Genomic DNA, 115343 nt, shown 5'->3' on the forward strand with positions numbered 1-115343 from the left:
CTAACGTTTATACACCTAAATTAGACTGTTCAGTCTAACTCTAGCGCGCAGCAAAGAGCACGTAAAACGCGTTGTATAACATTGGCATTTTAGCAAACAAAAGTCGAAAGCAACCGCACTAAAAAATAGCAGAGAAAAATCTTAATAAAAACGAATAATTACCTTGAAAAATATTTAAATCCATATTAAAAAATTTCATAAAACTTGCAAAAAACATAAGAAAAATCAAGGAAAAACTAGGGAAAAACTAAGACACGCTATAACTAACTACAGTGTCTTAATACGTAGATAATATGACTACGTTTTGGGCGATGTTAGTCATAAAACAATTCATACCCACATCATGTCCACAACCAAAATTAAACCACGTATTAGCAAGTTGCAGGCAAAATGACAGAGATAAACAACGCAGCTAACACTACAAGCAAACGCAACGCTGCAATAGATGGCATGCGTGCTATTGCTGTTATTGCGATTGTAGCGTTCCACCTACGTCCAATAGTACTTCCAGGAGGATTCTTGGGAGTAACAATGTTTCTTGTTATGGCTGGATACTTCAGCACTGTATCTCTGCTAAAAATGTTTGAAACATCAAATGCGCAAAAGTCGCCAGCAACCAGCGAACAAACCAAAACACCGGTAAAGTCTAAAATATTCGCCTACTTAAAATACTTGTTTAAACGCGTAAAACGAATTTGGCCGTCTACTATAGGGATTATTGCTCTGAGCGCCCCACTAATGTGGCTATTTTCACCAAGTCTTTTAACAAAACTACAATCTGACGCACTAACAGGCGCTAGCTTTACAAGCAATATGGCGTATATTTTGCGAAAAGTATCTTACTTTGAACAATCAGGACTACCATCCCCAATAAAACACCTTTGGTATTTGGGACTTATTATGCAAATCTTTGTATTTTGGCCGATTATACTATGGGTGATTCTTAAAATTGTGCACTCTAAATTTGTAAGAATGTGCGTTACGGCGATTCTTATGCTTGCATGTTCGTTGGCAAACCTAGCAATTACGATTTTTTATGGAGATGGCCAAACCATTGCGCGCGTGTATTACTCTATTGACACTCGAGCTGGAGAATTCTTAATTGGTGCGTTACTCGCAATGTATTTCACATGGTTTAGTGAACGTTCCATTCTCAAAATTATTGCAGATGCTTGTAAATATATTGTTGGAAACAAAAGCAAAAAAACACAAATCGAAAAAATAGAGGATTCATCAGAGATAGAAGCGCAAAATACACAAAATACGCAAAATAAAAGCCAATCCTCAGAAGCCTCGATACCAGACGATTTACTAGCAGGATTGCAAGTAAACATGATGGAATCTGATAAAGATGGCGAATATGACGAATCCGATGAATCTAATAATGAAATTGCTGGGGAAAAGTGGCAACAAACCAACGAATCAGAAAACACTGATAAAGTAAAAACTGATCTAAAAAATAAATCAGAATCTGGTAAATTCGCAAAAATAGCAAAAACTCTTCAAAAACCTCTAAGCACACTACAAAAATCGATTATAGGATTGGCTGCGTTAATTTTTATTCTATGGTGCTTAGTGAAAGAAGACGGTTCAAAAACCTGGATTGTTTACGGCGGATACACGATATTCGCAATAGTTTGCGCGATTTTAATGTGGTCCTGCCTACAGAAAAATAGTATTTGCACTAAAATACTTGAAATTGCTCCACTGAAATATATAGGTCTAAGATCTTTTGCGATTTACATAGTCCACTTCCCTATTCTAGAAATACTAAACCCTGCTACAAGAACCACACAGATAACTCTTTGGGAACAGGCAGGGCAATGCGTAATAGTTATTATTGCAGCAGAGGTTTTTTACAGAATGTTCGAGATGCCTCTTGCAAATAAGCATATAACCTTTAGTATTATCCAGAAAGACGATATTATCTCGGATGATATAGACGCGAAAAACCCTGATTTATCTTCAGATACTTTAAACGTTAAAAGTAAGAATATAAGATTGCCGTTTGTTTTAAGAAGAACGGTAATAGTGATTTGTGCAATAGTTGGGCTAGCAATAATTGCAGCGCCAGTTAACTGGAATAGTATTGCGCAAGCGCGAGCTATACAATTAAGACCAGAATTAAACGCGCAAGACGCGAATACTCAAAACAAAACTGCACAAGAAAAAACTGCACAAGAAAAAAATTCCGCTAATACGAAGAAAAAAACAGGCGGAAAGCGCGAGAATATAGAAAAACAAACGCTTCCAACAAAACCATCTGACCATAGGATTCTCAACCCGATTGCAGAAAAAGTGCCAGAAAACATAAATACAAAACCATGGAAAATAGACTCAAAACGCAATGTTTGCACTGCAGACATAACAATGGTTGGAGATTCCGTAACAGAAGGCGCAAAACCATACCTTATGCAAGCATTACCAAACGCTTGGATTGACGGAAAAGTGAGCAGACAAATATTCCACGGAGCGGAAGATTATCAGCAAGATTTAGTTGGGAAACACCCTGGAAGCGTTGTAATCTATGAGCTTGGAACAAACGGACCTCCTAGAGACGAATCTGTTTTGCAAAATATGGTAAATGTTACAGGCGGCAAACCAGTGTATTTTGTAACAACCCGTGTTCCACAGCCTTGGCAAGACGAAACAAACGCAAGACTGCGCGCTTTTGCAGCGAAACGCAAAAACGTTGGAATAATAGACTGGTATGGTTTAAGCGCAGGACACTCCGAATTCTTAACAGACGATGGAATACATTTGACTCCTATTGGAGGTCCACAATACGCGCAAATGATAAGACTAGCCGTGTGCGGAGGATAATTTACTGGTAAATCCTAGTAAGAATCATGGTAAGTCCTGCGCAAATTTTGGTAAGTCCTGCGCAGCAAATCAAGTCGAAACATTACGATGGTATACATGACTGAATTAAGAACCACAATATGCTCGACTGCGCATAGCGAAGAAACAACAGCTTGGAAAAATCCGCTACGCGATCCACGAGACTTGCGTTTGGCTCGTATTGCAGGACCATGTAGTTTAGTAATATTCGGAATTACTGGCGATTTAGCGCGCAAAAAACTTATGCCAGCCGTATACGATTTGGCGAATCGAGGGCTTTTGCCACCTGGATTTGGTTTAACGGGCTTCGCAAGACGCGACTGGACAGATGAACATTTTGTAAACTTTGTGCGTGAAAATATTCAACAACACTGCCGCACACCATTTCGTGAATCAACATGGATTAACCTTGCTAAAGGCATACGTTTTGTTCGCGGAACATTCGACGACGCAAGCGCATTTGAGCGCTTAAGCAAAACCGTAAGCGAATTAGACAGAGATCTCGGAACTCGCGGAAATCACGCGTTTTACATGTCGGTTCCGCCTTCTAGCTTCCCTGTTGTGGCACAGCAGTTAGCAGCATCAGGGCTTTCACATTCCTCCGAAAACGCATGGAGACGAGTGATAATAGAAAAACCTTTTGGTCACGATTTAACAAGCGCACAAGAGTTGGATCGCGTAGTTTCCGAAGTTTTTGACCCTAATTCTGTATTCCGCATAGACCACTATTTAGGCAAAGAAACTGTGCAAAATTTGCTGGCTTTTCGTTTTGCAAATGCAATGTATGAGCCAATTTGGAACGCTAATTATGTTGATCACGTGCAGATTACTATGGCAGAAGATATTGGCATAGGCGGCAGAGCTGGATATTATGATGGGATTGGAGCAGCCAGAGATGTTATTCAAAATCATCTGCTGCAACTAATGGCTCTTACTGCTATGGAAGAGCCAGTAAGTTTTAGTGCTAGTGACTTGACGGCTGAAAAAACTAAGGTCTTGTCTGCTATACGCTTGCCTAAAGATTTAGCAACAAATACTGCGAGAGGTCAATACGCAGAAGGTTGGCAAGGATCGTATAAAGCCGTTGGATATTTGCAAGAGCAAGGAATTAGCCCGGATAGCACTACGGAAACATACGCTGCCGTGCGTTTAGACGTAGACACTCGTCGCTGGGCTGGAGTTCCGTTCTATTTGCGAACCGGAAAGCGCTTAGGAAAGCGCGTTACAGAGATTGCCGTGATTTTTAAGCGCGCTCCACACTTGCCTTTTGAGTCCACTGCTGTGCGCGAACTTGGTAGTAATGCGATTGTGATTCGCGTTCAGCCAGATGAAGGCGTAACAATGCGATTTGGCGCAAAAGTGCCAGGCGGAACATCTATGGAAGTTCGCGATGTTTCTATGGACTTTAGTTATGGAAGATCTTTTACAGAAAACTCTCCAGAAGCCTACGAGCGCCTTATTCTAGACGTTTTACTTGGCGAGCCACCGCTTTTCCCAACTACACAAGAAGTTGATTTAAGTTGGAAAATCTTAGATCCTATTGAAGATTTTTGGAGTTCGCTTGGTACACAGCCTCAGCCATACCGTGCTGGAACGTGGGGTCCAGCGGAAGCTGACGCTATGCTTGCTCGCGATAATCGCCATTGGAGGCTGCCATGATTATTAATCTTCCTAACACAAACACGTCTAAAATCTCTGCAAAAATCGACGAGCTTCACGAAGAGCGTGGAGAATCTGCAACTGGACGCGTGCTAACTCTTCTTATTGACACCACTCTTAAAGATCTTGAAAACGCACTGGGAGCAGCAAATGCAGCTAGTCGCGAACACCCTTGTAGAGTTATTGCCATTGTTCGCGAATCACAAGTCAATATAGCAGATTCACAAAGCGAAGAAACGCCAAACTTAGACGCGCAAGTACGCTTTGGCGCAGATGCTGGAGCTGGGGAAATCATTATTCTCTACCCTCATAATGGCTTAGTTCGACATCCAGATACGCTTGTTATTCCTCTGCTTGTTCCAGACGCGCCGATTGTTGCGTGGTGGCCTACAAATGCACCAGAAAATCCTGCTAAGGACTTGCTTGGAACTATGGCAAGTAGCAGAATCACTGATGCTCAAAATGCGGACAATACCCTTGAAACTGTGAAAAATTTGCGCAAAAACTGGTCTTCTAAAGATGTTGATCTTTCTTGGACTCGTCTTACTCCTTGGCGTGCAATGCTAGCTTCTATGCTTGATCAGCCTCCGCATTTACCTGTTATTAGCGCTAAGGTTAGCGGTCCAAAGCATTATGTTCCGATGCATTTGCTCGCACAATGGCTAAAAATATCGCTTAATGTTCCTGTTGAAATTGTTGAGGATTCGAGTGCGCATGCAATTACGGAGGTAAGTCTTAAAAGACAAGATGGCGTGCTTTCTTTGACTCGTCCTTCTGGAGAAGAACAAGCAATGATAAGTCTTCCAGGACAAGCAACACAGCCAATTGCAATGCCAATTAGATCTTTAGAAGATTGCTTGAGTGAGGAGTTGCGTAGAATCGATCCAGATGAGATCTATGCTCAACTTGTTCACGCAGATTGTTGCACAATGCAAGATAACGAACTTTAATACAACGGGTAAAAAATAATAAAAGGATTCATTATGGCTGAAGATTTTAGATTTGCGCATAACGCAACAGTGTACGGCTACGATAATCAAGATATTCTAGCTGCTGTTGCTGCGCAAAAACTTGTGACTTTGATTATGCAATGGCAAAACAATGTTGAAAATCTTAATAAGCCATTCCATCTTTTGCTAACAGGTGGAACAGATTCTATTCGCATGTTTCAAATGTTAGCTAGCAACCCATTGCTTCCAGCAATCAACTGGTCCAATGTTCATATTTGGTGGGCAGATGAACGTTTTGTAGCTTATAACAGCGACGATCGCAATGCGCTCAAGGCTCGCGAGCTACTTCTTAATATGCTTAGCGATCACAAAGTTTTGCAGGAGTCTCATATTCACGAAATGCCTGCAGATGATCGCAATGCGCAAGAAGTGGCAAATGCTAGCGATGCTGAAAACAATGCGATTTTAGACGCAGCAGCACGCGATTACGAAGAAGAAATTATAGGCTTACTAGGCAAAGAGCCTGTGTTTGATTTGGCAATTCTTGGCATGGGACCAGACGCACATATGGCTTCACTTTTCCCAGGATTGCCGCAAATTCATAATCGCGATCGCATAGTTTTAGGCGTGAATCACTCCCCTAAGCAACCGCCAATGAGATTAACTCTTAGCGCACCCGTGCTGGCTCATAGCCGCCGCACTTGGTTCTTAACGGCTGGAGAGCAAAAAGGAAAAGCTTTAATGAACGCGCTTTCTTCGGATAATAACCCAGATTATCCTGCGTCTTTTGCCAATGGCACGGAAGAAATCGCATGGCTAACCACCGCAGAAACTTTGCACGCTGCAATTCAGTAATCTGCATAATATTCAGCAAGTCAAAAATTAAATGCGCTACATAAATTGGCGCAAATGCGAAAATAGCATGTTTAAAACATGGCGCATTTGGGAAAATCTTCATAAAACCATTGAAATATCAAGGAAATCAATCAATTTAAGAATATTAGTAAAATTCAGCAATAAAATATGCTAAAAAAGATCAGAATAGAGTACATGCCTCTGCATAATAATGCAAAGGCATGTTAGTTATAAATATTATTTGATTTAATCTTGCTTTACTTCTGGGCGATTAGGCTCTGCCCACAAAGTGTGGAATACTCCTGGCTCGTCAATGCGACCGTAAGTGTGAGCGCCGAAGAAATCGCGCTGAGCCTGAATAAGCGAAGCTGGCAAACGCTTGGAACGCAAGCCATCGTAGTATGCAAGCAAGCTAGAGAATGCTGGCACAGGAACCCCGTGCTCAACTGCGCGCGCAATAACACGACGCCAAGCAGCTTGAGACTTTTCAATAGCATCCTTAAAGTAAGGAGCAAAAATCAAGGAAACACTCGCCTGCCCAGATTCAAAAGCCTCGGAAACGCGGTTTAAGAATTGTGCACGAATAATGCATCCGCCTCGCCAAATGCGAGCAACAGCAGCCTGGTCAATCTTCCAATCATGCTCAATTGCAGCAGCTGCAATCTCGTCGAATCCCTGAGCGTAAGAAACAATCTTAGAAGCATACAAAGCTTGGCGAATATCCTCAATAAACGCCTTACGCTCAGCATCGTTCAAATCAAAATGCATATCTGGACCAGTCAAGCCTTGACTTTCAGCAGCTTCTCGCAAAGCAACTTGGCTTGAAAGTCCGCGAGCAAACACAGCTTCAGCAATACCCGTTACAGGTATTCCGAGAGAAAGCGCAGACTGCACAGTCCAAGTACCCGTGCCCTTCATACCAGCGTGATCCACCATCATCTCAACCAAAGGCTTACCAGTCTTAGCATCCTTCTGTCGAAGCACATCTGCCGTAATCTCAATCAAATAAGAATCAAGCTCGCCCTTGTTCCACTCGCTAAACACGTCCGCAATTTCGTCAGACTTCATGCCCAAACCACGAAGCATTAAATCGTAGCTTTCTGCAATAAGTTGCATATCCGAGTACTCAATACCGTTGTGAACCATCTTCACAAAGTGGCCAGCGCCATCAGTGCCAATATGGGTTACGCAAGGCTCACCTTCTGCAACAGCTGCAATCGACTTTAAAATAGGGCCAAGAGTCTTCCAAGACTCCTCCGTGCCACCTGGCATCATCGAAGGACCGCGCAAAGCGCCTTCTTCACCACCAGAAACACCGCAACCAACGTAGTGAAGACCGCGCGCGCGAATGTTACGCTCTCGGCGAATCGTATCTTCAAAGTAGGAGTTTCCGCCGTCAACAATAATATCTCCTGGCTCCATAGCGTTTGCAAGCTCTTCAATAACAGCGTCTGTAGGAGCACCAGCTTTTACCATAATGATTGCAGTGCGTGGGCGCTTAAGCGAAGCAACAAATTCTTCAACAGTTTTAGCAGGAACGAAAGCACCTTCACTGCCGTGCTCATTCATCAAGGTTTCTGTGCGCGAATAATGACGATTATAAACAGCAACTGTATTACCGTGATGTGCAAGATTTCTCGCTAAATTCGACCCCATAGCCGCTAAACCAACAACGCCAATATTTGCTCTAGCTTGATTTTCCGCCATTTTGCACCTCTATCTTTTAATATTTATAACCGTAATATTTATAACCGTTTTATTATTTTATGATTGCTTTATTTTTAACACTTAACCAATCAAAACACACTTTTTTAAGTTTATCTACCTATATGCACAAGCGTCATTCATACGATCACAAAGCCTACGACATAGCCCACGCGTTAATGGCAATTTTGTGATAAAGATTACATTTTTACTTTTATTAGTCGCTATTAAAAAAACATAAATACCGCTTAAATCTTACAGACACGCGTGATAGCCAAAATTTGGACACACTAAATATAGGGATTAGACATACAACACGCCACTATAAATAGTGTTAAGTGGTAGTAGACTGTTAAATCGTGCCAAAAAGCACAAACTTAAATAATCATAAAGAAAAAAGACTTAGAATACACTCAACGAAGGGAGAAGAACCGTGACTATTACAGTTTTCACCAAGCCACATTGCCCACAGTGCGATGCCACAAAGCGTCAATTCACTAAGCTAGGCGTGAATTTTGAAACAGTAGACTTAACTCAAAGCCCTTCTACTTTAGACCAGTTGCGCGCAGCAGGATATCGCCAAGCGCCAGTGGTGATTACTCCAAACTCGTCGTGGAGCGGATACCGCCCAGATTTGATTGCCCAAATCGCAAGTCAACTAGAAGACGAAAATAAAAACGATTAAAGCAATCAAGAATCAAGAATAAACAATCAACAATCAAAATAATCAAAGCAATCAAGAAGCATAAAAATGTGTGATCAAGAAAATATGTCACAACCAAGCGAGCCAGAAGCGCGCGCACAAGGCGAATCAATCGGAGCTGTAGTCTATTTTTCTTCCGTCTCCGAAAACACACTACGATTCGTGAAAAATTGCGATTTTCCAAGCAACAATGTGAACGTATATCGCATACCGCTTCGACCAAAAGAGCCAGAATTGCACGTGCGCGAGCCATACGTTTTGATTGTACCGACTTACGGCGGCGGAAATATTTCTAAAGCAATACCAATGCAAGTGCGAAAATTCCTAAACAATCGCGAAAATCGTTCGTTTATTCGCGGCGTAATATCTTCTGGAAATACGAATTTTGGAGACGCATATTGCGCTGCAGGCGGTCAAATCGCAGGAAAATGCGCAATCCCAAATATGTATTCGTTTGAACTTACAGGAACTGCAGAAGATATAGAAAAAGTAGCGCAGGGAATACCAAAATTTTTAAGGCAATTAAAAGAAACAGAAAAATAGAAGAAACAGAAGAAACGAAATAAACAAATAAACAAAATCAACAAAAAACAGCGTTTGAAAAGCAAAACTAACGCACGAGGAAAGGAATAAACACCATGAATAGCACGGATCCGATGAGCGAATCTACTTCGCTTAATCTTGATCACACTGACGACACCAACACTGCTAGCAGCACAGCAGAGCGCATTCGCAACAGCCGCGACTACCACGTTCTTAACGCTATGCTCGGTCTTTTCGACCCAGAAAAAGGTATTCAGTTTGATAAAGATCAGGAAGCAGAAAAGCTTTACGTTTCGGGTTACGTGCAAGAACACAGCATGAAGTTTGCTTCAACTCATGAGCGCTTGAACTATTTGATTAGCAACTACTACTACAACGGAAACGTGTTCAGCAAGTATAGCAGCGAGTTTCTAGATAAGTTCTACGAGCACGCAGAAGCTGCTCACCACACTTTTGGCACTTTCTTGGGTGCTTTTAAGTTCTACACTTCTTACGCTTTAAAGACTTTCGACGGCAAGCAATATTTGGAAAACTTCGCTCAGCGCGCAGCAGCCGTAGCTTTGGAACTTGCAGATGGCGATGAAAAAGCAGCGCTCAACTATTTGGACGAGATGCTTGCAGGCCGCTTCCAGCCAGCCACTCCAACGTTCTTGAATCTTGGTAAAGCTCAGCGCGGAGAGGCTGTGAGCTGCTTCCTCGTGCGTTTGGAAGATAATATGGAGTCTATTGCACGCGGAATTAACTCTGCTTTGCAGCTTTCTAAGCGCGGCGGCGGCGTGGCTCTGCTTCTTACGAATTTGCGCGAGCTTGGTGCTCCTATTAAGCGCATCGAAAATCAGTCGAGTGGCGTTGTGCCTGTTATGAAGCTTTTGGAAGATTCATTCTCTTATGCTAATCAGCTTGGCGCTCGTCAGGGCGCTGGTGCCGTGTATATTAGCGCTCACCACCCAGATATTATGCGTTTCCTTGACACTAAGCGCGAGAACGCGGACGAGAAGATTCGTATTAAGTCGCTTTCTTTGGGTGTTGTGATTCCAGATATTACTTTTGAGCTTGCTAAGCGTAAGGAAAAGATGGCTTTGTTTAGCCCTTACGACGTTGAGCGCGAGTACGGAAAGCCTTTTGCAGACATCTCCGTTACCGAGCATTACGATGAGATGGTTGCAAATCCTCGCATTCACAAGAAGTACATCGACGCTCGCGAATTCTTTATGACTCTTGCAGAGATTCAGTTTGAGTCTGGATACCCTTACATTTTGTTTGAAGATACTGTAAATCGCACGAATCCTATTGAGGGCCGCATTACTATGAGCAACTTGTGCTCCGAGATTTTGCAAACTCAGGAAGCAAGCACTTATAACGCCGACTTGTCTTATAGTCACGTTGGCCGCGATATTTCTTGCAATCTTGGCTCGCTTAATATTGCTAAGGCGATGGACGGTGACTTGGGTACAAGCGTTGATTTGGCTGTGCGCGCGCTCACGTCTGTTTCGGAGCATACTTCGATTGATTCCGTGCCTTCGATTCGTCGCGGAAACGCAGAGGGCCATGCTATTGGCTTGGGTCAAATGAATTTGCACGGTTTCCTTGCTCGCGAGCACATGCAGTACGGAAGCGAGGAAGCTCTTGACTTTACAGACATGTACTTTATGACGGTTGCTTACCACGCTTATAAGGCTTCTCACGCTTTGGCTGTAGAGCGCGGGACTGCTTTTGCAAGCTTTAAGACTAGCGCTTACGCTAAGCCTGCAGGAAAAGGCAACTACTTCGATAAGTACACTGATGGCAGCCGCTCGCTTGAGCCTAAAACTCAAAAGGTTCGCGATTTGTTTGCTCGTTTTAACGTTGCAATTCCAACCGTTTCGGATTGGGAGCAATTGCGCGACGAGATTTTGCGCGATGGCATTTACAACGAGTATTTGCAGGCTGTTCCTCCAACTGGTTCCATATCGTACATAAACCATTCCACGAGTTCAATACACCCGATTGCTTCTCGCATTGAGATTCGCAAAGAGGGCAAAGTTGGCCGCGTCTACTACCCTGCTGCATACATGACGAATGACAATATGCAGTACTTTAAGGATGCTTACGAGATTGGTTGGAAGGCAATTATTGACACTTACGCGGAGGCAACTCAGCATGTAGATCAGGGATTGTCTCTTACTTTGTTCTTCCCAGACACTACGACTACTCGCGATTTGAACAAAGCTCAGATTTACGCGTGGCGTAAGGGTATTAAGACTCTTTACTACATTCGTATTCGCCAGAAGGCTTTGGAAGGTACAGAAATCGAGGGTTGCGTAAGCTGCACGCTGTAAACCTTATGGTTGTAAATCTTTCGCAAATTAAATCAAAAACTTAAAAATTTTATAAAACGTAAACACAGAATCAGGAGTAATTATGACAGAACTCAGCCCAACTGCGCTCGATCCAACAGAACTTCGCAGTAGCTTAGATAAGCCTTTCGGCACGAACCGCGTAATCGCAGACGACGCTATGATGGCAGATTCCATCACCCCAGCTCAATACCGCTATCATCACGGATCTCGCGTGCGCCCAGTTAATTGGAATAATATTGTTGACGACAAGGATTTGGACGTTTGGAATCGTCTTATTGCTAACTTCTGGCTTCCTGAAAAGGTTCCGCTGAGCAACGATATTCCTTCTTGGCGTTCCCTCACCGATCTTGAACGCAAGACAACTACTCGCGTTTTTACAGGCTTAACTTTGCTTGATACCAGCCAGGCAACTATTGGCGAACTTTGCCAGATTGAGCACGCACGCACGGAGCACGAGCAGGCTATTTACACGAATATTGCTTTTATGCAGTCGATTCACGCGCGCTCCTACTCCTCTATTTTCTCCACTCTTTGCTCTAGCGAGGAGATTGACGAGGCTTACCGTTGGGCTGTTGGAAACGACGTTTTGCAGCAGCGAGTTACAACCGTGCTTTGCGAGTATGAGAGCGAAGATCCACTTAAGCGTAAGATTGCTGCAACTATGCTTTCTTCGTTGCTTCTTTACGCAGGTTTCTACCTTCCGCTTTACTTTGCTTCCCGCGGCAAGATGATGAATACTGCCGATATGATTCGCTTGATTTTGCGAGATAAGGCGATTCACGGCTACTATTCTGGCTACAAGTTCCAGCGCGGTTTGGAGCTTAGAAGCGAGAACGACAAGAAGAATCTTGAAAAGTTCACTATGAACTTGCTTGATACTTTGTATGATTTGGAAGTTGAGTATTCTGGTCAGATTTACGAAGGATTTGACTTCCACGATGACGTTTTTGACTTCGTTCGTTACAACGCTAACAAGGCTTTGATGAACCTTGGCTACCCTGCTAAGTACAGCGAAGAAGAAACTCACGTAAGCCCAGAGATTCTTGCGGCTCTATCTCCTGCAGCCGACGAAAATCACGACTTCTTCTCTGGCTCTGGTTCCAGCTACATTATGGGCAAGTCTGTTGAAACCGACGACGACGATTGGGATTTCTAGTCGCTAGTCGCTTTACTAATTAATTAGGTTGCTTATGCACTTTCATAAGCAACCTTTTTTATTTAATTATTTAAGAATATTTCCGTTTTGGAACTATTTTTAAATATCCGCGTACTTACTGAGTTATCGTGGCAGATTTTATAAGATTTGCATTTTCTGCCATGATAACTGTGTGCGTCACGCATTTGCTGGTTCTATTGCAATACGTCCACCCAACGCTTGAACAACCTTCGCAATAGTTTGAAAACTAGGATTTCCGTCTCGTCTTAAGCTTTTGTAAAGGCTTTCCCTTCCAACCTCGGCTTTTTGAGCAATTTCTTTCATTCCTCTAGCTTTTGCAATATCGCCTATAGCGGCTTGCAACAAGCGAGGATCGTTAAGTTCTGCTGCAGCATTGAGATACGCAATAACATCATCATCGTTCTCAAGATACTCACTCGCATCCCATTTACTTATATTTACCATTTTCTCATCCAATTGCGATACTCATCTGTTTTAAGTATCTCCATAAAAATATTTTATCCTGCAGGATACAATTTTGCAATTTTTGCCATGATAACTTGTTATTTTGTAATAATTGTGTACACAATGGCGCTACTTTGGTATTACGTTGGGTGCTACATGTCTGCTACAATAAAGCAAAGCACGAATAACAAATTTATGATTCTAAGCTTAAAGGAAACGACATGACTTCTACAAAAACGGTTAAAACAGGCAGATTAAGTGTAAGAGTTAATCCAGAAATACGAGATAGTGCATCGCAAGTTCTTGAACATTATGGTCTTGATATGAGTTCAGCAGTCAACCTATTTTTGTATCAGATTGTAAATACGCAACGTTTCCCATTTTCACTTGAAAGTTCTCCATATGAGCACTCTATTGATGAAACTATGAAAGAAAAACCAATAGCTGCAGGTACTGTTGACGATTTTGCTGAGCTGATGCGCAATGCCTAAACCGCCATTTTATAGTCCAATCTATCTGCGAGATGTTCTACTGTTGTATCAAGTTAAAGAAGATTGCATTATATTCCTACGCTTAGGATCTCATGACGACTTATTCTAGTTAGCAAAAACTGTCACGATAACGCATGATTGCGTTGAGCATATTGAAAAATAATATAATTTAGATTATTATAATTATGATTATAATAATCGCGATTATATTAACTAGAGTGCAGATTCAGCAGCAATAAGATGCGCTGAAAAGTATTGCAATTATTGGCGTAACGGCAGGTGGAATATGGTTTTTGTTGGCAGACAAGACGAGTTACAAGTACTTGAAAAATTATATGAGAACAGCAAACACTCGTTCCAGATGGCAATAGTTTATGGTCGAAGACGAATAGGAAAAACTTCGCTTATTTCACAATTCTGTAAAAATAAGCACGCAATACTTTTTACTGCTCGCGAGCAAACTAATATCGAGAATTTGCGTGATTTCTCGCGCACTGTGTACGACTTCTTCAATCTACCGTCAACTACAGGATCGTTTAATAATTGGAACGACGCTCTCGATTTTGTTGCGCAACAATCTAACGCCGTAGACCAGAATGCTCCTAAATCTCCACTTATTCTAGTTTTCGACGAATTTCCGTACGCAGCTCAAGCAGATAAATCCTTAGCGTCAACATTCCAAGTCGCAATAGATCATAAATTTAAAAACGCGAACATGACTCTTATTTTGTGCGGCAGTAACGAAGGATTCATGGAAAGTGAAGTGCTTGGCAAAAAGAGTCCGCTTTATGGAAGACGTACCGCACAGATTCGCTTGCAACCATTTAATCTTTTTGAAGCATCTGAGCTTATGCCAAATAATGCTACTTGGGAAGATAAAATCAACTATTTTGCATCCCTTGGAGGAACACCATACTATATAGAGCAGTTAGATAATAAGTCTTCGTTTGCGGAAAATCTTGAGCAATTATGCTTTAACATTTCGGGAATTTTGTACGCTGAACCAGACATGCTCATGCGCCAGGAATTGCGCGATCCTTCAACATACAATAGTGTGCTAAATGCTCTTGCTACGGGATGCAATACTCCGACTTTAATATCGGATCGCATTGGATTGCCAGCTACATCAGTGAACGTGTATTTGAAAACATTAGAAGGCCTTGGATTAATTGAAAGAAATATTCCATTTGGCATGAATCCACTTCATTGCAAAAAAGGATTATGGCAGATTTGTGACCCATTCTTTGCGTATTGGTATAGGTTTGTAGCGCCTAATAAAGGATTGATCGAACGCGGACTTTCACACGCTGCCGCAAGTAGTGTTCTTGGCGGTGAGCATGAAGCGTTTAGTACTTTTGTAGGTCAACAGTTTGAGAAAATGTGCGAACAGTGGATTGTGCACCAATGCAAAGTTGACGGAATGGACTTTTTGCCAACTAAGTTAGGTAAATGGTGGGGTGCGGATCCTATTGCTCGTGAGCAAACCGATATTGATATTGTTGCAGAAGACGATATTAACAAGCAGCTTCTTATTGCAGAATGTAAGTGGCGTAATAATCTTAACGAAGCTGAAGCAGTGAGCAAGTTGTTGCAGCGCGCAACTTTAGTTGAGAATGCAAAAAATAGCGATTATAAGAAAATATTTATGTTGTTTACAAAACATCCAACTTCTTACAATCCTCGTCATGCTAAAACAATCATCAACTTCGTTGACGCACAAACAATGTTTTTTAACTGATTGCGCGACAATAGTTACGTACTATATCGCGCAGCCGAAATCACGCGTTATCGCGTCAGTTTTTATAAGATTTGCAATTTTTGTCACGATAACTCGATATAAAATAGCAACGAAACAGCATTCTGCATCACATATTAACCGCTTACTTGCATCTGCTGCACAAAGGCGCGTCCAAATACTCGATTGAAAAGCGTCCAAATACTCGATTAAATCGCAAGAAAGCACAATAATTAATTATTCTTGCATAATGGCTATTTCTCTACATGAAGCGGAACGTGTACATTAATAATCCACGAATCGTCATCTTCAATAACTTTAAAAGTTCCACCAGCCCGTTCCGCAAGCATCTTATGAAGACGCAGTCCATATCCTAATTGCAAGTTAGCAAGAATACCGCGTTGCGCACTATTTATACACGTAATATGACATTCATTGTCATTAAGCATTACATTCATGGCGTATTCTTTAGGCTTTGCAGCATGCTTTTTTACGTTTGCAAGTAGTTCTCGGCAAATATATTCAATTTGAGCACATTCTTCAAAAGGCAAATGCGCTGATCTCGAATCTTCAGCAACTAAATCACTGTTCAAATCAATGGAACCAATATAGCCAAGCTTCTCAAATGACTTTTGCTCACCATCAAATAAAACGCGTAAGCCTGTGCAAAAATCTTTATAACATGTAGTCGATTGCATAGCATCGCCAGTGCTTGCAGTTGTAGCATTGTCAAGAAGAGAAATGATATTACGTGCTCTATGAACAGCTGTAGTAGCACGTTGAAGAATCTCTCGCGAATTTTCATGCTCTTGGTCATGAGTCGTTTGAGGTTCAATAGATTGTTGAGCCATCATCATAATGCTGGAAAGCTCATTAGTTACTTCATCGTGCATGCGAATTGCGGCAATAGTGGCATATTTTTGAAAAACGTTGTAACGCTGTGCAAATAACTGTTCCTGCTGTTGGTGAATAGTAGAAATATAGTATTTTACGATTGCGCTAGAAATAAGAGTGATAAGAAGCCACCACCCCAACACATAAGCGTTTTGAAAATCGCATATAATAAAGAGCCATGAAGATACTCCGCAAGAAGCAAGCACGGTGTACCAAGGTTGAGTAATTACAGCAATTGCCAAACAAATCAATATGGTAAGCATCATAGATGAATAGTTGATATTGGGTGCAACAATTACCAACGGCATCCAAATGAGCACAATAAAAGATGCTTTACGTGGCCATATTGCAATGCATAAGCAGATTACAATCCATACTATTTCAACTGTAATTGCATGCCAATTAGAGTAGTAATGAAGATTATTATAGGAACAAATTTCAAGAATCAAAGTACAACTTATGATTGCACCAATTCCAATTTTCTGCCAAGCATCATGCGGCAAAAAATTGATCATACGCGTTAATAATTTCATAACTACCTACTTTTACACGTTAATTTCTTACACGTTATATATCATGCGAATACTTTGCGAGCGCAGCAAGCGCCTGCATGCGACTTTTAACTTGAAGTTTTCCATAAATACGCCGTAAATGCGTGTTGACTGTTGAAACTTTCACATTAAGCTGATCTGCAATCTCTTTCGTAGAAGATCCCTGTTTGCACAAGCGCATAATTTCCGATTCTTGAGGAGACAAAACTGAAGTCTTCGGAAGTTGAGAAATCATATTAAATGATTCTTGCGGAGTGTGAAAATAGTCAATATATTGTGGCAATTCTGGGCAACCGTAGCTTGTTGCGCGCGATTGGATGGCTGCAACTACGTCTGCTAAATTGTCTTTATGTACTAGCGCTTGACCACCCGACTTAGCAACTTGCAATACGTATTCATCTAGCATGTAGGAAGTAATGCCAATTAAAACAATATTGCTATTGCGCTCGCGAATTGCCTTAATTACATCAACACCACTCATTTCTCTCATTGACATATCTACTAAAAGTACGTCAGGAGTATTCTCTGCAACGCAACGATGAATAGCTTGTTTTGCAGAAGAACACATCCATGCACAAACAAAGTTTTCAGGCAAACGACTTTTAAGAAGAAGTTGCATATATCGCAATACAAGCGTGTCATTATCAACAATTGCGTAAGTAGTGTTCATACAATATATGATATCTTGTTTTGGAATCCGCTTATCAAGAGATGTGCGATTGTATTGTTTTTCTCAAATTATCAAGATTGTACACATTAAAGTGCCATACGCTAGCACTTTCCGTTGGCACACTCCATTCTTCGGTTTTGCCATTCGCAGTAAAACGAATTATTTGAGTTGTTGGTTTACTTATAACTTCAAAATTAGTGAGTTGATTCCACGCAATACGACGAAGATACTTATCGTCTAATTTAGCTAGATTACCCGAGCCTAAAATGACATTCGGATTAACAATAATAAACTCATTATTAGTGGCAGCAATAATACGCGCAACAACGCCTTGCGCTACATAGAATAATTTAGGTAACAAAAATAGTTTGATTAAATCTTTCCACCAAGGGTCGTATTTCATTGTAAATACATACGTCTTATCAACTGAAAGATTGTGATCTTTAAAATACTTGACGATATCTTCTTCTCGTATACCGCGCAAAGGATTAGTCATAATAAGCACCTCCTCGTGATTCTCGTTTTGTAAATTACCAACATACTAGCGTGCAGATTTTATCTACACAAATAAGCGTACCTATTTTTAACGATAGTGCTTTTAGAAAACTTTTAAAAAACTTTTACTATTAGCAGTTTGTATGTTCTCAACAATCAACATTTAAGAATATTTCCGTTTTGGAATTATTTTTAAATAGAGGCGTACTTATGGAGTTATCGTGGCAGATTCTGTTAGATTTGCGATTTTTGCCACGATAACGCAAGAGTCTGATTGATACTAGTTTAGCGGAATAACAACATTGACCAGCCAAGTGTCGTCATCTTTTTGCGCGTTTAAAGATCCACCTAAACGTTCCACAGATTTTTTGTGGAATAGTAGACCTTTGCCAAAAACAAGTCTTTCGCCAAACTTATTCAACGTCGAAATCGAATTCATGCACATTATTCTGCATTCGCGCTTATCAACCGTAACGTTCATAGAAAAATCAACGCTAGTATTGCAATGCTTACGAATATTAGTAAGCAGCTCGCTGCACATGCGAATAGCACATTGAGCTTTTTCAGTACTAATAGTTGCAGATGCAGTAAAATCACCACTCCCCGAACTTTTATCATTCACTGTTAGAGAGCCATAGTACCCAAGCTGCTCGCAAATCTTACGTTCAGCCTGTAAGCGTGCGCGAATATTGCATAAGAAATCAGTCAAACTTATGCGATTATTGCTATTAGAACTATAAATAAACTGCGTGCTGGCAATATTTGAATCTAAAGAATCATCATACTTATGCTCAGCTTGTTCAAGTAGATTAATAACAAGTCGCGTTTTAGAAAGCGCATTACGAGAATGCTCAACAATCTGCTCTAGCGACTCTTTTGTATGATCACTTTTCTCGGTATACAAAGCATCAGTCGCAAGCAATGTAATATCCGTAATCTCATTGTTCACATCGTCGTGCAATTGCAATGCAACAGAAGCAATATAAGACTGGAACTCACTGCGCACAATATCCATTTTTGCGCGATTATTTTCCTCCAACATGTTCAAATACTTGCGCAAAGCGTAACCGCAAATCATGGAAATAAGAATAAAACAAGGGAAAGTAAGCGGAATATACGCCATTTTTGCAAAGTACATAATATTCAGCGAAACTATGTACGCACAAAGCAAATACTTCCACGAATCGTAAAAGCCTGCAACAAACATGCTAGCGATCAATGAAAAAAGAAAGCAAGTTGCATTTACGCCTGGTACTGCTAACGTTACGCAATATAAAATCGGAGTTACGAGGGATATTTGACGAGGAAAAGCAATCAAAAGAAATATTGCGAACATCCAAACGTATTGGCACACAGATTGTAATGGATTATGCCACAAACCAGCTGTATTGCAAGATTGCACATCCATTGACACTACAAGAATCGCCAATATTATGAATAAAGTTCGCTGAATTTTCCAGCTTTTAACCAACTCAATAACGCGCGAAAATGTTTTCATTAACATGCGTTATCCGTTTCTTGCAAAAGATTCGGATGATTCTGCGGCGAATCATTAAAATATTGCATATTGCTATTTTGCTCACGATTTTGCATTGCAGCAAACGCGGATATTGCTTGCACTCGGTTAGAAACATGTAATTTTTTGTAAATTCTATGAATATGCGTGTTAATAGTGTTTGGCATAAGACCAAGTTGAGACGCAATCTGATTCGTTGTGTACCCTTTAGCAAGCAGATCCATAATTTTTAGTTCTTGAGGCGGCAAAACGCTGCGCGATCTTGATTTAGAAAGCCTAATAAAAGATTCTTGCGGAGTAGCAAAATCGTAAACAACGTCTTTAACGCAACGGCAGCCATACACATTCTGCTTATCGCAATATTGCAAAGCTTCTGCTAGCCCTTTGAAATTGTCTTTAGCAACCATCGCTTGCCCGCCAACTTGCGAAACCATAGAAGCGTAGGATCTACAATCGTAAGAAGTCATGCCAATTAAAATAATGCTGTTGTTTTTCTCACGAATTGCGCGTATTACGTCTACTCCAGACATGTCTTTCATTGACATATCTATCAGAATATAATCTGGAGTAGTTTTTGCTACTTGGCAATATTTCAAAGCTTGCACGCCTGATTTTACGCACCATTTGCACTCGTACTCGCTTGGCAAAAGCTTGCTGAGCACGTTTTGCATAACCGCTAAAACTAATGTGTCGTTATCTACTATTGCATACGTTTTTTGCATAATGGCTTTCTTGCAATCTTATGCTACTTTTCCTACATTCTACTTTATAAGCATGCGCAAAATAGAGCAAATCGTGTAGTAATAAATGATTACAAGTAATGCATGTAAATCAAATGTGATTATAATGAGTGACAATATGTGACTTTTGGTTGCGTTGAAAATTTATTTTTAATAATGATTGCAGCAGGATTATATGAAAAAACGACTAGTAGTATTGCACTCCGCAGAAGTAGCTGCGATGGCGTTTGCCTCAGCAGCTGCTTTTATGCGTAGCTTTGACTTTTTCGCTTTGTGGCTTGTTCTAGGACTTCTTTCTGTTGCAATGTATTCTTGTGCATATTTTTTCTTGCTCAAAAGCGTTATTAAAGCAAAAAATGCGTATATAGAAAATAATATATCTAAGCTTAGCGGCGCGGGCGCTAACAGCATAAGTAGTGATGTTGAGAATATAGAAAACAACAAAGATTACATAATGACTCTTGAGCGAGAGCGCAAAAAAGTCGAATCACAAAATAATCAAATACTCAACAATTACTCAAATAATTTAATAAATATTATTACATGCTTTATTTGTGGGCTTATTCACGTTCCTTGGATTTATTACTACGGAATTGCAAATGGCGTTTTAACATTAGTGATTCTGTGGCGAGTAATAAAGCGTCCACAAGGTCACCCTATTGATGAAAGCGATTTTTAAAGATTTAAGACTTTAAGGATTTAAGCTTATTGCTGATCTTCCATTGAAAGATTTAATCCTTTTGCAGCATTGCGAAAATATTCTATGTGATCGCCATAACCGTCTGCAATAATAGCATCCTCTTTTACAACAAAAGAGCCATTTTCTAGCACAATATATTTTGTAAAGACTTCTTCTAATTGCTTAGCTAATTCATCAATTTCATCTTGTGAAAGCTCTTCGCTACTATTTTCCGCAAAGTTATCTTCCTGCTTTTGAATTTGATTAATGCTATTTTCACTAACATTTCCTATTTTGTTTACGCTATCTTCTGGCTGCCAAGAGTTTATACCAAAATCACTCATGCTTACACTACCCATATCTGCGCTACTCATGTTTGTATCTCCTTGTATCTGTAACGTATTTGCGCAACATATTTGTGCGTTGCTTTAACTCTAATTACAAACATTTTCCGTGCAATCTTGAGTACTAAGTTCTGAGTACATAATATTGCTCGAAGACTTGCGGCATTTATACTAGAAATACAAAATACATACGAACGATAGGCAGCGTACACAAATTAGCTACAATGCTCACGAACAAAACAGCAAATTGGAAGGGAAACAACTCATGAGCAAGGACTCTATAAAACTTATTAAAAAAACGCTTATTTGGATTCTTAAGTGGGCAATATTTACAGCAATCGAATTCCTTCTTTTGTACGTTGCGATTATTTCTTGGAATCATGATTTTGCACGGTTCATGCACGAATACAGTAATGCTATTATTCCATTTATGGCAACAACCGGAGCCATGACAGCAACGATGAGTCGAAACGAAGGCACTATTTTTGAAGTCAAAGATTAAGGTGGTTCAAGATTATTTTGCGGATTGAATTGAAGCCTCTTGGCGAGCAACGTCAAGCGCTTTGTTGAAGGCATCACTAGTCCAACTTGCTCCAGCAACAACCGAAATATGCAAATCTTTTAACGGTTTTCCAACGATTTTTCCTGGAATAGCCTCACTGAAAGCGCTCATGTGTTTTTTGGAGATTGGCGTAAACGGATGAGACGTTATTTGCACACTGCTAATATTTCCATTTGCAACGCTTAAATTCACGTCAATGCTATCTTCTGCAACTGGCCCATACTTAGCTTTGATTTTGTAATCGCCATCTTTGTAATTGCCAGTGTCTGTTTTAGGCGAATTTTGCTGATTTTGCGAATCCTCACTTTGCGCGGAAGCGTGCGATTGTTGAGCACCAGAATCGTAAGATTTCGAAGCATTGCCACTATCGTTTTCGCTTTGACCAGAGTTTCCTGCAAACTCATCATTCATTGGAACGGCACTCGGCTCGCCGCAAGATGCAAGAAACGCACTTGAGCTAGCCAAAACCGCAATCGCAGCAACCGTTTTTGCAATTTTTTTAGACTTCAAATCATCACGCAAATTAGTGCAGCGTGAAACATTGTGAAACATATTGTCTAAAATCATAAATCATCGCCTTTAAATCTTAAATTAAAACTATGCGCAACTAATCATTTAAAAACTAATCATCTAAATTCGCTAATTTAGGTGACTTAGTAGGCTCATGATTTTGCAAAGCTTCCGCAACGCTTTCATCAACATGTGCACTCGTAAACGCAGGCTTGCCACCAATCGCCTCGTACGCTTTGCGCGCAACCTCATTATTCCAACGTTCACCAACAAGCACACCGTGGTTGAGCATAATTTCACGATCCGCGCATTGAGCAACCAAAGAATCGTGCGTTACAACAATAATCGTAGTGCCCTGGGAATGAAGCTGCTTAAATAAGTCTAGTACAATCTGCTCATTCTTTTCGTCCAAATTACCAGTCGGTTCATCCGCAAGAAGCAACTTCGGGCAGTTAATAAGCGCACGAGCAACACAAACACGCTGCTGTTCGCCGCCAGAAAGCTGGCTCGGCAAATGATGCGCGCGATCCTTCAAGCCAACGCGTTCCAAGGCTTCCATTGCTTGCGATTCATCTACAACTGAATGATAATATTGCGCAACCATCACATTTTCTACAGCTGTTAAATGTGGCACAAGATAAAACTTTTGAAACACAAGACCGATTACGTTTTTGCGAACGTCTGCAAGCTGGCCCGCGTTCAAATCCTCGAGTTTGCGGCCTTGCAAAGCAACGGAGCCTTTAGACGGCGAATCCATGCACCCAATAATGTTCATTAGCGTAGTTTTGCCAGAGCCGCTCGAGCCAACAATCGAAAGCCACTCGCCTTGCGGCACAGTAAGCGACAAATCGTCAACAGCGCGAAGAGAGCCGTAAATCTTGGAAACATGGTCCAAAGTCAACAGCATTTCTGGCTCAGCTTTTGTGCTCTCCAGCTTAGTTTCTTTATTCTCTGTCATATTAAATCCTTAACTAAAATCCTTAACTAAACACTCTAAAATCACTCTAAAAATCACTATAAAAGCTATTCTTCTCGAAGCACAATCGCAGGGTCTATTTTTGAAGCGCGCAAAACAGGCGGCAACGCAGCAACGCAAGACGCTGCAACGCTAAACACAATAGAAAACACAACCAGCCACCAATTTACGCTCAAATCTCGCGCAAACACCATTGACGCAAGCAATCGCGCAAATCCATACCCCACTGCTGTACCAGCGATTCCGCCAATAAAACCATAAAGCCCAGATTCTGCAGTGAACTCAATGCCAATGCTTTTAGCGCTCGCACCCAAAGCTTTGCGCAAGCCAATCTCATTTCGGCGCTGCTGCACAATCGAAGAAATCGTAGTGCTTACGCCAACCATCATCAACGCAAGAACAACCAGCGAAACAATCCAAAATAGGCTGCGAAGCATAGCAATAATGCCAGTATCTGCCGCCGTAACTTTAGTAACTTGTTGCGCACGAACACGCATAGAAGTCATATCGTTAATGCTGCGCACAACAGCATCTACGTTCGGCGCAGAAGACGAGTAAGCAATCACGTCCGCACCGCGCTTAACGCCTGTAAGCGCACGCAAATCCGCGTTAGTTGCGTAAAGCATGGAATCTTCGGCATCTCCCGTATCTAAAATGCCGCAAACGCGGAAAGTTGTGCCGTGAGTATCCATAATATCTGTGGAAACTCTGCCTTCAACAAGCTTATTTTGAGAAGATTTATCTGTTTGATTATCTGTTTGATTGCCTGCTTGATTACCTTGCGATTTTTGCGCAAGGCTATCCGAATCCGAGGAATTATCGCCAGCGCGATACGCGATTGCAATGCGCGAACCAATCTTCAATCCCATAGCCGAAGCAACATCTCGCCCAACCATAACGTTGCCACTGCTAGGCCAAGCGCCGTCCACGTTCCAATGCTTATTAAGCGACTTAACAGCGGAGACATCCACTCCAGCAAGCACGTACGGAGCCGCATTAATGCGCACATTTTCGTAACGGTAGGTAGCAAATCGCATAGCACCTTTTGCAAGAACCATGTCGTTAGTGTGCAAAACCATTGCGCGATCAATGCCATTTTTCCACTCGCCTGCAAGCGGCGTCACAATAATATTCGCTCCGTATGCGCGCATTTCGTCACTCATTTGTTGAGGAACAACAATGCAGATTGCAGCCAAGCAAAATAGCGTAGCGGCACCAACAAGAGTGGCAACTACTGCCATAAGCGCACGCGACTTTCGGCGAAAAACCGCGCCAAAAAGCATAGTCGCAAACATTGCGCCATTAGAAGTCATACCCGAACCAGATTTAACGCCCATGAAGCACCTCCGCAGGACGCACATGCAAAATAGAGCGAATAGAAGAGCCAGCAGCAGCAAGAACAGTAATCGCAAGAAGCACAAACACCAGCACAAACACCATTGGTCGAAGCGAAATCGCAGAACCAAACACGCTAAATCCAATCACTTGCGCAACGCCAAAGCCTGCAATCATGCCAATAAGCGCACCAGCGCATGCAATAACCGCTGTTTCCATAAGCATTAGCCGCGCAACAGCGCCATCGCGCGCACCCAGCGCCTTGAGCAGCGCAAGCTCCCCCGAGCGCTCCGAAATCGCAGCCGCCATAAGATTCGCAACCGCAACAGCCGCCGCAACCAAGCTAAGCGCCGTCATAAGCACCATCACAGCGCGCGTCTTGTTAAGCACGCTGCCTTGCATAGCAGAAACTTGCCGCACTTGCTTTGCAACAGCTCCTGGAATCACTTCTTCAATTTGGTAAGTAATCGAGCTTGGGTAGGCTGTGCAATACCACGTCTCCCACTCTTCTTGGCTAAGAGCCGCTGGATTCTTCGCCGCTTTACGCGCTAAATCGTTTTCTGGCGTAGTCAATGCTTTAACTTCAATCGCCTCAACCATATTTGGCTTATTTGAAAGGCGTTGTGCCTGGCTGGAATCCGCGTAAATCGCGTTATTGTCGCTATCTCCAGAATCGTAGATGCCAACAATTTTAAGTGAGATTTGTCTGCCAGAACGAGTTAGTTTTATTCGCTGACCAACTTTTAGATTATGACTTTTAGCAAGATTTGTGCCAACAGCGGCCTCGTGCTTAAAATCGCGCGGGAATCTGCCTTCAAGCATCTTCCACCAAGACCGCATTCCTCGCACACCAACAACTGTTGTTTCTCCAGAAGCGAGCGCAAGCTTGCGATTAAACCACGTGCCAACAATCGGGACTACTGAATTAGCAGATTTAGCAGATTCGGCAGAAGAATTTGCTTTAAGATTTGCATAAATCGTTAGTTTTGGCGCAAAATTCGTTATGTTAAACGCCCAAAAAATCATTTTGATTTTTGCAGCATCCGATTCCTTCAAAAAAGCGGTAGATTCTTGACTTTCAGCATCCGCCAAAGTTTGAGAAGTTCGAGAAGTTTGCGAATTACTATAGTTCGACTTTGTGCGAGACGCATACAAGTCGTTCACAACAGCATTCGACTTAGGCTGAACAATAATATTGGACCCGTAAGAGCTAAGCTCCGCGTTAATTTTGTCTCCAACGTCGTAAACAACGCTAAGCATTGCAACGCTTACACACGCACTCAAGCACACAACAATCGCTATAAGAACTCGCTTTTTAATCTGCCTTGCAAGAGATCGCGCAACCATTCGAATCATAAACATTTGCAAGCACTCCTACTTAAAGTGCGAGCTAAGCACGTCTAAATCGGCTGTATGAATGGTAATTTTGCCGCCACCAGCCTTGTATGGGAATGGAATCGGGTTGCATCCGCCCTTAAAACCAATAGTCGCCAAATTTATTGCAACATCGCATTTTCGGCATATTATCTTGCCGTCTTTTTCGTAGTAGCCTGCGTCTCCGCAATTTTCGCAAGCATCCAAGCCCACTCCATACGCTCCACCATTTTTCTTGATGATTATAAAGCGCATAACAGTGCCATCTTTAGCTTTGTATTGGAATCTATGCAAGTGACCATCGCTAATTTGCACAAAGTTGATTGTTGCTACGCCATCATGCAACTCGTACGGTTCTGGCGGCGTAAGCGTTGGCTTAATATTCATAAGAGACACGCCAGCAGTAAGCGTAAGTATTACTACGATTGCAGCCATTAGCGCCGCAAGCGCAGACCTTCTAGACTTACGCTTAAACGCTCGCTTTGCGCGGATTTGTGCAGAATTTTCTCCAACTACAGGCGTCTTAAAACCAATTACAAGAGAGGCGAATGCAGGAATCAAAAACACGCAAATTTGCGCCATAATCATAAGCGGAGCGTTGTTTATAAGCCAAACAAGAATGCTAAACGAAAAATCGTCTATATACAGCAAAATACTTCCTTGCATAATTTGCAGCAGGGATGTTAAATGCTGAATTAGTAAGATTATTATGCTTAGAATAATTGCGATTCTAAAGGCGCCAATACTCGCGGTTGCGCGCAAAGATCGCACCATAAGACTTATGCAAATCGCAGCAGCCGCGCCAAGAATAAATCCTAGCGCGCGAAGAAGCATATCGGAAGTAAACGGAGGCGTGCTGGAGTCAACGAAAATCGTAAGCTGCAAAATAACGTCTGGGAGCGCGTAAAACACTGTAAACGCTAGGCAAAGCGCGCCAATTGCATTACTTATGTGCAAGGGCAGCGGATTTTTGCGCCATTTTGCAACCGTTTTGCCAGATGCGCCAACACAAGCGATTGTGGCAACGTCTAGCGGAACTGCAATGCAGAGCGCTGGAAGATTCACAAAATTGCGCTGATTAATCACCACGCTTGCGCGCAAAAATGCAAAAACAAGCGCCGCAACTGTTCCAAAAATCAAGCCGAAAAGTCGCCAGCGAGAGCTGATTGGCTTATCTCGCCCCTCGCCGACGCTTAGAGTTGCGCTTAATCCCATTGTAATCAGCGCAAGAGGGAGCAGCCCTGGAAGTACTGTAACGAACAGCCTGAGCATGTCTCCCTCCTTTGCTGTTTATGTGATTATTTGTTATTTATTTATGCGTTATGCATTATTCATTTGTTGTTTTTATTTGTAAAACTACCACTGGCAAAACTACCACTGACGTGGAGTGTACTTCCAATCGTCGAATGTAGCGGTAATTGGCTCAGTCCAGAATCTGCCAGTCACGCCCGTAGCAGGATCTACGTGAAGCATCCAGCCCTTCTTTTCTGGCGATTCGACAGAAAGCACTAACTTGTAGTTTCCAGCCTTATCGAGCTTAACATTTGCGCCGTAGTGTGGGCCGTCGGAAGCGTTCATTTGCATAAACGTTCCCTTTACAACGGCTTCGCCGCTAGCTTTATCAATAATTTGATAATTCACAGTCAAATCTGGAATGAACTCGCCCTTGCCGTAGCCAAGCTTTGTGCCTTCCTTGTTTGCGTGAATATCTGCCTCAAGGTGGAAGCTTGCCTCGCTTGCCTTTAAGCCCATGCCTGCTGGAACCATATCGACTGGCTGGAAGTACACGGCGCCAATCGTAAGTGGGCCAATGTTCTGGTCTTGGTTAGGTCCAACTGGAACCTCTTCAAAGCCTTTGTCTCCGCCCTTATCGTCGGCCTTCTGCTCAGATGCTTGTGGCTTTGCAGCAGATTTTGCCGCGTTTCCGTTTGCACCGCAACCAGTGAGTGTTAGCATTCCTGCCAGCGCTAAGGCTGCAATTGCCATCATCTTTTTGTTCTTCATATCTAACCTTTTCTGTTAGTTAATTATCTGTTTATTATTGCTTGATTTTTAGTTTTGATTTTTAGTTTTGACTTATCCGCGAACGGTTGCTTGCGACTTGTGTGTGCGCAAAATAGACACGCATAGCAGTGCAATAACCACGATTGCAGCTACGACTTGCGCCGAAATCGTTTCAACGTACGGATAGAATCCAAGCCAATCGTTAGTTGGCAAGCCTTGAATATAAACTCCAGCGAGCGCATCACCCTCTATAAGCGCGTGCACACCTCCACCAGCAAAAATCACCACTAAAATGCACATAAGCGCGCTGGTTCCTGTAAAGAATGGACGAATTGGTATGCGAACGGATGCAAAGCGAATCAGCAGGAAGATTACAACCAAAACAGCGGCTGCGGATACAAACCCGCCCCAGATCATGGAGTCTGCTCCACTTGATACAGCAAAAATCGCCTGGTAGAAGATTACAGTTTCTGCACCTTCGCGAAACACTGCTAAGAAGCTTAGCAGCGCTAGAGAAATCAGGCTTCCTTTAGAAACTGCTGCCGTCGTTTGGTTGCGAATATACTCGTTCCAAGCTTGCACAGAAGATCTTGAAATCATCCAATTGCTTGTGTACAGCAGCATAAGCATTGCAAACAGAGCTACAACACCTTCAGTGATTTCTTGCTGCGGACCAGAACCGTTAAACAACAATCCAAATAGCGCAGCAACAATAAGCGAAGCTATGATTCCTGCAACAAGCCCCATGTAAATATACTTAACCATGCTCTTGTGCCCAGATTTAATAAGATACGCGATTATTGCAGCCACAACCAGCAGCGCTTCCAACCCTTCGCGCAACAAGATTATAAAAGCCTGCCCAAAGGAGCTTGTTATAAATTGCATAAACGGGTTGGAGTTAGATGCCGCTCCGCCGTCTAGTTTTGCTGCATCTTCAATAAGCATTGACTTAAGATCGGTCACGAACTTTTTTGTTTGCTCAAACGTTTTGCCATTGTTCATAGCCTGCCTGCACTCTTTGAACTGGTATTCAACAGTGCTTACCCGGCTTCCGCTTATTGCGTTCATCACGTTCTTCTCAAAACCGAGCTTTTCGTAATATTGGTAGTAGGCTTCGTTTACTAAATCAACAGCTTTGGCAACTTCTTGCTTGTTTCCTTTTGCTGCTTTGTACGTTGATGCAGATTTGTCGAGTATAACGTTCATTTCTCGCGCAACTTGGCTCCAAGTTCTGCCATTTCGCCCAAGATTCTTCTTTTTTGCTGCATCGAGCTTTTTACGCTCTTTTGCGATTTGCGCGCGCAATTTGGATGCATAAACATTCGGCTTATCTAGCTGCGTGTTTGCATCGAGTTGAGAAGCGGTTTGCGCAATATCTCTTTCCAGAGTAGATGCCACTTCACTAATCTGTGCGCTTTGTTTTTGTTGATATACCAAAGTTTGCAGTTGCTGGAACTGGTCACTTTGCGACTGCACCTTATCTTGCCCAATTGTGTCTCTAACAACGGTTATGAAGTTTGATGCTACGTATACCGAATTGTATGCAGCTTGGAATCTGGTTGCAGCTCCTGCCATATTTGCACTATTGTATTCGTTTTTACCTTGTTCTATTTGGCTTGTAACTGCTGAAGAAACTTCTGACCAACTGTTATAGGTTTTGTCAGAGTCAGTTGCGTAGGCTATTGTTGGCTCTCCAACTAATCCTACTAATCCGACTACTCCCATTGCACAACTTATTAAAATGCATATTGACAACAAAAATGCCGATGCGCTCGCAACTTTTTGGCGCGCTTTTGCACACGCGTGCATAATGTCTCCATATCTCCTTTGGCTCTATCCCCCCATCGAGCGCACACAATTTTTTCTATTTTCGTTTAGTTTTAATCGTTCAAATTTTTTGGCGGCTTTTGCACGGTTTGTATTTCCGTTTTTATTCTGTTTAAAGTCGCTTCGCAAGTAACCCCATGAACATAATATCGATATATCAAGTAGATTGATATAGTTAGACGCAAAAAACACGCAAATATTACAAAAATGATATTGATAATGATAATTATCAATCTTTTTGCGAATCGTATTGAGAAAAGCCAATAAGCCCAACAAACTCATTAAACATGTTTCTCATACTTTCTACAATGCGACTTTTCTTCTCAGCGCGCGCAATCGCCGCAGCGCCATTGCTATAATCCGCAAGCTCTCGAAGCTCTTTTTCGTTAAGCTGCGCAATAAACCCTTCAATAAGCTTCTTTTTACTACGCAACTGCGGACTAGCGTCAATCTCCACCCTAATAGAAGAAAGAATATTTTTATCTCTGATTTGTGTTGGCGTTTGTTGTGCGTGGGGGGGGGGTGAGTGTTGAATGTGTTGCTTTCGGTTTTGTTTGCTACTAGGGGCATTCAAAACCGAAAGCTTTTTGTTTTTGTTCTATTTGTTTCCATACTGCGTTTTGAACGTTTTACGCGTTTCGTGTATAGCTAAAAACTTATACGCGATTTTGCAAGTCACATCTGCATTTGTTATTTCACTGCATTGTTATTTAGTACCCCTTATTATCTCATCTCTTTTTTGCCAAATTGTGTTATTGCAATCAAAAATACAAACACAGATATTGCAATTGCACATGGCAAAAATGGTATAAGATTAAATCCGTTTCCTAATCCTGTTGATGTAACTGCATGTAGAGAGCGGGAAACCATATATCCGCTGTAACAATAAGGATAAACTACCCAAAGTGGAGTATTTGCTATTAATACGCCAGGAATCACAAGAAGTATATTTAATCCAACGGATAACATTGACTTTTCAAAAAGAACAGTAATCGCCCACATGACTATTACGCTTGGAATCATAGTCAAAAACAGATCTAAACACCATTTTAGTAGATACATAATTGGGAGCGTTTCTGTAACTCCTGTGCTACTGGTTGCAAACAATCCTGCTATAACGAATACGGCAAAAAATACGACCATTTCCATAAGCAAATAAAATAGCAGTACGCAAAATTTTGCAGCAGAAATCGCGTATCTGCTAACAGGCAGTGCCAGCATTTTTAGTATTCCGTTATTGCTTGTTTCTCGTCCGGCAATCATCACACAAATAACAATCATACTAAGAGGAAGCAAATAGTATGAATAGACTAATGCGCTTTGAATAAACATAGCAGCCCATGCGTGTGTATATTCTGGAGTGAAGTATCTATGAAGGCTTGCTACACCAGATCCAACCACAATTAGTGGCGCAATAAAAATCAAAGGAATAATTTTACTACGCTTTACTTTCTTAAATTCGATTCTAAGAAGTTCAAAAAATCTCATTTTCATAATCTCCTTATTCGTAGTGCAGGTTCTTAGCTGTCCACAATCCAGAACATAAAAACAGAAGTGTTTCAACTATTGATACGATTACGACCGTAGTATTAGGTTGCGCGCTCATGGCAACTGCTGGTTTTAGCATAACGATAAAAGGCGATGCCATAAAAAGCACGATGTCTGACGAAGCCAATGCCATGCCGCTTAAAAATCCTGCTACACCAATTCCAAGCGTCACCCACATGTTTTCAAATAGTGATGATACAAAAATCATAAAGGACAATACAGGCATTGACGTAATAAATGAATATGCAGCAAAAGATATAAGAGTACTTACATTAAACGTGCCTTGTGGCAAATCTGTTACACCGATTTTTGCAAGTGCTAAATTTTGTATGCAAATAGCGATTAGTAATAGAACAGTCAGCAGAATAAATTTGCATAGGTACATAGCAGGAACACTCATAGGAAGCATATGCATCTTTTTTACTGCATTTCCCTTAAATTCCATGTTGTAGATAATGCATGCGGCGACTATTATGCCGAACATGTTTAACACCATAATCATGCCGTAAAGCTGTGTAAGAAGAATATCCATAGGAGCTAAAGGCAGGTTTAATAATGTACTTTTTCGTACAATGAAATTCACAAAAGCGTACGCTGCTCCCATAATGCCAATAGCAATCATAAGAGCTATAAAACCAGTTCTCTTGCATTTTTTTAGTTCGATTACAAGCGTTTTCATAGTCTTGCACTCTGCTTCCTGATCTTATTGTCTTCATCAATCATGGATAGGAACATATCTTCCAAATTGTCGGAAGCAAAACCAGATTGTAAAGCATGCTGTCGTAGTTCATCTAAACTACCTTCAAATAACAAGTGTCCGTGATTAAGTATTCCAATATCATCTGCAATAAGCTCAATTTCGGATAGCATATGAGAAGAAATAAGAATCGTGCAATCGTAAAGATCTGGCAACGACTTAATCAGATTTCGGATTTCATGTATGCCAGATGGATCTAGTCCATTTGTTGGCTCATCTAAAATCAAAATAGGTGGTCTACCAAGCAATGCTCCAGCAAGACCAAGCCTTTGCTTCATGCCAAGCGAATATTTTTTTGCAAGACGGTCTCCAAACTCAGAAAGACCCACTAATTCTAATGCGTCATCAACTGCACTCTTAGGCAATGCTAAAATGCGACGTATAATGTCAAGATTTTCTCTACCTGTTAGATTTGCATAGAAAGATGGCGATTCAATAAACGAGCCTATTTCTTTCAAAATAGGTATGCGGTCGGCAGGAAACTGCTTTCCGTCGATTGTAAATACGCCTTTTGTTGGAGCCGTAAGCCCTAAGAGCATTTTCATTGTTGTAGATTTTCCAGCTCCATTTGGCCCAAGAAAGCCATAAATGCTACCTTTTCGAATATGAAGTGAAACATCATTAACAGCAGTAAATGATTTATATTTTTTTGTTAAATGTTCTGTTGTAACAATATTGTTCATGGCAATATCTCCTTTCAGGATTTATGATATTGCGTCAACCTTTCTACAACATTCTCTTCACCTTACATCTACCTTACATTTTTATGCGAGGTCAAAAAATGAATATTCACATGGCATAATATATGTTAGGGGGCGCTCCATGAATCAGGATGATTATTTGTTGAACAAGCATATTCTGCTTGTTGATGACGAGCAGGAACTTTTAGATATGGTTGTATCCATATTAAACGAATACGGTTTTCATAATATAACTACTGCAAAAAGCATGAAAGATGCTGTAGAAGCAACACAAACATTACGTCCAGAATTAGCAATACTTGATGTTATGCTCCCTGACGGTAATGGATTTGAGTTAATGGAGAAGATAAAACAATATAGTGATTGTCCTGTTTTGTTTCTTACTGCTTGCGGTGAGGATGAAGATAAGTTTAAGGGATTTGACTTAGGAGCAGATGATTATATTGTAAAGCCGTTTCTTCCAAAAGAGCTAACGTTTCGCATTATGGCAATTTTAAGACGAAGCTACAAGAGCGAAAATCCCATTGTTAAACTGAAAAATAGTCAGATTGATTTTTCTTCTGCAGAAGTAATAAAAAATAACGAACATATTCCACTTACAGCCAAAGAACACGATTTGCTTTCTGCTTTATATAGAAATGCGGGACGTATCGTAACAATTGACGCGTTATGTGAAGCTGCATGGGGTGATAATCCTTTTGGATATGAAAATTCTTTAATGGCGCATATACGTCGTATCAGAGAAAAAATAGAACTCAATCCATCGCAGCCTGTTTCATTGGTAACAGTAAAAGGTTTAGGATACAAGCTGATTGTGGAGTAAAGCAGAATGAAAAGCATACCAAAACTAATACAACGCTTTATAAGTATTTTTCTACTAAGCACTGTGCTCATAGTATTAATGAATATTATTGCGTTTGTTGTACTTATAGGGAGTTACGCACCCGATAAAGAGATGTCTCCCTATAACATAGCAAAAGAGACGGGAGAAGCATTACAATTATCCGCAAGTGGGGATTATGTATTATCAAAAAATATGTCTTCCAAATTGACAAATTCTGGCGCATGGGCAATTTTGATTGATAATAATACGTTAAGAGTCGTATGGAAAACAAAAGACGTTCCTGCAACTATTCCAAACGATTATACTTTGTCTGATGTAGCTAATTTGAGCGTTGGCTACATTGATGGTTATCCAACTTACACTGGTGATAATAAGAATGGAGTTGTCGTAGTCGGATTTCCGCACAAAAGCTTTTGGAAACATACGCAACCAAGTTGGAACTACAGTTTAATCTCAAATTTTCCACAGATTGTTTTAAGCGTATTCTTCATCAACATTTTGCTTATTCTTGGAATTTATTTAATAGCTAATATAAAACTACTAAAATCAATTAATCCAATTACAAAAGGGATACAACGTTTATCTAGTGGAGAAAGCGTGCATATTCCAGAAACAGGAGCACTTTCAGAAATTTCATCTAACATAAATTCTGCTTCCGATATTTTGCAAATACAAAAAGAACAATTGAGAAAAAAGGAGACTGCAAGAGCGAATTGGATAGCTGGAGTTTCGCATGATATTCGTACTCCGTTATCTATGGTTATGGGATATGCGGGACAGTTAGAAAATTCTCTCCATATTTCGCAAGAAGATCGTAAAAAAGCGACGATGATTATTAAGCAAAGTGCAAGAATGAAGAATTTGATTAATGACCTTAATTTGGCTTCAAAACTTGAATATAATATGCAACCCATTATGAAAAAAGAAGAAAATATTGTTGCTGTTGTTAGGCAAGTTGTTGTGGATTTTATGAATATGGGTGTGCAAGATGAGTTTTCGATTAAGTGGGAAACAGATGCTAAATTGACTGTTTGCAATATTAATGTAGACAAAGATTTATTAAAACGAGCAATATCTAATCTTATTCAGAACAGCATATCTCATAATGAAAATGGGTGTACGATTTATGTATCCGTTGCTGCAAATAATAACAATTGTATTATTTGCGTTGAGGATAATGGTATAGGTGCTTCAGATGAAAAAATCGAAAAGCTTAATCATGCACCGCACTATATGATTTGCGATACAAGTACTGTAGAGCAACGGCATGGTTTGGGTCTGCTAATTGTTCAACAGATTATTAGCTCTCATAACGGAACGGTTGATATAAGCAGAAGCAAACATGGTGGACTTAAGGTTGAGTTAACAGTGCCAAGTAAAAAATTTGGGTTATAGGTCTTTTGGCCTATAACCCAAATATCCAGTACTTATTAGTTGTCTTTTTTGTACACTACCAAAAATAATTAAGCCACTATCTCTAAGATGTCGCATTAAAGAATCAACTGTTTTATAAGACATTACACACAATCTCCTTCTCTGCAATTTTTTACTTTACAGTAAAATTTATTTTACAATTTTACTATGCACATTTGAAAGTGGAAGCTGATTGCAACGCTACCGTATTGTTTGCGTCTAGCTTCGATTCTTGCAAGCAAGCTAGCTCGCATAGTCATTATTGGGCATTAGTTGGAATTATTCAGCATTACTCAGCATCACTCCGCAAAAAAGTGCGCTGGGAATGCACGCGTTTTGCGAAGCGTTTTATTAGGCAGCATTACAGCAAACTCAGCACTGGTGGTTTGCACGATTTTTTGCAAATCGTTTTCTTGCGATACAAACAACGCAGTTGCGAGCGCATCGGCGTAAGCAGTTGGAAAATCGCACGTTTTGCTAGACGCATACGCCCAGCTTGCGCATAAATCGCAAGCAGGAATACCATCAAGCGCATTAATCAAATGAGTCGCAATTAAATTAGACTCAAAGCCACTTGCATCTTTGCCTAAGTAACTTGCATCTTTTACTTTCCAACACTTTCTCGCATTAGACGACGCACACAACGCTCCGCTTGCGATTGATGCTACTGCAACTGCTTGAGTTGTGTCAAAAGGATTTTCCAGAGCAACTTTTATTTGATTATTCTCTTCGCTAAAACAAGCGCGCATATCTCCGCCAGCGTTAACCAAAAAATCAAAATTGGCACGCGAATCTCCACTAAGCTCCTCTTTGATAATCTGTGTTACAAGATCTACAAAATAACCTTTACCCGCTGCACCAAAATCAAGCTGCACTGGCTGATTCGTGTGAAGCGTTGTGCCGCCGTCATCTCGCGAAATATCTGCCCACGTAACTGGCAAAGCGCGGCGATAATTAGCCCAACTGTCACTGCTACTATTCTCATTCTTACCTGCACTAACTGCCGATTGCGGAACGAATTGCACGGAATTATCGTAGCCAAGCGCAAGCAAATCTGCACCAATACACGCGTCGAAAGCACCGTGCGTAGCAGCGTAAAACTCACTATAAAGCGTAAAAAGCGACTGCGCCCACGTTGGAAACTCAAAATCGCCGCCATCATCCGCACAAGCCATGCGCGAAACAAGCGAATCCGCGCGAAAGCGCGAAAGCACCGATTCGTACTCGTCAACAAAAGCGCGAATCCGCTTCTGCACGCGCTGCGAAATCGGCTTGCTGCTAGAGATAATAATCCCCGTTCCAAGAGCACGCTCAATCGCCATTACGTTCCTAAACATCGCTTGCTTCACTCCCAATATCAAACACTCTATCAATCATCAAAAACCATAACAATATCCCCACAAAATCCACAAAATAGCAAAATGTCGTCATAGTTTACAGAAAATCGCATTCTATACCGACATTTTTAAAAAATAGCAGCATAGCGAGTAAAAAACATTCATCTATACCGACATCGTGGGAAAAATACTGTATCAACAACTATATTAAGATTGATGGTAAAGTCAGCATAAATCACAAATCCTCACTTATATACATGCCAGATCGCAATTATCTTTAATATTTTCACATCAGCATATTGCCAACGAAAAATATTTACAAAATATATAAATATAATATTTATGTACTTTACCTTGGTAGAATTTGTCTAAAAATTAATCAACTTATTGAATTCTGTCGAATAAGAAAAATTAAAAACAATATTGACATTCGATATAGTAATTGCAAATCATTAAGACTCTTCAGGGAAAAAATCAAATATATTATCATCGCATAAACAAGACTTACTACAACAACCAACATGCTTGCAACATGCCGGTAAAGCTTTTGTATTATTGCAAAAAGATTAATATTCCGACAATGACTTTATTAGCTAAAAATACATTACAACGGTATTCATAATATAAAAATAAACTTACTTTTTGTATTTAGCACTTAATTTATTATTAAATTGTACATATAATTATCCCATATTATTCAGTCGTATATGAAAATCGAAAATTAGTCTACTAACTTATGCAGCTAAAGATGATTATCATGCGTGAATGGGAAAATGATGAAAACAGATCAATTAGGCATGACCCACAAAGATCATCAAGCTTTAGACGTTGCAAAGCTTTATTACAATGGATTATCTCAAGCTGAAGTGAGCGAAGTTTTACATGTTTCAAGGCCGAACGTGTCAAAATTATTATCTCATGCTAAAAAACGTGGATTCGTAAAAATTACAGTAGAAGATCCAAGAGAGAAAGACATACATCTTATAGAAACATTAAAAAAATATTTTCAACTTGATGAAGTTAGACTTGTCTCTCCTATAAGAGGACGCGATATAAATCTCCATAAATCATTAGGAAAAGCTGGTTCACAACTCATAGCTAGCCTTCTGAGAGATGGAGATACAATTGGAATATCTTGGTCAAGGACGATCGATTATGTTGCTTCACAAATGCCAGAGATGCATTTTAATAACATACATGTTGTTCAATTGCGCGGAGACATGTCTTTGCCTTCTATGGATCTTTCTATGATGAACGCATTAAAAGCATTCCATCTCGCTTTAAATGCCACTGTACATACAATTGCTTATCCAATTATTTTTGAATCTGTTGAAGCTAAACAGGCTGTAGAACGTCAAACTGGCATAAGGAATGTGATTTCTCATGCAGAAAAAGCAAGAATTGTCGTCTATAGTGTTGGTTCAAATGAATCTACATCGCCTCTTATGTCTTCTCCACTCATAACAAACAATGAGAAAAAAGAATTAACTGAAAATTCTGTCGGCGATATTTGTTCACATTTCGTAGATAGAAATGGTAGGGTTTGCTTACCAGATTTAAATGCTCGGACTCTTACGATTTCTTTGCCAGAACTACGGCACAAAGAGCAACGCATTTTAATAGCAGGCGGAAATGAAAAATTAGACTCCATTTATGTTGCATTGACTTATAAATATGCAAATCGATTGGTTATAGATGTACCAACTGCGCACAAACTAGCGTCGATATGTAAAAAGAGTAACAATTCTTAAAAATTGCACATATGTTCTGAAATTTTGTTCAAATACGTCTCCTGAACTACTACACTCTATGCCTAGAGAAACTGAGGTAGTTTCTCTAAAGTCAAAGGAGACAAAATGGAAGAAAAAGCTAAATACATAGATCACACATTGTTAGCTCCCGATGCAACAACAGAACAGGTCATAAAAATCTGCAACGAAGCTAAAAAGTATGGATTCTGCTCAGTATGCATAAGCCCATGCAGAGTTAAACTAGCTTCAGAGCTCCTTAAAGATAGTGACGTGAAAGTTTGCACTGTAATTGGATTCCCTTCTGGAACGCATTGTACAGAAGTCAAAAAGTTTGAAACAGAACTTGCAATCAAAGAAGGTGCAAATGAAATCGACATGGTTATTAATATAGGAGCCGCGAAAGAAGGCGACTGGGGATATGTAACCAAGGACATTGAGGCAGTTGTAGAAGGTGCAAATCGCCAAGCTATTGTTAAAGTCATCCTTGAAGTGTGTCTATTAACAGATGAAGAAATAGTAAAGGCCAGCAAATGCGCACAAGAAGCTGGCGCTGATTTTGTTAAAACTTCAACAGGCTTCTCTACTGGAGGAGCGACAGTACACGCTGTTAAACTTATGCGAAAAACTGTTGGACCAGATATGGGCGTTAAAGCTGCTGGGGGAATTCATACATCAGAAGAGATGAACGAAATGATTGAAGCTGGCGCCAACAGGATCGGAGCCTCTGCTGGAGTGAAACTTCTCTCAGGAGAAGAATCATGATTACACAGCAGTCAGATTTAGCAAATGAAGAAACATTTGCTACTAATAACACTTGGGGAATTATAAAAGATAAAACCATACAACTAAAAGATGGATATCTAAATAAAACTCCTATTTTTCAATACATGCTATTATCGATATGCTTCCCAATGTGGGGAATCGCAGCAAGTCTTAATGATGTATTAATCACTCAATTTAAGTCGGTGTTTTCACTGTCCGATTTTGCATCAGCATTTGTACAATCAGCATTCTACGGGGGGTATTTCTTAATCGCTATACCTGCGTCTAGAGTAATTCGGCATTCTAGCTACAAGGTTGGCATACTGATAGGTCTTACCGTATACATAATTGGATGCTCATTGTTCTTCCCAGCATCCACTATGGCAACATATTCTGTGTTCTTAGTGTCTTTATTTGCAATAGCAGTAGGTTTGTCATTCTTAGAGACATCATGCAACACATATTCATCGATGATTGGAGAAAAACGACTTTCCACTTTGAGATTAAACATTTCTCAAACTTTCTACCCTCTAGGGTCTATCGCTGGTATTCTGCTAGGAAAGTATTTAATCTTCACAGAAGGTGAATCTTTACATAATCAAATGGCAAAAATGAGTGTGGCAGAGAGCCAAAAGTTTGCCAGGGAAATGTTACAAAGGACTCTACATCCATATAGGGTTATCATTTTAATCCTGTTAGTAATGCTAATTATTATTGCTATAACACAATTCCCATCTTGCAAACCTACACACACTGATGAGGATGCAAAAGATAATGCATCAATAGTGGAAACACTACGCTATCTAATAAAAAATTCTAGGTTTAGAATCGGCATTCTAACACAATTCTTGTATGTAGGAATGCAGACGGCTGTTTGGTCGTTCACTATTAGACTTGCTCTCAATATAAATCATGGTTTAAATGAACGCACCGCAGCAAACTTCATGATCTTTTCATTCATTGGATTCTTCGCAGGAAAGTTTATTGCAAACTTACTTATGACGAAGATAAATCAAGATCTTGTGCTTATTGGATACTCAGCATGCGGATTTATTGCATTAGTGTATGTAATACTTGTTCCAAATATGACTGCCGTATATGCAGCAGTGTTAGTATCAGCACTATTTGGACCATGTTGGGCAACTATTTACTCGCGTACTCTGGATTCCATAGAAGACAAACGTTTCACAGAGACTGGCGGCGCGGTAATTGTTATGTCAATAATCGGTGGAGCAATTGTTCCCGCAATACAAGGACTTGTATCTGATCACACTGGCTCTATGCAAATCTCATTCATAGTTGATTTAGTCTGCTTTGCAGCGGTATTCATCTATTTCTACTTAACCTACAAAAAATCTAAAAAAGAAAGCTGAATGTCATGTCAGAATTTAATATTAATCTTTTCGAATCACAATTCACTGAATCAGTAAAAGAAATATTACACAATAATGAATGGTCTGTTACCACGAAACAATATCCTCAAGGTATTGCATCCTTGACAATACATAATTCTAGAGGATATGTTGAAGTGCTCCCATTCATGGGACAGATTATTTGGGATGCAAATTTTGATGGTAAAAGTTTGAGAATGGATAACATGTTCTCAAAACCTAAACCAGCAAACCAAATTGTTAACACATACGGGTGCTTTGCATTCCATTCTGGACTTTTAGCTGCAGGGTGCCCTTCTCCGGAAGATACGCATCCTTTACACGGTGAATTCCCATGCTCGCATATGGATAATGCAAAATTAATTGTTACCGAGACATCTATAACAATTGAATCTTCCTACGAATACTTACAGGGCTTTGGTGATCACTATGTTGCAAAACCTTCAGTAACTTTACACGAAGGTTCTTCAATGTTTGATATTCATTTAGAAGTAACCAATAAGTCGCTATATGCGTCAATGCCACTACAGTACATGTGCCACATGAACTATGCATTTGTAAAGGACGCTAAAATAACACAAAACTTTGGCAATGACACATTCAAGTTACGAACATCTATTCCTGCTCACGTAAAGCCAACTCCAAGATGGACACAACTTAATGAAGACATACTAAGTGGTAAAAAAGATGCTAATTCATTAGTAGGAGCAGAAGAATTTGATCCAGAAATTGTCTACTTTGCGGATGGAGTAAACAAAATTACGGACAATGCAATTATTGATATGGTTGCTCCAGACGGTACTACATTCGAAACACAATTCTCCACGCAAGAATTCCCTGTTGTGACCAGATGGATTCTTTACAATGCAGATCAAAAAGTTGCAGCTTTTGCTCTGCCTGGAACATCTAGGCCAGAAGGGCGCGAAGCTGCTAGGAAAGCTGGCACATTGATTCAATTAAATCCTGGCGAAACAAAGAAATTCACTGTTCATACTGGAATTAAGGAGAAGTAACAATGGAAATTGCAGTAGTTGGATCAAATATGGTTGATTTGATTTCTTACATAAACCGTATGCCAACAGATGGAGAAACAGTAGAAGCCCCAGACTTTCACATGGGTTGTGGAGGAAAAGGTGCTAATCAAGCCGTAGCAGCATCTAGAATGGGCTCAAAAGTATTGATGGTAACAAGGGTTGGTAACGATGTTTTCGCGGAAAACACAATTAACAATTTTGAGAAAAATGGTATTGACTCTAAATTCGTAATGAGAACAGACGCTACATCTGGAGTAGCCCCAATCTTTGTAGATCCACAATCGCGAAACTCAATAATTATTGTCAAAGGAGCAAACGCAAAACTTAAGCCAAATGATGTGGAAAAAGCTCGCAGTGAAATCTCAAAATGCAAACTGATAGTTCTACAGTTAGAGATTCCTCTAGAAACTGTATATGCAACAATAAGAATGGGGGCGGAATTGGGTGTACCAGTCCTACTGAATCCAGCTCCAGCAGATCCAGCTTTATCACTAGAGAATATTCGCAATTGCGAATTTATTGTGCCTAACGAAAGCGAGCTTTCTCTCCTTACTGGAATGCCTGTTGACACTAGTGAAGATATCACTAATGCAGCTAGAATGCTATTACAATCTGGCATTCCTAATGTAATTGTTACATTAGGAAGCAAAGGAGCCCTATTGGTAAATAGCGAAGGCGAAAAGATGTTTAAAGCTGATGCACAATCCGCGCAAAATGCAGTTGACACAACTGGCGCTGGCGACGCGTTCATTGGATGTTTCAGCCATACATGGGTAAAGACCCATGACATAGAAGCATCTATAAAGGCAGCCAACATATATGCTGGAGATGCTGTAACCAAACGAGGTACACAGTTATCTTATGCTACGGCAGAAGAAGTTGGATTGGAATAGTTTATTATAAACTCAATATACACTAAAATTAAGCGTATAGCATAAAAGTTGGGTTGATTATACTCTATATAGTTATCAACCCAACTTTTTGTGTTATACAATGGAAAATTGCTATTGTATCTTCCCAGACCAAAATTAGGGTTAATTGATTAATTTGCCTTCTCATACATCTAATAATCAAACAAAAAAGAATGTAAACAACAAAAATGTAGTCAAAAATAATATCAGTTTATTAATGCGTGCTCACGCAAACGCGCAATCAGTGTAGCAATGGCATACAAGCTATATAAAGCTTTTAGAACAATCCCAGACTTTTGGCTCAACCTTCAACGCGACTACGATATTCTGCGATTTGACGAATCCAGCATGGGTAACATCACGCCAATCGTTTCAGCGTAACATGATTTACGCGCTTTAATGCCAAGCAAATCTAATTTCGCAAAACAGAGCAAATCTAATTTCGCAAATTTGAAAATTTTTTAATTTTGCGAAATGAAACAAACATCGCTTGCCTCACGCAAACATTTCATTCGCTTTTTTAGAAAGCTCATACCGAAGAGGGCGTTCGCCAATAGAATCAACCATTTCAAGCTCAATCAAACCGTTAAGCGCGCTCACAATCTTTCTCTCACCAATCTTCTCATCAATTGCATTACCAACGTATTCGCTTAGTTGCTTGCGAGTCATTGGAGTTGGATTATACGAAAAAAGCTTATTTTGCAACAAAATAGACAGAGCTTCACGCTGCACTTTAGAAATTTCTTCCTCTGGGAAAAGCTCACGCAGCTTACCCATACAGTAAATAATGTGCTTTAATTGCACACTAATATTCTCAAACACTTCGCTCTGTGCTTTTTTAATATATTCCAATATTGTGCAACAAAACATAGTTAAATCATTGCAATTAAACAGTTCTTGTGATTTAGAAAAAGCAGCATAGTATCCAGATTTTTCTGCGTAAATTATGGAGCTTAAGCTCAAAACCGTTGGCATTGAAAGCTGCTCATGCAATTGCAAAGCAAGCAAAAACCGCCCAGTTCTGCCGTTTCCATCATAAAATGGATGCACGCTCTCAAAAGCATAGTGGCACATGCACGCCTTGATAAGCGTTGGAACTTCGGCACTATTCATCAAATGCAATAACTCAGTTATATGCTTTTGAATTTCCGCTTCCGTTGCATCGCCATCGTGCACTACATTATTTGCACCATCACGAATACTTACTTTTCCACTCCTAAAAATCTCACCATCTGGAATATTATTTGCTTCTAATTCGCCCTGCATAATACTGTCGTAGATTTTTCGTATATCTTGCAAGGTTTGTGGAATCGAAGTGTCACATTCACTTGAATCCGCAAGCTCGAGAAAAAGCTTAGTAAATTCACTAAAACGAGTATGCTTATTCTGCTCGTTTGCGGCATCAAGTGCTTTGGAAAGCTCTTTTCTAGTGCTGTGAACACCTTCAATAATGTTGGTATTTTGCACTTCTTTTGCTATAAGTTGCATTAAATATTCGCGTTGAGCAAACCATGGCAAATCGTTCCACGCTTTTTCAATGATTTTTTCAGCGCGCATAATATCATCTATGTACGTTACAAGATCCGTTACACACATTGCAAAAATCTCATGGCCATCAAATACGATTCCAGAACGATACGTCACAGGATTATCAATGCGCAATCGATATTCTTCTTCCGCAATATCACAAGGTTTTGCATTACTTTTAGACATCGCAACTATTTTGCGTATTGTTTTGTAATCCATAATGCGACTCCATTTACGTTATTACGTTTACATTATTGCGTTTACGCTATTGAAGATTTTGTAGTAATGTCTTGCAATGTTTTGCTTGCGATATTTTTGTTTACAAGCAAATAATGCATTTATTACAAAATGATTGCATAGCTAACGTAAGAATCTATTCTATACCTACATTTTGCCAAAATGAAGGCATAGCTAGTAAAAAACATTCATTTATACCGACATTTTGGCAAAAACGCACTATAGAAACATCGGCAGCGTCGGTAACATCAACATAACGCCACTCGTTTCGGCGCAGACAACACCAATGCTACGCACGCAAAAGTAAAGATTCGGGATTTTACGCAAACATACGCCCCCACTTTCAAAACTTAAAAAATATTAAAGTTTTGAAAGTAAAAATACGTGTTTGCTTTCAAAAGTAAAAATACTACGAGCTTGAAGATAACATTAGCGACGACGCAACGTTAGAGCGCGAACTTTCGCCACTAAAAGCAATAAAAGACTCATACACTAAAATCCTACTTGCAAACACTCGCCACGATTCTTACGACGTTGAAGGAATCCACGTAATAGACATAGAACAATGGCTAATTGACGCAAAGTGAGTAAAACATAAAAAGGGTTTGTTAGAAGTAATCTAACAAACCCTTAAAACCAGAAGGAAGAATCCCGTCCCTAGCAGGAAACAACCAACCAGCAACAAGCATCAAGCACAATCAAACAGCAACCCAAACTCCACATGGTAAGAAAAGGAAATTTTCGGCAAACCACACGAAACCCAAGCCACTATTTGAAAGCTCGTGATACGCGCGAAGCAAAACAACACGCGTATCACACGCTCAACGCAAGCCTTTTTAACTTAGTGACGCATCTTGCGAACAGCAGCACCCATACCAGCAAGCATAGAAGCAGCCAAAGCAGTCAAAGCAACACCAACACCAGCATTACCAAGCTTCTCGCCAGCCTTACCATGACCCTTAGCACCCTTAGCAGCAAGCTCACCCTTAGCAGCAGCCTTATCAGCAGTCTTCACATGAACACCAGGAACAACAGGCTTTGTTTCAGGCTTGGATGGAGTATTCTTATCATCCTTCTTAGGAGTTACTTTCTTGCTCTCAAGCTTAGCTAAAGCAGCTTCATCATCAGCAAGCTTCTTCTTAGCAGCATCAACAGCAGCCTCAGCCTTATTAGCAGCAGCCATAAGAGCATCAACTTGAGCCTGGGTAACTGCGTTTGCCTCAACTACTACGCTCAACTTACCATCATTGCCAAGAACAAGAACATGAGTTGCTTGGCTTGAATCTGCAGGAACAACACCATCAACAGTAACTGTTGCTGTATTAGTGTTAGCATTAGCGTAAGCAGAGCTCACCTTATCATTCCAGTCCTCAGCAGCTTTGATTTCCTGCTTATCCTGCTCGATAGTAGCCTTAAGAACAGAAGCATCAGTACCATCAGAAACCTCAGCAAAACCATTATTCTGGTTATACATTGGTATTAGAGACTCAGCCATTGCTGGGGTTGCCATTGCGAAGCCGGCAAGCAAAGTAGCGCCAGCAGCGAAAGCGGCGATAGCCTTCTTATTCATCATTTTAATTTCCTTTCTTCTTCTCCTCTGCGTTAGGGGCGCAGAGAAAAATTTGCTCCACAATCCACAACACGTGAATAGTGGTTTAAACACCAGCCAAAACTAGGAGCAGCCAGCGTTTGCTTATTAACATACCCCCCCCCCGTTTAAAAAAGTCAAGAGGCACCCACATAAAACAAACAGAAAAAAATAATGTTACACACAAACTAATCCACAATAAAAACTATTTTCACCATAATATTTGTGGATTAACACTAATAAAACCGTAAAAACACATTGTTTCAAGGTTTTTAAAGAATTTTCCCAGACTTTTCTCAGGAAACTACTCAAGCAAGAACACTAACACTATAAAACCATTGAAAAATCAACATTCCACACACATCACACACGCAACACGCCGACACCACGCAGCGCCACACCAACGTCAAACCAACACCACACGAAATGCCACGCTACAATACAATCGCTCACAACTAGATTCCCGCATTTGTTCCCTTTTTAGCAAAATAGAAACAAACGCGGGCAAAAAGAAACAAAAAGCAGGAGCCGCGATAAATAATCGCAAACTCCTGCTTATCTAGCGTACCTTATTACAAAAGTCAGCCTTAGATTAACTTAGATCACATTAAATCACCTTAGCGTTAGGCAACACATTGCCGTCCTTATCAACGTTACAACTGTGCTCAACAGCAATAGTAATATTGTCTGAGTCAACAGAAAAGAATCCGTCAGTCACCTTAAAAACATGACGAACGCCATTCAAATCGTCAACCTTTACAAATCCGTGATCAATCAACGCAAGCACAGCCTCATGCCCAGGAAGAACACCCATTGCGCCATTCACAGAAGGAATAACCACAAACTTGGCATCGCCTTCCCAAACAGGATGCCTGGCTGCAACCACACTAACGTGCAGCGTTTTCACTTGCTTTTCTGCCATAATCACGCACCAAACTCTTGCTTCATATCGTGCCAACGACGCTCAAGATCATCGATGCCACCAATGCCAGAGAACGCCTGCTCAGGAATCTCATCGTAAGTACCATTGCAAATTCGCGTAAACGCCTCAATGGTCTCATCAGCTGGAACATAAGAACCTGGACGACCAGTGAACTTTTCAGCCACATAGAAGTTCTGACCAAGGAACTGCTCAATCTTACGAGCACGGCTCACAGTGGTCTTATCTTCCTCACCAAGCTCATCAATACCAATCAAAGCGATGATGTCCTGAAGCTCCTTATTACGCTGCAAAATAGCCTTCACACGATTAGCGCAATCGTAATGAGCCTGACCAACATAACGCGGATCAAGAATTCGCGAAGTAGAAGTCAAAGGATCCACAGCTGGGTAAATACCCTTAGCCGCAATATCACGCGAAAGCTCAGTAGTAGCGTCCAAGTGCGTAAAGGTTGTTGCAGGTGCAGGATCGGTGTAATCATCTGCAGGCACGTAAATAGCCTGAAGCGACGTAATAGAATGACCGCGCGTAGAAGTAATGCGCTCCTGCAACGCACCCATTTCATCCGCCAAGTTTGGCTGATAACCAACTGCAGAAGGCATACGACCAAGCAACGTGGAAACCTCAGAACCTGCCTGAGTAAAGCGGAAGATGTTGTCGATAAACAGCAACACATCCTGATTCTGAACATCACGGAAATACTCAGCCATAGTCAAAGCAGTAAGAGGCACACGAAGACGAGTCCCAGGAGGCTCATCCATCTGACCAAAGACAAGCGCTGTTTTCTCCAAAACGCCAGCCTCAGCCATTTCGCCAATCAAATCGTTACCCTCACGAGTACGTTCGCCAACACCGGCAAACACAGACACACCACCGTGATTCTGTGCAACGCGCTGAATCATCTCCTGAATCAACACAGTTTTACCAACGCCTGCACCACCGAACAGACCAATCTTTCCGCCCTGAACGTAAGGCGTAAGCAAATCGATAACCTTAATGCCTGTTTCAAACATTTGAGTCTTAGACTCAAGCTGATCGAAAGCAGGTGGGTTGCGGTGGATTGGCCAGCGCTCGGTCACCTCAATGTCTTCGCCTGGTTTAGCGTTTAAAATGTTACCAGTTACGTCAAAAACGTGACCTTTTGTAACATCTCCAACAGGCACAGAAATTGGGCCACCAGTATCTCGCACTAAAGCACCACGAACCAAACCGTCCGTAGGCTTAAGCGCCACTGCTCGCACAGTTGAATCACCAAGGTGCTGCTCAACTTCCAATGTAATCTCGTGGACGGTATCTCCCTCCGTGTTTCCAACGGTGTTGATATCAACCTTGAGAGCATTATAAATATCTGGAAGATAGCCAACTGGGAACTCAACGTCAATCACGGAACCCTGAACACGGGTTACGCGGCCGGCCGTTGGGTCGCTTTCCTTTGCATCTTCTGGAGGTGCTGTGGTCTGATCTTCAGCCATATGCTCCTATTCCTCCTCATTATTCAGCGCGTCAGCGCTGCCGATAATCTCGGTAAGTTCTTGTGTGATGGAAGCCTGGCGAGAAGCATTAAGCTTTCTTGTCAAATCCTCCACCAAATTGCGGGCGTTATCTGTAGCCGTATGCATAGCATTCTGTCGACTAGCTGTTTCGGAAGCAGCAGAAGTAAGCAAGCATTCGTGTATACGCGATTGAATATACTTTGGCAAAACCGAATCCAACACTTCGCTTGGACTTGGCTCAAAGCAATATTCCACAGCGTCCGGATTACTGCGGCTAACCGCTTCTTCTCGAGCCGAAACTGCACCCGTAGACGAAAGCGAAGCCGAAGGACCAGAAGCTGCCTCGTAATCTGGACGATGCATGGCAAATTCTTCGCCGTCCTTTAAAGGAACCAGCTCAACTGGAAGCATGCGCAGCGTACGAACCTTCTGCCTCACCATGTTTATAAACTCGGTGAATACAATGTAAAGCTCCGAAACTCCTCCATCTTCTTCTGGAGTCATATACGCATCCATTAAAGTATCGGAAATTCGCTCCGCAATAGTCACATCAGGATGATCAGTAGACCCTTCCCAAGTGCCTGCAACATCGCGATTACGATACTTGTAATAGGTTGCGCCACGGCGACCATACACGTACAGCTCAGCGTGCTTTCCTTCCGCATCCAACTTTGCGAGCAACGCCTCGGTTTCTCGAATAATCGATGATGTAAACGCGCCAGCCATGCCACGGTCGGAAGTCAACGCCAACACGGCTACGCGATTACCCGAACGCTCTTTACCAAAAATAGGATGCTTAATATTCGCTTCATGATGAGCTACCAACGCCTGCACGGCATCGAAAATTGCGTCGCTATAAGGCTTAGCATTTAGAGCGATATCACGCGCTTTTGCTATATGAGAAGACGCAATCATTTCCTGAGCCTTAAAGATTTTACCTAAAGACTGTGTGGAAATAATTCTCGATTTCAATGCAAGTTGGGAGGACATACGCTACTTCCCCTCAGATTCACGATTATCCGACTTCGGCTTTGCAACAAGCTGCTCTTTTTCAACTGGAGCAGGGTTTTCAGCTGGAGGCAGAGAATCCTTAACAATCAAAGGCTTACCTGCAGAAGTCTTAAACATCCTACGGAAGTCGTCAATTGCAGCATCAAGCTCCGATTCTGTTTCTTTGGTGAAATCTTCAGTATCGCGAATCACTTGCAAAATGTCGGTTCCCTTATCGAGATAATCCAATAATTCGCTTTCAAAACGCAAAACATCTTTTACAGGAATGTCATCTAACTTTCCGTGTGTACCAGCCCACACAGAAACAACCTCTTGCTCCATGGAACGAGGCGAGAACTGCTTCTGCTTAAGCAACTCGGTTAAACGAGCGCCACGAGTGAGCTGTGCTTGGGAAGCTGCATCCAAATCGGAAGCGAACATTGCAAAGGATTCCAAAGACTTGTAACGAGCCAGCGAAATCTTAAGCATGCCAGAGACCTTCTTCAAAGCCTTGGCCTGAGCTGCGCCACCAACACGAGACACGGAAATACCAACATCGACTGCTGGACGCTGACCTGCGTTGAACAAATCGGACTGCAAGAAGATCTGACCATCGGTAATAGAAATCACGTTGGTTGGAATGTATGCAGAAACGTCGTTTGCTTTAGTTTCAATAATTGGCAAGCCAGTCATTGAGCCGCCGCCCATATCGTCGGAAAGCTTTGCGCATCTTTCTAGAAGACGAGAGTGAAGATAGAACACATCACCTGGATATGCTTCACGCCCAGGTGGGCGACGAAGAAGCAAAGAAATCGAACGATATGCTTCTGCTTGCTTAGACAAGTCGTCGAAAACAATCAAAACGTGCTTGCCGTTGTACATCCAATGCTGACCGATTGCAGAACCAGTATAAGGTGCAATGTACTTAAAACCTGCAGAATCCGAAGCTGGGCTTGCAACGATTGTTGTGTACTTCATAGCGCCTGCTTCTTCGAGGCTTTGACGTACAGCAGCGATTGTTGAACCCTTTTGTCCGATTGCTACGTAAATGCAACGGACTTGCTTCTTTGGATCTCCACTTTCCCAGTTTGTGCGCTGGTTAATAATCGTATCGATTGCGATTGCTGTTTTACCAGTTTGACGATCGCCAATAATCAACTGACGCTGACCGCGGCCAATTGGCGTCATTGCGTCAATTGCCTTTAAACCAGTAGACAAAGGCTCGTCCACAGGGTGACGATGGATCACGTCTGGAGCCTGGGCTTCAAGAATACGACGCTCCTTGCATTCAATCGCACCAAGACCATCAATTGGATTACCCAATGGGTCTACTGTACGACCAAGATAGGCGTCTCCCACTGGCACCGATAACACTTCGCCAGTGCGGTAAACTTCCTGCCCTTCTTCAATGCCCGTAAAATCGCCTAGAATAACCACGCCGATTTCGTGAGCATCAAGGTTAAACGCTAAGCCAAGGGTGTCGTTTTCGAAGGTGAGCAGCTCGTTTGCCATGCAGCCAGATAATCCAGCTACGTGCGCAATGCCGTCACCAGCCGTAACAACATAACCAACTTCTTGTGTTGGCATGTCTGTCGGCTTATACGAGTCAACGAACCCGTCAAGTGCCTTGCGTATAAGGGCGGGATCAATAGATAGTTCCGCCATAATTCTCCTTATTTAACTTATTTCACTGCCTGTGTCCAAGCACCATTTCGCGCAGAACGCTGCAACTGCTTAAGCTGCATCAACATTGTGCGGTCTGTTACTTGATCGCCTATACGTATTCGCATACCACCAAGCACGTTTGGATCCACAATTGGGTTTATGTAGGCACGATGACCCAACTTGTTGCTGTAAATCTCAATCAAACGCTTGATTTGCTTATCCGTAAGAGGCTGAGCGGTTGTAACCGTAACCAAAGTTTCGCCTGCTTCGCGCTCAAAACCAGACCATGCGCCTCCAAAGCTGCCCGTCTTGCCACTTTCTGCACCGCCATGCCAAGTACCTACAAGATAGTGCATAATGCGCAATACAACAGGATGCGCTTTACCTCCAATAAGCTCGTCAATCAGTCGTGACTTATCTTCCGAAGACCTATTTGGATCGGTAATAGCGTCAGAAAGCTCTGGGTACTTTTCTAGCGTATCCATCATTGTTGAAAGCTCATCAGATATGCGCTGAGCTTCGTCATGAGCATCTGAAATGGCTTGCGCAAGCGAAGAACGCGATAAGTTTTCGCTTACTCGCGATGCCTTTTCTGGCATTCTTACCTCCTAATTCATGCAAAACTTAAGTAGCAATTAAGTAATACTAAAAAATCGTTTTAGCTACTCTTTTAACTACCTGTTTTGACCCGAACTCTTAACGTCTCCCACTTCATCAATAACATGATCAATGATTTTAGAGCCTACAGTATCGTCATCTAGCTTAGACGCAAGAATCTTTCCAGCTAATGCTGCAGCGAGTACCGATACTTCTCCTTGGAGGCTGGACATGGCATGCTTATGCTGAGCCTCAATGGAATACTGAGCTTCACTAATAATCTTCGCAGCATCTTTTTCCGCACGCTGTCTTGCTTCATCAACAATTTTGGAAGCTTGTGCACGAGCCTGTTCGCGAGTCTTTGCAGCATCTGCTTGAGCTTGGGCAAGTTCTTCTTCCATCTGGCTTTTTAACTCATCAGCTTCACGCTGCACGTTTGCTGCTTTAGACATTCCGCCTTCGATTTTCTCTGCACGCTCATCAAGAATTGCCTGGAATTTAGGCATAACGAACTTGTAGAAAAACGCTGCAAGAACAACTAAAATAACCAGCGACCATATAACGTCGTAAGGCTCCGGCAAGAACAACGCCAGTTTATTAGTTTCGGCTGCATATGCCATGGCTTGTCCTTTCTATTCTTTCAACACTTGTATGCGTTGGAACGAGTTGTTTCGTTCGGTTCAGCTTCCCATAATGTATGCAACGAATCCGAGCAAGCCCAGAACCTCGATGAATGCCAAGCCAATAAACATGAACAACTGAATACGGTTGCCGACTTCTGGCTGGCGTGCAGTGGATTCCATAGCCTTGGATACAACCATTGCCATTCCGATAGCAGGAGAAAGAGTAGCAACGGCAAAGCCGAGAATGCTAAGGTTGCCCGTCAATCCTGCGAGAGCGATGATACTATTCATTGGTTTCCTTTCTTTAGGAACAGTAACCAGTTATAAACCCTAAGATTATCAAACCTGACTTATTTGTTTGCTTTAATTAGTTTTACCTATTTACGCAATAGCAACAGCAGATTTTTCTTCTTTCTCAGGGTAACTTTCCGAAATATATACAGATGCAAGAACGGTAAAAATAAACGCCTGCAAGCCTGCGACTATTATTTCGAACACTGTAAACAGAATGCCACCAAGCAGCCATAATGCACCGCCTAAGGCAAGGAGTTTATTGCTGGAATCCACCACAAAGAAGTTGGTGAATACTAGGCAAGTGGCCACCAGCAAATGGCCAGCAATCATATTCGCAAACAAACGTATTGTAAGCGAAAGTGGTCGCACAATCAACAATTCCAGCAGCTGCAACGGCGTAAGAATAAAGTAAATCGGCCATGGCACGCCTGCTGGGAACAAGGATTCGCGGAAGAACGTTAAGAATCCTTTTTCTCTAATTCCAGTGATTAAGTATTGGCATACAACCCAAAGAGCAAACACTAATGGCCCTGTAATAGTTGCTGTTGCAGCCATATTTAAGCCTGGAATAACTGAGCAAAGATTAAAGAAGAATATTGTTATAAAAAGAGTTGTTATCATTGGCACATAACGCTTGCCGCGCTCTTCGCCAATCATTTCGTACACAATATTGAATCGCACAAAGTCCATTAGAATTTCTAGTACGCTTTGGAATCTTCCTGGAACCACTTTTGCGCGGGCTGCGCCAATGCCAAAAATAATCATAACGATTACGGCCATAATAAGACGCACCATAACAATTCGATTCATTGCAAAAGGTGTGCCTTGGAATAAAATCTCTGGCGGCAAAAAGTCATTAATGCTTGGCATCTCTGGCTTTGCTGAAGCTAGCAGCGCCGCAACATTTATATGCGCAGCTTTCGCTAAAACTTCGATAGCTCCACTCATTCGTGCCTCCTTGTAGGACTCTTTTACAATACAGCTGCGTTAAATATAAAGTTATTCACAAGCTAGTTTGTAAAACCGTAAATCCTGTAAATTCATTCGTTGATATATGCGCGAAACGAAAATATATCTCTAAAAAGCTGATTCTACTCTTAGTTTGTACATTTGAGTTATATTTGAGTTATATTGCTGATTATTAACGAGTGTTGCGATTATAGCAAACATGCAAATTCTTAATAACTCGCTTTAGTCACTTGTTTATTATACTCCACATTTGTTTAGAATTAAACTATTTACGCGAGAAATTTACGAGAGAAACACGCCGAGAACTTGACAAATCACAATTTGCACCTATCGTAGATAGAGCTGCTAAAAGTAGCCGACGCGGGGTGGAGCAGCTCGGTAGCTCGCTGGGCTCATAACCCAGAGGTCCATGGTTCAAATCCATGCCCCGCTACTAGAAAGCCAAGAGTCGCATATTTCTCACGAATGCGAATCTTGGCTTTTCTTTTAATCTTTTTAGTTGGCGCAGTCTTTTGCGTGGTATATCAGTACAGGAGAACTGCTAAGCGACGACGCGCACGATTCAAACGCTCATCTCCAGCTGGGAGCATCGCAAAATACTCAAGCATACGTTCTTTGATCACATCTGCACTATCACGATGACCAGCAAGAAAATCAAGAAGTCTACTAAAAGCATCTTCAATATGACCATCAATCATATCTACATCTGCTACAGCAAGCTGAGCTGAAGCATCACTAGGATTATCGCCAGCAGCCTTACGAACTGCATCAACATTTGTATTAGTATTCCTGCCAAGAAGCAATGCTTTAGCGCATTCGCGAGATGCCAAAGAATCATTCGGGTTAGCCTGCAATACTTTTTCATACTCACTTGCAGCTAAAGCATAATCGCCATTCATAGCCGCCTCATGAGCAATTTTATGTTCTGGCGGAACGTCAGAAGAGTCGCCAGCAACCGCAGAATCATCACCTACACCAACAACTGGCGTATCCTTAGAATCACCTGCAGAATCACCTGAATCAACATAAGGAGCCATCCCAGCTACACCAGATTTTTCCGCAACTTTAACCAACTGAGGCAGAATATCATTACAAATCTGCTGCAACTCATCTGCACTAGGCAATCCCTGACAAATAGGCATTGGCCTGCCTCCAACCAATCCATATACAGCTGGAAGCTGCTGTGCACGTAAAGCTTGAGCAATTGATGGGCTTTCATCCGCATTAATACGAGCAAGCTGCATTCTGCCATCTAACGCAGTAATAGAATCCGCAAGTTTTTGTGCTAAATCGTAAGAAGTTTCATCGCTTTTTTGCCATACAAGCAAAATAATTGGAAAACTTACAGAGGTCTGAACCATCGCCTGAAAAGTTTGTTCATTAACATCAATCACATACCCACCAGCAGACGGCATCTTAGACTGAGGTTTTCCTGACTTTTCAGCCGCTTCTCGTTTTGCAAGAGCTTCTGCTTTGCGCTTTACACCTTCCAAGTCCACTGCTCCAGCCAGAGAGAATCCGCCTGGGTTCATACCCATCGATTGTGAATCAACCATAATTTCCTCTTTTGCTTATACTGCTTACATTTCTTATATTGCTTATACAACTGCTTACAGGGCTTCTACCTTTATAGGCTGACGCTCCGCTCCCACAGGAACAATCTGCGCATTAGATCCAGCTGGTGGAACAACCATTGCTACAACATTTACGTAAGTTACACGCATTGTAGAAGTAGCTTTAGCATTTCCAAACAGAGCTTTCTCCTCGTCAGACGCTGGTCTTGATTCTCGACCTTCTCCAGCTCTCCTAGTCCACACGGAGTCAATACGCGCAACCACTAAATCACTACCATCGCTTGCGCGCATAACGCTAATCTGATTTGGAACTGAAGCAAAAACCTGTTCCTGAGAACCTTTGTTTCGCTCCATTCCTGCTTGAACAGTCTTAGATAATTCTGCTAATTTTGCGCGCAAATAATCACTAGCAAAACTCTTTGCAAATTTACTAGATTCTCCTTGCTGCAGAACATCAGCATAAGCCGCTGCTGCCGCATGAGGAGTCATAACAAGACCAGAATCATTTGCTTTACCCATTGAAGCGCCGATTGAATAAACAGGGAATTTTGGCAGACGCACACCAGGGAACAGTCTTGCAACTGCCCACAATTTATAGTTTGAGCGTGCCCTATCCTGACGGATCACCAACAATCGCTTAGACTGCTGGTCTTTTGTTGTAGTAGTAATCGTCATCAAATCACGAGGCCAGTTTGCATTCGTAGGCACAATAGTCTGAGCAACTTCACGAGGAATTGTTGTTTTTGGATCCAATTTTCCTGTTTTAGCCGCAATCGCAAGCTCACTAGTTCGCACAAGCATTGCAGGACCACTCATATAGCAATCAAGATTACTAGAATTCTTCTCTTCATTCGCGCGCTCTAGAGACCTCAAAACTCTTAAACGTATATCTTTTTCTCTAATAGACGTTACGTTTGGAAGTTCCTTTGTGCTATGCCCCTCAGCGGCTTTAGGAACTTGACCATCGCAAGCGCTAAGAGCAAAACACATAATTAGCGTCATTATTGTAGCGAATGTAAATCTTACATAATATTTGATTTTATGCGCATAAAACATAGTCATACTTACTTTCCACACTCACTTTTGCTCATTTCCACGCGCATTATTTTTACGCTTACGATTCTGGTTATAGTTTGAATTCGTGTTGCCACCAGCGTTTCTGTTATTTGCATTATTTTCGCCGCTATTTCTATTACGATTATCTAATTCGTTAGATCGACGATTTTTGCCATATTTTTGCCCGCGCTGACTATGCTGATTATTCTGACTATTCTTACGCTGGTCGCGATGATTACTCAAATCACGATTATTCCCTTGATTTCGCGACTTGCTGCGATTATTTGACTTTTCATTGCTTGAGTCGCAAGCCTCCGCTGATTTACTACGATTATCCCTATATTTGCGATTTTCTACATCTCTACTACTAGAACGACCATCTTGATTGTCATGCGAATCACGATTTCTTCTACCATATCTACTATTGCGGTTGCCGCGATTGCTATGACTCGACTTTCTAGAATTATTATTGCTACTATTCCCTGAATATTCCTTTGAAGATTGCTTTTTATTAGAATCATCATTCAAAGAATCTTTGGAATCACGTATAGCATCTTCATCTTTAAAAGAATCATAGGAAGATTTATCAGAAGAAACATCAGAAACTTCTAAAACAGTAGACGAATCGCTATTATTCTTGGAAACATCCGAGAATGATTCACTAGCAAAACGAGCAAAATAAGACTGCAAATCTTCTTTAGAAATCACAGCAGTTTCATCCAAAGATGGAGTTGGAGAAGAATTTAAACCAGACTTTACGTTTACAGACAAATCCACGGTTGCTTGCGACTTTGCAACACGAGTTTTTGAATGAGAACCATGACGAGCATGAGAAGCTGAAGAACCTTTATGCCTTGACTTCTTATCTTTAGCAAAACTGCCAAAAATACTAGCCATTGTGCCAGCAAAAGCATCTGAGAATTTAACTTCTTCGTCTCTGGATACACTTTCTACAGTAATAAGACCACTTCTACTAGCCACCAAACGCTTATTACGCCTGCGATGTGGAGCCATAGCGAACACAGAAGCAGAAAGGACACAAAGCAGAGCAAACAGTGCTCCAACAAAATACAAAGGAGTTGCAAAATCTGGAAGATTGTGTCTACGCCAACGAAACTCTACGAATGCTTCAGGAGAATTTTTACCTAAGTCAATAATCAGCACGCGTCGAGAAATCTTTGCACGCAATGCGGATGAAACTTTTTGATGATTCGACTGGCTATTTTCTTGATTTGCTTGATTTGCTTGATTTACAGCATTGCCACTGCTCAAATCTCCAGGAACAATGTTCTCAGATTGTTCAAAATCTTCCGCATTAACAAACAATTTAGCCAAACCCATTTGGCAAGTAGCATTAGTCCACAAATCTGAATCTTTAAAATCTACATCTTTAGAAGCCTTAGAATCAGAGTTATTCGCGGAATCTACAGAATTTTTGTTATTCACATCTGACTTTGCAGAATCATCCGCCTTCATAGGGACAGTAGAAAGATTCTCCCAATCTTGCAAACCAGTTATTCTCTGTACAGAGTAGCCACGAGTCCACCCACGAACATCTTTAGCCAAACCAACTGCTACACAAATCGGCTTACGAGTATTAAGAGCCGCAACACTAATTTTTACGCGGTAATCCACAAGATTTAAAACACCTGGATCCGTAACAATGTATCTTGAACCATACACGTTTGTATGAGCCGAAACAATAGAGTTTGGCTTCCAAACTGTGGCATTAAGAACACCAAGAACAATACTAAGCACAGCAAGCAACCCAAAAATAGGTGCCACGATTCCTCGCATAAACTTAGCTCGTTTTGTAGGTCGTTGCATCAAACCTCTTTCTGCATCCTAATCAGCAATAAATCATGCATTATGCTTGTAATCAGAGCATGAATTCTTTTTGATATTCGCCTTAATAATCGTCATATCGTATTTGCTCCTATCTATTCTACAATCTTTCATAATCTTTTATAATTAATCGATTGTTATATTTATTAATCTTTTACAATTCTTCGTAATATTTAAATATATTTGCTACTGAATAATTAAAATCAGACTCAAGCGATAGTCTTAAACCTATGAGAAAAACCAGATTATACACAATCAAATCTTTTGCAATACGCGCAATTAGCACAATTAGCGCTGCAGCCTTGTGTTTTACAATGGCATCTTGCAGCGGGAATAGCACGAATGATAACGGAATGGCAGACCCAGCCGCGAATGCTGCTGGAATGCAAGTTTTAGGCGGCGTTAAGGCTAGTGGAACTTTAGGCAAACAACCAAAGGTCGATATAACTACTCCTATAGACGTAAAGCCAAATTCTTACGCCATTTTGCAAAACGGAAACGGTGCTAAAATCCAAGAAAATAGTCGCGTATGCGCTAATGGCATTGTGTACAATGCTAAAAACGGCAAAGAGCTTATGAACACATGGAAACAAGGCAAACCAGATTGCTCAATCGTTGTTAAAAAAGGCGTTACGAGTAAACCTTATTATGCACTGTTTAAGGGAAGAAAAATTAATTCCACGATTGCATTTGGTGTGCCTGCAAATCCGCAAACTAAGCAAGATGCGTACGTAATGGTGTTAACTCTTGTTTCTTCAATGAAATCTCTTGAACGCGCAACAGGCAATAAAGTTAAGGATATCCCTGAAAATCTGCCGAAAGTAACTCTGAGTAAATCTGGAGAACCATCGTTAGATAAGAATAACTACGTGCCAGATGGAAAGTTGGTTTCTCAAACTTTGATTGAAGGAACTGGTAAAGAGGTGACCAAAGAAAGCACTGTAACCGCTCATTACACTGGCTGGACTATCGATAAAGACGGCAAATTGCATCAATTTGATTCGTCATGGAAGCGCGGCACGCCTGCAGACTTCTCTCTTGCAGGTCAAGTGATTCCAGGATGGACTAAAGGCTTAGCTGGGAAGAAAGTCGGATCTCAAGTTCTTTTGGTAATTCCTCCAGAAGATGGCTATGGCAAAGAAGATAAGAAGGATGCACAAGGAAATGTAACAATTCCTGCAAATTCAACGCTTTACTTTGTTGTAGATATTCTCTATGCTTCCTGATCTATTAATCTCTTAATGATTAATTCTCTTAGTGATTAATTACCAATCGAATCATGCCGCGCTTGAATAAATCTTGCGCGGCATTTTTATACGTAAATTTACGTAAATTTCGTAATAAATTACAGATAAAGCAAAAAATCGCTAAGCTAAAACAGGCGAAGATCGTTAGACTCAACACCGCGCATTTCATCGTAATCGAGGATTAAGCAAGTAAAGCCACGATCCTCAGCCAAAACTCGCGCTTGCGGGCTAATAGTCTGCGCAGCAAAAATACCTCGAACTGGTTTAAGCAACGGGTCTCGATTCAACAACTCACAGTAACGAGTAAGCTGCTCAACACCATCAATACCACCGTGTCGCTTAATCTCAATAGCAACATGAACACCGTTTGAATCCTGCGCCATAATATCCACGGGGCCAATAGCAGTAGGATATTCTCGGCGAACCAATGTAGCACCATCGCCAATACGCTCAATTTGCTCAGCTAAGTAGCGCTGCAAATGGTCTTCTACACCATCTTTAACAAGACCTGGGTCTGTGCCTAAATCATACGAAGAATCGCTATAAACGTGTTGCAGAACAATGCGAAGCAGGTCATTGCCCTTTTTTGCAGCAATTTTTAAAACAGTTCCATCGCCAAAAACGCGCGAAAAGTCGAAAGCCTCCGTGCTACAAGCGCCGACAGCACCATCTGAAGAAACAGAACTCGAATCGTCGTCTTCACAAGAACAATCGTTATCTTTAGAAACATTTCCATCAATAACGCGCATAGTACAAGGAGCAACCATCCAATTAAGTGGCTTATAGGACCCTAACTCTGAAAAAATCAGTACACTACCATCAGCCTTAATAAGCAACACGCGCTTAGCCACTGGAAGACTTGCATTAAGCCTACCCGTATATTCTGCACTACAATCCGCAACAATAATTCGCACACAAAAAGCGTAGCATAAATCGCGTAACTACTTGCACAAAAACTATCTGCCCAAAGCCGCCGCTAAATCGCGATTCTGCCAGCGCTGATGCAACGCGCAATAGCCTCCAAAAAGCAAGAGCCAAATAATGCCGCCAATTGCCGATCCGCGAGTGTCTTCGCTAATAAACAGCGTTATGTACACAAACACAAAGAATGCAATAGTAAGAGAATTAAGCAGCTTATAATGCGGCATAACAAAACCATCTGGCATAAAATCAGCAGAAGCGCGGTACTTTCTGTGCGTAACCATAATCAAAATGTAAATCATGATTATTACTGCCGAAGACGCAGAAGCAAACACAATAAACGCGCCATGCACTCCAGGAATTGAGTTAATAATCGGAGAGAACAGGATTAGCGCAGCAGAAAAAATGATTGCTCGTGCAGGAACTTTAGTGCGCGAAACTTTGCGCAAATGTGAAAGAACAGGAGAATTAGATTCTAGCGCAATTTGATACATATGCCTTCCTGCAGAATAAAGCAGCGAATTAAGCGCAGAAGATGCGGCTGTTATTACCACAAAGAACACAAGCGCCGAAGCCCAATGAAGCCCCGCATATTGGAAAACCATTATAAACGGAGACATATAAACGCCTTTAGAATCGGTAGCTTTAAATTGTTGCCAAGGAACAATTAGCATGATTGAAGCAAGCGCTCCAACGTAGAAAATCAAGATTCGCATAATAATCTCGTTGATTGCCTTTGGCAAAACTTGGCGAGGATTCTTAGTTTCCGAAACCGTAACGCCTACAAACTCAATAAGCTGGTATGCGTAGAACACCATTTGGAAACTCATCAAAAATGCCAACCATCCATTTGGCATAAGCGAGAAGTTGTTGAAAATATTGTCAAAGCCTGCGTGGCCTGCAGGATTTGCAACGCCGCTAATCTGTGTTGCAGGGTAATGGTAGCCAATAATAACCATAACTGCAGCAGTTGCAATAAGAGCCACAATCAACGTGATTTTAATCATTGAGAACCAAAACTCTGTTTCGCCAAATAGCTTAACAGCAACCAGATTTATGCACACTAAAGCAGCCAAAAACGCTATTTCTATAAGCCATTTCCAGCTGCTAACGTCTATGCCAAAAGTTTGGAAAAATGTAACACAATACGTACTTACAGCCGTAATCTCACTCATGCCAATAAGCACAAGCACTATCCAATACGACCATCCTGCAAAATCGCCCCAGCCTTTGCCCAAGTATTTAGTAATAAAACTAATAAAAGTGTGCTGATTTGGGTCTTTATACATAAGTTCGCCAATGCCGCGCATAAGCAAAAACATGATTAAACCAACAATTATGTACACAAGCATAATGCTTGGACCCGTAAGACTAATGGATTTGCCAGAACCTAAGAATAGTCCCGTGCCGATTGTTCCGCCTATAGCAATGAATTGCACGTGTCTTTTTGTAAGGCTGCGCTCCATCTTGTTAGTGTGACCATTGTTAGTTTGGTCAATATCACTCATTGCTATAACTCCATTCTTTTAGGCGTGAGCTTTCAATTTTATAAGAACCCGTAAATATTTGAATTTCATTATTCAACTTTATTCAACACTTTTAAGCGAACTAACAGGGTCAATGCGGTCTAACGCGGGATTAGTTGACCATTGAACAATTAAAGCAAAGATCAGCGTTGCAAAGCCAGCAATAACATAGCTTAATGGAGACACTTCAACCTCAAAATACAGAGAAGGCATGCGCAAAGCATTTGTTAACAAGCCTGCAACCAATCTTCCAAGAGGCAAACCAACAAGAATACCAATTACAGTAAGAGTAAGCATCTCCTTATGCACGTAAGCATGAACTTCTCTACGATAAAAGCCAAGAACCTTTAAAGTTGCCATCTCTCGCGCACGTTCCGAAATATTAGTGCTTGCCAATGTAAACAGCACAGCTAACGCCAAACCTGCTGCAAGAGTTACTATAAGCGCAACCACAGCATTCATTAAATCAAAGCTAAACGAATGTTTCATGCGCGTAATGTTCATAACAGCTAACACGCCATCCCTATCTGCCACATGGTCTGCGTAACGCATTCTTGCATCATCGTCTCCACGAAGACGCATAATTAGCGCATTATTCTTAACATTTTTCCCATTTTTAAAACCGAATATTCTTTCATAGCAGCGAGAAGTCATATAAATATTTGAACCAATAAGATTACGCACGACTGCACGCAACTTCACTTTTGCGCGCTTAAAACTGGAGTTTGTTATTGTAATATAGTTTCCGCTCGCAATTCCCAACGACGATGCTGCACTCTGTGAAAGAAGCGGACCATCATCATTAAGTGAAATATTTTGCAAATTATTGTTAACATCTTGTAGACGAACCATATTAGACAAAGCTGCGGCATCTTTAACAACTACGATTTGTACGCTTTCAGAATCTCCAACGATTTTATTATGCGAATTGTTATTGGAATTGCTATTAGATTTACCATTATCTGCATCGCTTTTTGCGATTTCTCCAGAGCTAATGTAGGCAGGCAAAATGGTATCAACAAGATTGCTGGATTTATCTTTTTGCACACTTTTCTTCATATTTTGAAATGCATCTGGAGTGGAAATAGAAATCATATCGTAGCGGTAAATGCCGTCATATTGGCGGATTCCAAGAGTGGCTACAGTATCGTTTAATGCTAAAGCACACACGATTAATGCCGTGCAACCAGCTACACCGCCAATCGTCATAAATAGTCTGCCTTTAAAACGAGCCAGATTCCTTATAGATACTTTGTTGAGGAAACTTAGACGATTCCAGATAAAAGGTAAATGTTCAAGAAGCACGCGAGCGCCAGCTTTTGGAGATTTTGGACGCAATAATGCCGATGGTACTTGCCTTGTCTCCCTCCAGCTTACGATTATTGTGCATATTGCAACTGGTATTACAAACGCGAGTACACAAATCGAACCATAAAGCCAATCGTATCGTAAAACAACTCCTGGAACTGTGTACAATCCGCGCAAAATCTTAAGTAGTAAAGATGGAATTGCTAAGAATCCTAGAATATCGCCGATTCCGCCGCCTACTAGACAGGCAAAAATCGCAAAGAAAGCGTGCCTTGTTATTGCTGCGCAACGTCCATAACCTAAGCTTAAGTATGTTCCAATTAGTCCTCGTTCTTCTTCTACCATTCTTGCCATGGCTGTTAGGCTCATCATCATTGCCACCACAAGAAAAAGCACTGGGAAAGCGTATCCAAGAGATTGAATCGAGGCAACATCAGAACGCAAGCGAGTATAGCTCCCGTTTGATATGCGAGCAAAAATATGCCATCTTGCTTGAGGAACATGCTTTTGCACTTCTGGCTTAATTTTTGCGTAAATTTGCGCGCGAGCCTTAGCTAAAACCGAGTCGGGAGCGTTTTTAAGCATTGGCATATTGGCTATAGTTTGATCTACTTGTTGATTAGTCTGGTCTTTTACAACCTGATTTGTGCGCGCCTCTTGGCAATCGCTTTGCACACTGTCTTTAATCTGGTTTGAAGCATTTGCCACAATTGCGCGATACTTTTGCGAAAAATCGTTAACGCGTCGAGCCTCATTTAGGCGCACATATATAGCTGTGTATGGAAGATTATTTGTGCTTTCAGTAATCGCAGAGGTAAAAATAGGGTAGCGTGATATTACGGAATTGCGGAAAGCTTTTGATTGATACCCGTTTGGATTATCCAAATCGTTTACGTCTAACACACTTCCTGTAATTAGAAGCTTATATTTTTGATTTTGAATCGGTTGATTAGACGAATTAGGCTGATTAGTGACTTGTTGCATACTCAAAAACAGTGTGCTACCAATTCGCAATCCGCTATCGTGCAAAAATCGTTCAGTTACCACAGCTTGACGATTGTTTGTTGGCATATCGCCACGCATCAAATGCAGACGATTCAGTTTTTTAACATTGTGATTATATTGCACAACGTTCATTGCATAAGACAAATTGGCATTATTCGAAGGATGAGCAGTAGCTTTAAACGACTTTCCCGCCTCTGCTTCACTAACAAATGGCAATTTTTTGATTGCTTTAACATCTTTGTCAGTCAAACCAAGCGTAGAAATAATTTGTAGGTCGTAAGCTTTGAGCTTAGAGTAAGTATCATTTGCTCCAAGAAGCATATCGTTGCATCCTGCATAAATGCCAGTCATAACTGCAACGCCAAGCATTGCTATAACTGCTAGTATGCAAAAACGACGCCATTCGTGAACCCACATTCTAATGGCGCTAATAAAAACCATTGGCAAAATAGAGCGTGAGCGCTTATTACGAATCGCATATTTGCGCTTGATTTTCTTAGATTTTACAGTTCCGCTACTCACTACAAATCACCACTCTACAAATCACCATTCAATATCTGCAATTGACGTAGGATTTTCTTGTACTGTTTCGCTTACGACTTTTCCAGAATGGAATCTCACAACTTTATGAGCCATAGGAGCAATAGCAGCATTATGAGTAATAATAAGAACCGTCATTCCTTCTTTTTGGCAAATATCTTGCAATAATTGCAAAACAGCTTTTCCAGTTTCATAATCTAGCGCACCCGTAGGCTCATCGCATAAAAGCAACTTAGGCTTTTTAGCAAGTGCGCGCGCAATAGAAACTCGCTGCTGTTCGCCTCCAGAAAGTTGTGCTGGGAAATTATTAAGTCTTTTTTCCAAACCTACGTCAATAAGCGTTTGTGCTGGATCAAAATGATCTGAGCAAATTTGTGAAGCAAGCTCCACGTTTTCTAACGCCGTCAAGTTTGGAACAAGATTATAGAATTGAAAAACAAAACCAATATCTTCTCTTCGATACTTTACAAGCCCACGACCATTTAGCTTTGTAATATTTAAATCACCAACAGTTACACTACCGCTTGTTGCCGTATCCATACCGCCTAAAATATTCAAGGCTGTAGTTTTACCTGCACCCGAAGCCCCTAGTATTACGGTGAGTTTGCCGCGCTCGGCTGTAAAACTAGCATTATCTAGAGCGCGCACAACACTTGATCCAGATGGATACTCTTTTACAACATGATCAAAAGTTATGTATGCCACAATACACCTTGCTTACTGACTACCTGATGATGCTTTTGCTATCAACTTCTTAATTTATTAGATTAATATTTAATACTCTTCATTGGAATAGAGATACGCCACGACGCGCAGTACAATACGCGTTGCCAAGCCAAGTATGCCTTGAATTTGGCCATACAGCTCCAAGACGAGGAGCACCTTGACTCATCCAAATACTCGGCACTCTTCCATCGGAACTTTTAGACCCAAGAAGATTAAAACCATTTTTTATTTCAAGCCAATCTGGATGCTGAGTAACAATCGCCAATCCTTCTTCTAAAGTCAAAGGAAGACGCTCGTCTGAATCTATAAGTTTTCTGGCAACATCTGGCTCACGATTCAAATACGATGTACCTGTATGAGGGTCTAATGCCAAGTAAAACGGACCTTCTGGAGGCTCAAAACCATCTTGTGGCAGGAAACTAGCTATATCTCTAGGCGGCATTGTTGTAAAACCAGCCATACGATCAATACTCGTCCTAGAAATTAAGGATTCTGGCGAAACTAGCTCACGAGTAGGCACAAGAAGAATATTAGTACCCAAATCGCTTTGATCAAGAGCGCGAATAAGCGGCAAAGCTAAAGCACGAAACGATGCAGCACTCATATCTGCAACATCTGGGTAGCCAAGAGCAACAATACGATCAAGCTGCTTTTGTATTTCTTGCGAAGCTATAGACATAATTACATTTTACGTAAAATTTTTTATAATAGCGAATTCGCGCAGGTCTAATCAATCCACAAAGTGTCGTTTTTTAGCTACGATTTCCGCCAATTGCACAGCATTAAGAGCAGCACCCTTACGAAGATTGTCATTTGTAATAAACATTGCCAATCCACGCTTTCCATCAACCGCTTGATCTTGGCGAATACGCCCAACATAGCTCGCGGATTTTCCTGCAGCAAGCTGAGGAGTAGGAATATCATCTAGCGCAACGCCAGCGGCCGATTTTAGCACTTCGCGAGCCATATCTGGAGTTACATCGCACTCAAATTCGGCATTAATGCTCATTCCGTGACCTGTAAAAACGCCTACGCGCACGCATGTGCAGCTTGCTGCAAGCTTTGGCAGATGCAGAATCTTACGACTTTCATTGCGGAGCTTTTGCTCCTCGTCGGTTTCTTGCGAACCATCCTCAACAATCGCACCAATGAATGGCACAACGTTAAATGCGATTGTGCGCGCAACTTTTGTTGGTTGCGGAAAATCAATAGCATCCCCATCAAACACAAGCTTATCCGCGCCCTGATCTAAGGCAGCTTGCGCTTCGTTCATAAGCTGCAACGCTCCAGCTCTGCCAGCTCCAGAAACCGCTTGATAAGAAGATACAATAAGTCGCTTTAAGCCAAAAGCATCGGAAAGCGGCTTTAAAACAGGCATGCACGCCATTGTTGTGCAATTAGGGTTGGCAACAATCCCACGCGGAATATCATTTAAATCTTCTGGATTTACTTCTGCAACTACAAGAGGCACATCGTTATGCATACGCCATTGAGAAGAATTATCTATTACTATTGCACCCGCATCTGCAAATCGCGGTGCCCACACTTTGGATGTTCCGCCGCCTGCGGAGAAAATCGCAATGTCAATTCCACTTAAATCTGCTTTTTCTACATCTTCTACAACAACATCTTTGCTGCGATATTTCAAAACAGTTCCAGCGGAGTGTGCGGAAGCCAAATATCGCAAGTTTTTAATTGGAAAATCGCGCTCGTCTAATACGCGGCGCATAACCATTCCAACTTGGCCAGTGGCGCCTAAAACCGCAAGGTTTACGCCTTTGTTGCTTATAATTGCCATTTTGTCTCCCTTATTTTGCGTGTTTTTGCGATTTTCTTTGATTTTTGCGATTATTTAAGCGTGATTTTTGCGCGCGATTAGCGTCCGCTTCCTCCATAAACAACGGCTTCGACTTTGCTTGCGTCTAATCCGTAGGCTGTGTGAAGCGCACGAACCGCTTCGTCAAGCTGTTTTACTGGAACAATCGCTGCAATACGAATTTCTGATGTAGAAATCATCAGAATATTAATACCGTGATCGCTTAGCGCTGTAAAGAAGGTTGCTGCGAGACCAGAATAGGTTTTCATTCCAACGCCAACAACTGCGACTTTGCCAACAGAAGGGTCCACGTCCATAGACGTAAATTGCAATTCGCCGCGCGCGCCCTGCAAAACCTTGCAAACGGCGTCTAGGGACGAGCTTGGAGCCGTAAGCGATATGTCAGCCGTTTCGGTGGATGCGCTTGCCTGAGCAATCATGTCTATGTTAACGTCTGCAGCAGCAAGAGTTGTAAACACTTTTGCAGCGTTTCCAGGCTTATCGGGAACGCCTCGAAGAGTAATCATAGATTCGCTTCTATCGTGTGCAACGCCAGAAATCACAGGGGTCTCTGGGCCTAAGTCTGGGAATAAATCGCCCATTGTTGAGCGAATGTCTACATTTGTTATTTTATTTGCCATTTTTGCCGCCTTATGTCTATTGCCTATGCGTTCTGTCTGTTGTTATGCTTGTGTCTTCTTTAATAAATAATTAGTTTAAATTCGGCAAGCTCTTTGGATTTACTCCACTCGGCACAATTAATGTTCCGTTTCTGTGCGAAAACGAGCTGCGAACATGAAGAGGCATACTGAATCTTTGTGCGTATTCAACGCATCTCAAAGCTAACACTCGAGATCCGCAAGATGACATCTCAAGCATTGAATCATAATCGATAACAGGAATTCGCTTTGCGGTTGGAACAATTCGAGGATCTGCCGTAAATACGCCATCAACATCTGTGTAAATCTCGCAAACATCTGCTCCAAGAGCAACAGCAAGCGCCACTGCCGAAGTGTCTGATCCGCCTCTACCAAGCGTTGTGTCGTCACCAATCTCGCTGATTCCTTGGAATCCTGCAACAATAGCAACACTGCCTTTTTTAAGCGCATGCTGAACACGATCTGGCTTAACAGCGCGAATATGAGCTGCTCCAAATTGCGCGTCTGTCATAAATCCAGCTTGAGAACCAGTAAAAGAGTATGCGTGCGAGCCTTGAGCATGAATAGCCATTGCTAGAAGACTCATGGAAATACGCTCTCCTGCAGTCATAAGCATATCCATCTCTCTAGCAGGAGGATGCGCATTTACACTCATTGCTTGGTCAATCAAGTCGTCTGTGGTATCTCCCATAGCGGAAACGACAACAGCAACATCGTTACCAGCAGCTTTTGTATCAAGAATCCTTTTGGCTACACGCTGAATTGCGTCCGTATCTTCTACGGACGATCCACCGTATTTCTGCACTATAAGAGCCACTGTAACCCCTTATGTTCAGCCGTCACTATTATCTAAAGCACGCTAATGCAATAAGAATTAATCCAAATAAGACTAATCTAAAATTAGACTATCAACTGTGCTCTATTTATTTTTAGTTTTAGAGATATTATGAGTGGCGTATATACAACAAGCGGTTTCTTGCGACTTATCAAACGCGTTTGCTTATGAATTCACAAATCTTCTATACTTCTTGTCTTCCTGCAAATGCGCGACCAAGAGTTATCTCGTCTGCATACTCTAAGTCTCCACCAACTGGCAATCCGCTTGCAAGTCGCGTAATACTTATGTCAAGCGGCTCAAGCAAACGTGCTAAATAAGTTACTGTAGCTTCTCCTTCAATATTTGGGTCAAGCGCTAAAATGACTTCTTTTACTTGCGCGTCTTTTAAGCGCTCAAGTAGTTGCGTTATTTTTAAGTCTGCAGGTCCAATGTTTGCCATTGGATTAATGGCACCGCCCAAAACGTGGTAAACGCCAGCGTATTCGTGAGTTCTCTCAATGCTCATAATGTCTTTTGGCTCTTCTACAACGCATATTTTTGTGTGATCTCTTCGCGGATCTTGGCAAATAACACAAGGACTTTGCTCGCAAACATTTCCGCAAATTTCACAAAATCGCACATTCTCGCGCAAGTCACTGATTGCGTCAATTAAATCCTGCGTTTGTACATCAGATGATGAAAGTATATAGAATGCAATTCGCTGCGCGCCTTTTGGTCCTATTCCTGGAAGCTTAGAGAACGCATCAATAACTCTGCCTATTGCACCGTCATACGATGACACGTTATGCACTTTTACTTACTCCTCTTGCTTTCGCTTATGCAATCCTGCATTTTTAGGATTTTTTGGATCACTTGCAGCGAATTCTTTTACAGATTTCACCTCAAACATCTTCTCTAAATCATCTATGCTCAAATTGGTTGCCGACTCTAACGATTCGTCCTGCATTGAACATTCGTCTTCTTGCGCGCCGTTTACACCATCAGAGATTCGTGCTTTTGACTCATTATCTGCCTGTGATTCTGAATTTGCGCGCTGAGGATTTTGCTGGCTTATCTTCGACTTTTGCCCCCATTGCTGCGCGTTAGATGCAGCGTTATCTGCGTTTTCTGAATCGTTTACTACTTCAGCATTAAAATCTGCATTCTGTAATGCAGCAATCGCATCTCCCATTGGAGCAGATCCCATACCTGCCCATGCGTCATCTTTCTCAATATCTAAATCTAAAGCACTTTCTGAAATTGCAGAACCAGATAAATCGCTAGCCTCCGCACCAGCACTTGAATCGTCACTAGAGCCAGCATCATCGCTACTGGAATTCGAATTATTTGAATTTGAATCAGAACTTTTCTCGATTATTTTTCCGAATCCTTTTACGATTCCAGCTTTTCGCATAAGCAAGTCTCGCTTAACTTGTGCTAGTCGTTGCGGAGTCATTCTTGCAACAGACTCCACTTTTTCGCCGTTTGCAGCTACTAAATCTGGCGCTATTGCAACGTTTTTTCCAAATGCGTCTTTTACTTTGTTCATAACCACAACTGGCACTTTTTTACCATCGTAAGGTTCTGTTGTGCAAATCGCGAGCGCAAAAGCATGTTGGCTTATAGGCTGGTCAAAAGTTAATACAAGCCTTCTTTTTGATGCATTTCCATCGTCTAATCTAACTTTTGGAACGCGATCTCTCTCTACGTATTCACGAACATCGTCTGGCAGATTTTTAACCAGATTATCCCAAGTTTCGTCCACGTCAAGCTCTTGTGTTGTCTGTTTTTCAACGGTTGCAGTTGACCAATTCGCTTGCGTGTTATTGTTGATTTCAGATTTATCATCAAGAATTACCGAAGGAGCTTCAGCAATTTTTACTGGATTTACTGGATTAACAGGATTAACTGAATTTACAGCAGAATTTGAACCAATAAAATGCCTTGCAGAAGATGCAGGATGCGAGGAGGACTTTGCAAGAGATTGATTAGTGGCTTTAGAAAATGGTTCCTGCGCAGTAGTACTAGATTGCATATCAGCAAGAAGTCTAGCCATAAGAATCTCAAGATTCATTCTAGGAGAAACCGCATTTGCCATTCCCGCAAAAGCATTATTGACGATTTCTGCCATTTTGGACAAGCTTCTCAAAGTTAGCTGACTTGATTGTCGTTGCAAATCTTGCATGTCTTCTGGCGATAAATCGCCTAACAAGTTTTTAGCACAATTTGGACCAGCAGAAACCAAAAGCAACAAATCACGCAATCGTCCGAGAAGATCTTCCACAAACTTACGAGTGTCAAATCCTCCGACTACCACTTTTTGTACAACTTCATATAATTTTGCACCGTCTTTTTCAATAAGGGCATCAATAACATCTGCAATAAGATTAGAAGGCGTAAAACCAAGCAAAGCAACTGCTGAATCTAACGAGATAACACCATCATCTGAGCCAATCATAAGCTGATCTAAAACAGATAATGTGTCTCGTATGGATCCGCCGCCAGCGCGCATAGCAAGCCGCAAAACGCCCTTTTGCGCTTGAATACCTTCCTTTTTGCAAATGTCTTGCAAATACGGTCCCATTACTTCTGGAGGAACAAGTCTAAACGGATAATGGTGGGTTCTAGAACGTATAGTTCCAATCACCTTATCTGGTTCAGTAGTGGCAAAAATAAACATAACATGCTCAGGTGGCTCTTCCACAATCTTCAGCAAAGCATTGAATCCTTGCGGAGTTACCATGTGCGCTTCATCAAGAATAAAAATCTTATATCGATCGCGCGCTGGAGCGAAACCTGCACGTTCGCGTAATTCTCTAGCATCGTCAACACCATTGTGGCTTGCAGCATCTATTTCTACAACGTCTATTGAACCTGATCCGCCTGTTGCAAGATCTTTACAGCTTTGGCATTTTCCGCATGGTTTAGAAGTAGGACCCTCTTTGCAGTTAATACAACGAGCAAGAATACGCGCAGAGCTTGTTTTTCCACAACCGCGTGGACCCGAAAATAGGTAGGCGTGCGTTATTTTGCCTTGATCTAGCGCTCTCATAAGAGGAACGGTAACTTGATTCTGTCCTATCACTCCTTCAAACGTGTCTGGACGATACCTTCGATACAATGCAAGTGCCATAACTATAACCTACCGTCACCTGAATATTAGCTCAACTCTACTTGAGCAAAGTTTCTGTTCTATTCTAAACATTTAGACATTAACATGCTAATCGCCTATTAACATGCTACATTATGACCAATCGCATGAATACTTGATATTTTCCACACACTTATTAGCCACAATCTATTAAACCAGCTCTAGCCGTTACATTTATCTTATTAACCATAGGAAGTCGTAAAGGCACACTTAGACTGATTAATACATCATCATCTTTTTCAACACAAGATTCTATTTTCCCATTATTTGCCTTTGCTGTGCGCTCTGCAACTTGACATGCATCATCTTGCATATTTCTCATAGCGACTGCACCTGATATAGCCGATGCGTTTGCAAGAGCGTAAGCTCGGTGTTTTTGCACCAAAATTGACCCTAAAGTTGCACAAACAACAAGCATAGAGCAGATTGCTATTACCAATCCTATGCCTAACATAGTTCCAGAACCACAATCTGCTCTACGCAAATGTTTAAAACTGTAATATTGCGTATTTAAAATGCTTAATCGCTTACATATTTTTTGACTCATATTAAAACCTGGCTAATGCGAGCTTCCACAGACAATGGCAATACTTTTAAAGGGTCTGGCACAACTGGGCAGCTTACAACAATATCTGCCATATTCCCAACATATTTGACTTTTACAGAACTATTAACTCCAGATACTTTAGATACTATATTTTGCGCATCTTTAGAATTGTGGTGCGAAGCAACATAGTATGCTACTTGACCTGCTGCATCATGGCAATTCATTGTATTTACTACTGATTTACCAACAAAAAATAACGTTAAAGCAAGTACCACAACTGCAGGAAGAATAATCGCAAATTCTGCGGTAACAGCCCCAGAATCTTTTGAATTATTTATCTTATGACAATTATTCTTAGTCGTTCTCTTATCTAAAATGTTCAAAAATACATGATTCTCCATTTTGTCTCGTTTCTTTTCGCATTAGTTAAAATCCCACAACAAATCACATAAACATCACGGTCAAAAAAACTTTATAAATATTTCATATCACGTTTTTCAAAGTATGTTTTAAGTTTCACGCAATGTTTCACAGTTTTACAAATGACTATTTACTTAAAGCTAGCTAACATGTAGAGCTTTTGTAACAAGCTCACTGATAGCTGTACGAACAGCATCTGATTTGGCAATAGCAATAAGCACTGTAGCAAAAGCTGTGGCAGCTATAAGAACAACAGCATATTCTGCCGTAACAGCCCCATCATCACACTGCTTTAAATCTTTGCTCAAACGATTCTGCATGTTATTACATGCTTGTTCAGCTTTAATTAATCCTTCATTCATTCGCATTGAACACATGCAATACCATGTTGACAATGCAGCAGTAATTGATCTCATAATCACTCACCGTTACCTTTCTTTTTGTTATTTTTATTGTTATTTTTCTTTTATTTATGTACCCAATATTGGGATACAAATTTTTTATTTTTAGATTGCGATTAATACATAAATGCAGATACTGTCGGCAAAATTCCTACGAAAATAAACGCTGGCAGAAAACATAACCCAACAGGCAGAAGCAGACGAACAGAAAGCCTAGAGCTTTCTTTTTTTGCCACGTTTCGCATAGATTGCTCATAATTTTGTAAAATCGCTATGAGTACAGGAACTGGAGAACTTCCACAACTCCATGACTCTCTAAGTGACTGTCTAAGCCACATACTTAACACAAAAGATGCAGATGGATTTTTATCTTTTTTATCGAAGCACACATAAGGAGCACTCCAAGCTTCTATCCAAGTATCTCCAGAAAGTAGTGCTTTAGAAACATTCCTTAGCCAAATCCCTTTTCCTCCAGGAATAGATGACCCAACAGCGTCAAGTGCTCTAGTAATTGCGACTCCACTTTTTAAAGCAACTATCATCATTTGCAAACCCAAAATTGGATCTATATCTTCAACTTTGTTACACCTAAAATCGTAATTGCTTCTCATAGAAACCGCAGGCTTGTAGGCGCGCTCATAGCACGGATTAAGAATCATCTGTCTAGTAAAAAATTTGCATAACGTAACTATATAAGCTACTAAAATAATCCAGACGATAATTGCCTTAAACATTTTCCACGATCCTTAATAACCATTAGTTCATCAATCGACATTAGAAACAGCACTCAGCATTGCTTTTTTAGATGACTTCATGATCCATGTAACCCATAAAAGACCGATTACATAAAACAATAAGCCAATACCTAAGAGTGCGTATCCTCTAGAACTTGTAAAAATCATCAATATTGGATTTACACCCAACAATTGTCCAGTAAGAAGAGCCAAAAATGGTAGAGCAGTTAGCAATCTAATAGTTGCTTTAGGCATCGCAAAAACTTCTGAGCTTAAATCATTAACCCTCTTATTGGCATGATAAGAGTCAGAAACAGCTTGAACGCAATCAGTCATAGAGCATCCTATAGAACTGCTCAATTCGTATACAGACATAAGCGATTGTGCAACCTTGCGCATGTCTTTTCTAACTTTACTTCTTTGGCGAGCGCTAAGATTTTTAATCCTATTAGAACAGCGAGAATCAATCCATTTAAACACCGATTCAACGTTTATAACTTGGAAATAGCTTTCGCTGTTATTGCTGTTGTAATTGTTATTGTCATTATCGGTCTCTTCAATAAGTCCATTGCGATTCTCATTATTGCTGTCTCCTCTTATAATCGATTCAAAAGAAGCACCAGAACGCAAAGAAGCCACAAGAGCAGCTAGTGATTCTTCAATACCCATTTTCAAAAAATCCTTTACTGTCGGTATCAATTACAGAAACAACCCTGTATTCAACGGTAAATGCCATTTAACAGCAAAATTTTTCCAAGCAGACGTTTCCTCTATCTGAGCAGAAAAATTACTATCATTAGAATTAACGCAATTTTTCAATCTTAAAATTGGCACACCTTCTAACGCGCCAGAATCCGTAGAACGCAATACTCCAAGTTCTTTTACAATTCGCATACCATTTACTCTTTCTACATGTATAACAACATCAAAAGCATCAGCGGCAAGAGCACATAGTGAAGAAGGTTCCAGTCCTGCAAGAAGCCCTAAAGACATTAATCTGGCTGGCACCTTTTGGACTTTATCAGCATGCAAAGTTGTCATTCCACCTTTATGACCACATGTAAAAACGCGTAATAAATCAGCTATTTCTTGACCTCTGCACTCACCTAAAATAATTCTGTCTGGTCTCATCCTCAAAGTTGCCTTTACAAGATCCGACAAGCCAACGCTGCCTACTCCTTCAACGTTTGCTTCTCTTGTAGCTAAAGACACATGATCCTTAGATAATGAACCTAATTCTCTTGTTTCTTCAACAGTAACTATTCTGTCTTTTTCATCACAAGAAGCTAAAAGAGACTTCATTAACGTTGTTTTACCAGAGCCAGTGCTTCCCGTAATCAAAATATTCGCACGTTGAGTTACCAATAAATAAAGTATTCTAGATAATTCAATAGGAAACATTCCTCTACTACTTAACTCTGTTAAACAATAGCGTTTTAAAGCGGGAAAACGAATCGAAATAGCAGCACCACTTAAAACTATTGGAGCAATAAGAGCGTGTACTCGCACTCCTACTGGGCTAGAAGCATCTGCAATCGGGCATGAATCATCTAATCTTTTGCCTAATTGTGCACAAAGCCAAACTGCATATTCTCGCAAAATCATAGGATTATCAAATGGAATTCTTGGATTGTACTCTTGCAACCCAAAACCTTTATCTACCCAAACGCGACCTGTGTCTGTAACAACAATATCTGTTGTTTGAGGGTTATCCGCAAGCTCTTGCAGAATGCCAAAATCAATATCTTCTAAAACCATGCTTACCCCTTGATATTTTTGAGAATCTTTCAGATTCATATGATTGTGAATTTGATTGTTTATATTGTTGTTCAGATTGTTTTCCAGATATTTTCAAAGAGGAATTAGAGGAGTCTCCAAGCAACCATGTTGTTATTTTTTCTATTGGAATTTTGGCGGATTTTGGAATATCTCTTATACCGTAACCAGATATTATGTCTTCGTACATTTTAGGATCGTGACCAATTGGGCCTTCTACATCGCAAAGCAAATAATCACAAGCTTCATTAACATTTACAGGGCAAAACCTTTTAGAAAGACCACGCGGATTTAATCCTGCGACAATAGAAGTTTGTTTTCTAGAGTAATCTTTATGGTCAGATTCTAGGCTTCGCCAATATGCGCGCAATCTGGCAAGACCAAGAACACTAAGCTCTGCAGCAAATATGGTTGGAACTTGCGCTAAAGTTGGAAGATTCTTTAAAAGCCTTCTTGCTGAAAAACCAGATCCAATATCAACAATTACTACATCACAAGCGTTGGAAAGACCTCTAATAGCAGCTTCAATAACCCATGGTTTAGGCTCTTCACTTTTCCAAGGAGCGTAAGCCAAAATATCAACGTTATTCCAGTGCAGAAGTTCACAACGCAATACATATCCGTCTAATCGTCCTAAAGGAGCTTGAACCTCTTGCAATCTTCTACCCTCGTCCTGCTCCAATCCCAACAAAACATCTAATCCGCCGTTAGAAATATCTGCGTCGATTAGTGCAACAACATATTTTTTACTAGATATATGACTTGCCAGAAGAGCAAGAGTAGTGCTTAAACCAACTCCATCATTTGCCGATGAACCGATTACAACATTTTTTGGAAAAGGCTTTAGCGAATAGTTCAAGCTACCAATATTTTTTTGAACACTATGATTATCTAATGCATCAAAATCGCTATGAACTGAAGTAGAAGATACACCAGTCGCGTAATCTACATGATTTGCGTAATCTGCATTATCCACATGATTCGCATGATTCAAAGATGCGATAACAGTCGAATCTTCCAACTTATTACTATCAGATGTACTTTTGCGCATACTTTTTATCGCACTCGCCTGAGGCGGGTACGTTTCTATAATGCGCGGAACGCAAGAAGGAGCATCGTAATTATCAATAGTCATATTGTCCATGTGGCTATTGAATCGCATACTAAACCATTAGGCAATACTATTTAAACAATGTGGTTAAAGGATCAATAAACGTTGCAATTCCGCCAAAAAGTTATCCACATTGCTGTTTTTGTTGTATTAACGCACAAGTTTTGGATTAGAAGCCATATATCTTTCCAGAAGTTCGCCATAGATTGGCTTAGTGTGCAAAATATCGGATACAAGAAGCGCAATAAAAGCAGATGCAGCAACTGGAAGAGTGTGAATCATTGTTCCCGACATTTCTACAGTTAGCAAAATCGAAGTGAGCGGAGCTTTTACAGAAGCCGAAAGCGTGCCAGCCATAACACACACTGTAAAAATTGGCATTAGCTTTGCGTCAATGCCAAGAATCGGAATGCTTATTATTGCGCGAGAAGCAACGCCGCCTGCAAGTGCGCCGACAGCAAGAATTGGCATAAAAATTCCGCCAGGCGCTCCGCATCCAAAACTTGTAGAAGTAAATAGCATTTTTGCAACAAACAGGATGCACAGAAGCGCTATGCTTGCTTTTCCATATTCAGAGAGCTTAACAAGATTCGATCCTCCTCCAAGAACATCTGGCAAATATAAGCCAACAGGAATCGCGATTAAGCATGCTACAGATACGGGAGCCCACTTTGGCAAATACTTATACAGCGTTTGTAATCCAAGCAAGGATCTGTTCATTAAAGAGCCAATAAGCCCTGCAAAAATGCCAAGTGGAATCAGCCAAAAATGAAGTGTCATTGGTAAGTCTGGAATTCTTCCAAAGTCTAAAACAGGTCGAAGTCCAAAGCATGTTTGAGACACAAAGTCCGCGCAAATAGATGCAGCAGCAGCTCCCATAAGAACTGTAGAAGACAATCCGTGTTGAACTTCTTCCATAGCAAACATAAGCCCAGAAAGTGGAGCGCTAAACGCTGCAGATAAGCCAGCTGCCGCTCCAGCGGTTACAACATAATGCTCTTGCGTATCGTTTTTATTGCCCTTTCTAAAGATGCGAGACATCATTTGCGCGCCGCAAGCTCCGATTTGAATCGAAGGGCCTTCGCGCCCAAGAGACAAGCCAAATAGCGAACCCAACAATCCGCCTACAAATCGAACAGGCAAAATAGTGTTCCAACACATTTTTAGACCGCGTTGAACGTATCCAACAACTTGTGGAATGCCGCTTCCAGACGCCATACTTTCTTTGCGACTCATCCAGCCAATAAAAAGCCCAGCAGCAATTGCAAAAACCACGCAAGGCACAATCCAAAGCATGTTTTGCAATATTTGCGCATACATCCATCGCGCAAAATCGGTTCCGTACTCAATCCCAAGTCTATAAGTTGCTACAAGCACGCCAGAAACAAGACCAACAACTATGCCAGCAAGAACCATCTTCCATCTAAGATGCTTAAGCGTTTTAAGAACGCGATCAGAAAAGTCGCGCAAAAAATCGCGTATAAAACCGCCTACGTTCTTTAAAGTCACAATAAACCTATTCTTAAATCAAATCGCAAACAAATACATCAAGCATTTTAACATTTTTAATAACACAATAAATATAAATTAATAAAATACGTCAATTAATAAAATTCAAAACTTAAGACTTTAGAAGCATAAATATTACAAATGACGGTCCAGCGTATGCAATAAATGCGCACAAGAATGGCACTATTAGTTCGCTAATAAAAAGCCATAGTCCAAGCTTGATTTTCTTTAGCTTAAACAGGCTTACGATTTCTAAGATTGCGGTTGAAAACGTTGAAAATCCGCCTAAAAATCCCAATGCGCACGTGTAAATAATAGTCGAAGCAAAAGTTAAATCGTATATAATCGAAGAACTTAAAAATACAACTAAGCCCATTATAAAAGACGCAAAAGCGTTGATTAGCAAAGTTGCGATTGGAAAATCATGGTTATAAACGCGCCCGATTGCGTCAGATATTGCACAACGAAGAACGGCGCCAAGTCCAGCGAAAACAACAGGCAGCCAAAAAAGAACATATGCGTAAGACATCATTTTGCACCGCCCCTGTTAGCGTCTATTTTATTGATGACGTTTGAATCACCAGCATTTTTTACGCTGCCATTGCCTTTAAAAGCAAAAATTTTATCTCCAATTAGACTCCCAACAAGCACTGCTAAAACGCCAAGAACCATAGACAACGCCATAATGGCAATTACTTCTACAATGTTCATTGCAGTAAATGCGGAATGCGCGCCCTCAAAAGCAAAAGTAGACATTGTTGAAAGTCCGCCGCAAAATCCCGTGCAAAAACCGTATTTTATTAAGTCTTTGTTCTTGCAGCTCTTCCCACTTACAACAAGTGAACTTACTAAAGCAAGAATAAAACATGCTAAAACGTTCGACAAAAGAGTTGCAAAAGTAAAGCGGCTAAAAAGCATAGAATATCCCGAGTCCCAATGCATGCCGTGCGTAAAACCACTTATTTCACTACGCACAAAAGCGCCAAGCAATCCGCCAATAAACACAACAAAATATGTTTTTGCACCAAGTGATTTATGCTTATGCTTTTTAGGCAAGTCGTGGCAATTACTGCTTGGAATACTCATAGTTTTTAGCCGCCTTAAATAGCCTTAAATAGCTATTCAAATAGTCACTAATCAATCAACGAATGAACGCTAATAATGTGGTCGCGCTGAGGACCAGTACCAATTGCCGAAATACGGCACTTGGAAAGTTCTTCTAAGCGCTTTACGTAGCTTTGAGTATTTGCTGGCAATTCTTCAAACTTGTGAATTTGCGAAATATCCTCACTCCATCCTGGAAGCATCTCGTAAACTGGCTTAGCGCTAGCAAACAGAGACTGATCTACTGGCATTTCGTTCATTCTCTCAACGCTTCCGTCAGACAAAGTTACATCGTAAGCTACGCAAACTGGAATTTCTTTTAAGCCAGTCAAAACATCTAACTTAGTAAGGACAATATCAGTTAAGCCATTTACGCGAGTAGCATAGCGGCTTACAACGGAATCAAACCATCCGCATCGGCGAGGGCGACCAGTAGTTACGCCATATTCGTGACCCTGCTCACGCAGCCAATCGCCACTTTCATCCAAAAGTTCCGTAGGGAATGGACCTTCACCAACACGAGTGATATAGGCTTTAGCAACTCCAATTACTCGCGTAATACGAGTTGGACCAACGCCAGTTCCCGTGCAAGCACCTCCTGCAGTAGGATTTGAGGATGTTACAAATGGGTAAGTTCCATGATCGACATCCAGCATGGTTGCCTGACCGCCTTCAAAAAGCACGGTTTTGCCATTTTCTATAGCCTGATTCAGTATAAGCGAAGTATCTGCAACATAAGGCTTCAAACGCTTTCCAAGCTCCACAAGCTGTGCTGTAACATCATCAATATCTATTGGATGCTGGTTGTAAAGTTTAACTAACATCTGATTCTTTTGATGCAAGCTAGCTTCAACCTTATCCCTCAAATGCTCTGCATTAAATAAATCATGCACACGAATACCAACGCGATTAATCTTATCTGCATAAGTCGGGCCAATTCCGCGACCTGTTGTACCAATCTTGTGCTTGCCAAGGAACCTCTCCGTAACCTTGTCAATTACGCGATGATAAGGTGTAATCACATGCGCAGACTCGCTCACTTTCAAACGAGAGCAATCAACACCTCTAGATTCAAGTGCGTCAATCTCCTCAAACAGAACTTCTGGGTCTACAACAACACCATTACCAATAACAGGAGTTACATTAGGGCTGATTATACCGCTAGGAAGTAAATGCAAAGCGTAAGACTCGTTTCCCACAACAACAGTATGTCCAGCGTTATTACCGCCATTAAATCTTGCGACAATATCTACCTTAGAACCAATTAAATCAGTCGCTTTGCCTTTACCCTCGTCACCCCATTGAGCGCCAATAAGCACAATTCCAGGCATGCTGAACCTCCATTTTTGGGCTAACGTTGCCCAAATAAACACAATTCCTACGTGTTAAGACTAGCGCAAAGCCAATACCGAATTTAATTTTCAACTTGATGAACTTATAAGGCTTTACCGGCAGAGCCAAGCTGTACACAGGCTTCAACAACACGCTGAGCCATTGCTTTTTCTGCCTCTTTGCCCCAAGACCTTGGGTCGTAGAGTTTTTTGGCTCCAACTTCTCCGTCGATTTTAAGAACTGAGTCGTAGTTGTGGAACATGTGATCTGCTATTGCTCGAGTAAACGCATATTGCGTGTCTGTATCGATGTTCATTTTTACTACGCCGTAGCTTACAGCTTGCGCAATTTCTTCGGGAGTAGATCCAGAACCTCCATGGAATACCAATAAGAATGGTTTTGTTGGCACACCAAACTTGCGATTACATAAATCAAGCTTGTACTTGTTGTATACAGCGCTTTGAATGTTGTCTAGCAACTGTGGTCGCAGCTTAACAACACCAGGCTTGTATGCACCATGCACATTGCCGAACGTAAAAGCAGCCATATATCTTCCGCTCTCTGCCAAACCTAATCGTTCAACTACTCGCATAGCGTCCTGCGGCGTTGAGTATAGTTTTTCATCAATGTCTGCTCTATGACCGTCTTCTTCGCCTCCCACGGCCCCAATTTCAATCTCTAACACCGTATGAGCCTTCGCCGACGCCTCAAGCAATTCTTCCGCAACGTCTAAATTGTGTTCAAGCTTAACTGTAGATCCGTCCCACATATGCGATTGAAATATCGGCTCTTTGCCGTGCGCAACTTGATCCGCCTCATAAGCCAAAAGTGGCTTAATCCAGTCATCTAAATAGCCTTCTGCGCAATGATCCGTATGTAAGGCAACGGTAATATTTGGATACTGCGCTGCTACTTGATGCGCGAATTGAGCAAACGCTAGCGAACCGACAACACGATTATTTACGCACTGTCCCGAAAAATACGCGGACCCCCCAACGGATACTTGAATAATTCCGTCGCTTTGCGCTTCTGCAAATCCTTGTAGTGCAGCATTTAAAGTCTGCGTGCTAGTAACATTAATTGCAGGGTAGGCGTATCCACCTTTGCTGGCGGCATCAAGCATTTGCGCGTAACGTTCAACGGTTGCAATAGTCATATTTTTATTATGACTCTAAGCGCGCATATTTTTTTAGATTTTGCTAGATTTTTACTAAATTTGACTAGATTTTTGATTAGATTTGTGGCTATTTTTAACTATTTCTGGCTATCTTTTATTTCTTGATGGCGCTTTTTTGCGGCAGCTACAACAAAATGTAAATATTCGAGCGCGATTTCTTCTTTTAATCCAGATTCTTCAGCAATTTTTTTAAGTCGATTTGCTTGGCGATTTTCTCTAGATTTATCTTCCGCAGCAAGATTTGCGCGAGCTTTTATTTCTCCGACTTTTTCCGTAACTTTAAAGCGCTCTGCAAGAAGTGAAACAACTGCATTGTCAATATTGTCAATCGATTGACGCAACGCAAAAATCTCGCTTATTGAATCGTTACAATCATTGCAACTCGGTTCAATCTGATGCTTACGCGCGCCAACCGATTCTTTAGGAAATTCACACATATTACTTCTAGTCGAAATAAGTCTGCAAAACCATAGTTGTTTCTGTGCTAACTGGCACAATCCTATGAATCGTGTTAATTAGCTCTTCTAGCTTGCTAGGTGTAGCAACACGAACTACGAGCATGAAACTTGGGCTTCCAGTGATAGAATAGCAGGCTTCAATACCTTCAATATCTTTCAACTTGGCTGGAACAGATGCTTCTTGCTCAAAGTCAAGAGGTGTTACAGCAACAAATGCGCTTACTGGCAAGCCTCTGCGCTCATAGTCAATCAACGCACGGTAACCAGTGATAATTCCTCTGCGCTCAAGCTTTTGTACTCTAGATTGTACGGCAGAAACCGATAATCCAGATGCTTTAGCTAGTCTGGTTAATGTTGCACGACCATCATGTTCAAGAATATCTACAATAATCGCATCTGTAGAATCTATAGGAGCAACTGTGCTCACATTAGCGTTCAAGCCAGAAGGAATATTATTTTCAATCTTATGAGAGTTTCCTGTCATACGACCTCCATCCTCATACAGCGCATCTTCCTGAATACTGTTGTAGATTTCAGATTGCGCTACCCTGCAGTCTCTTCAATCGTATCGTATTTTTTAACGAAAAAGAACAAAATTATATAAAAAATCACGGTTTTTCACATTAAATATCAAATGTTTATAGGAATAAACTTTTGACAAGTAATTATAATTATTTAATTTTTATTATTTGCATACGCATTATCAATAGTAAAAATTACCAAGAATAGTGTATTTTATAGGAAAATAATTATATATAAACGTATATTTTTTTATTTTAAAACACAAAATGAGTTTGTAATAAAAACAGTATTAAAAAATAAACAATAAAAATTACCCCTCGATTGATCAAACCAAGGGGTAATTAAAGTGTATTTTTTAAAGTTATATTTATAAAATTACACGAACATAACCTACTTAAGCAGAGGTTGCTGGCGACCCGCCATTTGTAGAGTTATTCGCTTGCTGCACAATCGCCGCGAGAAAATCGCGATTCGACGCAGTTTTCTTTAAGCGTGGCACCAAAGTCTGATAAGCCTGCTCTGGCTCAAGTCCGCCAAATAGTCGCCTTAAGCGATAAATAATAGGCAATTCTTGAGCAGGAGTAATCAACTCTTCGCGGCGCGTGCCAGAAGAATTAATATCCACTGCTGGGAACAAGCGCTTATCTGCCAAATCGCGACTCAAGCGAAGCTCCATGTTTCCAGTGCCCTTAAACTCTTCGAAAATAACTTCATCCATCTTTGAACCAGTTTCCACTAAAGCGGAAGAAATAATAGTCAAAGAACCGCCATTTTCAATGTTTCGCGCGGCACCAAAGAACTTTTTAGGAGGGTAAAGCGCCTGAGCATCCACGCCACCAGAAAGAATACGACCAGATGCAGGAGCAGCAATATTGTATGCACGAGCAAGACGAGTCATAGAATCAAGAAGAACAACAACATCTTGGCCAAGCTCTACAAGCCTCTTAGCACGCTCAATCGCAAGCTCCGCAACAGTAGTGTGATCTGATGCCGGACGGTCAAACGTAGAAGAAATAACCTCGCCTTGAACAGTGCGCTCCATGTCGGTAACTTCTTCTGGACGCTCGTCTACAAGGACAACCATCAAATGCACTTCTGGATTATTAACAGCAATCGCGTTCGCAATATTTTGCAAAGTGATTGTTTTACCAGCCTTAGGAGGCGAAACAATCAAACCACGCTGACCCTTACCAATAGGAGCCACAAGATCAATGATTCTGCCAAGCATACGATTTGGCGTAGTCTCCTGCTTTAAGCGCTCTTGCGGATACAAAGGCGTGAGCTTAGCGAATTGTGGACGATTCTGAGCATCTTCTACGCTCATGCCATTAATGCTGTCAACGCTTTGCAAAGGAACAAATTTTTGGCGCTGATTCCTACGATCACCTTCGCGAGGAGCACGAATAGAACCTTGAACCGCATCTCCCTTGCGCAAACCATACTTTTTGATTTGGCTCATAGAAACGTAAACATCATTTGGACCAGGCAAATATCCAGAAGTGCGCACAAACGCATAAGATTCAAGCACATCTACAATACCAGCAACTGGAACAAGCTCTTCTTTTGGTTCCTCTCTACGAGAAGCTGATTCACGAGACTCGTGGTCTTCACGAATATCATTGCGATCAGAACGATCATTCCTCGTAGGTCGATCTTCACGCTCTAAATGATCAGAGCGATCCGAGCGGGAATCGTAATCATCTCTATCGCGTCCACGACCACGCATACGACGTTGATACCTGTCATTCCTATCTGAATGCGTATCATAATCGTCATCGCCATTAGAACGCGAAGCTCCGCGTTGCCTGCGAGATTCAGAATCACGATTTGCGTTAGAATCAGAAGACTTTTCACTTGGCAAAGTAGCAAGAATCTGATCTAGATCATCTTCCGTATCATCTGCATCATCCGAGTTATTTCCGCGATAATTATCTTTAAAATCAGACTGACGACGACGCTGAGATTGATTATCACGCGTAAACTCACGACGACGCCTAGACTTACCGCTTCTATTTGAATCAACAGAATCATCAGAATCAGAAGATTCAACAGAATCAGGCAAGCCGAGATTTTCTAACAAATCCTCATCAGCAGATTTACGAGCAGACTCACCACTATCATCATCAAAATTGCGACGCGACCTAAAAGATGAAGATGAATCGTATTTAGACTCATCCTCATCATTAAGCGACGAACGACTATCCCTAACAATGCTTTTAGGAACATGTACGCTAACTCCTGCTGGCGCATCCCCACCATTGCGCGCAGCGGTAAGCGTAGCAATCAAATCTGGCTTACGCATTGTAGACGTACCGCGCAGGCCCATTTGCTTCGCAAGATCCTTAAGCTCAGAAAGCTTCATATCATCAAGATTTTGGCTTGTTGCCACAGTTATACCTTTCCCTAACCCCAAGAAACAAACTACTTGGAGCTTTACATGGAAGATTTCGGAAAAATCCGTTGTGAATACAACGATAAGCACATAACAATGTGACTTAATCGCTGATAAATGTATGCTACTACACTCATGCGACTCACAACAACACGGCGTGGCAAAAAGAAAAAACGCTACTTCTTTTCGTGATATGACTTTTCTGTATTAACAGACCAAACATTATCTTTAGACTGTTTTCCACTGTTAATATTAGACACGGCTTCAATAGCAGTAGCCATAGAATGATCCTGATTATTGTAACGATGCTGACCATTTCTACCAACACAATACAAGTTACCAAAACCATCCAAATACTTAACAAGCTCAGGCATCTGAGCATAAGTATCGAAGTAAGCTGGATAAGCCTTTGGAACACGCTCACGATGCGCATCCAAAACATCATCTTCGCCATCAATAACCTGCATACGAGTAAGCTCATCAATCGCAGATTTACGAGCCTCTTCGTCGCTCATATTCCAAAAATCATCGCCCTCATTGCAGAAGTATTCAAGACCAATCCACACAGTGTTGTCAACATCCTTAACGAGATATGGGCTCCAGTTGTTAAAGATTTGCAAACGACCAACTTTGTATCCTGGATCCTGCACATAAATCCAGCAATCAGGCACAATAGGAGGGTTACCTAACGTTGGAATATCAGTCGTATTACGCAAGCGCATACGCTTAACAAGAAGTCCAACGGTTACGAAATCACGGTAAGGCAAGCCTTTAGCAACTCGTTGTAATTCGGATGGAACCTGCACAGACTCATTTCCGTCAGCGCCATGCTCAATAGCTGCAACCAAATCTTTTATTGGCATAGAAGAAATAAACTGATCCGCATGAAGTTCTTGCTGCAAACCATCTTGATTTTCAACGACAACACTAGAAATTTTACCGTCGCACTGTTTAATAGCAACAACTTTTGCATCTGTTAAAACAGTAGCGCCATTTTCACGGCAACGACGTTCAACAGTCTCCCAAAGCTGACCAGGACCAAGCTTAGGATACCAGAATTCTTCAATCAGTGAAGTTTCAACTTCCTGATTTGCCTTCTTTTTCGGCATAAGCTTAGAGAAAGCATTCTTTAAAACTTCAACAATGCTCAAACCCTTAACTCGCTGAGCACCCCAATCTGCGGAAATCTGACTTGGATGCCTTCCCCAAAGCTTCTCGGTATAGCCCTCAAAGAACATAGAATACAGCTTTTTGCCAAAGCGATTAATGTAGAAGTTTTCGAGATTTGTTTCTGGCAACTTGTGAATCATAGACCAAAGGTAGCTAAAACCAACCTTCATAGTAAGAACAAAGCCCATAGAGCGCAAAGTAGACGCAGAAAGAGAGATAGGGTAGTCGAAGAAATGATGATTCCAGAAGATTCTAGAAACGCGATGACGCTTAAGCATAACCTCATCTTCGACTTCTGGGTCTGGGCCGCCATTCTCTAAATCGTGGTGTCTGCCAAGTTTTTTGTCGTCGTAAGAAGGAGCGCCTTGAAGTGGCAGCATATCTCGCCACCATTGCATAATTCGATCATCTTTAGAGAAGAATCGGTGACCGCCAATATCCATGCGGTTTCCGTTGTATTTTACAGTGCGAGAAATTCCGCCAAACTCTTTAGATGCTTCAAGAACAGTTACATCGTAGCGGCTAGCTCCGCCATCTTTTACAAGCTCCCATGCAGCCGTCAACCCTGCCGGACCGCCACCAATAATCACTACAGATTGTTTCTGGGATTGTGTATCAGTCAATTTTCCTCCATACCTAAAAGACGCTTTATAAAGTCAAAATCGCAAAATTGCAAGCACGTATCTATATTAAAATCTAAACATAAGCTTTACTAGCATACTCTTATCATGCGATAGATTCTGGAATATCGATATCTGTTTTCTGCACTTCTTCCACATTTACGTCTTTAAACGTAACAATACGAACGTTTTTCACAAACCGCGAAGGGCGGTAAACGTCCCACACCCAAGCGTCTGTTAATTGCACGTCAAAATACACATCTTGACCTGCAGAACGCACGTTAAAATCCACCTTGTTTGCCAAATAGAATCGTCGCTCAGTTTCTACAACATACGTAAAAAGCTTAATAACGTCACGATACTCCTTGTACAACGCAAGCTCGGCGTCAGTTTCGTAATTGTCGAGATCTTCAGCGCTCATCGCTTCCCTTCCGCATTATTGCCATTAGTGTTACGCTTACGACCGCGTCCTATAATACGCCACCATGCACGTTTAGAAGAATCTTCTTTGACTGTAGCCGCATTATACGGCCACGATTCGTCGGAATTATCTTTGCTAACAGGTATTGCAATTGAATGCTCATGCGCACTTAGCGCTTCACAAACACCAGGATTATCTTCAATAACGTGCAGACCAAAAGCGTCTAAAGAACGAATGGCATCATATTCATCTACGAGAGTGTCCATAACAACAAAATCTTGATATTTTTGATTTTGTGAATCCCACAAAGCATCTCTAGCTGTTCCAGTTTTTACAAAACCAAGAGACTGATAAACAGAAAGAGAACGCGTATTCGCTGCTGGAACACCAACCCAAATCCTATGCAATGCTAAACCAACTGTGTCTGGAGCAAAACCATACGTCATAACTCTAGGCATTGCATCTCTAGAATACCCACGACCCCTATAATCGCGTCCTAGAATCACCTGAATTCTAGCGGATTTAGACCAACCATCAATGTCGATCAAAAAAATCATTCCAATAATATCGCCATTGGTATTTTTAGCGTCATCAATAAGATCTGGCACAATTGACCATGCGATTGTTGGGCGTGATTGAGCATCTCCAACAACCCCAGCATAATCAGACATACTTTTATCATTATTGTCCAAAGACCACTGCACAGAACGCTCAACCCACGCATGAACCATAGCACGTTCAGATTGTGAATCCTTGCCAGTTATAACAGCCGCACCATCAAAAGCATGTAATGAATCCATCCTCGCTAAATCTTCGATGGTTGCTTGCCTAAGACGAGCCATCTCGCCGCGTATTGACGGAATTACAATACTTTCTGGTAACTCTCGAGAGTTTGTAGAGTCAGCATTGACTTCCTGCATATTCACCTGTTTCCTGTACCTAATTGACCTTGCGTTACAAAAAGTTCTACAAAAAGCATAAGCAAAATACAAATGCGTAAGCAACTACAATATAAGATTACACTTTTTGCACTCTACACAATGCTATAAAACACAAGGTTAAAACGCAAAGCATAAAATGCAAAAAGTGCATCTATAAACTATTCTTTTCTAGCTAAATTTTAATCTAACTAAAATTTAAATCAGCCTTTAATCTTTGCCATCACGATCTTAGTAACAGCCTTAGCATCAGCCTGACCTTTAGTCGCACGCATAACAGCGCCAATAATTGCGCCCATCGGCTTCATATTTCCAGCCTTAAGCTTTTCTGCAACTTCAGGATCAGCAGCAAGAGCAGCGTCAACAGCAGCTTCCAAAGCGCCGTCGTCGTTCATAACCTTGAATCCGTGCTTCTTAACAACTTCATCAGGCTTACCCTCGCCAGCCAAAACGCATGCAACAGTTTGCTTAGCGAGCTTATCGTTAAGATTGCCATCTGCAATTAGCTTTTCAACTTCAGCCACATCTTGCGGAGTAATAGGCAATTCTTCCAAAGTCACGCCACGAGTGTTTGCTTCGCGAGCAAGCTCACCAAGCCACCACTTCTTAGCACCAGCAGCACTTGCACCAGCCTTAACGGTTTCTTCAACCAAATCAAGAGCATCCGCGTTAAGAATATCTCGCATTTCAAGATCGCTAATACCCCATTCGCTTTGCAAACGGTTACGGCGCTCGCGAGGCATTTCCGGCATTTCGGCCTTCATGCGCTCAATATGCTCTTTAGTTATATGAAGCATAACCAAATCAGGATCTGGGAAGTAGCGATAATCGTCAGCATCCGACTTCACACGACCGCCAGCAGTAGTCTGAGTTGCTTCATCCCAGTGACGAGTTTCCTGCAAAATCTCGCCACCTTCGCTCAAAATAGCAGCCTGACGACGAATCTCATATTGCAGCGTCTTTTCAATACCGCGGAATGTGTTCACATTCTTAGTTTCGGAACGCGTACCAAATGGATCAGTCGACTTGCGACGAAGCGAAACGTTCACGTCAGCACGCATATTGCCCTGCTCCATACGAGCGTGGGAAATGTTAAGAGCGCGAACAATATCGCGAATAGCACGCATATAAGCACCAGCAATTTCTGGAGCGCGGCTACCCGCACCTTCGATTGGCTTAGTTACAATCTCAATTAAAGGCACGCCTGCACGATTGTAATCAACCAAAGAATGATTTGCACCTTCAATACGACCGTCAGCGCCGCCAACGTGAGTATTCTTACCAGCATCATCCTCAATATGAGCACGTTCAATCGGCACGCGGAACACGGTGCCGTCTTCCAGCTCAACGTCCAAGTAACCATTGCCATTAGTAGGCTTATCATACTGGGAAATCTGATAATCACGAGGCATATCTGGGTAGAAGTAGTTCTTACGAGCGAACTGGCTCCACTCAGCGATTTCGCAATGCAATGCCAAACCGAGTTTAATAGCGTAATCAACTGCAGTCTTGTTTACAACTGGCAAAGAGCCTGGCAAACCAAGGCTTACAGGAGTTAACTGAGTATTTGGCTCGCCACCAAAAGATACCTCCGCTGGGCAGAACAGCTTTGTGCGCGTGCAAAGCTCAACATGAGTTTCCAAGCCGAAAACTGGGTCAAATTGCTCCACAGCATCGGCGTATTTCATAAGTTTTTCAGCCATGAGAATCCTTCTTACTTAAGCTTTATTTCACTTTACTTAGCCAATGAATCGAGCCAACCAGCTTTAAGCGACTTCCAGATTGGGCCACTCCACTTTTCTTCGAGCGCTGCTTCCAACGCTGCTGCAGGCTTGTACATCTTTTCATCATGGCATTGCGGAGCAATAATCTGAATACCAACAGGCAAACCATCGTCGCTTAAGCCAGCTGGGAGGCTCAAAGCTGGAACGCCAGCCATGTTTGCAGGAATCGTAGCAATATCGTTCATGTACATGGAGAGTGGATCGTTCATCTTCTCGCCAAACTTAAATGCCGTTGTAGGGCTTGTTGGAGAGACTAGAACATCTACCTTATTAAACGCTTCTTCAAAGTCGCGAATAATAAGCGTACGAACCTTTTGTGCAGAGCCATACCAAGCATCGTAGTAGCCGGCGGAAAGTGCGTAAGTGCCAAGAATAATACGGCGCTTTACTTCGTCGCCAAAGCCAGCTTCGCGAGTTGCAGCCATCATGTTTGCAGCAGTTTGAGGCTTGTCTGCTGGTGGCATTACGCGCAAACCGTAGCGCATGCCATCGTAGCGAGCCAAATTAGAGCTAACTTCGGAAGGCATAATAATGTAGTAAGCAGCCAAAGAATAAGGGAAATGAGGGCAGGAGACTTCTGTTACTTCTGCGCCCATATCCTTAAGCAATTGCACAGCCTCATTAAAGCGTGCTTCAACGCCTGGCTGGAAGCCTTCTCCGCTAAGCTCTTTAACAAGACCAACCTTTACGCCCTTCAAATCACGGCGAGCACCCTCGCGCGCAGCCTGAGCCATTGGAGGAACAGGAGCAGGAATCGAAGTTGAATCGCGCTTATCGTTGCCGCCAATGATTTCCTGCAAAAGTGCAGAGTCAAGAACGGTACGAGAAACAGGGCCAATCTGATCAAGCGAGCTTGCCATAGCGATTGCGCCAAAACGGCTGACTCCGCCGTAAGTTGGCTTTGCTCCAACAGTACCAGTTAAAGCGCCTGGCTGGCGAATAGAGCCGCCAGTATCTGTACCCAAAGCAATAGGAGCCTCGAATGCAGCAACAGCAGCTGCAGAACCGCCGCCAGAACCGCCAGGAACGCGCTCAGTATCCCAAGGATTGCAAGTAGTTTGATAAGCGGAATGCTCGGTAGAAGAACCTTGAGCGAACTCATCCAAATTAGTCTTGCCAAGAATTGGCATGCCAGCTGCCTTGAGCTTTTCAATAACGGTAGCATCGTAAGGTGGAACCCAGCCTTCGAGAATCTTAGATGCTGCAGTAGTAGGAATGCCCTTAGTAACAATCATGTCTTTAATGGCAATTGGAACGCCTGCAAGCTCAGGTAAGCCTTCGGCTTCGCCATTAGCGTTCTTTTTATCAAAAGCATCTGCTTGTTCAAGTGCAACATCTGCAGAAACATGTAAGAATGCTTTGATTTCTGGCTCGGCTGCTTCGATTACTGCCAAGTGAGCTTCAACAAGCTCGCGGCTAGAGACTTCTTTAGCTTTTACAGCCTTTGCCATATCGGCAGCAGAAAGCTTTACTAAATCTTGAGTATTAGTCATGTTTTATTCCTCCCCCAAAATTCGAGGTGCTACAAACATGCCAGACTCACTTCTAGGAGCGCCAGAAAGCGCTTCTTCTTGAGTCAATGGCGTAGCAGGCTCGTCTGGGCGCAAATACGCTTCAAGAGGTACTGGATTTGCAGTAGGTGGCACATCTTCGCCAGCAACTTCCTGCACTTTGTTAATAGATTCTGCAATGACGTTTAATTCGCCTTGCAAGCGACTGATTTCTTCGTCGCTTAAAGCAATCTGGGACAAAACACCCAAATGCTCAATTTCTTCGCGTGTGAATGTAGGCATAACCTCAACTATATGTGTGATGCGTGACCTTCTTATAGAAGAAAAAAGCAATATTGATAAAAGATTTACACACGTTACTGTAGAAATATTTTCCCAATTTTAGAACATGATTGTCGATCCATATTTTCTAGGGAAAATTATGTGTAATATTAAAAAAAATTTTATTAGTGAGACAATAAGCGAAATAACAATTATTATCACATACAGTTTTCATAAAACTAACGAGTATAAAAGTATGTGAAAACGAAGGTCTATGCATGTCAACACGCCATGAAATGTAAATAATTCAATAAAAGAATGTTGGCATTCCAACCTTCTTCATACGTTTATTTGCAGAATAAAAAAATTTGTTTTATTTCACTATCCCAGAAATAAAAAAGCATGTAATAATAAGATGCTATGAGATATTAAGCTAATGCAGCGAAGCATGCCATGCATAGAAGCAAATAAGTTACGGTATCTCATAAAAAATAACAGAAAATATCATAATATAAGGATACATATGAAGAGTACAAAGTTCTACCGTAATGCAGCAATGTTGCTCCTCGCGGGCGCAACTATTGTTCCACAATGCTTAGCAGCACCAGCAATGGCCGCTCCTTCCGCTAAGGATTCTGAACCAGCTACATCTTGCGCAGCTAAGAAAGACTCGTTGAATAATTATTTGTGGGATTTGCAATACGATAAAACAAACATTCTCGCCCGTCATGGCGAAACCATTGAGAACAAATTCTCCAGCGACAGCTTCAACAAGAACGGTGAATTCGTTGTTGTTGAGCATCAGAAGAAGAACATCACCAATACAACTTCAAATTTGTCGGTTACTTCCGCCAACGATGATCGCGTATACCCAGGTGCTCTTTTCCGTGCTGATAAGAATTTGATGGACAATATGCCAAGCCTGATTTCTGCAAACCGCGCTCCAATAACGTTGAGCGTTGATTTGCCGGGATTCCACGGCGGCGAAAGTGCTGTAACTGTTCAGCGCCCAACCAAGAGCTCTGTAACTTCCGCAGTGAACGGCTTAGTTTCTAAGTGGAATGCACAATATGGAGCAAGTCATCATGTTGCAGCTCGCATGCAGTACGATTCTGCAAGCGCACAAAGCATGAACCAGCTCAAGGCTAAGTTTGGTGCTGATTTTGCCAAGATTGGTGTTCCGCTGAAGATTGATTTCGATGCAGTACACAAGGGTGAGAAGCAGACTCAAATTGTGAACTTCAAGCAAACTTACTACACCGTAAGCGTTGATGCACCAGATAGCCCAGCAGATTTCTTTGCTCCTTGCACTACGCCAGACAGCTTGAAGAACCGTGGCGTTGACAACAAGCGCCCACCAGTTTACGTGTCAAACGTAGCTTATGGTCGCTCAATGTACGTAAAGTTCGATACCACCAGCAAGAGCACTGATTTCCAGGCTGCGGTAGAAGCAGCAATTAAGGGCGTAGAAATCAAGCCAAACACCGAATTCCATCGCATTCTCCAGAATACTTCTGTTACTGCAGTGATTCTTGGTGGCAGCGCTAATGGTGCAGCTAAAGTTATTACAGGCAATATCGATACGCTTAAGGCTTTGATTCAGGAAGGTGCAAATTTGAGCACCTCTAGCCCAGCGGTTCCAATTGCATACACCACTTCCTTCGTCAAGGATAACGAAGTAGCAACTTTGCAATCCAACAGCGATTATATTGAAACGAAGGTTTCTTCTTATCGCAATGGCTACTTGACTTTGGACCACCGTGGAGCTTATGTAGCTCGCTACTACATCTACTGGGATGAGTACGGCACCGAAATTGACGGCACTCCTTACGTGCGTTCTCGCGCTTGGGAAGGCAATGGTAAGTATCGTACAGCTCACTTCAACACCACTATTCAGTTCAAAGGAAATGTACGCAATCTACGAATCAAGTTGGTTGAAAAGACTGGTTTGGTTTGGGAACCATGGCGCACAGTATATGACCGTTCTGATTTGCCACTAGTTCGTCAGCGTACTATTAGCAATTGGGGCACAACCTTGTGGCCTCGCGTTGCTGAAACTGTAAAGAACGACTGAATTCATAACACATGATTAAATATAGAAAAATAGAAAAGTAAACACAGGAAAGGGCTTTATCTTGTAGTCAGTTACGAGATAAAGCCCTTATTGTTTTTGCAAAATATTATTTGCAGAATATTTAAATATTTTAGATATCGCGCTAAATATCGCGATGCTTTTCCACAACGTGGCCAATTGCATACATGACTACGCCCCAAGCAAGAACCACCAAGCCTGATTGCCACCATGTAAAAACATATGCGTTTGGTGGAAGCTGTGCACCCGAATTAGGGGAGCCGCCCAAGAATTTCTCCACCGCTGTGGCTGGCAAAAGCTGTATAAGTATTGAATTCCACTTCGCGAAATTGCTTGCAAACATAATAATGCTAAGAACACTAGGCAAAATCATCACGGCTCCAATAACGCACATAATTCCGCCAGCAGTTGACTTGCAAATCATGCCAAAGCCGTACGCCATTGCTGCTACAACAACCATAATTGCAGGAGAGCCAAGAAACAGCGTAAGAGGCAATTTCCACGCGTTGCTTCCAGATAATCCAGAAGTGTTGTCTCCTATAAAGGCTAATTCTGCAGCGCCTAGCGAAACTGCCATTGCAATAAGTTGCACTACAAAAACGTAGATTGCAACAGCAATAAATTTAGCCGTAAAGAACATACCCCTTCTAGGTACAGCAGTAAGAGAAGCCTGAATCGAAGTTGTAGAATGCTCCGCGGTTACAGCAAGCACTGCAAAAATCGCTAGAACAATCAAAGATACAGAAGCAAAACTAATAACTAAGTGGAAAATGCTATCTTGAGATGCAATAAGGCTACTTTTATTGCTCGGCCCAACAGTAATTGCAGCGCTTGATTTGCCTTGATTTGCTCCATTCTTAATGTCAACTTTAGACATTGCTTTTTGCACAATCGCTATAATAAAGCTAAAGATTACTGGCAAAACAATTGTTAATGCCATGCACCACCAGGTGGATGCAAGTCCGCGCAACTTAACAATCTCGGATTTAAGCGTGTGCATAAATGTTAGGCGCAAGTGTTGAGCGTTCATGCTGCGGCCTGTTTTGTACGCGTTGGATTGGTGTGCGTTGAACTCAGAAGATTGCACTTGTTGATTTGCTACTTGCTCACTCATTTTGCACTCTCCTCATTATTAGATTGCTCTACGTTTTGTTCACTCGGCTTTTGTTCACTCGGCTTCGAGCCGCTGCTAGGAACAGCCTTCGTTACATACTGCTCTTGACCGTGTGTAAGAGCCAAATATGCTTCCTCAAGTGACGCGTGCTCGTAATTAAGCTGATATACCAAAATTTGATTATCCGCAATTTCTCGCGCAATCTGACTTAGTTCGCAATCTGTTATTCTAAAAAGTTCGCCTTCTTGAACGTCTTGAGGTGTGCGATTATCTGGCAAAATCTTGCACTCAGGATGATTTTGAGCAAGCACTTGCTTTAGCTTTTCGCCTTCTGGAGTTACAAGTCGCACAGCGTGCTGCGAATGTGCGTCAACAAAATCTTGAACCGTTGTGCGCTTCAAAATTTCGCCATGCGCAATAATCACAAGGTTATCTGCAGTAAGCGCAACTTCGCTCATTAAGTGCGAGCTAAGTAGTATTGCGCGGCCTTCGCTTGCGTAATACTTGCATAATTCGCGAACCCACTTAACGCCTTCTGGATCTAAGCCGTTAATTGGCTCGTCCAAAATAAGATTGTGCGGATCTGCTAAAAGAGCCGCCGCAATGGAAAGACGCTGGCTCATACCAAGCGAGAAAGATCCTGCTTTGCGGGTTTTAACACTTGATAATCCAGTAATATCAATCACTTCGTCAACGCGCTTTTTTGATATTCCGTGAGTTAAAGCCAATGAATACAGGTGATTGTAAGCCGTACGGCCCCTGTGAGCAGACTTTGCGTCAAGAACTGCTCCAACTTCTGTCATTGGGGATGCGATTTTTGCGTAAGGTTTTCCGTCAATAAGAGAAGTGCCACTATTGGCATGAATAAGATTTAACGCGCAACGCATGGTGGTAGATTTACCAGCGCCATTAGGTCCTAAAAAGCCTGTGACTTTGCCGTCTTCGGCGACGAAAGAAACGTCGTTAAGCGCTGTTTTTGCGCCGAAACGCTTTGTAATATGTTGAAATTCTAACATAAATTAACAATATCACAAATAAAAAAAATACACCTAAAATGTAAGTGTTTATGAGTACAGGCTAATGCGTTTTAATTAACATTACTGATGAGATTCTGCTGTTGAAATTTTAATTAAGATTTTAATTAAGTTTTTAATTAATATTCAGCAATTTGGTGCTGCATGTTGCGCAATCCACGCGTGCATGGAAACAGCTGCGGCTGCTCCTGCGTTTAGCGAGCGAACAGAGCCAAATTGCGAAATGTAAACAACGTCATCCGCCATTTTTAGTGCTTTTTTAGAAAGACCAGGACCTTCCGCGCCAAAAAGCATAAGGCAACGTTTAGGGAACTTGTAGGTTTCCATAGCAACTGCGCCTGGAATAATATCGAGCGCTATAACGCGAGCGTTTTTAGCGTCTTGTTCCTTGATATTTGCGATTTTTTCGGCTTCTTTATTGCCATCTGCTTGTGCTTTAAGCAAAAGTTGATGCGCTTCTTCTGTTTCTCGTGCTATATTTTCGCGCCAATTAGTTACTAGAGTTTCAATAGTTGGGCAACACTCAACGTATTGGTAAAGCTCAGTCATTAACGAGCCTTTGCGATTCCATTTATGAGGCCCTACGATATACACTTTTTTCGCAGTAAACGCGTTTGCAGTGCGAACCATAGAGCCTATGTTGAAATCGTGAGTCCAATTTTCTACAGCTACTTCAAACTCATGACGGCCTTTAGAATCGAGATCCGCTTTTATATCTTCTACTTTCCAGTATCGGTAGCAATCTAAGACGTTACGCTGGTCGCCTTCGTCTAGTAATTCAGCGCTAAACCGCACATCGTAATTTGGCGATTCTGGATTATCTGGACGAGGCTCACCTGGATGTTCTTCTTCCCATGGGCCAACTCCTATAGGTCGGAATTCTGGCTCATCGGAAGCTTTTGCAGCCAAAGTAATTGGATTCGGTTCGTGCATGTATAAGTTTTGCTCCGTTTAATACTTTTGCTTAGTATTGGCAGCTAGTCTTTGCAGCTAGTCTTGGCAGCCGTCTGTTACGCAATCTCCTGTGCAGTCTGACTTGCAGTGACCGCCACAGCAGTTGTCTTCGCAGCACGGCTCAGTGCAACCGTCATGCTTGCAATCGCCAGTGCACTCTACTTTGCAATGGCCACCGCAGCAATTATCTTCACAGCAAGGCTCAGTGCAACCATCATGAGCACAATCACCCGTGCATTTAACCTCGCAATGACCGCCACAGCAATGATCGTTGCAGCAATCTTCGTGTTCTGCATCTGCGCGTAATTCTTCTTCACCGAAAGCTTGAACAAATGCCATTTTAGTACTCTCCTTACTTATTGGATTTACTAATTGAAGATGCCTTGTACCTTGTTCGTCGGCGTCAACACCACCAATTAATGCAACTATAGCAAGAATTTGCGCGCCTTGCTGATTAACAATGCCAAAATCAAGACTTAATTCATTTCCGTGTCGTAAAGTCACAAGCGAAGAAGTTTGAACATACGATTTTTCAGAAAGCCAAGAGTCAAGTAACAATACTCGCTTGCCTTTAACTGACGGACCTTTTGTTGCAGGGAAAACAAAATCCATAACAAAGCCGTCGAGTGCAATTCCTTTACGTTCTGCAGCATGAATAAGCGCAAAAACCATAGGCACTGCAGCAGCAGTTAACGCTCCAACTGCGTCAACATCGCGTTCTAACGAATACCCAGCTTTCTCAATTGCATCAAAAAGAACATCACCAACCAACTTGGAGCCGCGCTGAGCAAATGTAACAGAAAACAGTTCACTAAATGGTTTCGCACTCATATCCGCACAAAGCATGCGCTTAAGTTCCGCGCGCTCTTCTTGTAATTCTGTCATTTTGCACTCCTTAGCATTTAGAGTTGTTCAATTTTTGATGCTTTAATGTTTTTATGCTTAACGATCTTCTACTGATACTTCCGGAGCGCTCAGCTCTTTAACATCAGCTTTATCAGAATCTATAAGATCTATTGAAGCAATAACTTTACTTTGATCTAACTTCTGAAGTTTACGCGCTGTTACCAACACTCGCGACTCAAGCGAGGAAGCAAACTTATTGTAAGCTGCAACTGTTCTTGCCAAAGATACGCCAAGTTTTGAAGCATTTTCTCCAAGAACCGCAAAGCGATCGTACAATTCTCTAGATAAATCGAAAAGTTCTTTCGCATCATCTGTAAGACTTTGCTGCTGCCATGCGTACGCAACAGACTTAAGCACAGCCCACAAAGTAACTGGGGAAGTGAGTGCTACTTTTTGCGCAAAGGCATCATCCATAAGCGTTGGATCCGCTTCAAGAGCCGCCTGAAGCAACGCTTCGTTTGGAATAAATGCAACTACAAAGTCTGGTGCTGTTTCAAAAGCCTGCCAATACGCTTTAGCTCCTAATACTCTAACATGCTCTCGCAAAGCCTTAGCGTGCGCTTTTAGAAGCTCGCTCCTTCTAGCTAATTCTTCGTCACTTGCGTTATCTGGGATTTCGCAAGCACGCTGATAATCCGCATATGGAACTTTTGCATCAACTGGAATTGTTTTGCCTCCTGGCAGATGCACAACCATATCTGGCCTCTGCTGTTCGCCATTTACTCCAGTTACAACAACCTGCGTATCAAAATCAACGTGCTCAAGCAAACCTGCAGATTCCACAATATTCTTTAGCTGAGCCTCACCCCAAGCTCCGCGAACCTTGTTATTACGCAATGCTGCAGAAAGCGAACTAGTTTCGCGGTCAAGCCTTGTTTGCTGCTCGCTTAAGCCTTTAAGCTGAGTGCTCAGCACACCCATTTCTTGCTTGCGTCCTTCTTCAATCTGCGAAACTTTATTCTTCAGAGCTTCAAGATTGTCTTTTACTGGAGCAAGCGCTTCCAAGACTTTACCTTGCTCTTTCAAAGTTTTTTCACGATTTAATCGTTCGCGTTCTTCTCGCTCTGCACGCAATTGTTCTTCGCGATTCACTCGCAATTGTTCTGCTTGCTGCGCTTTTAGCAGCTCAGACTCCACAAATTTCAATCGCTCAGCAAGCTGCTCTGCTTGAGTACGATACCGTATAGCTTGATTGCCATTTTCCTGCGCTTGAGCGCGCGCTTGTTCATACTGCGAGCGCAATTCGTTAAATTCGCGTTGGCTTACGCCATTAGAGCCTTGCGTTCCATTGTTGTGCTTAACAATAGCCAGCACAACAATGGCGGTTATTACGACAGCAACCACCATTAAAACAAACATCACAATATTATCGAACATACGTTCTATTAAACACTATTGAGTTGACTTTTGAAACATAATTAGACACGTCTTTTAAGCACGTTCAAAATAAAGCAATCCACGTCCACACGTGCCGCTCCATAGGCAAACTGCAATTACAGTAAGCACAACAATGACGTATAACAATATGGATTGTCCAGGAATTACAGGCAAAGTTCCATAAGGATACCATCGCAAAATCAATCCAATTTTACTTTGCAAACCTTGTGTAGCAATATTCATCACCACTAAAAAGACACCAAATGCAAGACCGTAAAACCTTCCAAAACAGGCTAATCCAATCATTATGAGCACAATATCAATCCACGCATTACCTAAAATCATCTGCAATGTACTAAATAGCTGCAAGTCAACTATACGAACAATCAACACTGAAGCGCCAAATGAAACAAACAAACACAATAAAGCAGCACTCAATGCATATATTCGCAACCTTTTCATCACGAAACGTTCCCACGATACCATAATCGGAGCAAGACAAACGAATGCCGCGGCAATAAACCCAACTACAATAACTTCATACAGAGGAACAACAAAATTAACAACACTACTACCAGATTGACATTGAAACGTTATACCTCCTACCGCATTATGCACATTAGCAGAATCCGGCAAACAAATATAACCAACATAAACTGGCAACTGCGTTACAAATGATCTGAATATAACAAGCATTAAAGAGGGAAGGACTACGGACAATAAAATTGCAACGATTGCAACAATATAATGCCTACCTTCAAGCCAAGCGCGAAAATTATTTTTCATGCTTATCACCAAGTTCCGATAAGACTTGTTGTGGAGTTATGCGGCATTGATTAAGTTCTTTAACATGATTTTTTACAAATTGTTTCAGCTTAGCATCATCAGCATTATTAATACTCATAGCCACTTTATCGTTTGCTTCACCTGGAATAAATCCATATGACCCATACACATCATTACTTATACGAGAAGGAAGCTGAGCAAGCAAAAATGCTGTAACAGAAGCGTTTGAATCAAGATTCTTTTTTACATATACTTCTTTCATAGCATTTGATGCACATTTTGCAGGCACAAATCTTTGTAACACTTCTTGAGCGATACCAGTCATATCACCATATTTCTCAGAACGCCTAACAAATGTATCTGTTTGTTGTTGAATAACAGTAGCTTTAAGATTACGTAACTTTATTAAACCACTATTAGTAAGATTCCAAGATTTTTCAGTATTTGTTGGAGTAAACGCATTTCCAAGCACAAGCACAATTCCTTTGCCTTGCGAATCTCTCTGATTCTTAGGAAACCAAGAAGCAACAGTTTTCAAATGTTTAACAGCACGAAGTTTACGAATATAAGCTTCTTCAGGATGTACACAAACAGAAAAAGCAGTATCTTTAAACGTCGTACACTGAGGCACAAAAGGTCCAGAGCGAATCCAAGGTTTTGGACCCCACATAGCTATACAACAAGCACATACTATTGGCATAATTAAAGAAATACTTATTGCTTTTATGCACCAATAAGATCCCTTTTGCCAAAAATATCTAATATGCGCGCAACAAAGAATGCATGAAACGATAAAAACACACACAAAGAATATGCGCAAAGTCACCAACCATGGGTTCATTCGCAAACCAGGCTCAGCACCAATACCAGCATCCGACACTGGAAGTATTGCGTATAAACTACTACCCCAATATCTAGGAAAAATATCTCCCTGAGGGATAACGCCATTACGCATTATAATGACGCCATAAATACAGCACCAAATTATTGCAAAAGATAATAAAGCTGATAATACAATTGCCCAACGATTGCCAATAATTACCCCTAAAGTAAAACCAATTGCAAAAAATGCACTCGGCGTCACGCCTCCACACAATAGTGGAAAATACGGAAAATTTGTAATATTTACATCACTCTGAATTACTGTTGGCAATATACTTACGCAATATAACAAACTGCACAGTATAGCGCCTTTTAGTATAGGAATAGCGTAACGACTGGCTGATTTTCCTGCACACCACGCAGAATTGACCAAACATCTGGGCGAGCAAGCTTTACATGAACACCATGCGCCAAAAATGCAAGCAACAATATCAGACAAACAATGCATCCATGTGACATCAATTCTTAACCAAAGCGCATAATTATTATTATGCGCTAAAAAATTTGCCACACCCAAAAAAATAGGATATGCAATCAAAAATAAGCTAAAAATACAACTGCTTATTAGAGATAATGGGGACATAATATGTGAAACAATCGTGCACTTCTTATGACTTTTCGTAAAAAATCTGAATTCAGTTAAAAAGTTAGAATATTGACGCATATTTAATCACATCCCTACTCACTACCACATTAACAAAATAAGAAACTATACATATCCAGTTACTGCTACTACTCACTTTTATGAAATTTAGATAGCAAATGCCTATATCCTGATTCCCATGGAGTTACCATAAGATCTTCACGATTAGCATACTGAAGAAGATTATCCATTTTCCCATCAAGCAATATAATTCCTTCATTAAGAACTATAACCCGATCCGCAATTACTGCTAAATCTTCTACTAAATGTGTACTAACAATAACAGTATGCTTTTGCGAATAAGACTTAAGAAAATTACGAATATCAATACGCTGCTCAGGATCTAAACCAACAGTAGGCTCATCAAGTATTAGTACTGCAGGCTGACTAGCAATCACACAAGCAATACCAGCACGCTGACGCTGACCTCCTGATATTTTAGCAACGATGCGATGTGCTTGTTTTTCCAAGCCAACCTGTTTGAGAGCATTCCAAGCAGCTTGATACGCAGCGCTCCACGATAAACCTCGCGCCCATGCGGCATATTGAACATTTTTTAACACACTCGATGCATTCATAAGTTCAAATGATTGTGGCAAATAACCAATATTTGACCGAGCTTTAGCCCTTTCCGCACGACAAGTTACATCAAAGCCATGAACAAAAAGTTTCCCACTAGAGGGAGCATAAATCGTCGCTATAACGTTAAGCAGAGTAGTTTTCCCAGCACCATTTGGCCCCAAAAGACCACATATGCCAAAAGATAAATCTATAGAAAGATTATGCAAAATTTGTTTTTTCCCATACGAAAAATTCACATTAACAAGTTGCACATCTGAGCCCGTATATGATTCTTGCATATCTCACCACTTAATAACTAGACTACTTACCTACAACTTCGTATATTTTCTCTGTCTATTCCAACTACAGAACCACTCATCTGAGCATAAGCTGAAATTGGCACAGTATAAACAATAGTAGCAAGCGCAACTATTGCAAATCCTTTCTTTGCGAACATATTCGTATCTCCATTTTCAATCTGCTTCATAACGTATTCAGCCTTGAATAAGTACATATATTTTATGATAATTTAATATGAAAAAAAAATAGATTTTTATAAAAACCAATTAAAATTTTAAAAGATATGCATATCCTATAATGCCAATTATCAGCAATAACTTGAAAAATTAAGGGGGATTCCACCTTTTTATTTCAAGTTCCTTCTACAAATATTTTTTATTTAGATACAAAAATAGCGTGCTGTCTAATGGAAAATAATCCAATAAACAGCACGCTTTGTTTTATTTGACTACATTATTTGACTACATTAAATAGTGCATATATTACGCAATCTTGAGAGTTACATGGTCGCTAGTATTCTCACAATCCGCAACTACGCGAGCGCCATCATGCACCTTGCCAGAAAGCAGCAATCGCGCAAGTTGATCGCCAATTTCCGTTTGAACCAATCTACGCAACGGACGAGCACCGTAAACTGGATCATAGCCATGCTCTGCAAGCCAAGCTCGAGCAGAATCGCTCACATCCAAGCTAATGCGGCGGTCGCTCAAGCGTGCAGCCACTTGGCGAACTTGAATATCCACAATTCCACCAAGCTCTTCGCGGCTCAACGGATGGAACATAACAAGCTCATCCAAACGGTTAATGAACTCTGGCTTAAACTCAGCGTGAACAGCATTCATAACAGCCTTGCGTTTAGCAGCATCGTCCAAGCCTTCTTGCACAAGGAATTGCGAACCCAAGTTTGATGTCATAATCAAAATCGTATTCGTAAAATCAACTGTTCTACCTTGCCCGTCAGTCAAACGACCATCGTCCAAAACCTGCAACAAAACGTCGAATACTTCTGGATGTGCCTTCTCAATTTCGTCAAAAAGCACTACAGAATACGGGCGGCGTCGCACGGCTTCAGTAAGCTGGCCGCCTTCCTCATAGCCAATGTAACCAGGAGCAGCACCTATAAGCCGTGAAACGGAAGCCTTTTCCATGTACTCGCTCATATCAATGCGAACCATTGCGCGCTCGTCGTCAAACAAGAAGTCGGCAAGAGCCTTTGCAAGCTCCGTCTTACCAACGCCAGTAGGACCCAAGAATAGGAACGAACCAGTTGGGCGATTCGGGTCTGCAATTCCAGCACGGCTTCTGCGCACAGCATCCGCTATAGCGCGGATTGCTTCGCTTTGGCCAACAACGCGCTTAGAAAGCTCCTTTTCCATGTTGAGCAGCTTCTCATTTTCGCCTTGCATTAAGCGACCAACAGGAATGCCAGTCCATTCGCTAACAACTCCTGCAATAGAATCGGCATCAACCTGGTCTGGGACCATTGGCTCTTTCGCTTCACTCTTAGCATTAGCAGCCTGTGATTCCGCTTCTTCCAAAGCTTTTTGAATGCTTGGGATTTCGCCATACAAAATACGGCTTGCTTGCTCCAAATTGCCTTCTCGCGTGAATTTGTCGGCTTCTACGCGCTTAGCGTCGAGTTGCGCTCGCAAATCGCCAACCTTGTTGTGACCAGCCTTTTCCGCATCCCAACGCGCTTTCAAACCAGTAAGCTTTTCGCGCGAGTTTGCTAATTCTTCTTGCAACTTTTCTAAGCGTTCTTTAGCAGCAGCATCTTCCGCTTTCTTTAATTGCATTTCTTCCATTTCAAGACGCGTAACTTTGCGCTGCAATTCGTCGATTTCTTCTGGCTGAGAATCAAGCTCCATACGCAAGTGAGCTGCCGCTTCATCAACCAAATCAATCGCCTTATCTGGAAGTTGTCTGCCAGTAATATAGCGGTTTGAAAGCGTTGCTGCAGCTACGATTGCATCGTCACTAATCGTCACCTTGTGGTGTGCTTCGTAACGTTGCTTAAGTCCGCGCAAAATCGTCACCGTATCTTCAACAGACGGCTCGCCAACAAACACTTGCTGGAATCTGCGCTCAAGCGCCGAATCCTTTTCAATATGCTCGCGATACTCGTTAAGCGTAGTTGCGCCAACCAAGCGCAGCTCACCGCGCGCAAGCATTGGCTTAAGCATATTGCCAGCATCCATTGAACCTTCTGCAGATCCTGCGCCAACAACAGTGTGAATTTCGTCAATAAACGTAATAATTTGACCGTCTGATTGTTGAATTTCCTTCAACACTGCCTTTAAGCGTTCCTCAAATTCGCCGCGATACTTCGAACCTGCAACCATCGAAGCCAAGTCGAGACTGATAAGACGCTTGTTTTGCAAAGTTGTAGGCACATCTCCTGCAACGATTCGCTGAGCCAATCCTTCTACAACTGCCGTTTTTCCAACGCCTGGCTCGCCAATTAGCACAGGATTATTCTTCGTGCGGCGAGAAAGAATCTGAATCACGCGACGAATTTCCTGGTCTCGTCCAATTACTGGATCGAGCTTTCCTTCGCGAGCGCGCGCAGTCATATCAACCGAATATTTTTCGAGCGCTTTGTAGTTGCCTTCCGCATCTGGGCTTGTAACTTTCGCGCCTCCGCGTACAGTTGGCACAGCCTTGCGCAACGCGTCTGCAGAAACATTGTGCTTTTTGAAAATATCCGCAACAGCATTCGGCGCGCTTGCAACTATGCCAATAAGCATGTGCTCTGTAGAAACGTATTCGTCTCCCATTGCGCGCATTTCTTTTTCTGCCTGACTTAAAGCAGCTAAAAGCTGACGGCTTGCGTCTGGCTTAGTTGTAGTTGAGCCAGTAGATGAAGGCAGTGCCACTAATGCGTTGCGAATTTCAGCGCCGATTTGTTGCGCATCTGCACCAGCCTGTGCAATAAGCGCGCGCACTACGCCTTGCTCTTGGCGAAGTAAGGCATCTGCCAAATGTAACGTATCTACTTGCGCATTGCCAGCTGCCGCCGCGCTTTGCACAGCATCGCTTAATGCATCTTGCGCTAAGGTTGTAAACTTTTGTTCCATATTTACCCCCATTTGCACCGCTATCTAGCGGATTTTAGGTGATTTGCGTGCAATTTTTGCAATTACGCTCAAACCACATTCCGTCAATTTCTAAAACTTGAGTCTACTACACTCAAGTTTTGTTTTCAAGATGTTTGTGGCGTTTCCTTATACAACGGTTGCTTGCGACTTTTCCTAAGTATTTTCCTAAGTATTAAATATGTCGTAATCTTAAAAATATGAGAATTGCACGTTTTTCGTATAATGAAGTTCCGCAGTACGCTTTCGTTCAAAAAGACGAAGCAGACGGTAAGGATTATTTAGTAGCGCTAGAAGGCCATCCACTAAGCCCTCAAGGAGTTAAACCAACAGGTAAGCGCTACGAGTTAGACGCCGATGGCGTGCGCCTGCTTGCACCAGTAATTCCTTCAAAAGTTTACGGATTGGCAAAAAACTACGATACGCGTTCTGCTGAAGAGCGCGCATCTTCTGCTTTGTTGTCAAGTCACACGGCAGCAGACATGGTGATTTTTACAAAGCCGAGCACATCTGTAATAGGACCTGACGATCCGATTGTTATTCCGGCTTTTTCGAACGATATGAATTTTGAGCCAGAAGTGGCTGTTGTTATGGGCAAAATCGCCAAAAATGTGTCGGTAGATAAGGCAATGGACTACGTTTTTGGCTTTACATGTGTAAACGACGTGACTTTGCGTGATTGCGCAGGCAGCGATCCAATGTTTACGCGCGCAAAAGGATTCGACACGTCTTGCCCACTTGGTCCATGGATTACAACCGAGCTAAATTGGCGAGACGCGCATATCTCGTTTACGCTTAATGGCGAAAATGTTCCGGAAGCTGACGGCACTACAGCGCGATTGATTCACAGTATCCCAGAGCAAATTGCTGCGATTTCAAGCTTCTCAACGCTTCTTCCAGGAGATGTTATTTTGACTGGAACGCCGTATCCAGCAGGAACTTTGCACGCTGGCGACGAAGCGATTGTGCATGTAAATGGTATTGGTTCGCTGCGCAATGTGATTATGCATGCGTAACGGCAATAAAAGTAAAAGATGAAAATCAGAAGCTAGACAAAACTTAATACTACACAAATGCGCGCGGGCCAAAGATTGCCGAACCGATTCGGACCATCGTCGAACCTTCGGCAATCGCCCACACAAAATCGCCAGACATTCCCATTGAAAGCTCTAATTTTGCAGAGTCTTCATCATAATCTTGTGCGAGTTGTTCACTCACGCAATCTCTAATTTCTCTCAATTTTGCGAAACCACTTCTCACTATTTTTTCATCATCCACGCGCGCTCCGAGCGTCATAAATCCGCGCAAATTAAGCGCCGGCAAGCTAGATATAGCGAGCGCTTCGTCAATCGCGCATTCTGGCGCGCATCCGGATTTCGTAACTTCTCCCGAAACGTTCACTTCCAGCATAACGTCTACGCGAAGTCCCAAATTTTGAGCGCGAGCAGATATTTTTTGCGCAAGATCAATGCTATCAACCGACTGAATCCCATTTGCAAGAGGCAAGACTTTGTTTATTTTATTGCTTTGCAACTGACCTATTAAGTAGAGCGGAATTTCGCCGTTTACACCAACGCTTAAATTCTCGCGCGCAGCTTCCTTGCGTAAAATTTCTGCTTTTGCAACAATTTCTTGCGGACGATTTTCCCCAATTACGCGCACTCCAGCTTTAAGCGCTGCCATAATTTCGCCAACATCTCGCGTTTTAGTTGCAGCAAGCAGCGTAACAGACCCAGCTTTGCGCCCGTAACGCGATTCGGCTTGAGCAATGGCGTCTTGCACGCTGTGCACGCCGTCGGCAATTTGACGCGCGCGAACACAATCTACCTCAGTATTCGCTAAATCTTTTTGCGTCATATATGCCATTTATTGCCCCAATCTATCATTCTAAATACATAGTTTAGTCGAGGAAGGGCACGGATTTGTCTGCTAAGTTTGCGCGAACAGAATTCCACGGCGTTTCGTCGCTTTTAAATAACGCGAGCGCATCTGCAGCGCTCATATCTGCTGGGCGAGTTTGCTCAGGATTCTTATATCCCAAAAGATACATGCAGTAACCAATCATGCGCTCGGCGCTCCAGCCAGATTCACGAAGTGCGCCAACATCTAGTGAATGCTTGCTTTTTGCGAGTCGCTCGCCTTGAGCGTTATCAATTAGTGGCAAGTGCGCAAATTGCGGACGCACGTAATGCACGCCGTTAGCCGCAAAAAATCCCGATTTTTCAAGCAATTCACCAATCCAAATTTGAAGAGCCGCCGAACGCAGCAAATCGCGTCCGCGCACAATGTCGTTTACTCCCGAAAGCACATCGTCAACAACAACCGCAAGCTGGTAGGAAAACACGCCATCCGCGCGACGAATCACCATGTCTCCCAAGTCGCGATTAATGTTAAACGATTGCGCACCAAAAATCGCGTCTATAAAACTCACATTCGCTTGGTTTAAATCAGCAGTCGGTACAGCAAGCCGCAAAGAATGTTGTTGATTATTTTGCAAACGCTTTTCGATTTGCGCCAAGCCTTGCGCATTTTTGCGAAGATTTCTGCACGTACCGGGATAGCGTATAAAGCCGTCGCCTTCTTGCGGCGCTGCAATCGCGCGAATATCGGAACGCGAGCAAAAACACGGGTAAATCAGGGAATTCCCGTCTCCGTCTTGCAAAGATTCTAACGCATCAAGAGCTTCTTGGTAGAGTGCAGTGCGCTCATGCTGATAAGTCGGCTCACCAACCCAATCAAGCCCAGCCCACTTCAAATCGTCAATCACTCGCGCGCTTGCATCTTTTGGCATTCTAGCAATATCGAGATCTTCCAGGCGCAAAATCATGCTTCCACCTTGCGACTTTGCAGAAAGCCAAGCAGCCAACATTGCTACCATATTGCCAATATGCATACGCCCAGAAGGAGTCGGCGCAAAACGACCAATTGCAATAGGTGACTTAGAAAACATGATTTCGTCTTTCTAATATCTTTCTTAATAAGCACAAGTTTGCAAAGCATAAACTTGCAAAACAAGAAGCGCGTAACGCATTCATACTAGCATCACGCGCTTCTTACAACCGCAATTAATCACAATCAATAACAATTAAAAGCAACTGTTTTATGCAAATAGCGACTTAAACATAAGCACGCCCAAGATTGCGCCGGCAATAGGGGCTACGACTGGAATCCACGCCTCGCCCCAACGAGAAGAACCCTTGTGTGGAATAGGCAAAATGGCGTGGAGCAAACGCGGCATAAGGTCTCGAGCAGGATTCAAAGCAGGACCAGTCGGACCACCCATAGAAGTCACCAATCCCCAAACAACAAAGCCAACTACGATTGATGCTCCAGCCAAATTCTTCTCTCCCCAAGGAGAAGTAAGGCAGCAAAGCGCAGACAAAACAAGCACGAGCGTGCCAAAGAATTCGTTTAGGAAGTAGTTAAGCTTGTTATTGTAAGCATCCGTAGTGCAGAACGTGCCAAGAATAGCCTCTGGCTCTTCGGTTTCGTTGTAATGTGGCAAATAAGTTACGTACACAATAAGCTGACCGACCAATGCGCCCAAAAGCTGAGCCACAATATACGGAAGTACGTTTGACCAAGGGAACATTCCGCAAACAGCTTGCGCAATTGTCATAGCAGGATTTATGTGCGCTCCAGAAATTCCACCGAACATTAGCACTGGGAACATAACGCCAAAACCATAGCCCATAGCAATGTTTAGCCAGCCTGCGTGATGACCTTTAGTGTTTTTAAGTTCAACATTGGCAACGGCTCCATTGCCAAAAATCATAAGAATGGCAGTTCCAATAAACTCAGCTGCCAACATTACTGTAAATGAGTGTTGCATGGTCCTTCGATCCTTCTTAATTGTTTTGCTGCTTTTGCTTTTGTACCACATCTCATTTTCAAAGAAGCTAAGAAAATGAATCCAGCAATTATTATTCCAACAATTATTCTTTGATAGTTTCCCCTATGAACACGACACTGCGAGTAAATATCAAATAGTCATATATCAAAAGAGGCCCGCCACACTGGCGAGCCTCTTACTTACAAAAACAATCTTCAGCGGTTCTATCTGCACAACATCCTCGTTGCAACGGTAAAGTCTTATGTATCCGTCCAACGTAATTGGAATCTAACATCCATACATTTTCTGTGGTCTACCGCTCTTTTAATTTGTTCTTGTGATTCTTATTATTACTGTTTTTTGTTCTTTAGTAAAGTACAAAATCATCTTTGTTCGCATATTGTAATTAGTGTTCATTCGCACATAAAAAATAGATGGTTTTGCATCATTTTGTGAATATGCAATGGTTGTCATGTTCAGATGCGTTCACATATTGCAATTATCGGCGTGTCGAGCCGCATAGCTGCCGACACTCAGTCGCGCACATCCCTTACAGTGCATACAATTACGGAGTATGGTACAAATTTTTGACGCTCCCTCAAAGGCGATTCTGCGCGGTCAAATTGCAGAGCACATCGCCGAAGACGAAAAGGCAGAAAAGCGTGAAGCTCGTGAGGGCGAGCTACCGTTGCCAAAAGATCGCTTCTTTGACCGAGAATTAAGCTGGTTAAAGTTCAATCGTCGCGTGCTTGAGTTAGCGCAAAATACCGATTTACCACTTCTTGAACGCGCTAATTTTGCAGCCATCTTTGCCTCCAACCTAGACGAGTTCTTTATGGTCCGAGTTGCAGGCTTAAAGCGCAGAATCGACTCAGGAATCGCAGTAACCGCTGCAAGTGGGCTTAGCCCGCGTCAGCAGTTGCGAGCAATTAGCGAGGTTACACATCGTCGTCAAGATGAGCATGCGCATTATGTTATTGACCACATTTTGCCAGAGCTTGCTAAGCAGCGCATTGTTATGCTCAGTTGGGACAAGCTTACGCAATCCGAAAAAGATAGACTTTCAGACTATTATCGCAAGCAGGTTTTCCCAGTATTAACGCCACTTGCAGTGGATCCTGCACACCCGTTCCCATATATTTCTGGCAAGTCTATTAACTTGGCTGTTATTGTAGAGAATCCAAATTCTGGAAAATCGCATTTTGCTCGCGTAAAGATTCCAGATAATTTGAATCGTCTTGTTCCAGTTGACGATTTAACCGACGAAGAGGGTCGCGAAGAGCGCTACGGCTTTATTCCTATGGAAAAGTTGATTGCAGCACATTTGGAATCGCTTTTCCCAGGAATGATTATTAAAGAAGCGCGATCTTTCCGCGTTACGCGTAACGAAGATATTGACGTTGAGGAAGACGATGCAGAAAACTTGCTCAACGCTATGGAAAAGGAGCTTTTGCGTCGTCGTTTTGGGCCGCCTATTCGTCTTGAGATTTCCGACGAAGCTAGCCCATTCTTGTCTCAGTTGCTGGCTAATCAGTTGCGCGTAAGCCCAGAAGAAGTATATCGTTTGCCTTCGCCGCTAGATATGACGGTTCTTTTTGAGTTGCAAGCGCTGGATCGCCCAGATTTGAAGTATCGTCCGTTTATTCCTACTACAAATCGCCAAATTGCAGAAGTTGAAACTAGCCATGCGCAAGATATTTTCGCTTCGATTCGCGAGCATGATATTTTGCTTCATCACCCATATGATTCGTTCTCTACTTCTGTTCAGGCGTTCTTGGCGCAAGCGGCGGCAGATCCAAAGGTGCTTGCAATTAAGCAAACGCTGTACCGCACGTCTAGCAATTCGCCAATTATTGACGCTCTTGTTGACGCAGCTCACGCTGGCAAGCAGGTTCTTGCGCTTGTTGAGATTAAAGCGAGATTCGACGAGGACGCCAACATTGCTTGGGCGCGTAAGCTTGAGCGCGCAGGCGTTCACGTTGTGTATGGCATTGTTGGATTGAAGACGCATTGCAAGCTTTCGCTTGTGGTTCGCCAAGAAGCCGAAGGATTGCGCCGCTATTGCCACGTTGGTACTGGCAACTATAACCCTAAGACGGCTCGCCTTTACACAGATTTGGGCTTGCTTACTTGCGATCCTGTAGTTGGTCAAGATTTGACTCGCTTGTTTAATCAGCTTTCGGGTTACGCTCCAAAGTCTAGTTTCCATCGCTTGCTTGTGGCTCCTCGCACAGTTCGAACGGGCATTATTGAGCGAATTCGCAGGGAAGAGGCAGCGGCTCTTGCTGGAAAAGAAGCGTGGATTAAGATTAAAGTCAATTCTGTTGTTGACGAAAAGACGATTGACGCTTTGTACCGCGCGGCTCAAGCTGGAGTAAAGATTGACATTGTTGAGCGTGGAATTTGCTCGCTAAAGCCTGGCATTGAAGGATTGAGCGAGAATATTCGAGTTCGCTCTATTCTTGGCAGATTCCTTGAGCACAGCCGAATCTATGCTTTTTCTAATTCTTGCGGTCCGCAAATTGGCGATGGTCCTGCAAGTGGCCCAGAAGTGTGGATTGGCTCGGCCGATTTGATGCATCGAAATCTTGATCGCCGCGTTGAAACACTGGTTCGCATAAGCGCTCCAGACCAGGTGGAGGCGTTGATTCAATACATTGATTTGCAAATGGCTGATTCAACAGTTTCTTGGTGGATGGATGGAGATGGCACATACACGCTACATTCTCGCGATTCCGAAGGTCGTCCTCTAGTCGACAGTCAGGAATATCTAATTCATACTCACACACGCAAACCTCGAGGTGTGAACTGATTGCGAGTAACTAATAAACAATAGGCAAAGAGCCAGATTCAGAAATATGATTCTGGCTCTTGTTGTATTTATTGCTCCTTCTAATCTGACTAAATCTCAAGCGTTCCCTCAGCCAAATCGCTAGCCACGAACGTCATAAAATAAAATGGCATAGTCGCGATTTTCTGATTTGCATCATAGCCATAATTATTTTTAGAAACTTTTATTGCAAACTCAAACTTGTTGTGCATTGCAAACTTATTTAGAGAATTAAGAGTTCCTCTGCCTTTTTTAACATCAATCGGAAAAAGTTTGTTATTTGATTCAATTATAAATTCCAATTCTGAATCTGATTTTCCGCGCCAATAAAACAGTTTTAAACCATTTGCGCTAAGTTCGTTTGCAACGTAATTTTCGAAGAAAATACCAGATAGCGTATTGTCTCTTTCGTTTGAAATAAAAGATGCTGCATTAACTCCGCTTTGATATGAGAACATGCCAATATCGCACAAAAATAGTCGGAAATTACTTTCGTTTTCTTGCATAAGCGGCGTGGTTATATGCTCTTTGAGTTGGAATGACTGATTAACAATATGAGTCATAAGCAGCCACTGAATGGACGTCGCAAAATCTCTAGTTCTACTGTCTTTTTTAATAAGACCAGCTGAAAAGTTTTTTGATTCCTTGTTAAGCTCTCTGAAAATATTCTCAAATAAAAGTCGAGATCTTAAAATCGATTCGCTACTTGCTTGGTACAACTCCATATCTGCAAGATAATTGTCATAAAGCGAGCGCAAAATCTCACGCGATTCTAGTAAATCTTTACGTTCAATGTATGCCTGTACTGCTTCTGGCATACCCCCAATCAGCAAATATTTATACACTTCATTTAACGCAAGATTGTGAATTTCTGTAGGCAGCGCTTGCTTAGAATCATAGGCTTCGCGCACCTTTGAATATAGAAGACTATTATTGTTTAGTAGGAACTCACCAAAAGTCATTGGATAGATTGTTATCTGGTCAATTTTGCCTACTGGAAAGAGGAATTGACCAACTGCTGATTTCGACGAATTTTGCTTGTGAGCTTCGCGATGCAATTTAATTCGCACCATTGAACCCGTTGCAATTACGTGAATTTTTCTAAAATCTTGGCAAAAATATTTAAGCGACGAAATAATATTTGGGCATTCTTGGATCTCGTCAAAAATCAGCAAAGTGCCTTCATCTATAGCCTTGAAAAATCGCAAAGACAAGTATTCTATAATCTTTTCTGCGTTTGCTGTGCTTTCGCAAAAGTTACGAACCTCATCTTCTTTTTTAAGATCGATGTAAATATAACTATTTTTATAATATTTTTCCGCAAAAAGTTCTTTTACTAGATACGTTTTGCCAACCTGGCGCGCACCCCATATTATTAGCGGCTTGCGATTCGGCTTGCTATTCCAGGCGATTAATTTTTGTAATGCTAGTCGTTCCATGGCTTACTCTTTTTAATGTTGATATTACAACGATTATAGCATTATTTGCCAGTTTTAGGAGGTTTTTTGAGCAATTATTTGCCAGTTTTGGCATGTTTTTTACGCCATAATTTGCCAGTTTTTGTAAGTTTGGGAATTTAGTGTTGCCAATGTTTTAGTACAAGTCAATTACACGCGCGAGAACAATAATCTTATTCTTTAAATTTTCAACTACTTTTATGTACATTTTATACAAAAAACTATTTGTAGATTGCAAATATGATATTTTACGATATTCTTATATAAGATATATCGCTGTAGATAGTAGATAATAATCAAAAAATTGATGCTATTTTTGGTTAAATAGCAAACTTAGCACTGGAGACCACTATGTTGCTTAATTTTAGCGTAGAAAACGCGCTAAGTTTTCGTCAATCGCAACAATTCAGCATGCAAAGAACCGTACATGCAAAAAACAGTTCGTGGCCCCATCCAGATGTATCAACTCTTGCAGCCATTTACGGAGGAAATGCCTCAGGGAAAACAAATCTGCTAAAATGCATAACATTTCTAAAAAATTTTGTGGAAGGAAGCTTCAAGGCCGGTAACTCAAATTCAAAAATAAATGCACTCCCTTTTCTTTTAAATAAAGAGTCTGAAAATGAACCGTCAACATTCTTTATAGAATTTATTGCAAAAGATAACAACAGATATAAATATTGGTTTACCTTCAATAATGATTACATTATTGAAGAGGCACTATGGCTTTTCCGCTCTACAACAAATAGAAAAACTGTGCTGTTTGAACGAGAGCATGGCAAGCCAATGCGATTTGGCTCAAATCTAAAAGCCATAGGAAAAACTGTAGAAAAAATTACAAGAGACAACGCATTATTTCTATCTGCAGCTGCAGCATCAGGTGTACAAACATTGCAAGCTGCATACGAAGAAATAACTTCTACACAGCAATGCAGAACAGTTGACTTTGATAAGTATTCCAATAATTTGATAACAGTTTTACAAGAAAATCCAGATTTTGCATCCAATATTAGCAAGTTGCTAAAATATGCAGATTTAGGATTAAAAGGTGTAACAGTCCAATCCGAACAGCTAGATGCTAAACAATCAGAAAAACTAGCGAGACTCGCAAATCTTCTTAATGAACTTGACGGAGACAACAATAAACTTACAGATAACACTTCTGAAAACACTGAAAAATTGCAAAAATTCAGTGTTTCACGTTTAATGTTTACACATTCTGGTCAAAAAGATTGCCAACTTCCTGAAGATTTTGAATCTTTAGGAACTAAAACAGCATTATTGCTATTTGCTTTCGTTATAGATGCATTATCAAAACATTCCATACTTCTAATTGATGAAATCGACACAAGTCTAAGCATGCAATTCGTGTCTGAAATACTCAAGCTTTACAGTAATCCAGAAACGAATCCTAACCAATCGCAATTAATTTTTACTACTCACGATTTAAGTCTTATTAGTAATTCTGGAACCGACAAAACTATTCTCGACAGAGATCAAATTTGGTTTATAGAGAAAAATACATTAGGCGAATCTTCATTACATCCACTTACGGAATGGGAAAACCGCAATGTAAACTTTGGTAAAAACTATCAACACAACATATACGCTTCAGCACCACAACCGTCTCTATATGATGTTTTTGCGGAAATACTTACAAATACTAACAGAATCTAAAACACTACCAGTATTCAAAACTATATAAAACACTAGTATTCATGAGGAGCGGGCTATGGTTCATGTTCCATCACACGGCCGTTCGAAGAAACAGTCGAAACGAAATAAAAGATTCCTCATTGTTTGTGGCGGTG

104 protein-coding genes, 1 tRNA gene and 1 pseudogene (1 of these 106 only partly in view) are annotated in these 115343 nt (G+C 41.7%); 28 read left to right on the forward strand and 78 right to left on the reverse strand.

All coding sequences use genetic code 11. The features are described from left to right. Positions 1 to 390: 390 nt before the first annotated feature. The 4 genes from HXT46_RS05980 (at position 391) to pgl (ending at position 6305) form a co-directional block, all read left to right on the forward strand. Positions 391 to 2823 (forward strand): acyltransferase family protein, encoded by a 2433-nt coding sequence (locus tag HXT46_RS05980; RefSeq protein ID WP_421785914.1) that lies wholly within the window; start codon positions 391 to 393, stop codon positions 2821 to 2823. A gap of 96 nt (positions 2824 to 2919) precedes the next feature. Then, positions 2920 to 4500 (forward strand): glucose-6-phosphate dehydrogenase, encoded by a 1581-nt coding sequence (gene zwf / locus HXT46_RS05985; RefSeq protein WP_004138752.1) that lies wholly within the window; start codon positions 2920 to 2922, stop codon positions 4498 to 4500. Beyond that, positions 4497 to 5450: a glucose-6-phosphate dehydrogenase assembly protein OpcA gene (locus tag HXT46_RS05990; protein ID WP_004114280.1), complete on the forward strand. Its 954-nt coding sequence runs from the start codon at positions 4497 to 4499 to the stop codon at positions 5448 to 5450. The genes zwf and HXT46_RS05990 overlap by 4 nt, the downstream gene beginning before the upstream one ends. 33 nt (positions 5451 to 5483) lie before the next feature. Next, a complete protein-coding gene (gene pgl, locus HXT46_RS05995; protein WP_004138753.1) occupies positions 5484 to 6305 on the forward strand; it encodes a 6-phosphogluconolactonase in 822 nt (273 codons plus the stop codon). A 246-nt stretch (positions 6306 to 6551) separates the two neighbouring features. Here pgl and gndA read toward each other — a convergent pair whose 3' ends face one another. Beyond that, complete coding sequence (gene gndA, locus HXT46_RS06000; RefSeq protein ID WP_013399773.1) at positions 6552 to 8012, reverse strand: NADP-dependent phosphogluconate dehydrogenase; 1461 nt, start codon at positions 8010 to 8012, stop codon at positions 6552 to 6554. 430 nt (positions 8013 to 8442) lie between these two features. On the opposite strand from gndA, the gene HXT46_RS06005 reads away from it, so the two are divergent. From HXT46_RS06005 to nrdF, 4 genes are all read left to right on the forward strand, one after another. After that, positions 8443 to 8694, forward strand: a complete 252-nt coding sequence (locus HXT46_RS06005) for a glutaredoxin family protein (protein WP_004114274.1) — start codon at positions 8443 to 8445, stop codon at positions 8692 to 8694. Between the two features lie 66 nt (positions 8695 to 8760). Next, the gene (nrdI, locus tag HXT46_RS06010; RefSeq protein WP_004116137.1) at positions 8761 to 9255 is read left to right on the forward strand and encodes a class Ib ribonucleoside-diphosphate reductase assembly flavoprotein NrdI; all 495 of its coding nucleotides are present in this window, start codon (positions 8761 to 8763) and stop codon (positions 9253 to 9255) included. Positions 9256 to 9350: 95 nt separating this feature from the next. Further along, positions 9351 to 11573 carry a class 1b ribonucleoside-diphosphate reductase subunit alpha gene (gene nrdE, locus HXT46_RS06015; protein WP_080575267.1) on the forward strand — a complete coding sequence of 741 codons (2223 nt, stop codon included), beginning with the start codon at positions 9351 to 9353 and terminating at the stop codon, positions 11571 to 11573. Positions 11574 to 11655: 82 nt separating this feature from the next. Next, positions 11656 to 12750: a class 1b ribonucleoside-diphosphate reductase subunit beta gene (gene nrdF / locus HXT46_RS06020; protein ID WP_004114270.1), complete on the forward strand. Its 1095-nt coding sequence runs from the start codon at positions 11656 to 11658 to the stop codon at positions 12748 to 12750. A gap of 177 nt (positions 12751 to 12927) precedes the next feature. Here the strand turns inward: nrdF and HXT46_RS06025 are convergent, their stop codons facing one another. Further along, positions 12928 to 13215, reverse strand: a complete 288-nt coding sequence (locus HXT46_RS06025; protein ID WP_009994045.1) for an addiction module antidote protein — start codon at positions 13213 to 13215, stop codon at positions 12928 to 12930. A gap of 221 nt (positions 13216 to 13436) precedes the next feature. Here HXT46_RS06025 and HXT46_RS06030 point away from each other — a divergent pair, with 221 nt between their 5' ends. Together HXT46_RS06030 and HXT46_RS06035 are read left to right on the forward strand one after the other, a co-directional pair. Further along, positions 13437 to 13706, forward strand: coding sequence for a type II toxin-antitoxin system RelB/DinJ family antitoxin (locus tag HXT46_RS06030; RefSeq protein WP_415707003.1), 270 nt, complete (start codon positions 13437 to 13439; stop codon positions 13704 to 13706). 286 nt (positions 13707 to 13992) lie between these two features. Then, positions 13993 to 15444: an ATP-binding protein gene (locus tag HXT46_RS06035; RefSeq protein WP_004114264.1), complete on the forward strand. Its 1452-nt coding sequence runs from the start codon at positions 13993 to 13995 to the stop codon at positions 15442 to 15444. A 251-nt stretch (positions 15445 to 15695) separates the two neighbouring features. Here HXT46_RS06035 and HXT46_RS06040 read toward each other — a convergent pair whose 3' ends face one another. The 5 genes from HXT46_RS06040 to HXT46_RS06060 all read right to left on the reverse strand — a co-directional run bounded on the left by HXT46_RS06040 (position 15696) and on the right by HXT46_RS06060 (position 20289). Continuing rightward, on the reverse strand, positions 15696 to 16868 hold the full coding sequence (locus HXT46_RS06040) for an exodeoxyribonuclease V (RefSeq protein WP_421785919.1): 1173 nt from the start codon (positions 16866 to 16868) through the stop codon (positions 15696 to 15698). A 34-nt stretch (positions 16869 to 16902) separates the two neighbouring features. Next, positions 16903 to 17556, reverse strand: a complete 654-nt coding sequence (locus tag HXT46_RS06045) for a response regulator transcription factor (RefSeq protein ID WP_004114259.1) — start codon at positions 17554 to 17556, stop codon at positions 16903 to 16905. A 34-nt stretch (positions 17557 to 17590) separates the two neighbouring features. Beyond that, on the reverse strand, positions 17591 to 18052 hold the full coding sequence (locus tag HXT46_RS06050) for a hypothetical protein (protein ID WP_004114257.1): 462 nt from the start codon (positions 18050 to 18052) through the stop codon (positions 17591 to 17593). Between the two features lie 279 nt (positions 18053 to 18331). Further along, positions 18332 to 19555 (reverse strand): histidine kinase, encoded by a 1224-nt coding sequence (locus HXT46_RS06055; protein WP_421785921.1) that lies wholly within the window; start codon positions 19553 to 19555, stop codon positions 18332 to 18334. Further along, the gene (locus HXT46_RS06060; protein WP_174190773.1) at positions 19549 to 20289 is read right to left on the reverse strand and encodes a response regulator transcription factor; all 741 of its coding nucleotides are present in this window, start codon (positions 20287 to 20289) and stop codon (positions 19549 to 19551) included. Before HXT46_RS06060 ends, HXT46_RS06055 begins: the two co-directional genes overlap by 7 nt. Positions 20290 to 20482: 193 nt before the next feature. Between HXT46_RS06060 and HXT46_RS06065 the strand changes: the two genes are divergently transcribed. After that, the gene (locus HXT46_RS06065) at positions 20483 to 20986 is read left to right on the forward strand and encodes a hypothetical protein (protein ID WP_014554325.1); all 504 of its coding nucleotides are present in this window, start codon (positions 20483 to 20485) and stop codon (positions 20984 to 20986) included. 26 nt (positions 20987 to 21012) lie between these two features. Here the strand turns inward: HXT46_RS06065 and HXT46_RS06070 are convergent, their stop codons facing one another. After that, entirely contained in the window at positions 21013 to 21360 is a 348-nt protein-coding gene (locus tag HXT46_RS06070; protein ID WP_004116167.1) for a hypothetical protein, read from the reverse strand. Between the two features lie 235 nt (positions 21361 to 21595). Between HXT46_RS06070 and HXT46_RS06075 the strand changes: the two genes are divergently transcribed. After that, on the forward strand, positions 21596 to 21832 hold the full coding sequence (locus HXT46_RS06075; protein WP_004138665.1) for a hypothetical protein: 237 nt from the start codon (positions 21596 to 21598) through the stop codon (positions 21830 to 21832). A gap of 12 nt (positions 21833 to 21844) precedes the next feature. Here HXT46_RS06075 and HXT46_RS06080 read toward each other — a convergent pair whose 3' ends face one another. From HXT46_RS06080 to HXT46_RS06130, 11 genes are all read right to left on the reverse strand, one after another. After that, a complete protein-coding gene (locus HXT46_RS06080; protein ID WP_004138761.1) occupies positions 21845 to 22459 on the reverse strand; it encodes an FMN-binding protein in 615 nt (204 codons plus the stop codon). A 55-nt stretch (positions 22460 to 22514) separates the two neighbouring features. Next, positions 22515 to 23360, reverse strand: coding sequence for an ABC transporter ATP-binding protein (locus HXT46_RS06085; RefSeq protein ID WP_004114240.1), 846 nt, complete (start codon positions 23358 to 23360; stop codon positions 22515 to 22517). A gap of 65 nt (positions 23361 to 23425) precedes the next feature. Beyond that, the gene (locus HXT46_RS06090) at positions 23426 to 24715 is read right to left on the reverse strand and encodes an ABC transporter permease (protein ID WP_004114238.1); all 1290 of its coding nucleotides are present in this window, start codon (positions 24713 to 24715) and stop codon (positions 23426 to 23428) included. Then, positions 24705 to 26075, reverse strand: coding sequence for an ABC transporter permease (locus HXT46_RS06095; protein WP_032836421.1), 1371 nt, complete (start codon positions 26073 to 26075; stop codon positions 24705 to 24707). Before HXT46_RS06095 ends, HXT46_RS06090 begins: the two co-directional genes overlap by 11 nt. Positions 26076 to 26087: 12 nt before the next feature. Further along, positions 26088 to 27359 carry a DUF2318 domain-containing protein gene (locus HXT46_RS06100; RefSeq protein WP_004138702.1) on the reverse strand — a complete coding sequence of 424 codons (1272 nt, stop codon included), beginning with the start codon at positions 27357 to 27359 and terminating at the stop codon, positions 26088 to 26090. A 99-nt stretch (positions 27360 to 27458) separates the two neighbouring features. Continuing rightward, positions 27459 to 28091: an iron transporter gene (locus HXT46_RS06105; RefSeq protein WP_004116196.1), complete on the reverse strand. Its 633-nt coding sequence runs from the start codon at positions 28089 to 28091 to the stop codon at positions 27459 to 27461. 72 nt (positions 28092 to 28163) lie between these two features. Then, on the reverse strand, positions 28164 to 29900 hold the full coding sequence (locus HXT46_RS06110) for an FTR1 family iron permease (RefSeq protein ID WP_103013288.1): 1737 nt from the start codon (positions 29898 to 29900) through the stop codon (positions 28164 to 28166). A 247-nt stretch (positions 29901 to 30147) separates the two neighbouring features. Continuing rightward, positions 30148 to 30492 carry a hypothetical protein gene (locus HXT46_RS06115; RefSeq protein ID WP_259342859.1) on the reverse strand — a complete coding sequence of 115 codons (345 nt, stop codon included), beginning with the start codon at positions 30490 to 30492 and terminating at the stop codon, positions 30148 to 30150. A gap of 149 nt (positions 30493 to 30641) precedes the next feature. Next, entirely contained in the window at positions 30642 to 31406 is a 765-nt protein-coding gene (locus HXT46_RS06120) for an ABC transporter permease (protein ID WP_004114222.1), read from the reverse strand. A 13-nt stretch (positions 31407 to 31419) separates the two neighbouring features. Continuing rightward, positions 31420 to 32145 carry an ABC transporter permease gene (locus HXT46_RS06125; protein WP_004138748.1) on the reverse strand — a complete coding sequence of 242 codons (726 nt, stop codon included), beginning with the start codon at positions 32143 to 32145 and terminating at the stop codon, positions 31420 to 31422. Then, complete coding sequence (locus tag HXT46_RS06130) at positions 32142 to 32906, reverse strand: ABC transporter ATP-binding protein (protein WP_174160443.1); 765 nt, start codon at positions 32904 to 32906, stop codon at positions 32142 to 32144. Before HXT46_RS06130 ends, HXT46_RS06125 begins: the two co-directional genes overlap by 4 nt. 139 nt (positions 32907 to 33045) lie before the next feature. Here HXT46_RS06130 and HXT46_RS06135 point away from each other — a divergent pair, with 139 nt between their 5' ends. After that, positions 33046 to 33747: a response regulator transcription factor gene (locus tag HXT46_RS06135; protein WP_004573677.1), complete on the forward strand. Its 702-nt coding sequence runs from the start codon at positions 33046 to 33048 to the stop codon at positions 33745 to 33747. Positions 33748 to 33753: 6 nt separating this feature from the next. Continuing rightward, positions 33754 to 35163, forward strand: a complete 1410-nt coding sequence (locus HXT46_RS06140; RefSeq protein WP_032840656.1) for a sensor histidine kinase — start codon at positions 33754 to 33756, stop codon at positions 35161 to 35163. Positions 35164 to 35480: 317 nt separating this feature from the next. On the opposite strand, the gene HXT46_RS06145 is transcribed toward HXT46_RS06140, so the two are convergent. Beyond that, complete coding sequence (locus HXT46_RS06145; protein WP_410309059.1) at positions 35481 to 36518, reverse strand: FAD:protein FMN transferase; 1038 nt, start codon at positions 36516 to 36518, stop codon at positions 35481 to 35483. 773 nt (positions 36519 to 37291) lie between these two features. On the opposite strand from HXT46_RS06145, the gene HXT46_RS06150 reads away from it, so the two are divergent. From HXT46_RS06150 to HXT46_RS06175, 6 genes are all read left to right on the forward strand, one after another. After that, positions 37292 to 38269 carry a sugar-binding transcriptional regulator gene (locus tag HXT46_RS06150; RefSeq protein WP_004138670.1) on the forward strand — a complete coding sequence of 326 codons (978 nt, stop codon included), beginning with the start codon at positions 37292 to 37294 and terminating at the stop codon, positions 38267 to 38269. 105 nt (positions 38270 to 38374) lie between these two features. Further along, positions 38375 to 39031: a deoxyribose-phosphate aldolase gene (gene deoC / locus HXT46_RS06155; protein ID WP_004138569.1), complete on the forward strand. Its 657-nt coding sequence runs from the start codon at positions 38375 to 38377 to the stop codon at positions 39029 to 39031. Continuing rightward, positions 39028 to 40404, forward strand: a complete 1377-nt coding sequence (gene fucP / locus HXT46_RS06160) for an L-fucose:H+ symporter permease (protein ID WP_004116227.1) — start codon at positions 39028 to 39030, stop codon at positions 40402 to 40404. The genes deoC and fucP overlap by 4 nt, the downstream gene beginning before the upstream one ends. 5 nt (positions 40405 to 40409) lie before the next feature. Further along, complete coding sequence (locus HXT46_RS06165; RefSeq protein WP_004116228.1) at positions 40410 to 41435, forward strand: aldose 1-epimerase family protein; 1026 nt, start codon at positions 40410 to 40412, stop codon at positions 41433 to 41435. Between the two features lie 2 nt (positions 41436 to 41437). Then, positions 41438 to 42349 (forward strand): ribokinase, encoded by a 912-nt coding sequence (rbsK, locus tag HXT46_RS06170; protein ID WP_004138744.1) that lies wholly within the window; start codon positions 41438 to 41440, stop codon positions 42347 to 42349. Positions 42350 to 42619: 270 nt separating this feature from the next. After that, positions 42620 to 42748: a hypothetical protein gene (locus HXT46_RS06175; protein ID WP_004138655.1), complete on the forward strand. Its 129-nt coding sequence runs from the start codon at positions 42620 to 42622 to the stop codon at positions 42746 to 42748. Between the two features lie 114 nt (positions 42749 to 42862). Here the strand turns inward: HXT46_RS06175 and HXT46_RS06180 are convergent, their stop codons facing one another. Further along, entirely contained in the window at positions 42863 to 44113 is a 1251-nt protein-coding gene (locus HXT46_RS06180; protein WP_004138600.1) for a Fic family protein, read from the reverse strand. A 425-nt stretch (positions 44114 to 44538) separates the two neighbouring features. Here HXT46_RS06180 and HXT46_RS06185 point away from each other — a divergent pair. Then, positions 44539 to 44718 (forward strand): annotated as a pseudogene (locus tag HXT46_RS06185) (ATPase); the annotation flags it as partial. A gap of 254 nt (positions 44719 to 44972) precedes the next feature. Here HXT46_RS06185 and HXT46_RS06190 read toward each other — a convergent pair. The 9 genes from HXT46_RS06190 to atpB form a co-directional block, all read right to left on the reverse strand. Then, positions 44973 to 45704 (reverse strand): hypothetical protein, encoded by a 732-nt coding sequence (locus tag HXT46_RS06190; protein ID WP_421785929.1) that lies wholly within the window; start codon positions 45702 to 45704, stop codon positions 44973 to 44975. A 622-nt stretch (positions 45705 to 46326) separates the two neighbouring features. Then, positions 46327 to 46641, reverse strand: coding sequence for a F0F1 ATP synthase subunit epsilon (locus HXT46_RS06195; RefSeq protein WP_004114210.1), 315 nt, complete (start codon positions 46639 to 46641; stop codon positions 46327 to 46329). A 2-nt stretch (positions 46642 to 46643) separates the two neighbouring features. Continuing rightward, positions 46644 to 48131, reverse strand: coding sequence for a F0F1 ATP synthase subunit beta (atpD, locus tag HXT46_RS06200; RefSeq protein ID WP_004574827.1), 1488 nt, complete (start codon positions 48129 to 48131; stop codon positions 46644 to 46646). A gap of 6 nt (positions 48132 to 48137) precedes the next feature. Continuing rightward, complete coding sequence (locus tag HXT46_RS06205) at positions 48138 to 49142, reverse strand: F0F1 ATP synthase subunit gamma (RefSeq protein WP_004116288.1); 1005 nt, start codon at positions 49140 to 49142, stop codon at positions 48138 to 48140. A 3-nt stretch (positions 49143 to 49145) separates the two neighbouring features. Then, the gene (gene atpA, locus HXT46_RS06210; protein WP_421785931.1) at positions 49146 to 50807 is read right to left on the reverse strand and encodes a F0F1 ATP synthase subunit alpha; all 1662 of its coding nucleotides are present in this window, start codon (positions 50805 to 50807) and stop codon (positions 49146 to 49148) included. Between the two features lie 17 nt (positions 50808 to 50824). After that, complete coding sequence (locus tag HXT46_RS06215; RefSeq protein WP_004114200.1) at positions 50825 to 51406, reverse strand: F0F1 ATP synthase subunit delta; 582 nt, start codon at positions 51404 to 51406, stop codon at positions 50825 to 50827. A 75-nt stretch (positions 51407 to 51481) separates the two neighbouring features. Then, positions 51482 to 52024, reverse strand: a complete 543-nt coding sequence (locus HXT46_RS06220) for a F0F1 ATP synthase subunit B (RefSeq protein WP_004116293.1) — start codon at positions 52022 to 52024, stop codon at positions 51482 to 51484. A gap of 60 nt (positions 52025 to 52084) precedes the next feature. Then, positions 52085 to 52318: an ATP synthase F0 subunit C gene (atpE, locus tag HXT46_RS06225; protein ID WP_004105752.1), complete on the reverse strand. Its 234-nt coding sequence runs from the start codon at positions 52316 to 52318 to the stop codon at positions 52085 to 52087. A 90-nt stretch (positions 52319 to 52408) separates the two neighbouring features. Beyond that, on the reverse strand, positions 52409 to 53269 hold the full coding sequence (gene atpB / locus HXT46_RS06230) for a F0F1 ATP synthase subunit A (RefSeq protein WP_004116298.1): 861 nt from the start codon (positions 53267 to 53269) through the stop codon (positions 52409 to 52411). A gap of 380 nt (positions 53270 to 53649) precedes the next feature. Between atpB and HXT46_RS06235 the strand changes: the two genes are divergently transcribed. Then, positions 53650 to 53723 (forward strand) — tRNA-Met (locus tag HXT46_RS06235). A 91-nt stretch (positions 53724 to 53814) separates the two neighbouring features. On the opposite strand, the gene HXT46_RS06240 is transcribed toward HXT46_RS06235, so the two are convergent. The 3 genes from HXT46_RS06240 to HXT46_RS06250 are packed head-to-tail and all read right to left on the reverse strand — an operon-like array spanning position 53815 to position 57747. Next, a complete protein-coding gene (locus tag HXT46_RS06240) occupies positions 53815 to 54846 on the reverse strand; it encodes a tetratricopeptide repeat protein (protein ID WP_004574837.1) in 1032 nt (343 codons plus the stop codon). 54 nt (positions 54847 to 54900) lie between these two features. Further along, entirely contained in the window at positions 54901 to 55926 is a 1026-nt protein-coding gene (locus tag HXT46_RS06245) for a hypothetical protein (protein ID WP_004574823.1), read from the reverse strand. 15 nt (positions 55927 to 55941) lie between these two features. Next, positions 55942 to 57747, reverse strand: a complete 1806-nt coding sequence (locus tag HXT46_RS06250) for a hypothetical protein (RefSeq protein WP_050541811.1) — start codon at positions 57745 to 57747, stop codon at positions 55942 to 55944. 248 nt (positions 57748 to 57995) lie between these two features. Here HXT46_RS06250 and HXT46_RS06255 point away from each other — a divergent pair, with 248 nt between their 5' ends. Further along, complete coding sequence (locus HXT46_RS06255; RefSeq protein ID WP_004114189.1) at positions 57996 to 58991, forward strand: FKBP-type peptidyl-prolyl cis-trans isomerase; 996 nt, start codon at positions 57996 to 57998, stop codon at positions 58989 to 58991. 146 nt (positions 58992 to 59137) lie between these two features. Here the strand turns inward: HXT46_RS06255 and nucS are convergent, their stop codons facing one another. The 31 genes from nucS to gatC form a co-directional block, all read right to left on the reverse strand. Continuing rightward, entirely contained in the window at positions 59138 to 59926 is a 789-nt protein-coding gene (nucS, locus tag HXT46_RS06260; protein WP_004114187.1) for an endonuclease NucS, read from the reverse strand. A gap of 42 nt (positions 59927 to 59968) precedes the next feature. Continuing rightward, complete coding sequence (locus HXT46_RS06265; RefSeq protein WP_004114185.1) at positions 59969 to 61441, reverse strand: amino acid permease; 1473 nt, start codon at positions 61439 to 61441, stop codon at positions 59969 to 59971. A 78-nt stretch (positions 61442 to 61519) separates the two neighbouring features. Further along, positions 61520 to 64294, reverse strand: coding sequence for an FtsX-like permease family protein (locus HXT46_RS06270; RefSeq protein WP_421785936.1), 2775 nt, complete (start codon positions 64292 to 64294; stop codon positions 61520 to 61522). Between the two features lie 21 nt (positions 64295 to 64315). Continuing rightward, entirely contained in the window at positions 64316 to 65017 is a 702-nt protein-coding gene (locus tag HXT46_RS06275; RefSeq protein WP_020760145.1) for an ABC transporter ATP-binding protein, read from the reverse strand. 79 nt (positions 65018 to 65096) lie between these two features. Further along, on the reverse strand, positions 65097 to 65717 hold the full coding sequence (locus tag HXT46_RS06280) for a DUF5701 family protein (RefSeq protein WP_020760144.1): 621 nt from the start codon (positions 65715 to 65717) through the stop codon (positions 65097 to 65099). Positions 65718 to 65768: 51 nt separating this feature from the next. Next, positions 65769 to 66836, reverse strand: a complete 1068-nt coding sequence (locus HXT46_RS06285) for an aspartate-semialdehyde dehydrogenase (protein ID WP_004116320.1) — start codon at positions 66834 to 66836, stop codon at positions 65769 to 65771. 77 nt (positions 66837 to 66913) lie between these two features. Further along, complete coding sequence (locus tag HXT46_RS06290) at positions 66914 to 67495, reverse strand: ACT domain-containing protein (RefSeq protein WP_004114175.1); 582 nt, start codon at positions 67493 to 67495, stop codon at positions 66914 to 66916. A 70-nt stretch (positions 67496 to 67565) separates the two neighbouring features. Next, entirely contained in the window at positions 67566 to 68330 is a 765-nt protein-coding gene (locus HXT46_RS06295) for an aspartate kinase (protein ID WP_004114173.1), read from the reverse strand. Positions 68331 to 68532: 202 nt separating this feature from the next. Beyond that, on the reverse strand, positions 68533 to 69141 hold the full coding sequence (recR, locus tag HXT46_RS06300; protein ID WP_004114171.1) for a recombination mediator RecR: 609 nt from the start codon (positions 69139 to 69141) through the stop codon (positions 68533 to 68535). Positions 69142 to 69147: 6 nt separating this feature from the next. Beyond that, positions 69148 to 71463 carry a DNA polymerase III subunit gamma/tau gene (gene dnaX / locus HXT46_RS06305; RefSeq protein WP_004574829.1) on the reverse strand — a complete coding sequence of 772 codons (2316 nt, stop codon included), beginning with the start codon at positions 71461 to 71463 and terminating at the stop codon, positions 69148 to 69150. Positions 71464 to 71617: 154 nt separating this feature from the next. Next, the gene (locus tag HXT46_RS06310) at positions 71618 to 72028 is read right to left on the reverse strand and encodes an Rv3654c family TadE-like protein (protein WP_004114168.1); all 411 of its coding nucleotides are present in this window, start codon (positions 72026 to 72028) and stop codon (positions 71618 to 71620) included. Then, positions 72025 to 72429 carry a TadE/TadG family type IV pilus assembly protein gene (locus tag HXT46_RS06315; RefSeq protein WP_004573653.1) on the reverse strand — a complete coding sequence of 135 codons (405 nt, stop codon included), beginning with the start codon at positions 72427 to 72429 and terminating at the stop codon, positions 72025 to 72027. The genes HXT46_RS06310 and HXT46_RS06315 overlap by 4 nt, the downstream gene beginning before the upstream one ends. A 159-nt stretch (positions 72430 to 72588) precedes the next feature. Then, positions 72589 to 72864, reverse strand: coding sequence for a DUF4244 domain-containing protein (locus HXT46_RS06320; protein WP_004114162.1), 276 nt, complete (start codon positions 72862 to 72864; stop codon positions 72589 to 72591). Between the two features lie 101 nt (positions 72865 to 72965). After that, a complete protein-coding gene (locus HXT46_RS06325; RefSeq protein ID WP_004114161.1) occupies positions 72966 to 73583 on the reverse strand; it encodes a type II secretion system F family protein in 618 nt (205 codons plus the stop codon). Between the two features lie 30 nt (positions 73584 to 73613). Continuing rightward, positions 73614 to 74252: a type II secretion system F family protein gene (locus HXT46_RS06330; protein WP_004574828.1), complete on the reverse strand. Its 639-nt coding sequence runs from the start codon at positions 74250 to 74252 to the stop codon at positions 73614 to 73616. A 30-nt stretch (positions 74253 to 74282) separates the two neighbouring features. Continuing rightward, complete coding sequence (locus HXT46_RS06335) at positions 74283 to 75341, reverse strand: CpaF family protein (protein ID WP_004574825.1); 1059 nt, start codon at positions 75339 to 75341, stop codon at positions 74283 to 74285. Then, on the reverse strand, positions 75322 to 76503 hold the full coding sequence (locus HXT46_RS06340) for a hypothetical protein (protein WP_004114156.1): 1182 nt from the start codon (positions 76501 to 76503) through the stop codon (positions 75322 to 75324). The genes HXT46_RS06335 and HXT46_RS06340 overlap by 20 nt, the downstream gene beginning before the upstream one ends. 117 nt (positions 76504 to 76620) lie before the next feature. After that, positions 76621 to 77979 (reverse strand): ClC family H(+)/Cl(-) exchange transporter, encoded by a 1359-nt coding sequence (locus tag HXT46_RS06345; protein ID WP_004574835.1) that lies wholly within the window; start codon positions 77977 to 77979, stop codon positions 76621 to 76623. A gap of 112 nt (positions 77980 to 78091) precedes the next feature. Next, positions 78092 to 78511 carry a fluoride efflux transporter FluC gene (locus HXT46_RS06350; RefSeq protein ID WP_004114152.1) on the reverse strand — a complete coding sequence of 140 codons (420 nt, stop codon included), beginning with the start codon at positions 78509 to 78511 and terminating at the stop codon, positions 78092 to 78094. After that, positions 78508 to 79065, reverse strand: a complete 558-nt coding sequence (locus HXT46_RS06355; RefSeq protein WP_004114151.1) for a fluoride efflux transporter FluC — start codon at positions 79063 to 79065, stop codon at positions 78508 to 78510. Before HXT46_RS06355 ends, HXT46_RS06350 begins: the two co-directional genes overlap by 4 nt. A gap of 47 nt (positions 79066 to 79112) precedes the next feature. After that, a complete protein-coding gene (locus tag HXT46_RS06360; RefSeq protein ID WP_004114149.1) occupies positions 79113 to 80414 on the reverse strand; it encodes an adenylosuccinate synthase in 1302 nt (433 codons plus the stop codon). A 104-nt stretch (positions 80415 to 80518) separates the two neighbouring features. Further along, positions 80519 to 81571 (reverse strand): class II fructose-bisphosphate aldolase, encoded by a 1053-nt coding sequence (gene fbaA, locus HXT46_RS06365; protein ID WP_004573641.1) that lies wholly within the window; start codon positions 81569 to 81571, stop codon positions 80519 to 80521. Between the two features lie 98 nt (positions 81572 to 81669). Further along, the gene (locus tag HXT46_RS06370) at positions 81670 to 82029 is read right to left on the reverse strand and encodes a chorismate mutase (protein WP_004573640.1); all 360 of its coding nucleotides are present in this window, start codon (positions 82027 to 82029) and stop codon (positions 81670 to 81672) included. A 7-nt stretch (positions 82030 to 82036) separates the two neighbouring features. Next, positions 82037 to 82534, reverse strand: a complete 498-nt coding sequence (locus HXT46_RS06375) for an Lrp/AsnC family transcriptional regulator (protein ID WP_004114142.1) — start codon at positions 82532 to 82534, stop codon at positions 82037 to 82039. A gap of 432 nt (positions 82535 to 82966) precedes the next feature. After that, complete coding sequence (rho, locus tag HXT46_RS06380) at positions 82967 to 84961, reverse strand: transcription termination factor Rho (protein WP_421786354.1); 1995 nt, start codon at positions 84959 to 84961, stop codon at positions 82967 to 82969. A gap of 179 nt (positions 84962 to 85140) precedes the next feature. Continuing rightward, complete coding sequence (locus HXT46_RS06385; RefSeq protein ID WP_048730773.1) at positions 85141 to 86757, reverse strand: NAD(P)/FAD-dependent oxidoreductase; 1617 nt, start codon at positions 86755 to 86757, stop codon at positions 85141 to 85143. A 103-nt stretch (positions 86758 to 86860) separates the two neighbouring features. Continuing rightward, positions 86861 to 87175: a DUF2469 domain-containing protein gene (locus tag HXT46_RS06390; RefSeq protein WP_004105898.1), complete on the reverse strand. Its 315-nt coding sequence runs from the start codon at positions 87173 to 87175 to the stop codon at positions 86861 to 86863. Next, positions 87172 to 88095 carry a GNAT family N-acetyltransferase gene (locus tag HXT46_RS06395; RefSeq protein WP_101886643.1) on the reverse strand — a complete coding sequence of 308 codons (924 nt, stop codon included), beginning with the start codon at positions 88093 to 88095 and terminating at the stop codon, positions 87172 to 87174. The genes HXT46_RS06390 and HXT46_RS06395 overlap by 4 nt, the downstream gene beginning before the upstream one ends. A gap of 221 nt (positions 88096 to 88316) precedes the next feature. Beyond that, on the reverse strand, positions 88317 to 89816 hold the full coding sequence (gatB, locus tag HXT46_RS06400; RefSeq protein ID WP_004116355.1) for an Asp-tRNA(Asn)/Glu-tRNA(Gln) amidotransferase subunit GatB: 1500 nt from the start codon (positions 89814 to 89816) through the stop codon (positions 88317 to 88319). A gap of 32 nt (positions 89817 to 89848) precedes the next feature. After that, a complete protein-coding gene (gene gatA, locus HXT46_RS06405) occupies positions 89849 to 91390 on the reverse strand; it encodes an Asp-tRNA(Asn)/Glu-tRNA(Gln) amidotransferase subunit GatA (RefSeq protein ID WP_101889503.1) in 1542 nt (513 codons plus the stop codon). Between the two features lie 3 nt (positions 91391 to 91393). After that, positions 91394 to 91690 (reverse strand): Asp-tRNA(Asn)/Glu-tRNA(Gln) amidotransferase subunit GatC, encoded by a 297-nt coding sequence (gatC, locus tag HXT46_RS06410; protein WP_004114131.1) that lies wholly within the window; start codon positions 91688 to 91690, stop codon positions 91394 to 91396. Positions 91691 to 92192: 502 nt separating this feature from the next. Between gatC and vly the strand changes: the two genes are divergently transcribed. Then, entirely contained in the window at positions 92193 to 93743 is a 1551-nt protein-coding gene (gene vly, locus HXT46_RS06415) for a cholesterol-dependent cytolysin vaginolysin (RefSeq protein WP_004573633.1), read from the forward strand. Positions 93744 to 93885: 142 nt separating this feature from the next. Here the strand turns inward: vly and HXT46_RS06420 are convergent, their stop codons facing one another. The 10 genes from HXT46_RS06420 to clpB all read right to left on the reverse strand — a co-directional run bounded on the left by HXT46_RS06420 (position 93886) and on the right by clpB (position 105395). Then, positions 93886 to 94875: an ABC transporter permease subunit gene (locus tag HXT46_RS06420; protein ID WP_009993690.1), complete on the reverse strand. Its 990-nt coding sequence runs from the start codon at positions 94873 to 94875 to the stop codon at positions 93886 to 93888. Next, the gene (locus HXT46_RS06425) at positions 94872 to 95891 is read right to left on the reverse strand and encodes an ATP-binding cassette domain-containing protein (protein ID WP_421785944.1); all 1020 of its coding nucleotides are present in this window, start codon (positions 95889 to 95891) and stop codon (positions 94872 to 94874) included. Before HXT46_RS06425 ends, HXT46_RS06420 begins: the two co-directional genes overlap by 4 nt. Before the next feature lie 144 nt (positions 95892 to 96035). Next, positions 96036 to 96842, reverse strand: coding sequence for a TrmH family RNA methyltransferase (locus HXT46_RS06430; RefSeq protein WP_004116368.1), 807 nt, complete (start codon positions 96840 to 96842; stop codon positions 96036 to 96038). Positions 96843 to 96899: 57 nt separating this feature from the next. After that, entirely contained in the window at positions 96900 to 97748 is an 849-nt protein-coding gene (locus tag HXT46_RS06435; protein ID WP_004573630.1) for a hypothetical protein, read from the reverse strand. 57 nt (positions 97749 to 97805) lie between these two features. Next, positions 97806 to 99146, reverse strand: coding sequence for a DNA recombination protein RmuC (gene rmuC / locus HXT46_RS06440; RefSeq protein WP_004137617.1), 1341 nt, complete (start codon positions 99144 to 99146; stop codon positions 97806 to 97808). A 54-nt stretch (positions 99147 to 99200) separates the two neighbouring features. Then, positions 99201 to 99932, reverse strand: coding sequence for a hypothetical protein (locus HXT46_RS06445; protein ID WP_415707013.1), 732 nt, complete (start codon positions 99930 to 99932; stop codon positions 99201 to 99203). Further along, complete coding sequence (locus HXT46_RS06450) at positions 99922 to 101016, reverse strand: hypothetical protein (RefSeq protein WP_421786356.1); 1095 nt, start codon at positions 101014 to 101016, stop codon at positions 99922 to 99924. The genes HXT46_RS06445 and HXT46_RS06450 overlap by 11 nt, the downstream gene beginning before the upstream one ends. A 530-nt stretch (positions 101017 to 101546) precedes the next feature. Further along, entirely contained in the window at positions 101547 to 102317 is a 771-nt protein-coding gene (locus HXT46_RS06455; protein WP_004116382.1) for an ABC transporter ATP-binding protein, read from the reverse strand. A gap of 26 nt (positions 102318 to 102343) precedes the next feature. Continuing rightward, complete coding sequence (locus HXT46_RS06460) at positions 102344 to 102505, reverse strand: hypothetical protein (protein ID WP_004116384.1); 162 nt, start codon at positions 102503 to 102505, stop codon at positions 102344 to 102346. A 295-nt stretch (positions 102506 to 102800) separates the two neighbouring features. After that, entirely contained in the window at positions 102801 to 105395 is a 2595-nt protein-coding gene (clpB, locus tag HXT46_RS06465) for an ATP-dependent chaperone ClpB (RefSeq protein WP_421785947.1), read from the reverse strand. A 218-nt stretch (positions 105396 to 105613) separates the two neighbouring features. On the opposite strand from clpB, the gene HXT46_RS06470 reads away from it, so the two are divergent. Beyond that, on the forward strand, positions 105614 to 106429 hold the full coding sequence (locus HXT46_RS06470; protein WP_421785949.1) for a fumarylacetoacetate hydrolase family protein: 816 nt from the start codon (positions 105614 to 105616) through the stop codon (positions 106427 to 106429). A 49-nt stretch (positions 106430 to 106478) separates the two neighbouring features. Here HXT46_RS06470 and HXT46_RS06475 read toward each other — a convergent pair whose 3' ends face one another. The 3 genes from HXT46_RS06475 to HXT46_RS06485 all read right to left on the reverse strand — a co-directional run bounded on the left by HXT46_RS06475 (position 106479) and on the right by HXT46_RS06485 (position 109245). Then, on the reverse strand, positions 106479 to 107279 hold the full coding sequence (locus HXT46_RS06475) for a YggS family pyridoxal phosphate-dependent enzyme (RefSeq protein ID WP_421785951.1): 801 nt from the start codon (positions 107277 to 107279) through the stop codon (positions 106479 to 106481). Between the two features lie 34 nt (positions 107280 to 107313). Further along, positions 107314 to 108363 (reverse strand): glutamyl-Q tRNA(Asp) synthetase, encoded by a 1050-nt coding sequence (locus HXT46_RS06480; RefSeq protein ID WP_065189706.1) that lies wholly within the window; start codon positions 108361 to 108363, stop codon positions 107314 to 107316. A 150-nt stretch (positions 108364 to 108513) separates the two neighbouring features. Continuing rightward, positions 108514 to 109245, reverse strand: a complete 732-nt coding sequence (locus HXT46_RS06485; RefSeq protein WP_285064502.1) for an MIP/aquaporin family protein — start codon at positions 109243 to 109245, stop codon at positions 108514 to 108516. Positions 109246 to 109819: 574 nt separating this feature from the next. On the opposite strand from HXT46_RS06485, the gene HXT46_RS06490 reads away from it, so the two are divergent. Further along, entirely contained in the window at positions 109820 to 112057 is a 2238-nt protein-coding gene (locus tag HXT46_RS06490; protein WP_421785954.1) for an RNA degradosome polyphosphate kinase, read from the forward strand. An 89-nt stretch (positions 112058 to 112146) separates the two neighbouring features. Here the strand turns inward: HXT46_RS06490 and HXT46_RS06495 are convergent, their stop codons facing one another. Next, positions 112147 to 113514 carry an ATP-binding protein gene (locus tag HXT46_RS06495; RefSeq protein WP_246943459.1) on the reverse strand — a complete coding sequence of 456 codons (1368 nt, stop codon included), beginning with the start codon at positions 113512 to 113514 and terminating at the stop codon, positions 112147 to 112149. A 369-nt stretch (positions 113515 to 113883) separates the two neighbouring features. Between HXT46_RS06495 and HXT46_RS06500 the strand changes: the two genes are divergently transcribed. Beyond that, positions 113884 to 115209, forward strand: coding sequence for an AAA family ATPase (locus tag HXT46_RS06500; protein ID WP_421785956.1), 1326 nt, complete (start codon positions 113884 to 113886; stop codon positions 115207 to 115209). A 55-nt stretch (positions 115210 to 115264) separates the two neighbouring features. Further along, positions 115265 to 115343: the 5' end (the start) of an RloB family protein gene (locus tag HXT46_RS06505; protein ID WP_254596648.1), read on the forward strand. Its footprint extends 209 nt past the window's final position; the window shows 79 of its 288 coding nt (coding positions 1-79); its start codon is at positions 115265 to 115267; its stop codon lies beyond the right edge, outside the window.

Source organism: Gardnerella sp. DNF01204 (assembly GCF_049244145.1).
Classification (GTDB): domain Bacteria; phylum Actinomycetota; class Actinomycetes; order Actinomycetales; family Bifidobacteriaceae; genus Bifidobacterium; species Bifidobacterium vaginale.

Bases quoted from the DNA above. Each gene is read 5' to 3' on its own strand.
- gatB (WP_004116355.1), bottom strand. From the start codon at position 89,816: ATGGCTGAAAAACTTATGAAATACGCCGATGCTGTGGAGCAATTTGAC.
- HXT46_RS06325 (WP_004114161.1), bottom strand. From the start codon at position 73,583: ATGTTTAAGGCAATTATCGTCTGGATTATTTTAGTAGCTTATATAGTT.
- HXT46_RS06205 (WP_004116288.1), bottom strand. From the start codon at position 49,142: ATGTCCTCCCAACTTGCATTGAAATCGAGAATTATTTCCACACAGTCT.
- HXT46_RS06055 (WP_421785921.1), bottom strand. From the start codon at position 19,555: ATGTTAATGAAAACATTTTCGCGCGTTATTGAGTTGGTTAAAAGCTGG.
- HXT46_RS06370 (WP_004573640.1), bottom strand. From the start codon at position 82,029: ATGTGTGAATTTCCTAAAGAATCGGTTGGCGCGCGTAAGCATCAGATT.
- deoC (WP_004138569.1), top strand. From the start codon at position 38,375: ATGGAAGAAAAAGCTAAATACATAGATCACACATTGTTAGCTCCCGAT.
- HXT46_RS06330 (WP_004574828.1), bottom strand. From the start codon at position 74,252: ATGGGTATTGAAGAATCACTAGCTGCTCTTGTGGCTTCTTTGCGTTCT.
- HXT46_RS06460 (WP_004116384.1), bottom strand. From the start codon at position 102,505: ATGAAGCAGATTGAAAATGGAGATACGAATATGTTCGCAAAGAAAGGA.
- HXT46_RS06075 (WP_004138665.1), top strand. From the start codon at position 21,596: ATGAGCAAGGACTCTATAAAACTTATTAAAAAAACGCTTATTTGGATT.
- HXT46_RS06435 (WP_004573630.1), bottom strand. From the start codon at position 97,748: ATGACAGAATTACAAGAAGAGCGCGCGGAACTTAAGCGCATGCTTTGT.
- HXT46_RS06070 (WP_004116167.1), bottom strand. From the start codon at position 21,360: ATGAGTAGCGCAGATATGGGTAGTGTAAGCATGAGTGATTTTGGTATA.
- HXT46_RS06285 (WP_004116320.1), bottom strand. From the start codon at position 66,836: ATGGCAATTATAAGCAACAAAGGCGTAAACCTTGCGGTTTTAGGCGCC.
- HXT46_RS06105 (WP_004116196.1), bottom strand. From the start codon at position 28,091: ATGAAGAACAAAAAGATGATGGCAATTGCAGCCTTAGCGCTGGCAGGA.
- HXT46_RS06065 (WP_014554325.1), top strand. From the start codon at position 20,483: ATGAAAAAACGACTAGTAGTATTGCACTCCGCAGAAGTAGCTGCGATG.
- HXT46_RS06425 (WP_421785944.1), bottom strand. From the start codon at position 95,891: ATGTTAGAATTTCAACATATTACAAAGCGTTTCGGCGCAAAAACAGCG.
- HXT46_RS06175 (WP_004138655.1), top strand. From the start codon at position 42,620: ATGGCATACAAGCTATATAAAGCTTTTAGAACAATCCCAGACTTTTGG.
- HXT46_RS06310 (WP_004114168.1), bottom strand. From the start codon at position 72,028: ATGAGTCAAAAAATATGTAAGCGATTAAGCATTTTAAATACGCAATAT.
- HXT46_RS06215 (WP_004114200.1), bottom strand. From the start codon at position 51,406: ATGCCAGAAAAGGCATCGCGAGTAAGCGAAAACTTATCGCGTTCTTCG.
- HXT46_RS06280 (WP_020760144.1), bottom strand. From the start codon at position 65,717: ATGTCTATAGCTTCGCAAGAAATACAAAAGCAGCTTGATCGTATTGTT.
- HXT46_RS06470 (WP_421785949.1), top strand. From the start codon at position 105,614: ATGAGAATTGCACGTTTTTCGTATAATGAAGTTCCGCAGTACGCTTTC.
- HXT46_RS06060 (WP_174190773.1), bottom strand. From the start codon at position 20,289: ATGCAAAAAACGTATGCAATAGTAGATAACGACACATTAGTTTTAGCG.
- HXT46_RS06130 (WP_174160443.1), bottom strand. From the start codon at position 32,906: ATGAACAATATTGTTACAACAGAACATTTAACAAAAAAATATAAATCA.
- HXT46_RS06355 (WP_004114151.1), bottom strand. From the start codon at position 79,065: ATGAGTATTCCAAGCAGTAATTGCCACGACTTGCCTAAAAAGCATAAG.
- HXT46_RS06245 (WP_004574823.1), bottom strand. From the start codon at position 55,926: ATGACTATGTTTTATGCGCATAAAATCAAATATTATGTAAGATTTACA.
- HXT46_RS06335 (WP_004574825.1), bottom strand. From the start codon at position 75,341: ATGGTTTTAGAAGATATTGATTTTGGCATTCTGCAAGAGCTTGCGGAT.
- HXT46_RS06495 (WP_246943459.1), bottom strand. From the start codon at position 113,514: ATGGAACGACTAGCATTACAAAAATTAATCGCCTGGAATAGCAAGCCG.
- atpA (WP_421785931.1), bottom strand. From the start codon at position 50,807: ATGGCGGAACTATCTATTGATCCCGCCCTTATACGCAAGGCACTTGAC.
- HXT46_RS06220 (WP_004116293.1), bottom strand. From the start codon at position 52,024: ATGGCATATGCAGCCGAAACTAATAAACTGGCGTTGTTCTTGCCGGAG.
- HXT46_RS06485 (WP_285064502.1), bottom strand. From the start codon at position 109,245: ATGCAACACTCATTTACAGTAATGTTGGCAGCTGAGTTTATTGGAACT.
- HXT46_RS06140 (WP_032840656.1), top strand. From the start codon at position 33,754: ATGAAAAGCATACCAAAACTAATACAACGCTTTATAAGTATTTTTCTA.
- HXT46_RS06490 (WP_421785954.1), top strand. From the start codon at position 109,820: ATGGTACAAATTTTTGACGCTCCCTCAAAGGCGATTCTGCGCGGTCAA.
- HXT46_RS06445 (WP_415707013.1), bottom strand. From the start codon at position 99,932: ATGAAAAATAATTTTCGCGCTTGGCTTGAAGGTAGGCATTATATTGTT.
- HXT46_RS06035 (WP_004114264.1), top strand. From the start codon at position 13,993: ATGGTTTTTGTTGGCAGACAAGACGAGTTACAAGTACTTGAAAAATTA.
- HXT46_RS06350 (WP_004114152.1), bottom strand. From the start codon at position 78,511: ATGATGTCTTACGCATATGTTCTTTTTTGGCTGCCTGTTGTTTTCGCT.
- HXT46_RS06095 (WP_032836421.1), bottom strand. From the start codon at position 26,075: ATGTTTATGATTCGAATGGTTGCGCGATCTCTTGCAAGGCAGATTAAA.
- HXT46_RS06110 (WP_103013288.1), bottom strand. From the start codon at position 29,900: ATGCACGCGTGTGCAAAAGCGCGCCAAAAAGTTGCGAGCGCATCGGCA.
- HXT46_RS06030 (WP_415707003.1), top strand. From the start codon at position 13,437: ATGACTTCTACAAAAACGGTTAAAACAGGCAGATTAAGTGTAAGAGTT.
- nrdI (WP_004116137.1), top strand. From the start codon at position 8,761: ATGTGTGATCAAGAAAATATGTCACAACCAAGCGAGCCAGAAGCGCGC.
- HXT46_RS06240 (WP_004574837.1), bottom strand. From the start codon at position 54,846: ATGGTTGATTCACAATCGATGGGTATGAACCCAGGCGGATTCTCTCTG.
- HXT46_RS06125 (WP_004138748.1), bottom strand. From the start codon at position 32,145: ATGAAAACGCTTGTAATCGAACTAAAAAAATGCAAGAGAACTGGTTTT.
- HXT46_RS06135 (WP_004573677.1), top strand. From the start codon at position 33,046: ATGAATCAGGATGATTATTTGTTGAACAAGCATATTCTGCTTGTTGAT.
- HXT46_RS06430 (WP_004116368.1), bottom strand. From the start codon at position 96,842: ATGCACGAACCGAATCCAATTACTTTGGCTGCAAAAGCTTCCGATGAG.
- HXT46_RS06045 (WP_004114259.1), bottom strand. From the start codon at position 17,556: ATGAACACTACTTACGCAATTGTTGATAATGACACGCTTGTATTGCGA.
- fbaA (WP_004573641.1), bottom strand. From the start codon at position 81,571: ATGACTATTGCAACCGTTGAACGTTACGCGCAAATGCTTGATGCCGCC.
- HXT46_RS06040 (WP_421785919.1), bottom strand. From the start codon at position 16,868: ATGAAATTATTAACGCGTATGATCAATTTTTTGCCGCATGATGCTTGG.
- rbsK (WP_004138744.1), top strand. From the start codon at position 41,438: ATGGAAATTGCAGTAGTTGGATCAAATATGGTTGATTTGATTTCTTAC.
- HXT46_RS06145 (WP_410309059.1), bottom strand. From the start codon at position 36,518: ATGTTTAGGAACGTAATGGCGATTGAGCGTGCTCTTGGAACGGGGATT.
- HXT46_RS06455 (WP_004116382.1), bottom strand. From the start codon at position 102,317: ATGCAAGAATCATATACGGGCTCAGATGTGCAACTTGTTAATGTGAAT.
- HXT46_RS06360 (WP_004114149.1), bottom strand. From the start codon at position 80,414: ATGCCTGGAATTGTGCTTATTGGCGCTCAATGGGGTGACGAGGGTAAA.
- HXT46_RS06320 (WP_004114162.1), bottom strand. From the start codon at position 72,864: ATGAGATCAATTACTGCTGCATTGTCAACATGGTATTGCATGTGTTCA.
- HXT46_RS06190 (WP_421785929.1), bottom strand. From the start codon at position 45,704: ATGATGAATAAGAAGGCTATCGCCGCTTTCGCTGCTGGCGCTACTTTG.
- HXT46_RS06255 (WP_004114189.1), top strand. From the start codon at position 57,996: ATGAGAAAAACCAGATTATACACAATCAAATCTTTTGCAATACGCGCA.
- atpE (WP_004105752.1), bottom strand. From the start codon at position 52,318: ATGAATAGTATCATCGCTCTCGCAGGATTGACGGGCAACCTTAGCATT.
- vly (WP_004573633.1), top strand. From the start codon at position 92,193: ATGAAGAGTACAAAGTTCTACCGTAATGCAGCAATGTTGCTCCTCGCG.
- HXT46_RS06080 (WP_004138761.1), bottom strand. From the start codon at position 22,459: ATGATTTTAGACAATATGTTTCACAATGTTTCACGCTGCACTAATTTG.
- zwf (WP_004138752.1), top strand. From the start codon at position 2,920: ATGACTGAATTAAGAACCACAATATGCTCGACTGCGCATAGCGAAGAA.
- HXT46_RS06250 (WP_050541811.1), bottom strand. From the start codon at position 57,747: ATGCAACGACCTACAAAACGAGCTAAGTTTATGCGAGGAATCGTGGCA.
- HXT46_RS06100 (WP_004138702.1), bottom strand. From the start codon at position 27,359: ATGCTCAGGCTGTTCGTTACAGTACTTCCAGGGCTGCTCCCTCTTGCG.
- HXT46_RS06290 (WP_004114175.1), bottom strand. From the start codon at position 67,495: ATGGCAAATAAAATAACAAATGTAGACATTCGCTCAACAATGGGCGAT.
- atpB (WP_004116298.1), bottom strand. From the start codon at position 53,269: ATGAGTGGAGCTATCGAAGTTTTAGCGAAAGCTGCGCATATAAATGTT.
- HXT46_RS06480 (WP_065189706.1), bottom strand. From the start codon at position 108,363: ATGTTTTCTAAGTCACCTATTGCAATTGGTCGTTTTGCGCCGACTCCT.
- gatA (WP_101889503.1), bottom strand. From the start codon at position 91,390: ATGACTAATACTCAAGATTTAGTAAAGCTTTCTGCTGCCGATATGGCA.
- gndA (WP_013399773.1), bottom strand. From the start codon at position 8,012: ATGGCGGAAAATCAAGCTAGAGCAAATATTGGCGTTGTTGGTTTAGCG.
- HXT46_RS06050 (WP_004114257.1), bottom strand. From the start codon at position 18,052: ATGACTAATCCTTTGCGCGGTATACGAGAAGAAGATATCGTCAAGTAT.
- HXT46_RS06420 (WP_009993690.1), bottom strand. From the start codon at position 94,875: ATGAGTGAGCAAGTAGCAAATCAACAAGTGCAATCTTCTGAGTTCAAC.
- HXT46_RS06395 (WP_101886643.1), bottom strand. From the start codon at position 88,095: ATGCAGGAAGTCAATGCTGACTCTACAAACTCTCGAGAGTTACCAGAA.
- rmuC (WP_004137617.1), bottom strand. From the start codon at position 99,146: ATGTTCGATAATATTGTGATGTTTGTTTTAATGGTGGTTGCTGTCGTA.
- HXT46_RS06150 (WP_004138670.1), top strand. From the start codon at position 37,292: ATGATGAAAACAGATCAATTAGGCATGACCCACAAAGATCATCAAGCT.
- HXT46_RS06375 (WP_004114142.1), bottom strand. From the start codon at position 82,534: ATGACAGGAAACTCTCATAAGATTGAAAATAATATTCCTTCTGGCTTG.
- HXT46_RS06340 (WP_004114156.1), bottom strand. From the start codon at position 76,503: ATGGACAATATGACTATTGATAATTACGATGCTCCTTCTTGCGTTCCG.
- gatC (WP_004114131.1), bottom strand. From the start codon at position 91,690: ATGCCTACATTCACACGCGAAGAAATTGAGCATTTGGGTGTTTTGTCC.
- HXT46_RS06500 (WP_421785956.1), top strand. From the start codon at position 113,884: ATGTTGCTTAATTTTAGCGTAGAAAACGCGCTAAGTTTTCGTCAATCG.
- HXT46_RS06120 (WP_004114222.1), bottom strand. From the start codon at position 31,406: ATGAGATTTTTTGAACTTCTTAGAATCGAATTTAAGAAAGTAAAGCGT.
- nrdF (WP_004114270.1), top strand. From the start codon at position 11,656: ATGACAGAACTCAGCCCAACTGCGCTCGATCCAACAGAACTTCGCAGT.
- pgl (WP_004138753.1), top strand. From the start codon at position 5,484: ATGGCTGAAGATTTTAGATTTGCGCATAACGCAACAGTGTACGGCTAC.
- HXT46_RS05990 (WP_004114280.1), top strand. From the start codon at position 4,497: ATGATTATTAATCTTCCTAACACAAACACGTCTAAAATCTCTGCAAAA.
- HXT46_RS06265 (WP_004114185.1), bottom strand. From the start codon at position 61,441: ATGAGTGATATTGACCAAACTAACAATGGTCACACTAACAAGATGGAG.
- fucP (WP_004116227.1), top strand. From the start codon at position 39,028: ATGATTACACAGCAGTCAGATTTAGCAAATGAAGAAACATTTGCTACT.
- HXT46_RS06315 (WP_004573653.1), bottom strand. From the start codon at position 72,429: ATGGAGAATCATGTATTTTTGAACATTTTAGATAAGAGAACGACTAAG.
- HXT46_RS06025 (WP_009994045.1), bottom strand. From the start codon at position 13,215: ATGGTAAATATAAGTAAATGGGATGCGAGTGAGTATCTTGAGAACGAT.
- HXT46_RS06085 (WP_004114240.1), bottom strand. From the start codon at position 23,360: ATGACAGAGAATAAAGAAACTAAGCTGGAGAGCACAAAAGCTGAGCCA.
- HXT46_RS06165 (WP_004116228.1), top strand. From the start codon at position 40,410: ATGTCAGAATTTAATATTAATCTTTTCGAATCACAATTCACTGAATCA.
- HXT46_RS06390 (WP_004105898.1), bottom strand. From the start codon at position 87,175: ATGAGCGCTGAAGATCTCGACAATTACGAAACTGACGCCGAGCTTGCG.
- nrdE (WP_080575267.1), top strand. From the start codon at position 9,351: ATGAATAGCACGGATCCGATGAGCGAATCTACTTCGCTTAATCTTGAT.
- dnaX (WP_004574829.1), bottom strand. From the start codon at position 71,463: ATGGCACTTGCATTGTATCGAAGGTATCGTCCAGACACGTTTGAAGGA.
- HXT46_RS06180 (WP_004138600.1), bottom strand. From the start codon at position 44,113: ATGGATTACAAAACAATACGCAAAATAGTTGCGATGTCTAAAAGTAAT.
- HXT46_RS05980 (WP_421785914.1), top strand. From the start codon at position 391: ATGACAGAGATAAACAACGCAGCTAACACTACAAGCAAACGCAACGCT.
- atpD (WP_004574827.1), bottom strand. From the start codon at position 48,131: ATGGCTGAAGATCAGACCACAGCACCTCCAGAAGATGCAAAGGAAAGC.
- HXT46_RS06195 (WP_004114210.1), bottom strand. From the start codon at position 46,641: ATGGCAGAAAAGCAAGTGAAAACGCTGCACGTTAGTGTGGTTGCAGCC.
- HXT46_RS06090 (WP_004114238.1), bottom strand. From the start codon at position 24,715: ATGGGCGTTAAATCTGGTTCGGGTATGACTTCTAATGGCGCAATGTTT.
- clpB (WP_421785947.1), bottom strand. From the start codon at position 105,395: ATGGAACAAAAGTTTACAACCTTAGCGCAAGATGCATTAAGCGATGCT.
- HXT46_RS06475 (WP_421785951.1), bottom strand. From the start codon at position 107,279: ATGGCATATATGACGCAAAAAGATTTAGCGAATACTGAGGTAGATTGT.